Genomic DNA, 115,343 nt, shown 5'->3' with positions numbered 1-115,343 from the left:
TGTTGGCCGTTTTGACGTGCGAGTACCTGGGACGCGCGGCCGTTTTCCAGCAGCACACGGTCGACGTCCACCTCGGTCAGCACGGTCAGATTGGGGCGCTGGCGGACCGGCTTGAGAAACGCCTTGGCCGCATTCCAGCGCACCCCGGCCTTTTGGTTGACCTGGAAGTAGCCGCAGCCTTCGTTATCGCCCTGGTTGAAATCACTGATCGGCGCAATGCCGCTTTGCGCCGCTGCGTCGCGGAACGCATCCAGAATCGGCCAGTGCAGGCGTTGTTGCTCAACCCGCCATTCGCCGCCGTCGCTGTGGAACTCCGAGCCGCCGGCAAAATGGTTTTCGCTCTGTTTGAATAACGGCAGCACGTCTTTCCAGGCCCAGCCGGGATTGCCCTCGGCCGCCCAACCGTCGTAATCCTGGGCCTGGCCGCGCATGTAAATCATGCCGTTGATCGACGAGCAGCCGCCCAGCACCTTGCCCCGTGGATAACTCAGCGCACGGCCTTGCAGGCCCTCTTGGGCTTCGGTCTTGAAGCACCAGTCGGTGCGCGGGTTACCGATGCAGAACAGGTAGCCGACGGGGATATGGATCCAGGGGTAGTTATCGCGGCCGCCGGCTTCGAGCAGCAGCACGCGATGGGCGGGGTTGGCGGACAGTCGATTGGCCAGCAGGCAGCCCGCGGGGCCGGCGCCTACTACCACGTAATCGTATTCAGCAGCTGCAATGGGCATCTGAGGTCTCGCTTGTTTTTCTTATTGGCTCCATCCTAGTTGTTAGTTTTCGTCTTAAAAATGTTAGTTTTTACCCAGCTGCTGTGCGTTTTTAAACAACTGGGTAAAAATCAAGGTGAGCACTGCTGTGGCGAGTCAGCGTGTTGTGGCAAGCCCGCTCGCCACGGGTATTTTTGTCCAAGGGAGGGAGGCGATATGTTCGACTGGAATGATCTGCGGTTTTTTCTCGAGTTGCAGCGCAGCGGCCGCCTGCTCACCGCCGCGCAGCGCCTGAAAACCACGCATGCCACGGTAGCGCGGCATATCGAGGCGATCGAAAAGAGCCTGGGCACCGCGCTGTTCGTGCAGCACGCCCAGGGCTACGAGTTGACCCCGTCCGGCGAAGCCTTGCTCAAACACGCCGAAGCCATGGAAAACGTCGCGCTGCTGGCCGAAGACGAACTCACCCATACCGCCGCGCCCCTGGGCAAGATCCGCCTCGGCGTGGCCGAAGGGTTAGGTGTGATGTTCCTGGCCGGCCGCATGGGTGGGCTGTTCGAGCGCTATCCCGGGCTGGAAGTGGAGCTGCTTGCCGTGCCGCGCTTTGTCAGCATCCTCAACCGCGAAGCAGAAATCAGCATCCACCTCGAACGCCCCAGCGTCGACCAACTCGTCACGCGCAAACTCACCGACTATCGCCTCGCGCTCTACGCCAGCCGCGCTTACCTGGCGCGCAACCCGCCAATCGAAAAGCGCGAAGACCTCGCCGCCCACTCATGGATCGATTACGTCGACGACCTGCTGTTCAGCCAGGAACTGAAATTCCTCAGCAGCTTCTGCCGCAACCCCAAGGTGGTGTTCCACAGCACCAGCGTGATCGCCCAGCACCAGGCTGCACGCTCGGGGTTGGGCATCGCCGTGTTGCCGTGCTTCATGGCCTCGGGCGATCCGGACCTGGTGCCGTTGCTGCCGGGGGAGGGATACAGCGCAGCTACTGGATCAGCTCGCGCAGGGAACTGCACAAGCTCGGTGCGGCTGCGGGTGTTGTGGGATTACGTGGTGGAGTTGTGCGCGCGGGAGCAGGGGTTGTTGCTGGGGGAGTCCACCTGAAGACACCGGATCAAAATGTGGGAGCTGGCTTGCCTGCGATAGCGCAATGTCAGCCAAACATTTGCTGTTGATACACCGCTATCGCAGGCAAGCCAGCTCCCACAGCTGATCGGGGTGCGATGACTATTATCGTCAATCGCGCAATTCAAACGCCGCACTGCCCAACCGCTCCCCATTCACCAACACATGCACCGCATGCTTGCCCGGATAGTGCTTGCGCGTCGTCAGTTCACGAATATGTTGCTCGCGGCTGATGCGTTGCTGCTCACCCGCACCCAGGGTAAATGCCTTGAGCTTGAACACCTTGCTCGCGCTGTGCCCGGCGCTTTTCACGTAGTCGATGGCGTAGTCCACCACCAGCTTCTGCGCGGTGTCGGCGGTGGATTGCAGGGTGAATGACAGGTTGATCCGCTCGCCCAGGCTGATCACTGCCGGGGTGACGCTCAGCGCACCGATCCTCACCTCGGCCCTGGCGCCCGCGCCCATGATCGTCAGCGCTCGGGTGTTGCCTTGCTTGATCAGGCTGCGCAGCGCGTGGCGGGCAATCCAGGCGGTGTGGGGGTTGTCCAGGTTCCAGCCTTCGATCAGGCTGAGCACCCAGTCGGGGTGGTCCTTGGTGATGTCATTGAGGTGATTGGCCACGGACTTGCGTACATACAGGCTGCTGTCGGCCTTGAGGTTGTCGAGGATCGAAGCGCACAGCTGCGGATTGGCCTGTACTTCGGCCAAGCGAAACGACCAGGGCAGGCGCGGCCGCGAGCCCTCGCTGGCGAGGCGGCGCACGTGTTCGTTGGCATCCAGCGACCATGCCTGGAGCACCGCCAGGGTGCGTTTGAAGTCGTGCAGCAGGAAGTGGCGGATGGCGAATTCGGCGGAGCCAAAGGCGGTGAAATATTTGAGCGCCGCCATGGAACGCTTGAAGTCATCCCGGCCGTAACTCGCCACATAGTGCGGCAGGAACAGGCTGACAAACCCGCTGTTCAGGCGCGGGGCCAGCGCGTAAAGCAGCTTGAGGGTCTGCGGATAATCCAGCGCAATCACCGCGTGCAGGCTCTCGCTGACCCGCGCCATGCGTTGCATCACCGACAGCTCGGCAAGCCCTGCCGTGGCGTGCTTGAGGAACCCCTTGGTGTCGAACGCCGGGTACACCGCGCGCATTTCGGCGGCGATGTGTTGCAGGCGTTCCAGGTTGAAGATTTCCTTGAGGGCGGGGGCGCTTTGCTCGGTCATCGATGCTCCAAAAAGGTTAGAGAAACCAGCGATATTCGCGCGCATTGATCTCGTGTTGAAAGGCCAAGTGGTCCTGGCGTTTGTTTTCGCAGTAGACGTCGACAAACTCGGCACCCAGCTTATCGCGCACTACCGGCTGATGCTGCATGGCGCGCACCGCCTCGAGCATTTCCAGGGGAAGTCGGCGCCGCTGTTGCGGTCCTCGTTCAGCGGCGCGATGGGTTCGCGCTGGGCTTCAAGCCCATGCTCAAGCCCGGCCAGGATCGCCGCCAGCACCAGGTAGGGGTTGGCATCGGCGCTGGCCAGGCGGTGTTCGATGCGCAGGTTGCGCGGGTCGGACTCAGGGATGCGCACGCACGCATCGCGGTCTTCAAAGCCCCAGCTGGCGCGGGTCGCGGCGTTTACCGTGCCGCCCAGGCGGCGCAAGGCATTGTGGTTGGGCGCGAAGATCGGCATGCAGTGCGCCAGCAGCTCCAGGCAGCCGGCCACCGCATGGCGCAGGGGTTGCTGTTGATGGGCCGCCAGCAGGTTATTGCCCGCGCCGTCATACAGGCTGACATGCACATGCATGCCGCTGCCGGGAAATTGCAGGTAAGGCTTGGCCATGAAACTGGCGCGATAGCCGTGTTTCAGTGCCACGCCGCGGGTGCTGCGGCAAAACAGGGCGGCCCAGTCGGCGGCGCGCAGGCCGTCGTCGAGGTGGCCAAAATTGATCTCGAACTGGCCGGGGCCGAGTTCAGCGGTGATCACCGTAATGTCGATGCCCTGGGCCTTGGCGGTTTGCGCCATATCGTCCAGCACCTCACTGAAGCGCGACAGCCGGTCGATATGCAGGGTGGGCTGGTCGTCGGCGTCATCGCTCAGCGGGTCGCGGGCGAATTGCGGCAGGCCGTTGTCGAGTTTTTTGTCGAATAAGTAGAACTCCAGTTCAAACGCCACCACCGGGTGGATGCCTTTGTGGTGCAGGCGCTCCAACACCCTGGCCAGGACTTCGCGGGGTTCGAACTCGATGGGCGCGTCGGTGCCGTCCGAGGTGATCAGTATCTGCCCCAAAGGCTGTGATTCCCAGCTCACCGGTTTAAGCGTGCCCGGCACCAGGCGGCGGTTGGCGTCCGGGTCACCGTCGTGGAAGCAGTAATCACCAATCTTGAACAACCCACCTTGAGCCCCCAGCAGCACGGCGTTTTGCGGCAGCTTCAGGGGGCTGCCGGCGGCGACTTTTTCGAGCATGTCTACCGGGTAGCGCTTGCCGTAGAAATGCCCGGGAATGTCCAGGGCGATCAGGTCCACATAACGCACGTCGGGGTGGTTCTGGCGAAAGGTCCGGACTTCGGCCAGCAACGTGGAAGGTTGGCTTTTCACAGGTGTTGCTCCTAGTTGTAAACCCACAGCACGCGGGCGGGCAGGTCGGTCAAGTTGGCGTAGCGACAATGGGCGAAACTGCCCAGGTGGAAGCTGTCACCGGGGCCCAGGGTGACCGGCTCAGCTTCGTCCTCAACCCACAGCGTCAGCTCACCCTCCAGCACAAAACCGGCCTGTTCGGCGCGGTCGCTCATGGTTTGCCCGCCACTGCTGGCGCCGGGCGCCAACAGGCTGTCGAGCATCGAAAACGCGCCGTTCATACTCGGCGAGACCAGAATGTCGGTGATGCCATTGGCGTAGTACACCGTGCGCCGCTCGTTGGGGCGGGTCACCCACGCCACGGCCTTGGGTTTGGGCAGGCTGTAGAAATACGTGGTGGGCACATCGAGGGCATGGCTGATGGCGGTCAGGTCCGCCACGGTCGGGCGCGACAGGCCGCGCTCCACCTGGGACAGGAAACCCACCGAACGCTCGATCTTTTGCGCCAGCTGGGCGAGGGTAAGCTTCTTGTGCTTGCGCAGGTCGTGGATCAGGATCGCGAGGGCTTCAAGTTCTTCTTGCTGGTTCATGAAATTTATGTCGAATAATTTCATGAAAAATTACAGGATTTATTTCATGCCAGCAAGCGCGGCTGAATGATTCCTCAGCGCTGCGGTCGGAACCTGGGTACGCATCATTCATTGAAGGAGCACCCATGAAGTCCAAAACCCTAGCCGCCTGCCTGTTGGTCGCCGCCAGCCTGTCCACCGCCAGCTTTGTCGCACAGGCCGGTGACACTCCGCAGGAAACCGTGAAGCCTTCGAGTATCAACACCCGCGATCTGAAAGAGGGCGACCGTGCCCCGGACATGCTGATGCGCAAGGAATCGGCCGTCAGCGACTGGAAAAAGCGCGGCCTCAAGCAGCCTGAAGCCGACAGCCAATGGGCGCGGGTGGGCGACAAGTTCGTGCTGCTCAAGACCACTAACGGCACCATTCTTGAGATCACTCCCGTCAAGAAATGACCCGCGTTTTTTGCCTGTTCTTGCGGTAAGGTAACCGGCCTCGATTGTCGCGTTACCTTCAAAAGAAAGAGAGCAGGATGCTTGCCACAATAAGAAACTACCCCCGCACCGTGAACCTGTTGCTGTGCGCCACGTTGATGCTCACGCTGGCCAAGGCGATTACCTTTCCCTACCTCGTTATTTACCTCACCAGCCACTTCGCCCTGGACATTACCCAGGTCGGCCTGGTGATCGGCAGTTCGCTGATCGTCGGTTCATTGCTTAGTGTGTATGGCGGCTTTCTGGTCGACCGCATCAACAGTTATCGGCTGCTGCTGGGCTTGAGCATGCTGTTTGTAGTGGGCTTTATCGGCACGGTCATCGCGCAGAATATCTGGGCGTTCTACAGCTGCCTGATCCTGATCAACCTGGCGTATGCGGTGATTGACATCGCGGTCAAGGCCGGCTTTGCCAGCCTGCTGCCCGAGGATGCGCGCAGCGAAGTGTTTTCCATCAAGTACACCCTGACCAACATCGGTTACGCGGTGGGGCCATTTTTTGGCGCGATGGTGGCCAAGCTGGATATCAGCCTGCCGTTTATTTTATCGGCGCTGCTGGGGGCGGGGTTTTTCCTGCTGTACTGGCGTTGGGGCGATCGCACGCTGGCCACCGCCGAGCCCGCGCAAAAGCCGGTGTCGTTCCTCGCTGTTGGCCGCGTGTTGTTACGCGACCATCGCCTGGTGTGCTTCACCCTCGGTGGTTTGCTCAGCGCCGTGGTCTTCGGCCAGTTCACCGCCTACCTGTCGCAATACCTGGTGACTACCACCAGCGCGGAATACACCTACACCGTGATCAGTGCCGTGCTTACCACCAACGCGGTGTTGGTCATCGCCTTGCAATATGTGATTGGCCGACGCATCTCCCACCGTCACCTGAGCCAGTGGCTGATCTTTGGCTTGAGTATGTTTATGTTGGGGCTGGTCGGGTTTGCGCTGTCCACCAGCGTGCTGTGGTGGGTGCTGGCGATGGCGGTGTTTACCGTGGGGGAAATTATCGTGTTTCCGGCCGAATACATGTTTATCGACCGGATTGCCCCGGATCACCTGCGGGGCATGTACTACGGCGCGCAAAACCTGTCCAACCTCGGTGCCGCCCTGGGGCCGGTGTTGTGCGGGCTGGTGTTGGCCAGCCTGCCGGCACACTACATGTTCTACATGCTGGGGGCGTTTATCGTCGCGGGCGGGGTGTTCTATTTCATTGGTTCGTCGTTGAAGGCAAGTCTTCCAGCGTGAGCTTGCCCATGTTGTTGCTTTGCAGCTCGTAGCGCAGTTCTTCCACCATCTTGTCCACTTCCTGCGAGGTCTGCAGCCGGTTGGTGCTGATCCCCGTCACCACCAGGTCCACCCGGCCGGTGTCGGCGTCATAGACCTTGAGGGTCAGCGACGCGTCGCGGCACAGCGTGAACTCGCACGTCAGCGGCGCCAGGCCTTCTTCGATGCAATTTCGCAGTTGAGAGAGCGTAAACATGTGGGTTCCTTCAAGGTGTCGTTACTCGACGGCACAGGTTCAAGGCCCTGTACTCACCCCTTGAAGGTTAAGGATTACGCCTACGCGCCATAAGGCGAATTCGCACTAGCCGCACTAGTGCATTTGTACTTTTATCGGGTGTTTTTTACCCGCAGTTCACCGGCAAACAGCCCGCGTTCACGGGCCCACACGATAGCGGCACTGCGGCTATGCACCCCCAGTTTGGAGTACACCGTGGCGACGTGGTTGCGCACGGTATTGGGTGCCAGTTTAAGGCGCGAGGCGATCTCCTTGTCGGCCAGGCCCTCGCAAATCAACCCCAGCACATCGCGCTCGCGGGCAGTCAGGTCGGTGAAGGCCACGTTCGGCAGGTTGGGGCTGTTGACGCTCTTGGCGTTGGCCAGCTTTTCGATCAAGGTCTGGCTGAACCACGAGGCATCCTGCATCACTTCCTCGATTGCCGCGACCAGTTCCAGCTCCGAGCGTTTGCGTTCGGTGATATTCATCAGCACCAGCAGGTAGCAGGGCACGTCCTGGATGAGCACGGTGTCGGCGGAGACCACGCAGTCGATCACCTCGCTGCCTTTCTTACGCACTTTGAGGTCCTGGCCTTCGAGATTGCCGGCCTTTTCCAGGGTGGCAAATAACTGGGCGCCCGCCTGGGGGCTGTCGATGAAGTTGATGTCTTCGATGGCCTTACCGATCAGTTCCTCACTGATATAGCCAGTGATGTTCATAAACGCTTCGTTGATATCCACCACCTGGCGGTTGGCGGCACTGCACACCAGGGTCGGCACCGGCGTCAGACGGAACGATTTGGCGAACCGCTCCTCACTCTGGCGCAGAGCGATCTCGGCCTTGCGCCGTGGCTCCAGATCGGTGAAGGAAAACAGCATGCAGTCTTCCTCGTTCATGTCCAGCGGCTGGCCGGCAACGATCACCAGTTTGCTGCCGCCTTCGGGCAGGCGCAGCTCGGCTTGCATCTGCGGGATGGTCGCGCCTTCGCCCAGGCGCTGGATGGCCAGGTCTTTGCGCTCAGCCTGTTCCAGCACGTCCAGTTCATACACCGAGCGGCCGATGACCTGGTCGCGGTTGTAGCCGGTCATTTCGAGGAAGCCCTGGTTCACTTTGATATAGCGCAAGTCGCTCAAACGGCAGATCACCGCAGGCGCCGGGTTGGCGTTGAAGGTCTTTTCGAAACGCTGCTCAGCGCTGGCCCACTCGGTGGCGTCGCTGAGGATCAGCACCAGCAATTCGGGCTCACCCTGGGAGTCGCTGATCACCAGGCTGCGCAGGCGATGCACCCAGGTTTTGTCGGCGTCGGCTGTGGGTGTGACCTCTACCACCACATCACTGAATTCATCACCCGCTGCCGCGCGGGCCAGGGGGTAGTTCTCCAGCGGCAAAGGGTGATTGTTGCGGTAGCGCAGGGCGAAGCGTTCGGCGTATTCCTGCGTATTGGCGCCCAGTGCCGCGACGTCCTCCACGCCGTGCATGGTCAGTGCGGCTTCGTTGGCCCAGAGAATAGTCTGGTCGACCTCGGCGAGGATGATCCCGTCGGACAGCCCAGAGATGATCTGCTGCAACTGGCGGCGGTTGGTTTCTTTTGCGAGGACGTCCTGGCTCATGGTTTCTCCCGGAAAAAGGTGCATTAAGCCTACGACAGACAGGGCTCAGGATAGTGCAAAGAAATTGCACAGAGGGCAGTGCGAATGCACCAGTGGTTGTGGTGCATTTGGGCCAGGACTGAACGTATGTCGTTTCGCCACACTCACACCCATCAAGGCACATTGCCTTGCTCCTATAACGTGTGAAGGATCTCTGTATGACCACTGTCTATGAAACCAATCGATCGTTGTTTCGTGTGTCCTGGAGTTCGGTATTGGCCGGTAGTGCAATTGCCCTGGTGACCTATCTGGTGCTCAGTGTGCTCGGCACCGCCATTGGCGCCAGTGCGGTCAACCCGATGCAGGCCGGTAACCCGTTGAGCGGGTTTGGCACCGGCGCCGGGATCTGGTTGTTCGTCTCCACGCTGGTGGCCATCGCGCTGGGCGCATTCGTGGCCGGGCGCACTGCACCGGATCGCGGCGGCCTGCACGGCGTGCTGACCTGGACCCTCACCACCTTGCTCACCACTTGGTTGCTGGCGGGCCTGGCTGCCAGTGTGGTCGGCACCGCCGGCAACGTGGTGGGCAAAGGCCTGTCGGCAGCCGGTAGCGGTATTGCCGCCGCCGCCCCTGGCATTGGCGACAGCGTGAAGCAGCAACTGAACGAGCAGGGCATCCAGCTCGACTGGAACAGCCTGCAAGGTGAGCTGGATACGTTGCTCAAGCAAAGTGGCAAGCCTGAATTGGACCCCTCCAACGTCGAACAGAAAACCGATCAGGCAGCCGCCGATGGCAAGCAATCGGCGACTGACGCAGCAGCCAATCCTGCCCTGGCCGGTGACGCGCTGAAACAGTGGTTCGAGCGGGTAAAAGCCTCCGGCGAGCCTGCCTTGAACGCCGCGGATAAAGACGCGCTGGTCAACATCGTTGCCGCCCGCACCGGCAAGAGCAAGGAAGAAGCCACGCAGATCGTCGACAACTATGCCCAGGCCTATCAGCAAGCCATGCAGAAGGTGGATGAGCTGAAACAACAGGCCGAGCAGAAAGCCCGTGAAGCCGGTGAGGTTGCAGCCAAGCAACTGTCCCGTGCGGCCTGGAGCACCTTGGCCATGTTGCTGCTGGGCGCGGCCTTGAGCTTCTTTGTAGGGCGCATCGCATTGACGACGCGTCGGGTGCCTTTGGCCTGATAGCGTTTGCAGCAAGGATGCTGCTTTTCATTGGCCGCCCGCATGGCCTGCCTTTTTGTGGCGAGCGAGCTTGCTCGCGCTGGGGCGCGAAGCGGCCCTGATCCAGTCACCGCATTCCTTCAGTCCAGGACGCGTCGACAGGGTTTGGGGCCGCTGCGCAGCCCAGCGCGAGCAAGCTCGCTCGCCACAGGGTTTCGGTGTGTTTAGTGCGGCTGTACGTGCGCCACAGGTCGATCCATCCTCACGCTTGCCAACCCCGCCCAATTCTGCGAAAACCCAAGCCCTTACTCCTTCAACGAGCCCCTCATGAGCAACGACGAACTGCAGATCACCGACACTCGCCTGGGCACCGGCAAAACCGTGGTCAAGGGCGCGCTGATCAGCACCCAATACACCGGCACCCTGGAAGACGGTACCGTGTTCGATTCGTCCTGGGAGCGGGGCAAGCCGTTTCAGTGCGTGATTGGCACCGGGCGTGTGATCAAGGGCTGGGACCAGGGGCTGATGGGCATGCAGGTGGGCGGCGTGCGCACGTTGTTTGTGCCGGCGCACCTGGCGTATGGCGAGCGGTCGATGGGTGCGCATATCAAGCCCAACAGCAATCTGCGGTTTGAGATCGAGTTGCTGGAAGTGCTGACGCGCGATGATTGAGGGCCAGTGAGCCTGGCGCTGACTGAGCCGCGTGTGCACCGCCCCTGTGGGAGCTGGCAAGCCAGCTCCCACCTTTGATCGTCAGAGTGTCCAAAATCCTTTTTCTGAACCCCTCCTGAAGAATGCTCTTATTCCCAAGGCGGATACTTTCCTACGGTTTACTCCCCCTGTAATCGCGGCGTAAAATCCGCGCGTTTTCATCAATAGCGGAGACCCTCAGTGGGTACTTGTTCGAGTGACAGTTGTCGGCAGGTTCTGGTAACCGGCACATACTTGGCAAGATAACGCGCATTTTTGCGATGCCGTTGTCTCGCCTTCCAGCGAGAAGCGGCATCCTGGCGGCGGCCTGTCCTGGCCCTTGCCTGAATCCTTCTCATCGACGCTGACCAGCACCTGATTAACCTCGGGCTGCTACGCACGCGCCTGCCGTTTACGGCGGGCGGGCCAAACTGATTATCAACGGGTTTACCCAGGGCAACTGGACCGAAGCGCTGCTACATCCGTAAGTTTGGCTGGCAATTACGCCACTGAGAACTCTCTGCCCCCGAAGAGGGGCTGTTGCGCAGCCCAACGCGAGCAAGCTCGCTCGCCACGGGGGATCGGTAAGGTTTCAAGTCGAAGGGACTTTTTATGCAAGCAATCAACAACATCAACCTCAACTCCCTGATCGATACCTTGGTCAGCCTCACCGCCGCGTTCATTCTCGGTGGCTTGATCGGTTTCGAGCGCCAGTACCGCCAGCGCACGGCGGGCCTGCGCACCAACGTGCTGGTGGCGGTGGGCGCGGCGATTTTCGTCGACATGGCCAACCGCCTGGGCGGCGCGGAAGGTGCGGTGCGCGTGGTGGCGTATGTAGTGTCGGGCATCGGCTTTCTGGGGGCCGGCGTGATCATGCGCGAAGAAGGCAATGTGCGCGGGCTCAATACGGCGGCCACGCTGTGGGCGTCGGCGGCAGTGGGCGCCTGCGCCGGTGCCGACCTGATCCTTGAAGCGCTGCTGGGCACCCTGTTTGTGCTGGCGGCCAATACGCTGCTGCGGCCGATCGTCAACAATATCAACCGCCAGCCGTTGGACGTGGTATCGGCGGAAGTCACCAATATTCTGTATGTGATTGCCCGGCGTACTCAGCAAAAAGCTGTGCTGGCGTTGCTGGAAGCCGAGCTGGCGCGCTGCAACTACCCGGCCAGCGACGTCGATGTGCGCCCGTTCGGCACGGAGGAGGTGGAAATCGAAGCCACCCTGGCCGTGACCTCGGTGGACGGTGATGAGCTGGATGCCCTGGTGGCGCGGATTTCGCTGTCGACCCTGGTGGTACAGGCGTTTTGGAGCCCGAGTACCACTGAGTAGTTATCTTTGTTGCTTGGAGGAAAAGTCTTACAAGTACTCGAGATTATCCCTTCATTTGAAATAGCACGCCGTTGTTAAGGTTGCGCGCCTCGACTGCCCGGAAACCCGGCTACCGCTTTACGTCGTGACTGTTTTCAAGCGTGTTTTTTCAAGAGGAGGGGCCTGTACTGCCTGCCGTGTTGCGCCGAGTAATCCGTACCGTTTGTCGGGACTGTTACTTTTCACAGGTAGATAGGCCTCGCGTGATATGTGAGCGTACCGATCCTCTCAGGGGAGTTTTATGAGCAACAAAGCACTCGTTGTGGATGACCACCCTTTTATACGCGCCACCGTGAAGTATCTGTTGAAGCAGGAAGGCTTCGACAGTGTCTATGAGGCGGGCAACGGCGCAGACGCCTTGCAGGTCGCCCGCGAGGAGCGTCCGGACATCATTATCCTTGACCTGGCGATGCCCAAGCTCGGCGGCCTGGAAGTGATCAGCCGGATCAAGGCGCTGGAGCTGCCTTGCAAGGTCCTGGTGCTGACCTCGTACCTGGCGATGTTTTTTTCCACGCGTTGCATGCGTGCCGGCGCGATGGGGTTTGTCGCCAAGACCGGGGAACTGGATGAGCTGCAAAAGGCCATTAGGGCGATCCGCTCCGGCTACAGTTGTTTCCCTAGCCTGCCGACCAGTTCGGTGCGTCGTGATGATCTGCAGTCCACCGAACTGGAGTTGATAGAGTCGCTGTCCGATCGCGAATTGACCGTGCTGCAAATGCTGGCCTTGGGCCTTGGCAATAACGAAATCGCCAAGAGCATGTTGTTGAGTCACAAGACCATCAGCACCTACAAGACCCGACTCAAGGAAAAGCTGCGTATGTCCTCAGTGGTGCACCTGTCCAAATTTGCGCAGCGCAACCACCTGATCTGAAATGAACCCATCCCGGTTGATCAACTGCACGGTCATCCTGCTGATGGGGCTATTGCCGTTGGTGGCGGTGGCTCTGGACGAGCCGCACACCTTGCGGCTGCTGGGCCACTCAACCCTTGAAAACGCTTCCGTGAGCCTGGATGAAGGCGACTGGCGCTGGTTGCGTGAGCGGCGCACGCTGGCGATGGGGGTGTCGGCGCCCGACTATGCCCCCTTTGATCTGAGCAACAACCAAGACGAGTTTGAGGGCGTCACCGCCGATTATGCGGCGCTGATCGCCCAGGTGCTGAATATCGCGATCGAGGTGCGGCGTTACGATACCCGCGATGAAGTGATTGAAGCGCTCAAGACGGGCGCCGTGGATTTTGTCGGTTCCGCCAATGGCTACGAGGCGGCCGACTCGCAGCTGGTGCTGTCGCGCGCCTATGCCAATGACCAACCCACACTGGTGACGCGGGTGGGCGACAGTCAGGCGCTGAGCGCCGACCTGGCGGGCCGGCGGGTGGCGATGCTCTACCACTATATGCAGCCCGGCGCGGTGCAGGCGTTTTACCCCAAGGCGCAGTTGCTGTTGTTTGGCTCGACCTTCGAAGCCATCGGCGCCGTGGCGTTCGGCCAGGCGGATGTCTACCTGGGCGATGCCATCAGCACCCGCTACCTGATTAACAAGAACCACCTGAATAATGTGCGCATGGCGGATTTTTCCGCGATGGAAGCCAACCCGTTCGGGCTCGCTGTCGTCAGGCAAAACAGGCGCCTGCTGCGCATCCTCAACGCCGCGCTGGCGGCCGTTCCTGCCAACAAACAACTGGAAATCCTGCGCCGTTGGAGTGCCGGCGGTATTGGTTTCCTTGGCGTCGAGCGCTTGCGCTTGAGTGACAGTGAGCAGCGCTGGCTGGAGAAACATCCACGGGTGACCGTGGCGGCGTTCGACAAATATGTACCGCTGTCGTTTTTTAACGAGCAAGAGCAGTTTGAAGGCTTGAGCGCCGAGGTGCTGTCCCGGATCAGCTTGCGTACCGGCCTGAAGTTCGATGTGCAGCAGGGTGGTTCGATGGCGCGTCAAATTGAAGCGACGAGTGCCGGGCAGGTGGACATGATGTCAGTGGTAACGCCCAGCGTTGCGAGTGCCGAGAAGATCCGTTTTACCCGGCCCTACCTGTCAAACCCCTACGTATTGGTGGTTTCCGCGAGCAACGAGCGCCTGATGACCCTGGAGGACATGACGGGTAAACGCCTGGCGCTGGTCAGCGGTAACGACATTACCGCGCAGGTTGCCGAGGAATACCCGGGCATTGAGTTTGTCTACGTCGAGAATACCGAGCAGGCCCTGGCGTCGGTGGCCAAAGGCAAGGTGGACGCGAGCGTGGTTTCGTTGATCAGTGCGCGCTACATGATCATGCGCTATTACCGTGAGCGCCTGCGCATCACCAGTACCGTCGGCAGGGAGCCTGCGCGCTTTACGTTTGGCGTTAACCGCAGCCAGCTGGAGTTGTACTCGATCCTCGACAAAGCGCTGTTGAGCATCACACCCGAAGAAATGGACGAGCTGACCAACCACTGGCGCAGCGAGATCATCATCGAAGACGGCTACTGGATACATAACCGTAGCCTGATTATCCAAGGCTTTGGGGTGGCCGCGTTGCTACTGCTGGTCACTCTGGGGTGGGTATTTTACCTGCGCAGCCTGATTCGTAAACGCGCCCACGCGGAGCGGGCCTTGAGCGACCAGATGCGCTTTATGAGTGTGCTGATCGACGGCACACCGCATCCGATTTATGTACGCGACCGCCAGGGCCGGTTGATGGCCTGCAATAACGCCTTCCTCGATGTGTTCGGTTTCAAGCTGGAAGACGTCATCGGCAAGACCGTGGTTGAGACCGACACCGGCAACCCGCCCCAGGCCCAGTCGTTCCATGCCGATTACTTGCGTTTGATGGCGTTGGGCGAGCCGCAGATCCATGACCGTGTGCTCAAGTTGCCCGATGGCGGGGTGCTGACAATCTACCAATGGATGCTGCCGTACCGTGACAGCAATGGCAGCGTGGTGGGCATGATTGCCGGCTGGGTCGACGTGAGTGAGCGCCAGCGTTTGTTGGGCCAATTGCAGGAGGCCAAGGAGGAAGCCGACGCCGCCAACCGCGCCAAGACCACCTTCCTGGCGACAATGAGCCACGAGATTCGAACGCCGATGAACGCGGTGATCGGCATGATCGAACTGGCCCTGAAAAACGCCGAGCAAGGCCGTGCCGACCGCGATGCGCTGGAGGTGGCGTCGGTAGCCTCGCGGGGCATGCTGGAGCTGATCGGCGATATTCTGGACATTGCGCGGATCGAATCCGGCCATTTGTCGCTGGCCCTGGAGCCGGCCAACTTGCATGAGCTACTGGCCTCGGTGGCACGGGTATTCGAAGGGCTCGCGCGGGACAAGGGCCTGGTGCTGCAGGTAGAGCTTGACCCGTTGATCGACCGTTCGGTGTTGATCGATCCGCTGCGTTTCAAGCAGGTGGTGTCCAATCTGTTGGGTAATGCGATCAAGTTCACCGCCTCGGGCGAAGTGCGCCTGGGTGCCCAGGCAGGGGTTGACGGCCCATTGAACCTGCGGCTTTGGGTGGAGGACACGGGCATTGGCATCAGTGCTGAAGATCAACTGCGGCTGTTCAACCCGTTTGTGCAAGGCAGCAATCATGAGCAATCGGCGCGCAGCGGTTCGGGCCTGGGGCTGATGATCAGCCGTAACCTGTGCGAGATGATGGGCGGCCAACTGCATTTGAGCAGCGTGCTGGGCAAGGGCACGCGGGTGGATGTGAACCTGGCGCTGGCGTTGACCACGGCGGCGCCGGCCTCCTTGCCCGCCCCGCACATGCCGCCAGCTCACGCCTTGAATATCCTGGTGGTGGACGACTACCCGGCCAACCGCCTGTTGCTGGCCCGCCAGCTGAGCTTTCTGGGGCATCGCATCGTCACGGCTGACGACGGCGTGCAGGGGTTTGAACTGTGGCAGGCCGGGCATTTTGATGGCGTGATCACCGATTGCAATATGCCCTTCAAGGACGGCTACACGTTGGCGCGCGATATTCGTGAACAAGAGCGTCAGCGCAGCCTGAAGCCCTGCCTGCTGCTGGGGTTCACCGCGAATGCCCAGCCGCAAGAGACCGAGCGTTGCCGCGAGGCCGGCATGGACGGTTGCCTGTTCAAGCCTACCGGGCTGGAAGACTTGCGTGCCGCCTTGGTCTCGCGCACCGCTGGCGCCACCGATGAAGCTGAACCTGTATTTGATATCAGTGCGCTGATCACCCTCACGGGCGGCGATAAGGGCGCGCTCAACGAGTTGCTGTTGCCCTTGCTCGGTAGCCTGGAAGAAGACCGCGTGTTGTTGATAGCCTTGCCTGCGCGAGTTGATTTTGCCGCGCTGCATGACCTGGCCCATCGCGTCAAAGGCGGGGCGCGCATGGTCAAGTCCCAGGCGCTGATCAGTTGCTGCGAGACCTTGGAAAGCGTGTGCGAACGTCGCGACAGCGCTGCACTGGAAGCGGCGTTGCAGGCAACAGGCGCGGCCATCGAGCATTTACATGACAGCCTGAGTCGCTATTGCAATCAGGCTTGAGCCGGCTGACGACCATTCGGTGGATTTGGGAGAACTCCTACGCGAAGGGGGAACATCGCTGATTTTGTCCACGGGTTATGTCTGGAAAATGGGCCACGCTCACTGACGAGCACTGCCTGCCCGGGGGGCTGCCATGCCGAACAAAGCACTCACCATCCTGATTGCCGATGAACAACACCAGCAACGCTTGCACATCGAAAAGATGCTCAATCAGTTGGGGTACCACCGGATCGTGCCGGTGCAAACCTTCGAAGAGGTGCAGATACTCACCGCCATTCCGGCTGAACCCTTTGACGTGCTGATCATCAATGCGGGGCTGGCGCTCGATATCTGCGGGCCCCAGCCCCAGGTACGCCATGTGCTGGTCTACGACCTTCTGGAGCAGGGCGCGCCGGTCGGCGCAACACCGACCGTGCGGATACGGCTGCCGGGCATGCCGGACAACGTCAACCTCGAACACTTCATGGACATCGTCGACCCGCCCAATTCCACCCGTAACTTGCGGGTGTTGCCGTGGCTGCGCGAGTTATCGCGCACGCCCGTGGCCGGCGTTTAGTCCCACTGCGGCGCGATGCCTTTGGGGCTGGTCAGACGGTGGCCGCGTTCCAGGCCGGCAATGCGCGCCATGTCGGCCTCGGTCAAGGTCAGCTGCAGGGCCTCGAGGTTGCTTTGCAGGTTGGCGCGTTTGGTCGACGACGGGATTACCGCGTAACCCAGCTGCATGGCCCAGGCCAGGGTTACTTGCGCCGGGGTCGCTTGATGCCGCTCGGCGATCTGCTGGATCACCGGGTCCTTGAGCACTTCGCCATAGGCCAGGGTCATGTAGGAGGTGATCTGGATGCCGTTGGCGGTGGCGAAATCCGCCACTTTGCGGTTTTGCAGGTAGGGGTGCAGTTCAACCTGGTTGGTGGCGATGTTCTCGGCACCGACGGCGGCGATGGCCTGTTTCATCAGGTCGATGGTGAAGTTGGAAACACCGAGCCGGCGCGTCAGGCCCAAGTGTTTGGCTTCGAGCAACTGGCCCATGAACTCGGCGACGGGTACCTGGTCTTCCGGCGATGGCCAGTGGATCAGGGTCAGGTCCAGGTAGTCGGTCTTGAGCTTGCGCAGGCTTTCTTTGAGGCTGGGGATCAACTGGCCTTCGGCGAAGTTCGCGATCCAGATCTTGCTGGTGATAAACAGTTCATCACGTGGCACGCCGCTGTCGGCAATCGCCCGGCCGACATCGGCTTCGTTCTCATAGATTTGCGCGGTGTCGATGACGCGGTAGCCCAGTTTCAGGCCGTTGCTCACGGAATCAATCACCACCTGGCCTTGCAGGCGAAAGGTGCCGAGGCCGAAGGCGGGAATGTTGTGCGTGGGAATAGACATCAGTAACTCCTGAGGGGGATGAACCATGGCGTCGAGTATCCGCCCGCGAACCCTTCGGAAAAACCGCCTTATCCGAAAAGGACTCTTTACCAAAAATCACGAGTGGCGGTGCGCTGTATCCCCTCTCTCAAACCCCGTGAAAATCAATGTGGAAGTCGGGCTTGCCCGCGATAGCGGTACATCAGTACGCAATGTACTGGCTGACTCACCGCTATCGCAGGCCAGCCAGCTTCCACATTTTGAACTTCATCCGTCAGTTGCTTTTGTGTTGCTCGCGCAACCGTTCGGCAGCGCTGCGCAACAGCTGCTCGGTGCCGTCCCAGCCGAGGCAACCGTCGGTCACCGACACGCCGTATTTCATCGACGGGCTCAAGGGCTGGCAGCCCTCGAACAGATGACTTTCCAGCATCATGCCGATCAGTGAAGGGTCACCCTGCAAGCGCTGCTCCAGCACGTCGTTGAACACCGCCGGTTGACGCAGCGGGTCCTTGCCACTGTTGGCGTGGCTGCAGTCGACCATGATCCGCGCCGCGACCTTGGACTTGGCCAGGTCGTGCTTCACCTGCGCCACGCTCTGCGCATCGTAGTTCGGCCCGCGGTGACCGCCGCGCAGCACCAGGTGCGTGTCGGGGTTGCCCTGGGTCTGGATGATCGCGGGATGGCCCTGGCTGTCGACGCCGAAGTGGCGGTGCGGGTGGGACGCCGAGCGCATCGCATCACAGGCAATCGCGACGCCGCCGTCGGTGCCGTTCTTGAAACCCACGGGCATGCCCAGGCCGCTGGCCATTTCGCGGTGGATCTGCGATTCGGTGGTACGTGCGCCAATCGCGACCCAGCTGAGCAGGTCGTCGAAGTAACCGGCGGCCATGGGTTGCAGCAGTTCGGTGGCGACCGGCAGGCCCAGGCGCAGCATTTCGCGCATCAGCTCGCGTGACAACGTGAGACCGGCGGCCATGTCATCGCTGCCATCGAGGTGCGGGTCGTAGGCCAGGCCCTTCCAGCCGATGGTGGTGCGCGGTTTTTCGACGTAGGCGCGGATCACCAGCAGCATCTGGTCGCTGACTTCCAGCGCGAGCTTCTTCAGGTTACGTGCGTATTCCATGGCCGATTCCGGGTCATGGATCGAGCATGGGCCGACAATCACCAGCAAACGGGAGTCTTCACCGTTGAGAATGGCGCGCACGGCTTGGCGATGGGCGTGCACCTGTTCATTGAGGAACGGGCTGAGGGGCAACTGGTGCTTGAGCTCAAGCGAGCTGGGCAGGCGCTGGGTCAGGGCCTCATTGGCGCTGGACAGGTTCGAAACGGGTAGAGCGGCGGTGGCGGAGTTCATATTCAAGGCTTCCTGGGCAAGCGGCGGGCTGTTCCCGCACGCTCTGCCCTACTGGGGTGTTCGACAATTGGCCGGATTGGCTACGTGTGTTGGCTTGCCACCAATAGGTGACCGATCGGAGGCGGCAGGCTGTCCCGAGCGGAGCTTGCTAAATCGCCATGCAGTGCAAGTGTCGTAACGGTAATAGGTGGCGTAGTTCATGTCGGTGAGTCCTTTTAGTGTTCGGTGTGAAGCAAAATTATTAAGGGCTGAAAAAACAAAACCCCCGGTCGGGGAGCCGACCGGGGGTTAGATTTCTCTGGTAGGCGACCCCTTGAGTAGTGGGCGCCGATTTCAGGTATCAGGCGCGCCAGTGGCTAAACCAATACCCAAAATAAAAGCTGACCGGTTTCACACGGGTAGCCGGCACCGAGCGCGAGGCGCTGGCAGCAGGGCAAACCGGGGTGAGGGTCAGTTGCAACATGGTGTGTCTCCAAATGATGGGTGGAGCTTACGCGAGGCGCACGGCTGGATTCAATCAGTAATTTCTATCGCGTTAGGGACTTACGGCTATGAGGTAACTGCCGATATGCTTGTCACACTTTGATAATGATTGCTTGGACGCGACCATGACTGCCCTGACGCTTGCTGCTGCTCAAACCCTTTCCATCGCGGGCGATGTGCCGGCCAATCTCCGGCGGCACTTGGCATTCATGCATGCGGCGGCGGAGCAGGGCGTGCAATTGCTGGTGTTTCCGGAGTTGTCGTTGACTGGGTATGAGCCGTCCCTGGCAGCGGAGTTGGCGATAACGCCTCAAGATGCAGTGTTGGCGCCATTGCGTGAAATGGCACGGGAACTGCGGTTGACGGCGGTGGTGGGCATGCCGATCAGGCTGGCGCCGCAAGGCGGTGTATTGATCGGCGCGCTGGTGCTGGGGGCGGACGGCTCCCTTGCCGTTTATACCAAGCAGCATCTGCACCCCGGCGAAGAGCTGGCGTTTACAGCAGGGCAGGGCGGCGCAGCGCTCGAATGGGGGGATGATCGGATCGCGCTGGCGGTGTGCGCGGACTTTTCCCACGCCAGTCACCCGCGCCAAGCGGCGCAGGCTGGCGCCAATGTGTACGCCGCCGGTGTGCTGATCAGTGACGGCGGTTACGCCACGGACAGTGCGCTGCTTAAGGGCTATGCCGCCGAGTATCGGATGCTGGTGTTGATGGCCAACCATGGTGGCCCGTCGGGTGGCTGGGCTTGCGCGGGGCGCAGTGCCATCTGGAGCGCCGCGGGCGACTTGCTTGCCGCCGCACCGGGTGTTGGTGAGGCCTTGGTGATTGGCCGTCGCGATGGCGGGTGCTGGTCTGGCCAAGTGGTAACGCTTTAAATGACGTTTAACCTGCGTGCAGCAACGAACCGGGACCTGCCCTTTGCGCGAACACTGACCCATCAGGCCATGAGCCGCTATTACCTGCAGTACGGTTTGCTGTGGTCAGACGAGGGCTTTGACGTGGCGTGGGCGGGGCGTGAGAACTGGCTAATCTGCAACGAAGAAGCGGTGATGGGGTTTATCAGCCTCAGTCGCGACAGCAAAGCCCTGTATATCCGCGAGCTGCACATGCTCGAAAACTTTCGCAAACAGGGGGCGGGCAGTTGGGTGCTGGAGCAGATGGCGCTCAAGGCAAGCATGCAAGGCCGTGGTCTTCTGCGCTTGACGGTGTTCAAGACCAATCCGGCAAGAAGGCTGTATCAGCGTCAGGGGCTGAGCATCGTTGGAGAAGAGGATTGCTTCTGGCGCATGGAGCGTGAGTGCCTTGAAACATCATCGGAGTAAAACAGGCACGCTCGTTTAATAGGCGCATACTGCCTTCAGGAAACGACTTCTCTATCGCTATGCTGGAGCGCAGGTTCGTCCAGGATAATCCCTTCTTTCATGCCCAACAGGACCGCCACCTTATGGGCTTCTCCACGCCGTCCCTTTTTACGCCCTGCGAGCACTTGATACGTAGTTGCCGGATCAACACCATGCTCGCGCGCGAACGCTTGAACTGATTTTCCTTGATGTTCCAACCAAGCCTTGGCTTGTGCAGCAGTGCGGATACCGGGCATAGTTCAAAACCGTTCAAGTTTGTGTAAAACGAGATGAGTGTGTCACCTCTAGGGGTGTGCCAGATAGGATCATACATCCAAATGAGTGGAATCGGTTCGCGTTTGAGGCAAGAAAGAGAGCGGCTTGGTTTGTCGCAAAAAGTGTTTGGTGAAATCGGAGGCGTCGAAGCCAACGCGCAAGGCAAGTATGAAAACGGCGGGCGTGCACCCAAGGCTGACTATCTGTCCCGAGTCGCCGAAAAAAGGCGTGGATATCCTGTATGTGTTGACCGGTAGTCCTACGCCGATTCAACTGGAAAACCTGAGTCATATCGAAGAAAAAGTGCTGGGAAATTACCGGGCGATGTTCAAGGAAGACCAGGATGCAATCCGCCGCCTGACCACTACCTTGGCCGAGCATTCGTCAATACAGAATGGAAAACCCAAGCCGCAGCCCCAGGATTCCTGACTGTTTACCCGGGAAACAGCGCAGTTCGCCACATGGCGGGCAGGTGCAGCGCGCTGAAACTCTATATATATGACACTTGCAACTAGGTCTGCGCCTTGGTTTTTTGCTAAGGTGTTCAGCAACCTATAAGACCATATCGCGAGGTGTCTGCTTGATTAGGGTGCTAGTAGTCGATGATCATGATCTCGTTCGTACAGGCATTACACGAATGCTGGCTGACATCGATGGCCTGCAAGTAGTCGGCCAGGCCGAATCGGGGGAAGAGTCCCTGATCAAGGCCCGGGAGTTGAAACCCGATGTGGTGTTGATGGACGTCAAGATGCCTGGGATTGGCGGTCTTGGTGCCACGACCAAATTGTTGCGCAGCCATCCGGACATAAAAGTCGTGGTGGTGACCGTGTGCGAGGAAGACCCGTTTCCTACCCGCCTGCTGCAAGCAGGCGCGGCGGGTTACCTGACCAAAGGTGCGGGCCTGGCCGAAATGGTTCAGGCCATTCGCCTGGTGTTTGCCGGCCAGCGTTATATCAGCCCGCAGATTGCCCAGCAGTTGGCCATCAAATCCTTCCAGCCCACCAGCGACTCGCCGTTTGATGCGCTGTCGGAGCGGGAAATCCAGATCGCCTTGATGATTGTCGGTTGCCAGAAGGTGCAGGCGATCTCCGACAAGCTGTGCCTGTCGCCCAAGACCGTAAACACCTACCGCTATCGCATCTTCGAGAAGCTCGCCATCAGCAGTGATGTTGAATTGACCCTGCTCGCGGTGCGCCACGGCATGGTGGACGCCAGCGCCTGACATGAGCACACCGTTTGATCCAAGTGCCTTCCTCTCGACCTGCAGTGGCCGCCCTGGCGTGTACCGCATGTTCGACAGCGAGGCGCGCCTGCTGTATGTCGGCAAAGCCAAGAACCTGAAGAATCGCCTGGCGAGCTACTTTCGCAAGACTGGCCTGGCACCCAAGACCGCTGCGCTGGTGGCGCGCATCGCCCAGGTCGAAACCACGATCACCGCCAATGAAACCGAGGCGCTGTTGCTTGAGCAGACGCTGATCAAGGAATGGCGGCCGCCCTACAACATCCTGCTGCGCGATGATAAATCCTACCCGTATGTGTTCTTGTCTGACGGCAACTTCCCACGCCTGAGCATTCACCGTGGCGCCAAGAAGGCCAAGGGCAAGTATTTTGGTCCTTATCCCAGCGCAGGAGCGATCCGCGAAAGTTTAAGCCTGCTGCAAAAGACCTTTTTTGTGCGCCAGTGCGAAGACAGCTTTTACAAGAACCGCACCCGGCCCTGCCTGCAATACCAGATAAAACGCTGCAAGGCGCCCTGTGTGGGCTTGGTGGAGCCGGCGGAATATGCCGAGGATGTGCGCCATTCGGTGATGTTCCTCGAAGGTCGTAGCAATGCCCTCACCGATGAGCTATCGGGTGCCATGGAGCAGGCGGCCGGCACCCTGGATTTCGAGCGGGCCGCCGAACTGCGCGACCAGATCTCCCTGCTGCGCCGCGTCCAGGACCAGCAAAGTATGGAAGGCGGCACCGGTGACGTGGACGTGATCGCGGCCTTCGTCAACCCGGGCGGCGCCTGTGTGCACCTGATCAGCGTGCGCGGCGGGCGCGTGTTGGGCAGCAAAAACTTCTTTCCGCAGACCGGTATCGACGAGGAAGTGGCCGAGGTCATGGCGGCTTTCCTGGGCCAGTATTACGTCAGCAGCCCCGAGCGCGACTTGCCGTCCGAGCTGATCGTCAACGTGGTGCATGAAGATTTCCCCACGCTGATCGAAGCGATCCATGAGTTGCGCGGCCGCGAGCTGGACATCAGCCATCGCGTGCGCGGCACCCGCGCCCGCTGGCAGCAACTGGCCGTGACCAATGCCGAGCAAGCCCTGGGCGCGCGCTTGGCCAATCGACAGCATGTGGCTGCGCGTTTCGAGGCCCTGGCCGAAGTCCTCAACCTGGATGAGCCGCCCCAGCGCCTGGAGTGCTATGACATCAGCCACTCCAGCGGCGAGGCCACTGTGGCGTCGTGCGTGGTGTTCGGGCCGGAAGGGCCGATCAAAGCCGACTACCGGCGCTATAACATTGAAGGTGTCACCGCCGGCGATGACTACGCCGCCATGCACCAGGCGCTTACGCGTCGCTTCAGCAAGTTGAAGGACGGGGAGGGCAAGCTCCCGGATATCCTGCTGGTGGACGGTGGCAAGGGCCAGTTGTCCATGGCCCGTGACGTGCTCAACGAACTGGCCGTGCCGGACCTGATCCTGCTCGGCGTAGCCAAGGGCGCCACGCGCAAGGCCGGTTTCGAGACGTTGTACTTGAATGACGCCGCCCATGAGTTCACTTTGAAGGGTGACTCACCCGCGCTGCACCTGATTCAACAGATTCGCGACGAAGCCCACCGTTTTGCCATTACCGGCCACCGCGCGCGGCGTGGCAAAACCCGGCGAACCTCAACCCTGGAAGGGGTGGCAGGGGTTGGTCCGACCCGTCGTCGTGACCTGCTTAAACATTTTGGTGGCTTGCAGGAGCTATCCCGTGCCAGCATTGACGAAATAGCCAAAGCACCCGGTATCAGTAAAAAGCTCGCTGAGTTGATTTATGCAAACCTGCACAGCGAATAGAATGCCTTTCCACCTCGTAGCCAGTTGTGCCGATGAATATCCCTAATCTGATCACCGTTCTACGCGTCCTGCTTATCCCGATTTTCATTTTGTTGTTCTATTTACCGTACGAATGGAGCTACCTGGCCTCAAGTTCGGTGTTTGCCTTTGCGGCCGCCACCGACTGGCTCGACGGCTACCTGGCCCGCCGCCTGGAACAGAGCACGCCTTTCGGCGCGTTCCTCGACCCTGTGGCCGACAAACTGATGGTGGCGGTCGCCCTGGTCCTGCTGGTGCAGGAACACGGCAACCTGTGGCTCACCCTGCCGGCCGCGGTGATCATCGGCCGCGAGATCGTCGTCTCGGCCCTGCGCGAATGGATGGCCGAAATCGGCGCCCGCGCCCACGTTGCCGTCTCCAACATGGGCAAATGGAAAACCGCCGCGCAAATGCTCGCGCTGGTGATCCTGCTGGCCAACCCGTCGGACTTCACCTTCTGGGTTCTGCTGGGCTACGCCCTGCTGTTGATCGCCGCCGGCCTGACCCTGTGGTCCATGCTCCAGTATTTGCGCGCAGCCTGGCCTCACCTGCGCACCACCGTTGAAAAGAAATAAAACTTTTTTGAATCAAGGGGTTGACGGGGGTTCTGGATTCTATAGAATGCACACCACCAAGACGCGGGAATAGCTCAGTTGGTAGAGCACGACCTTGCCAAGGTCGGGGTCGCGAGTTCGAGTCTCGTTTCCCGCTCCAAAATTTGATCCACAGATGTCCATTGGGCACTGGGGTCCACGAAATAGACGCTTAGGCGTCTTTTTTCGTTTCTGCGGAAAACCACTGAAAACCAGGGTAATCCAGTATGTTTAAGTACCTTTTTAAGTACTTTTTCCGGAAAGACTCAAATTCGTATTGTTGCTGGATCCTCTCAGGTCGCCAGACGAGCATCGGGTGCTGACTCTCTAACAGGAGCTCACCATGCCTCTATCAGATATGGCCATTCGGCACGCCAGACCTACAGATAAAACCTACCTCAGACCTGGACGTCGTCGCACTGCCCAAACCACCGGTGGCGAACAACCCCTATCTGCTGATGGAACAACTGCCCGACCAGATGTTAGCGGCACGCCGCCCCATATAGCCAGCGGGGGGAGGGGGAAGATTTATCAATATGATCCAGCAACGTAATGCCGGCAGCATCACGCACATTTTCAAGCCGCCACAGGTTCATTGCAGTATCTAATGTTCACCGCGTGTTGGCAGAACGAATCGCGGTTTCCCGAGCACTTGAGTTGCCAGCCGAGACGCGAACCTGCGCGACACGAATCGCACGCCCAGGCATGACAACTTGTTGAACAGGCCGGGCACAACCGTGCGCCTGCCGCGTAGCATCGCTTGGACTGCAGCGTGTGCCACGAACTCCGCGCTTTTCATCGATGCGTTCGCGATCTTCGAGTAGTCGCCCCCGCCTGACGCAGCATGGAAGGCGGTGTTGGTGCCGCCTGGGCAGATGCAGGTCACCGACAGCGGCGTGTCGCGGTGCTCGTCATGCAGAGCCTCGCTGAAGTTGCGCACGAAGGCTTTTGACGCGGCATACAGCGCCATGTTCGGCACTGACTGGTACGCGCCGGTCGATGCGATGTTGACCATGTACGCACGGCCGGTGCTTGCCTTGCGAGTGTCAACGAAGCGCCTTGCAAGCTCGACAAGTGAGGTCATGTTGACTTGGACGAGTTCGGCGTCGCGCGCCCAGTCGACCGCGTCGAATCGGCGGAAGTAGCCGAATCCGGCATTGTTGATCAGGATATCGATGGGGCCGGCGGCGATCACTTCGTCCCACAGCGCGCGTGCGGCATCGGGCTTGCCGAGGTCGGCGGTGACGATCTCGACCTTCACACCCTCGCAGGATGCGGCCACCGATTCGAGTGCGTCGCGCCGCCGCGCCGTCAGCACCAGATCCACGCCGAGCGCCGCAAGTTCACGGGCGATTGCCGCACCAATGCCACTGGAAGCGCCCGTCACCAGCGCCCGCTTGCCAATGTTGCCTGTTGTATAAGTGCTCATGGCGTTCTCCTTATCGTGTAGCGCCAGGTGGATGCAGAGGTGTGTTAACGAGCCAGAAACTTGAGCGCGGCGGGTACGAAGTCGGCATAAAACTGAAATATGCCGCCATGACCGGCGTCAGGGTAGATGATCAACTCGCTGTGGGGGAGCCTGCGTGCAAGATCACGCGAGTTCTCGATCGGAACCATCAGGTCGTCTTTTCCATTGGCGATAAGCACCGGTTGCTTGACGACAGAGAGATCGGAGGGGCTTTCTCGCCCCAGGCGCGCAGGGCCTTTAACTGCGCCCGATAGGCGGAAAAGCTGATCTCGTCGTCGCGTTTTTCAGAACGCTCTTTCAGCCGCTCCAGGAACGCCTTGCCTGCGGCGATTCCGTTAGCGGTACGCGTGAAGAACAGAAACTGTTTAGGATCCTGGAACGTCAAGAGGCCCCGGATCAGGGCTCTATTGGAAACGCCGGCGACGGTGCTGATGCCCTCGCCACCTGCCGGGCCGGTGCCGGCCAGGATGATCTTGCGGACAAGTTGCGGCTCCTTGAGCACGATTTCCTGGGCAATCATGCCTCCCATCGAGAAGCCGAACAGGTCGACCTGCGTGTAGCCCTTGGCTTTGATGAAGCTGATTGCATCATCAGCCATCTGTTCGATGGTTGCCGCAGGTTCGCCGGTTGAAGCGCCGACGCCACGATTGTCGAACACGACAACGTGGTGGTTCGCCGCGATCCCGTCCACGACACGCGGATCCCAGTTGTCCAGCACGGCGGCCAAGTGGTTTAGAAACACGACGGGCGTGCCACCCTGATTCTGTCCAAGCTCACGATAGGCGTAATAAACACCGCCTGTGGAGACGAACTGGGTGCGCACATTTCGCCATTCGACACCCGGTCGAGATTCGCTTGATGATGGGCTTGGCGCCGGGGAGCCCACTGCCTGGACCTGGGCGGATGCCGTATTGAAGGATGCTCCAAACGTGACGCACAGCACGGCCATTGCAAATAAACGATGCATGGGTTTTTACTCCAGAGTTGAGTGTGTCGAGCCCTAGCGCGTCGTAAAAAAGACCTGTGCAGGGTTTTTAGCCGGCTGCAAGTATTCTGTTAACCCCTGGAACCACATCACCTCAACAAAATCACCGCTGATTTTTAGATCGCCTTTACGCAACCCAGTCAGGAATTCATCTTTGCTGTCTTTAGCCGACAGTATGGCGAAGCCTCTTTGTGCGTTTCTAAACGACAGAGTGAAGGCTGGCTTTTGCGTTAAGCCTGCGGCAGATTTTATCTTTCCGTTCGCAACGGTGAAGTAGCGACCCACGCCATCCTCTGTTCGAATCTGAAAGACCAGCGACTTGCCTTTGACCAGTTTTGCGCAGCCGGGGTTTTTCTTGATGGCTCGCTGTAACAGCTTGGTCAACGCCCATAACAAAAATTTGAATTTCAGCATGATGTACTCGCTCCGTAGGGGTTATTCGCTGAGGAACGCGATGGCGTGTTTCAGAAAGCGCTCAGGGCATTGGAATTGGGCGCCGTGGCCCGCATCCGGGTACAGGAATAACTGGGCGTTCGGGATGTTCTGGGCCATGTACCAGGAGTTGACCGTTGGAACCATGATGTCATTCATGCCGTTGAGGATGAACGTTGGCTGTTTGATGGCGCGCAGATGATCGAAGGGATTTTTTGGGTCCGGCTTGGGCATAAAGTGCATATGGGCTTCGATCTGTGCTTGTATCACCTGCGCAGAGCTTGGCGGGTCCTGGTCGACGCGCTGATGACGGCGCTCCCAGAAATCGCGTCCTGCCTGTCGCGCCGCTTCGGATCGACCGAAAAACAGAAACAGAAAATCGTCCACTGTGGGGACGGGACGTGGTGCGGCTTCCAACACACCTGGGTCTGAGTCAGGATTACCGCCACGCGGCCCGGTACCCAGCAGCATCAGTTTGCGCACGAGGTCGGGATGGCGTCGAGTCAGGTCCTGTGCGATAAAACCGCCGAGCGAGAAACCCAGCACATCGACTGTTGATAGACCGAGTGCGCGGATCACCGCGGCAGCGTCGTCGGCCATCAGCTCAATTCGGTTACGCGGTTCTCCGGAAGAGGACGCAATGCCGCGACCGTTGTAGAGAATGACCTCGCGCCCTGCCGCCAGCCCATCCGTCATGATGGGGTCCCAATGATCCATGCCGCCACGGAAATGTTGGAGGAGGAACAGGGGAGGTTGGTCTGTCTTGTCATTGCCCCAGCGGCGGTAGGCGAAGGTGTCCCCATCGACGTCGACATAGAGGGTAGGGGCGGTTAGATGGCTATAGCTCATTTTGAAGTGCTCCAAGATTTTGTCATGTTGTGCAGGCGCCGCCGTTGAACCTGTGTACGTAAGGGGGCAGGCACAGTGAAAATCAGCGCGATCGGGTCAGCGACGGCCGCGCTCATGCACGCGCGCGTCGCGTACGGAATGTGCCCCAGCCACTTTTCAGCACCGATTTTGCAAGTGCCCAAAGCCCACTTTCATCGGGTTTTGGATCACCGCCACTGGCGATTCGCTTGAGCTGCAGCGAGTACCACAGAATTTCCATGACCCCCATCTGATCGATCTGCTTGATGCCTGTGGTGATCGGTCGTACACGCTGCGCGCTGTCCTGCCCTTGCAGCAGGGCCGCCGGTGCTTCGGGATCAATCGCCAACAGCCGTGCCAGGCCTATGACATCCAGCGCGCCGGAACCCAACGCGGCGTTCATGGCAGCGGCGCTGCGAAAACCGCCTGTGACCATCAGCGGCACGTCGATCGAGGCGCGCACTTTCTCGGCAAACTCCAAAAAGTAGGCCTCACGTGCGACGGTGGATGCTTTTTTGGTTTCTTCGAGTCCGCCACTCATGGCGGGCGCTTCATAAGTGCCGCCCGAAATTTCAATCAGATCGATGCCTGCTTCGGCGAGTGCATGGATCGTTGCCATGGACTCTTGTTCATTGAAACCGCCGAACTGGAAGTCTGCAGAATTGAGCTTGATTGCGACCGGAAAATCGGCGCCGACCTGGCGCCGTATTTCGGTATAGACGGCCAAAACGAAACGCCGACGTTTTTCAGGGCTACCACCCCATTCATCCGTTCGCCGATTGTGGTGAGGAGACAGGAACTGGTTGATCAGATAACCGTGCGCGCCATGGATTTGCACGCCGCTGAAACCCGCCTTCTTGCAGGTGGCTGCGCTGCGGCCGAAGCGTTGAATTATCTCTTCGATCTCGGCCGTCGTAGCTTCGCGTGGAGTTTCGAAGAATGAGGCCATGTCCTTGCGAAACGGCACGGCAGATGGCGCGAGGTTGCTGTGGTTCAGACCTTTGGTCGACTGCTTGCCGGGGTGATTAAGCTGCACCCAGATCGCGGCGCCTTGCTCGGTTGCGGCATGCGCCCACTGGCGTAACATCGGCAGGTCCGCATCATCCTCAATCACCACATTGCCCGGTTCACCGAGCGCACGCCGGTCGATCATCACATTTCCAGTAATCAGCAAACCAATGCCTGACGCGGACCACCGACGGTAAAGCTCGACGAGTTTCAATGTGGGGCGATTGTTGTAGGTGCCCAGCGTTTCGCTCATGGCCGCCTTGGCTAGGCGATTGCGAAAAACGCTCCCGTTCGGCAGGTGTAAGGGCTGGTTCAGCAGATTTTCTTCAGTCGGGGAGGCGGTCATGGTGATTTCTCTACAAAGGCTATTTCAAGATTGAAGGGTGTGCACTGGGACGCGATCCGACATCCGCCGCAATTGGGTGTTTTTTACTGGGATGTAGGACATGGCATGCTCGGTCAATGCGGTAATAGTCAGGCTTGGATTAACCCCGAGATTGGCGCTGAGCATCGAGCCGTCGCAGACCAGCATGTTTCGATAACCGAAGACGCGGCTCTGCACGTCCATCACGCCTCGCTCTGGCGAATCGGCCATTGCACAGCCACCCATGCAGTGCGCGGTGGTCGGGATGTTGAATAAGATTTCGGACAGAAAAGTTGTCGGTATGCCGCCAAGTGCTTTTGCGCCTTTTTCGGCAAAGGCATTGGCTTCTGGAATGAATGTCGGGATCGGGCCTCCCTCGCTGTCCAGCTTTTTTGCGAATGGCCAACTCCAACGACGTTTGAGCCTCATGTTCAGCGACGCGTCCACGGTTTGCATCACCAGCAACAACATCGTCTGACGAGCAAACCCTACGGGGTTGTGCACGTGCAAAGCTTGCAGTGGGTGCTTGAGCAGCATCCACAGCCAGGTAAAAATTCGTGTCCACCCGGCACGTCCGCCGCATAGCAAAGTCATCAGCAGGCCAATCGCATCCGAGCCTTCCGGGTAACGCACGACGCCGATATGGGTGCGCTCATCAAGGTAGATGCCGCCACCACCCGCCAGCCCTGGCGACATGCTTTTGTCCGTTGCAGGAAAGCGAATCCCAATAAGCGACTCGGCATTCGTACGTACCCGCTTTCCCAGGTCCGCACTGATGTGTGGCAATGAGCCTTTTTGCTTGAGGCGAAACAACAACTCCATCGTGCCCAAGGAAGACGCGGCGAAGACCAAGCCGCGGCAGCGGAAACTGCGACGCTGCTTTTTGAACCAAGCCGTTGAGCACTCGGTAAAGACTTCATAACCCTCACTGCCGTCTTCTTTGTTGTTAAGCGGCCGGACGTCTACCACCTTGGTCTCAGCAAACACCTGGGCACCACGCTTTTGCGCGAGATAAAGGTAGTTTTTGTCGAGCGTGTTTTTTGCGTTGTGCTTGCAACCCATCATGCAACCGCCGCACGCGGTGCAGGTTCCGCGATCGGGGCCCTCACCGCCGAAGTAGGGGTCCGGATAAGTCTTGCCGCCTTCCTCGCCTTCAGGAGCAAAGAACGCTCCTACGTGGGGGGCGTGATACGTGTGGCCAACGCCTTGCAGATCCGCCATTTTTTTGAGGCGTAGATCGGCCTCTGCCATGATTTTGCTCTCTGTCACGCCGAGCATTTTCTCTGCCGTGGCGTAGTGCTGCGGCATGATCCGTTTCCAGTCCGCTAAACCGGCCCAGGAACCTTCACTCCATATGCTGTCGTTCGGCTTCAGCAAGACATTGGCGTAGGTGATTGATCCACCACCCACCGCGTTGCCGCTCACGATCATCACGTGGCGGAATTTGCGCATGTTGTAGAAGCCGAACATCTTCATGCCGGGTCGCCACATCCAGCGACGAATGTCCCAATTCGACTCGGGGAAATCCTCGGGTGTCCAGCGTCGACCCATCTCCATGACTGCGACGGAATAACCTTTTTCGGTCAACCGCAAGGCAGACACGCTGCCGCCGAATCCTGAGCCGATAACGATATAGTCGAGATCGAAAGATGAGTTCATTTCGTACTGCCCAGGCAAGCACTGCGTTGAGGCGTAAAAAAACGGGTCATGCTGCGTCTCCTTATTTTTGTAATGGCGCTTCGGACACTGGTGACAGGGCAGGTGTTACTGAAAGTGGTTACACGCCGCATGAGCGTTTGACGTGCACGGGGTTACCACCGGACGACATCGGATGCAGGCAAGTAGGAGCAGATAGATTCGGCTGGCAGCTAAGGGGACAGCGTTGTTCCCCGTGCGCGAGAATGCGACGGATTGAGCACGGGCAATAAGGTGCGGGTGGGTGTCTGGGTATAGCGGCTCATTCAGGCCCGCCACCTCCCAAGAAAAACAGGAGGTGGCCCCAGGTTTTAGGGCTTGTACTCGAGTACTTTGAACACGCGCGTAAACGCTGGACGATCGCCGATCAGCAGTTTTGCCTGTCCTTCGCGAAGCGCCTGCGTTGGCGTGACCTCGCGTAGGGCCAGAGCAATGAACGTTTGCATATCGCACTGGATCTTGACGTCGACAGGCTCCGCGCAGGGCCCCGACCTCGCCAACAGGCTGCCGTCGTTGACTTGTATATGGAAGACTTCTGCTCCCACTTGAAATTCGTAGACTTCCTGCAAGCCGATGCTCGATGCCGAATCGTTCGCACTGGTCAGGCAAAGTGCTATGAGCTCCGCCCGCGCACTGGACGGATCGATGCGCTCGTCGATCGGCAAACTCAGCCCCCAGAAACCCAACGCGAGCACTGGCTTGCGTAGCCGTTCGCCCAGCGCCGTCAGCTCGTAGGCGGGCGTAGCAGGAGGCGTGCGCAACGTGACTTGTTGAATAACGCCATTCTGCACCAGCATGGCGAGACGTTCCGAGAGCCGGTTTGGACCCATTGCGGTCAGAATCGCGAGCAGGTCCTTGAATCGCTTTGGACCCAGCAGGAATTCGCGAATCAATAGCAGCGTCCAGCGATCTCCCAGCACATCCAGCGACCGGGCGATCGGGCAGAGTTGACCATAGGTTTTGTTTGTCATGGCTTATTGTACATATTCCGCTCAGCCGATACGTGGCGCAATACGGTAGATCGGCAAGCACCACCCGTTCAAGACCTGGTGCCTTTCCCTTCGGTAGCGTCGCTGAACGCGTCGCCGTCGATTGGAACGAGCGCAGCGTTTGAGCATTTTCTGCTGCTGATCTCATGGCCGTTCTCATGTATCGCTCGCTGCTTGGGTGGGTCGAGTGTCGCTCTTGATTTCACTATACGATCTGTATACTAATAATGCTATACAAATAATATAGCTTCATGGGTTTTTGAGCGTAGCGGAAATGCCGTTAACGGGGGTTGCTGATCGGCAGCCAACCCACGTCAGATCAGTTCAAAAACGGTATGTCATTTGAACCGCTACACCGTTGGCGCTGTTCTCGTACCTGGCGCTATAAGCCGGCTGGAGTCCGGAGGTGTTGGCTTGGCTTATCGAGCTGCTGCCTTCCCACAGGTAGGCGTAAGCGAGGTCGAAGGTGAGATCTTCATTGGGTGAATAACCGGCTCCGAAGGTCAGTGCCCGGCGATTGCCTACGGGAATGCGCACTTCCCGATTTGCATTGGTAGTCGGTGATGGGTCGTAGGCGAACCCCCCGCGTAGTACCCACTGCTCGTCAAGCTGATAGGAGGCGCCCACTGCCACTGCTGTGGTGTCATGCCAGTTCAGTTCCTCGCCGATAGTGCCAAACCCCAGTTGCTGCCCAAGCGGTGACACACCTTTATTCATCGCTTCGAGCTTGCTCAGCCGACTCCAGCGCGTCCAGGTGGCACCCAGGTAACCGGTCCAGCGATCATTGAAGTGATGGGTGAAAGAGGTATCCACTGACTCTGGAAGGGTGGTGGTCAAGGAGGCCGCATACTTACCGTTCAGGCCTAACACGCTCGGCGCGTCTTTAACTCCAGTATGACCTTTGAGTGTATAGGTGACCTTGGAGTGATAAGTGATGCCCCACGTCGTTGCGTCATTCAGATCGATCATCAGCCCAAGGTTGTATCCGATCGCGGTATCGTCGCCCTTGATAGTGATCTTTGTGTCCTTGCCCGCATTCAGCGCACCCGTGGCCAGATCGTTCTCTAGTTCGCCGTCTATGTGATTGATGGTCGGGCCACCGCCGATACTGATGCGCTCGTTGAGTCGATAGGCGAGTGTCGGCTGCAGGGTGACCACTTTTACCAAGCTGTTACTACCGTGATAGCGGCCCTGAAAGCTGCTTTCATAATCGTTGCTCAGCCCCTGGGGAACATAAATACCCATTCCGAAGGTGAAGTCCTGATTGATCGGCGTGGAGAAGTAACCGAAAGGTAGCGTGATCAAAGGTACTGAGTCGCCTTTGTTGCCGCCCGAAGCACCGCTCTGAACGTCGTGGATATCGGTCTTGGCACTGACCACCGCGAAACCGCCACTGACTTCGGTGCGCTTAAGCTTGCTCAAGCCGGCGGGGTTGCCATAGACAGTGCTGGCATCCAGCGCTGTTGACGCGCGACCTGCATAGGCAGTCCCGGCAGCGCTGGCGCTTTGCTCATTGACGGCCAGGCCATTGGCAATAGCAGTGGAACAAAGACCGCAAACGGTCAGCGCGAAAGTGCTTTGGAGAATGATTTTATTCAATTTCTTACTCCGATCAGGGTGAAAGCGTGGTCCATCACCTGTTTGCGGCGATCACGTTCCCCGTCATGCACCGGTGCAATGGAGAGGATCCATAACCGTGACGCCTGGTCATCTGCGTGTTTTCCAGCGACCCAAAAAGAGAGCTAGGTCAGCGAGGAGCGCATTGGCAGATTGGCGGGCAAGCGTTGCTTCATAGAGGCATCGCTTGCTGGGCCTGAGGGAGGATTGGTTGATCGGGGGCTCATCGATTTGGCTCGCGAATGCGTTGGCTTGATGTCGATAGCGAGTGGGGAGGGGGGTAGGCGTGCTGACCTTTGCAGTCGAGCATTGCCCCGGGTTTTCGAGGTTGGATAACCCGCAGGCTCAAACCCTGAGTCATCGGGCGGGCATGCTGGCTTTTAGCGAAGCCGGCGCGGTAGTGCGTGAGACGGTGAGCGCCGTGAAGTGCCGTTGGCACGAGGGACTGCGAAATAATAGCGAGTGTTTTTGCATGCATGGGAAATCTCCGGTAGCGCCTGTTTTATTGTTATGGCTAGGGCACTTACGGAACTGATGGTAGGGCGTATCACAAGGAGAAAACGTCTTCCAGATTACATTGTGTGAGCTTTTTTTCGCTTGATCGGTGATGTTCTCGAACATAGCGATTAAGGCCCTGCAGATCCTTGATAGTTATTTTCCCGTAGAGCGCTTCTATCAAGCCGAGTTTTCTAAGGACGTTGATTGCTCGATTCGCACTTTGTCGTGTGCTTCCGACCATGAGGCTTATATCTACCTGCGAGAGCAGCAGATCGACCCCTTTATCGGAAGGCATTTGAAGACCACTGAGTTGAGCGAAACGGGATGCGATTCTTGCTGCGACCGGCAAGGTCAGGAGCTCCTCGATTAACTGAAGCGCCACTCGCAAGCGAAGATTGAGCTGGCGGGTCAGGGCTATTTCGATGTCCTGGTGCTGCTCGCGCAGTAGCTTCAAATCACCCGCCCACCAAACTCTTAATTTGGTTTCACCGCGTGTCGTCAGCGTGACGGGACAGCGTTCGTCATCAGCTAGCGGTGCATCTGTAACGATATCGCCTGGTCGATAAATGTAGAGCAGAACCTCTCGACCGTCCTCCGTAAGAATGGATTTGCGTATGGCTCCGGAAACGATCTGAAAAACCTCTGTTATTCGGTCGCCTTTTTGATAAAGGATCTTCGAGTCGGCAACGGTTCTTGGATGGGCACAGCCCAGAACGATATTGCGCAATTGAGGGTTCAGTTGATCTATCCAGTTGAAGCCATTCATCGTTTAGTCGCTCCATCGTGGCGGCTGTGTTTCCAATGCTTGGCCGGATAGGCCCCGGGAAATCAAGTGTCGCTCACACGAGACAGGTCCGGTCAGTCGAGCTTTTTGAGGCTGGCATCTGCGACGGTCATCGTGTTTATCGAAAAACGTACGGCAAAAGCCGCGTATTACGAATGCACTATAACAGTGTTATTGATGGAAAATAACAGCGTTATGAATCGGTCGGATTAACGGTTATCACGCTGATTGAGTGGCTGGCAGCAGATGCGCACCACGCGAGGAGCACAGTTTTGTGCTTCAGAATTATCGCCAAGAGCCCGGCGAAGATGTGAGCGCTGTTGGGGGGCGCGGGTTTTCAAGCCATTGGTGAGCTTACCCATCTGGCAAGTACACCAGCAGTGGAAGACTCGACTATTTGGCGATTCGCTCCAAAGCCGACAACAATGTTGTTGCATGTCGCCACCAGGATCTCTTCAGCAGGCTTGGCTATGCCTGCAAAGTGGCCTGCGAGTTCGAGCATGATGAATCCATGCGCAGCACTCCATAGCTGTGGTGCGATGAGCGCCGGATCGACGTTGTGTACGCATTTTTCGTCCACCAAACGCGCACATGCCTGGATCACAATCGCATAAGTCGCTTTGAACGCTTCCGATTGTCCACCCGCAATTGACGTCATCGTGCCGCGTGAGGGGCTATACCTTCCATCAATCGAAAGGCCAAACATCAAGTCGTACAAATGAGGATTGCTTTTTGCCAAGTCGCGGCACGCCAGGAGGATTGCACATGAGTCGCTTATCGCATCATCCGTCACAGGCAAGCGCTTGAAGGCTGCCGCCAACCGTTTGAAACCTTCGTCAGCGACTGCATGGAGAAGTTCTGGCACCCCGCCGAAGTGGGTATAAACACCCATCGTAGAAAGGCCGGCTTCAGTCGATATCGAACGTGCCTTGACTTCGGATGGGCCTCTGGTCGCAAGCACACGAATGGTCGCCTCGATCAGGCGAATGGGGGCGTCGGGAAGTGATTTTTCAGTCATGTTGCGATGGTGCCATAACAAAGTTATTTTAACAAAATAACATCGCTATGCAGATGGGGCCGCGAAAGGGCGCAGAAAAATACACTGCTGGCGAAACTCTTGATCCGCGCAGACGCAAGGTCTACCCACTGACCGACGATGGTAAAAACCTCAAAGGAGAACTTATGTTTGAAGGGTTCGAGCAGCATCATGTCAACGTAGGCGAAGTTGAAATCGCGTGTGTGGTTGCCGGTGAAGGCGAACCTGTACTGATGCTGCACGGCTTCCCGCAGTCCATGGCGGTTTGGGCGGAAATTGCACCGATATTGGTTGCGCAAGGCTATCGGGTCGTTTGCGCTGATTTGCGCGGATATGGGGCGTCGAGTAAGCCTATGGCTCTGGCAAGCCTGGCGAACTACGGATTCCGCGCCATGGCGTTGGATCAATTGGACCTTATGCGCGCACTCGGGCATTCAAAGTTCCACCTCGTAGGCCACGACCGTGGCGCTCGTGCTGCATATCGCTTGGCGCTCGACCATCCGGATTCGGTAGCCAGCCTCACGCTGATGGACATTGTGCCAACGACGGTGCTGTTGACCGATCTGCGCAAGGAGGTCGCGCAAAGCTACTGGCACTGGTTCTTTTTGGCCCAGCCTGCGCCCTTTCCCGAGCGAATGATCGAGTCTGATCCGGATTTTTTCTTCGAGAGTTGTCTTTTCGGATGGGGAGCGGCCGGGCCGGAAGACTTCAATGTTGAGCAACTGTTGGCGTACCGGCAATCATGGAGAGACCCAGCGACCATCGCTGGTTTTTGCAACGACTATCGCGCTGCACTGGCGGTCGATTTCGCTGACGACTCGATTGATCAAGAGCAATGTATGGCGATCCCCGCGCAGATTCTCTACGGCGCGTCTGGAGCAATGGCTCGACACTATGACATTCCTGCTACCTGGTCTAAGCGTTTTGCGACCTTGGCCGCCGCCGCCATTCCAGGCGGTCATTTCTTCCCCGACTCCGCGCCGGACGAGGTGGCAAAGCGTTTGAGCACGTTCATCGCACAACATCCTCTACGCGTTTAGCCATCCGCTTATAGAGCCAGGTTTGCGCTATCAACGACTGTAGTTAAATCGCCATTGAATCTTGCGCACACGAGGGCGCGGGAGAGGTTTTGGGCCTAATCTGATGGGCCGGCGATCCGACGTCGCAGTTTTACTGCTGCAGCATCAAGCTACGCCAGAGGATTACAGGCGGAGCAGTGGCGTCAGGCACTTTATTCGTTGGTGAACGCTCAGACGTCGCTTCGTCAGGTTCTGGCGCTTGACCCTGACAGTCACTGTTATCTTCTGTGTCGTGTCTTTCGGCTACGATTGATTGAATGTTTTCGTTGATGTCGCACTTATCTTTATCCACTTCCATCTTGCCGGCCTTTTGCGCGCTTCTGCCTTACCCCTTGTTTCCGATGGGGGGGTAGCTATTTGATCTGGATGACTACTTTGCCTTTTGATCTGCCCTGCTCGATGTAGCGCAGTGCTTCTGCCGTTGACTCAAGCGCGTAGGTACGGTCGATGACGGGCCGTAGAGCGCCGGACTCGACCAGCTTGGTGATTTCTTGCAATTGCGCGCCCTGTGCCTGCATGAATACGAACGCATAGCTGATGCCCTGCTTGCGCGCCTTGCGTCGAATGCCATAGCTCAAGAGGCGCATGACTTGCTTGATCGCCCACGCTGCCCCTCGCTCTTGTGCGAACTGCGGCGTGGGGGGGCCTGAAATGGAGATGAGCTGGCCGCCGGGCTTCAGTACCTTGAGCGATTTCTCTAAAATATCTGCGCCCAAACTGTTCAATACCACGTCGTAATCGCGCAAGACGCTTTCGAAGTTCTGCTGTTTGTAGTCGATGACCACGTCGGCCCCAAGCGCTTTCACCCACTCGACATTCGCAGTGCTGGTAGTGGTTGCGACAAAGGCCCCGAGGTGTTTGGCGAGCTGGATGGCAAGGGTGCCGACACCCCCGGCGCCAGCGTGAATTAACACTTTCTGGCCTTTCTTCACGTGTGCGGTTTCAACCAGTACTTGCCAGGCTGTCAGGGCGACCAAGGGAATGGATGCGGCTTCAGCCATGCTTATATTGACCGGCTTGAAGGCGAGCGCGTTTTCGTCCACTGCAATCATTTCGGCGAACGTCCCGATCCGCTCCTCAGGCGGGCGTGCGTAGACTTCATCGCCTGGCTTGAATCGTTTCACTCCGGAACCTACCCGCACCACAACCCCGGCCAAGTCATTGCCCAGTGTCAGTGGAAATGAATACGGGAGTAGCAGTTTGAACTCGCCTGTTCTGATCTTTGAGTCCAGCATGTTCACGCTGCTGGCATGTACTTGAACCAGGACGTCATGGACGCCCACCGAGGGCTCGGCTATCTCGCCGATACGCCCTGCGTTCTTGCCATAACGATCAATTAAAAATGCCTTCATGATGATGCGGCTCTTGTAGGTTGGAGTTAAGGTTGGAAGGGGCTCCGTGCGTTGCTGCTATGGGCTCTTTGCCAACCCATCGACAATTGTTGTCCGGCACCGCACCTCAGTGGTTGAGCAGAACCAGAGGTAATTTCGTGAAGGGGCCCATATCCCGATAGGCAAAGGCTGTGTCGCCAACCATGATCGTTTGGTTCGCTGCTTTGACGAATTGCCCCTGTGATCCAGCGTGTAGGCATGTATCCAAGGGGGGCATGGTGACTCCGTGCAAATTGCAAGCGCTGGGTACCGTTAACTTGGTTTCAGCACCCAGCTGGCTGGCGGCGATTACAGAAAGACTACGCCTGGGCTGTATAGCGGTGTGCAACAGTCGACTGCCTGATCTGCGCGAGTAGACCCTGACGCGCCGTTTGCAGGACGTCCCAGCGCTCGCCTTCTTGCAGCGGCGGAATGGTCACTGGCTCGCGGCGATCAAAGCCAATCAACGCGGCATCGACCAGATCTCCCACTTCCATAATTTCGTTCAAGGTGTTGATGTCGATACCCGCGCGATCCCAGATCTCCGTGCGAGTAGCAGCAGGCAGCACGGCTTGGACATAGACGCCCAGAGGCGAAAGTTCCAGGCTCAGTCCCTGGGAAAGAAACAGCGCGAACGCCTTGGTCGCTCCATAGACCGACATGCCGAACTCCGGAGCCAGGCCCACTACTGAGCCGATGTTGATGATCGCGCCGTCACCTGCTTTGGCCAGGCGTGGCGCGATGGCGCTGGCGAGCCGCACCAGGGCCGTAGTGTTTAGAGCTACCAGGTTCGCGATACTGTCGGTGCTCTGGTCAATGAAGTTGCCGGACTGCGCCGCACCGGCATTGTTGATGAGGATGCCAATCCGGGCGTCATCACGCAGTCGCGCTTCAACGCTCGCCAGATCGCTGAGTTGGGTCAGGTCAGCCTGAAGCACATCAATCGCGATGCTGTGTTCGCTGCGCAACTTCGCTGCAAGTGTTTCCAGGCGCGCGGCATCCCGGGCAACCAGAACCAGATCGTGTCCGCGTTGGGCAAAGCGCTCGGCGTAAACCGCGCCAATGCCTGTGGAGGCGCCAGTGATAAGAACGGTAGGGCGTGCGGTCATGGTGTCATCTCTTTTTCAAGCATATCGATTGGGGTAATGCGCAAAAAACAACGGTGTGCTCAGTTCGCAGCAGCGCTCGATTCGGCAAGCGTCGGGTAGTCGATATAGCCCGCCGCGCCGCCGCCATACAGCGTGGCGGGGTTGAAGGCGGCTAACGGCGCACCGGTCTTCAGTCGTTCCACCAAGTCGGGGTTACCAATGAAGGGACGACCGAAGGCGATCAAGTCGGCCTTGTCGTCGTTGACGTGTGAAGTCGCCAGCGCCACGTCATAGCCGTTGTTGGCGATGTAGGTATTTTTGAAGCGCTGGCGCAAGGCGCCGAAATCGAACGGCGCCACATCACGTGGCCCGCCCGTAGCACCTTCGACCACGTGCAGATAAACAATGCCAATTTCATTCAGTTGGTCGACGATGTAATCGAACTGCGCCTGCGGATCGCTGCTCGAAACGCCATTGGCTGGCGACACCGGCGACAGGCGAATACCCGTGCGATCCGCACCAATTTCGGCGACGACCGCGGCCGTCACTTCGAGCAATAAGCGCGCTCGATTTTCGATGGTGCCGCCGTAGGCATCGGTGCGTACGTTGGCGCCATCCTTAATGAATTGATCCAGCAAATAGCCATTTGCACCATGGATCTCTACCCCATCAAAACCTGCTGCAATAGCGTTTGCGGCGGCTTGGCGGAAATCGTTAACGATGCCGGGCAGTTCGCTGATGTCCAGTGCGCGCGGTGCGGAAACGTCCTCAAAGCTGTTGTTGACGAATACTTTGGTTGCTGGGCGCAGTGCAGAAGGGGCAACCGGCGCTGCGCCGTTTTCCTGCAGGTCCACATGCGACACGCGGCCGACATGCCACAGCTGCAGCACAATTTTCCCGCCTTTTGCGTGCACCGCATCGGTGACTGTGCGCCAGCCATCTATCTGCGCCTGTGTGTAAATCCCCGGAGTGTCCTGATAGCCCTGACCCTGTTGAGAGATCTGTGTGGCTTCTGAAATCAGCAGGCCGGCGGACGCGCGTTGACTGTAATAGGTCGCCGCGAATTCGCTGGGTACGAAACCTGCGCCTGCACGGTTGCGCGTCAGCGGCGCGAGGACGATACGGTTCGACAGCGTGAGGGCGCCAAGCGTGTAGGGCGTAAACAGATTCTGATCGGTCATGTGATGTGTCTTCCGAGGGCGTTTCTGAAATGGATTTGGCTTGCCGTTATGATGGTGATCATAATCTAAACTGTCAATAAATTTGATTGCGATCAACATCTATGTACTATGGATGCATGATTCTTTAGCTGACCCGAGGTATTGCAGGTGAGAGTTACCAAGGCCCAGTCGCAGGCAAATCGCGAACGCATCGTCGAGACGGCCTCTGTGTTGTTTCGTGAACGAGGGTTTGACGGTGTAGGTTTGGTGGATCTAATGGCGGCTGCCGGACTCACCCATGGAGGTTTCTACAAACATTTCGGCTCCAAGGCTGAGTTGATGGCCGAAGCTTCGGCCAACAGCCTCGCTCGATCGCTGTCTAATGCCGAATCGCTCGATGTGCAGGGGTTTATCGATTTGTACCTTTCGAGGGACCACCGCGACGGGCGTGGCGATGGTTGCACCATGGCAGCGTTGTGCGCAGACGCGGCGCGTCAATCGGACGAGTTGCGAGGCTCATTCGCCGATGGCATAGAGCGCACATTGAGCGCGCTGGGAGAAAGATATCCAACCGCCGAAGAAGCTGCGCCGGGCGAGGTAAGGGCGAAGATGATCGACATCCTCGCCCATGCTGTTGGCGCGGTCATGTTGTCGCGCGCTTGTCCGGATGACTCGCCGCTTTCCGATGAAATACTTGAGGTTTGCCACGCTCGTATGACTGCTGCTTTGCCTGTATCGCCATCGAGCGAGTCGTAGGGTGAATCAAGGCGCGCCTGTGAGGCGATGCTGACTTCAGATAGCGGTGGTCAGGTAACCGCCATCCACCGGCAGCACCACACCGGTTACAAATGACGCCGCATCTGAAGCCAGGAAGGCAATCACCTTGGCGACCTCCTCAGCACTGCCGAAGCGTTTCATGGGCGTGCGCGACAGCAGGCGATCTATCCTCGGTTGATCATCGATTTTCGCCAGCAGTGGGGTGGTAATCCATCCCGGCGCTACAGCGTTGACGCGAATGTTGTCAGGGGCGTAGGCCTCCGCCAGGGACTTCGTGATCTGGACAATCGCGCCTTTGGCTGCCGAGTAAGCCACGAGTTTCCCCCGCCAAAGTAGGAGAACATCGACGCGATGTTAATGATCGACCCACCTTGCCTGGCCAGCAATGGGTACGCCAGGTTGATAAGGCGGTAGACAGCGTTGAGTTGCACCGACAACACCTGGTTGAAGGCGTCCCACTCCATCTCCTTTTCGCCCAGGGTGCCTCCCGCAGCCGGTACCAGAATATCCAGACGGTCCAGGCCTTGGATCACGCCTTTGAGCGCTTGATCGTCGGTGACGTTAATTTCGCGAAGATCAAGCTCAACCCCGTCGGCGACGATTGTCGCGTCGGCGCCCAAGCCGATCGCCACGACCCTGGCGCCATGCCGGGCCAGATACTCGGCGGTCGCCTGGCCAATCCCTGATGTCCCGCCGCTGACGAGCGCGACCTTGCCTTCAAACAGAGTGCTGCTGAACATAGTCATCATTACCTCACGGAGTCAGTTAAACGCTTTATTCAAGGCACCGGCTTACAGACCCAGTACCGAACCCACATCCAGCACCACCAGCAGGCCAACCACAAAACCGTTGTTGCTCAATTGCGTCGCGCCCGGGTTGTAGAAGTTGTCCGGGTTGATGATGTACTGGATGCTCGGTTCGATCGCCAGGTGGCGGGTCAAGGCAAAGTGGCCGTTGGCTTCCACGGCGTAGACATTGCGCTCACCCAACTCAGGATCGCCACCGGCCGCCGTGCGCAGGCGTTGTTGGAACTGCAACTGATGGTCGTTGACTTGCAGGTAACTGGCTTTGAGATTGAGCTTGTCCTGCGCCCGATCAAAGGGGGCAAGGTAGGTCAGCCCAGCTTCGGCGAAATGGCTGAAGGGTTGTTTATCGTCAGCCGCCGCCGACAGCGAGCCGAATACCTGCACGCCTTGCTGCCCGCCGCGCCAGAGCGTCTGGCGAAACTTGAAGAAGCCGCCGGCCGTGCCGTGGTCGCTGGCACCCGTCAAGGGGTCGACCTGGTTGGACGAGTTGAAATACGCGTTCAATTCGTACTGGGTGGTGTCATCGCCCGGCTTGCTGCCAATGCCCAGCAGAAAGCTGGTGCCACTCGCGTCGTCGGTGCTGAAGTCCAGGCCTTTGCGCTTTTTCAGGTAGTCCACCGGGTTGGATTCAAACGCACCCGCGTGCACGTAAAAACGCGGGTTCACTTGATACTTCAGATAGCCGCCCCAGGCACCGAAGGGCGGCGGCAACATGCCGCTTGAGGCGTCCAGGATCGGGTCGTTGCAGGTGACCCCCGTTTCGCAGTTATAGATGTAGAAGTACCGCCGGCCATTGGTCCGTCCGACGTGCAGGTCGAGCTGACCATCGAGCCATTTTTGCTCGTAGGTCAACAGGCTCAACTGATTGCTGGCGATGTCATTGTGCAAGGGCGCACCGCCAAAATAGCTGCCGACGGCACCTTGCCATTCGCCCCCGGTCGGTTGGCCGGTACCGTTATCGAGGATAAAGACGGTTTGTTCGAAATGCAGGGCTGCGCCGTCCAGGCCACTGAGCGTGGCGAGGTTAACGTCTGCGCCGATGTAAAGGTCACCGCTGTTGCCGAAGCTGTAGGGGCGCGGGCCGGTGTCGAGGTTTTTCATCGACAGGCTGGTGAATTGCACATGGGGCTGGATACCGTAGCCGGCCAGTTGCTCGCCCGGGCCGTCCAGTGGACCTTCTCGGTCCAGTGCCCAGGCTTGGGGGTAGGTAAACACCAGGAATAAAAACGCGCACAAACGAAGAGTAGGGTGCATGGTCTGGGACTCATTTTATTGTTGTTGTGATGAGCAAATGGAGCAGCGTGTTGATCTCGGATCACGCACGCGGTGTGCAGGCTTGCATTGATCGGCGTTGCAGCACGCCAGGCGCGGTTTCCTTGAGCAGCAGGGACAGCCCTGCTGCCAGCAAAGGCGCCGCCGCAGGAGATCCACATTACAATCGACAACCCGAACTGATCGGCAGCGAACCCGGCAACGGTCGGCGCCACGAACCCTCCCACCAGTTCGCCAACGCCCATGATCATGCCCAGCGCCGTGGCCATGACTTCACGCGGGACGGTTTCAGCCGGAATGGTGGACATGAACAGCGTGAAGCAGCCAAGCCCGGTGAAGGTGAGCACCATCAGCACGCCGAGTATCATCGGCGAGGGCGCAAATAGCAGGGCTATCGGGCAGCAGGCAGCAACCAGCGAGAACAGCACCAGCGTCGGACGGCGGCCGATACGGTCGGAGATGCTGGGCACCACAAACCCCCACACAACCCATGCCGCACCCAGGCAACTCATGATCGTGCCCATGCTCGGCGCGCTGTAACCGCGGACGCTGACCAGAAACGTCGGGGTAAAGGAGATCAGGATCACGAACCAGGTCAGAAACACGCAACTGATCAATGTGCACAGCACGATGTTGCGGCTTCTAAGCAATGCCAGGCGCTGCCCGGCGAGTTTGACGTCACTCACTGGAGCCTGACGAGGTTCATCCTGACGCACATAGCGCCAGATAAGCCATGCGATCAGCAGTCCTGGCAGCAGCGACACAATGAACGCATGTCGCCAGCCATAAGCCTCGGCCAGGGCAATCAACACCGGAGGGCCGATCACCGCGCCCAACAAACCCGCTGCCGAACCTTGCAGCAGGCCCATGTTCAAGCCCCGGCGATGCGGCGATGACGCCTCCACCATCATCGATTGAGACAACGGCAGGATGGGCCCCTCGGCCAACCCCATGATGGCGCGAAACAGCAACAGGCTAAGGAATCCCGCGACCAGCCCAGAGAGGGCCGAGCACAGCGAGAAGAGGATGACCGCCGCGATCAGCAGCGGCTTGCGCACCCCCCGGCGATCTGACCACGCGCCGACCAGCGTGCCGGAAATCGCCCAGGCCAAGGCCAGCACCGAAGACAACATGCCGAGGTGACTGTTGCTCAGATGCAGCTCTTCAGCCATGAACGGAAACAGGAACGACAGCGCTAGACGATCGAAAAACACAAAACCAAACGTCAGGAACAACACGCAGAGCAGGACATTTTCATAACTGGCTTTATTGTTTTTGTGAGCCATGACGGTTCTCCGCAGCACGGGGTTTAACGGAATAGACGGTCCACTGCATCAGCGCCCAGTCCGACCTTTTCGTAATGTTCACGGCACAGGGCGATGTAGGAGTGCACGTCGAAGTAGCCGGTGGATTCGCCGTGCTCGTCGAGCCAGATCAGCGGCCCCTTGACGATGAAGAACACGCGCATGGGTTCCTCGTGTTCATAGGCCACCAAGGTGTGACCCTCGCCGGGCGTCTCATAAACGAAATCACCGGCGGTGGCGGTCCAGTCGTGCTCCAGGTAGCCCCACTTGCCCGACAGGGTGTAGGCGAACACTTCGTGCGGGTGGTAGTGGCGATTGACCAGGCCGGCATGGCTGGACATCAAGATGTCGCACCAGCGGTTTTCGCTGGGGGAGATCCACAGAGGGCGTGAAGAAACCGTCTCGGTGAAAGGCACGTAGAGCCGCAGATCATCGCTGGCGGCATTCGGCAGGTAAACCTCAGGCTTGGCGTCGGGCTTGAAGCAGTTCGCGATGGGCTGCAGGTCTTTCCAAAATTCGTTGCGGGCTAATTCGGGCATGTTGGGCCTCTGATTGTTGGAATACAGGGGCCACTTTAGGGAGAACGGGGCGCAACGGTTTGATCGAAACTGACGTCATTGTTGTCTGAATCGGACGGATATTTTCAGTTCATCGGTTGCCGTGGTTTTGTATCGGCTACCGATTGACAGCGTGCCTGGGTCGGCGGTTAATGGGGCGCTGCAGGCCCCGTAATCCGCCTTGTGTGGGGCCGAGTAGTCAATAAAAACGAGAATAAAAAAATGACCCGAACCGTCGCCTTGCTTGATACCCAGCGTGCCAGTACCGATGACCTTCCGCTGGATCAGCGCGTGGCATTTTGGGAGCAGTACAACGCATCGACGCTGGTCGGCCTGAAGTGCTCTTCCTTCAGCGAAACCGGGTTCAGCGCGCGGGAGGACAATCTGAGTCTGGACCGGCTGCGGGTCGCCCATATTGCCGGTACCCAACACGTCATCGAGCGTGATGGTTCAATGATTCGCACCGTGCCCAAAGAGTCGGTGTTCGTATCGCTGGTCATGGGCAGTGCGTCGTTTTTCTTTCAGAACGGCAACTGCCATCTGCTGGAACCGGGCGAGATGATGGTGTATCGCACCGACAAGCCCTACCTGTTCGGCTTCTCCGCTTCGATGCACAAGTTTATCTTCGATATCCCCCAGGACGTGTTTGCCTCCCGCTGTCTGCGCCGCTTTGATCACGCCGTGAAGATCAGTGCACACACCGGCACACAGCGTTTACTGCTAAGGACATTGAGTGAGCGCACCGGCGGTTTTTTCGAGCAGCCGCTCAGCCAAGGGGCGGACAATTATCAAGAGGATGCTCTTGAGCTGCTGGGGACTATCATTGCGGGTCAGATGGGCAACCGCCGGATCAACGCACTCAGTGCGTCCTACTTGTTGGCCGCCAAGCAATGCATCCTCGAGCAACTGTCCGACCCTGCATTGAGTTGTGAGCGGGTGGCTCATCAAACCGGCGTCTCCACACGACACCTGGCCAGGCTATTTGCTCTGGAAGACACACAACCCCATCGTTTTATTTTGGAAAAGCGCTTACAGGGAGCGTTCCGTCTGCTGAGCCAGGCGGACAGTCGCGGGCTGGACATTGCCGAGGTCGCCTATCGCCAAGGGTTCACCAGCCAGGCGCATTTCGCCAGAGCCTTCAAGGCGCACTATGGACGCACGCCCAGCGACGTGCGCGCTTCGTCGGTCGGCGTATAGCGCCCGGGCTTCGGCCGACGCAGTTACCAGTTTTCCTTAAAGGGCCTCAGGTCCAGCTACTGCGTCCAGGCCGATCTCGGCTGGCGGTGCAGCATCCAGTAGTTCTCGGCGATAGCGTCATAGCCAAGCAGACCGTCTGCCGCGGCCAGGTTGACTCTGTCAGGAAAGGCGGCCTGAAGCCGGTCGCCAAGGATGCCGCCGTCGATAACAACATGCGCGACGTGGATCCCCTTCGGGCTGTACTCGCGAGCCATGCTCTGCGCAATCATGCGCAATCCCGCTTTAGCTGCAGCGAAGTGGGCATACCCGGCCTCGAACTGCTCAGAGGACAGCGGCGTTAAATCGATGAAGGCATTGTTCCCTGAGTTGGAACAACACATCAGCGGGCTCGCGGTCTGGCCCTGGGTTCATGGTGCGGTTTGATAGTCGTCTTTGCATCGCTTCAGTCATTGAGGAAGCGTAACGCCGCGAACACGAACTCGTTGTGATACTGGAAAATTCCGCCATGCCCGGCATCTTTGTAGATGATAAGTTGTGAACCACGAATCCGACGTGCCAAGTCGTCACTGTTCACCGTGGGCACCATGATGTCGTTGTCACCATTGGCGATCAGTACTGGGACTCGGATGCGGCTCAGATCCTGGGGTGCCTGCCGTCCCCACGCCTGGATCGCCTTCAATTGGCGAAGGAACGCGCCGGGCGTCGGCCCTTTGTCGCGATCCATTTTGCGTTCTTTCAGCCGCTCTACGAAGGCTTTCGCGGCTTGCCGACCATTTGGTGTGGAAGTAAAGAACAGGTAGATCTTCGGATCTCGCAGGGTCAACAAGCCCTTGAGTATGAGCGGCCAGGAAACCATACCAACCTTGTCGATTCCTTTGCCGCCCGCCGGTCCTGTACCGGTCAGTATGAGGCGCCGAACCATCCCAGGGACTTTGAGCACGATATCCTGTGCCACGAACCCGCCTAGGGAAAAGCCGAGCAAATCGACCTTCTTAAAGCCTAGTGCTTCGATGAGCGCAATCACATCCCGGGCCATCGCATCGACGGTCACAGGTGCGGTTCCGCCTGAAGAGCCGATCCCCTGATAGTCGATGGCGATGATGCGATGCGTGCAGGCAAGGCCATCGACGATTCGTGGGTCGATGTTGTCCAGAACCGCGCCCCAGTGGTTGAGCAGGATCAGTGGCACGCCACTGCGCGGCCCTAGGTCTCTGTACGCGAATGCAGTTCCGCCAACGTCAATCGATCGAGTGGGCGTTTCTATATAGGCCATACTCAATCCTGGATGCTTATTCATGGGCGCATCTTCTCTTTTGAGTCTCATGTCGCGCGGCGAATCGAGAGCAGTGAAGTGCCGCCAAATTGACGGTCACGCGTTCACATCGACGATAGTGCGCCCCTGAACCTTCCCTGCGAGCACACCGCTTGCGACGTTAGAAACATCGGCGAGGCCAACCACCTTCGAGGTTCGGGCAAGCTTGTCCAGATCCAAGTCACTGGCAAGGCGCGACCAAGCCTGCAGCCGTATGTGCTGCGGCGCGTTGACCGAGTCAATGCCGGCAAGGGTGATGTTGCGCAGGATGAATGGGAGCACCGTGGCGGGCAGATCTAAGCCCTGTGCAAGCCCGAACGCCGCGACCACGCCACGATACCGGGTCTGTGCGAGCACGTTAGCCAACGTATGGCTGCCGACCGAGTCAATGGCGCCCGCCCAGCGTTCTTTGGAAATCGGTGCGCCCGGTGCGGACAAGGTGTTACGGTCAATGATCTCGTGTGCGCCAAGCGCGCGCAGGTAATCGACTTCATCAAGCCGCCCGGTCGATGCGATCACGCGATAGCCCAGTTTGGACAGCAGGGCGATTGCCACCGATCCAGAGCCACCATTGGCACCCGTCACCAGGATATCGCCGCGCTCAGGCGTCAGGCCGCCATGCTCCAGCGCCAGCACGGCCAGCATCGCGGTGTATCCTGCTGTGCCGATAGCCATGGCATCGCGGGACGAAAAGGCTGTGGGAATTTTCACCAACCAATCACCGCTCACCCGCGCCTTCTGGGCGAAGCCACCGTGGTGGGTCTGACTGAGTCCCCAGCCGTTGGCGAGTACACGGTCGCCAGCCACGATGCCGGGATAAGTCGATGATTCTACGATACCGGCAAAGTCGATGCCCGGGATCAGCGGAAACTTACTAATGATCGGTGACCGGCCACTGAGCGCCATTGCATCCTTATAGTTTACCGTTGAATACTCGACCGCGACGGTGACGTCGCCCGGCATCAGATCCTCGTCCTCAAAGTCGACCAAGTTGGTTGAAATGGTGTCGCCTGTCTTGCTGGCGAGCAGTGCCTTGAATGTCATCGTCTTCTCCTGGTCAGGTGACCCTATGCGTTGTGCTGAATGAGTTGACCCAGCTGGAAAACTTTGGGTTCGCCCGCGAGTAATCGGGGGGCCTTTGCAAAGAAGGCTTGGACTTCAGGCTTTCGCTGGTGAGCATCGGAATCTGCCTTGCTTTCCCAGATCTCGTAAAGGATCCAGGTCGTCTCTGCGACCACCTGATGGAAATTGAAGGTGATGACGCCCTTGTCATTGCGCGTCCCGGCGACGTTTTCCTGGACCATGAACGCGAACTCGTCGGCATGTTCCGCCTTCACGGGCAGGATGACACACAGTGCATATTGCTCAGACATGACGTTCTCCGTTGATTGAACTCGAAGGGTTTTCTGCCGTTTGGTCTGAAGACCTGCGGGCGCGGCGCTTCAAGAAGCAAGGGGGGCGCCTGACAGGAGGGCAGGTACGTGCGTTACGGGTAGAGCAATCGAGAACTCTTCCCGAGGCAAGATTCTTAATGATGTCGATCATAATCTTGGTTGTCAATATTTTTGATTGCGATTGACATCAATATGAGCTGTGGAGTTAGATGGCGTGCCTAGGGAGTTTTTGGAACGAAGGTGCCAAAGCTGAGAGCCGGCAAATCGGGGGCGTATCGTTGAGATCGCGTCAATGCCTCGCGGCATTTCTTTTTGGTGTCGGTTGTACTCGGACCTCTAGATCGTTGCTGTCGATTGATTGTTTTTACACATGACTAATCCTGAAAAATAAAAATAATAGGACGTACTCACATGGGAATATTTGACTACAAAAACCTCGGCACCGAGAGCTCCAAAGCACTGTTTGCCGATGCCATGGCCATAATGGTGTACTCCTATCACAATATTGATAGCGGTTACTCCGCTGGTTACCAGCAGTACGGCCTAGGCTTTGGACTTCCAGCGACACTCGTCACAGCAGTGATTGGAAGCAATGACTCCCAAGGTCTGGTACCGGGTATTCCCTGGAACCCCGACTCAGAAAAAGCTGCCCTGGCATCGGTCAAAGCCGCAGGCTGGAATCCCATCAGCGCTACCACCCTATCTTATGAAGGCAAGGTTGATCAGAGAGGGACTTTCTTCGGTGAGGCGTCTGGTTACACCACTGCCCAGGCCGAAGTGCTCGGTAAGTATGACGAAGCAGGTAGGCTCACCAGCATCGGTATCTCTTTTCGTGGCACGTCCGGACCAAGGGAATCATTGATTAGCGATACTCTTGGCGATGCGATCAACGACTTAGCGGTCGGCTTCGACCCAACGAGTGCCAAAAATTATACTAATGAGGCTTTTGGCAAGTTACTGGGTAACGTGGCCGCTTATGCCCAGGCCAATGGGCTGAGCGGCCAGGATGTGGTAGTCAGCGGCCATAGCCTTGGGGGGCAGCGGTCAATAGCATGGCTGACCTGAGTAATGATCATTGGTCCGGTTTTTATCAAAATGCCAACTATGTGGCTTATGCGTCCTTGAACCAGAGCGCCACAGGCAAAGTGCTGAACGTTGGATATGAACAAGACCCAGTGTTCAGGTTAAACGATGGTTACTCGCTAAATTCTTCATCGCTAGGCGTACATGACAAACCGCAGCAGTCATCGACTGACAACATCGTCAGCTTTAATGATTACTACGCTTCGGACCTGTGGAATGTGTTGCCAAATTCCATCCTCAACCTGGCAGCGTGGTCCACTCACGTGGCCATAACTTCCGGATACAACAATGGAATGACTCGCATCCTGGAGTCGAAGTTCTACGACCTGACCAGCAGAGATTCGACCGTCATCGTTGCTAACCTGTCTGACCCTGCCGCGAAAACTACCTGGGTTCAGGATCTCAACCGTAATGCCGAGCCCCATAAAGGTAGTACCTTCATCATCGGCACCGATGGGGCCGACCTGATTCAAGGGGGCAAGGGCAACGATTATCTTGAAGGGCGCGCCGGTGACGACACCTTCCGTGACGGCGGCGGCTACAACATCATTCTTGGCGGCGGTGGTCACAATACCCTGGACTTGCAGCAGTCGGTGAAGAGCTACTCCTTCGCCAATGATGGTGCAGGGACCTTGTACGTGCGTGATGCCTACGCAGGCATCAGCATTACCGAGGACATCGGCGCGGTAGTGAGTAAGGAAAGCAGCTGGATCCTCTTTAGTAAAAACGTGACCCATAGCGTCACCGATAAAGGCCTGTTGGCAGGTACAGACCTGACGGCTTACGCGTCATCGGTCAAAGGGGACTTTGGTAACAACGTGCTCATCGCCCATGACGGCGGTGACTGGTTGTTTGGCCTGGATGGCAACGACCAGCTTATCGGGGGCAAGGGCAATGATGTGCTGGTCGGCGGTGCCGGCAATGATCTGCTTAAAGGGGGGGCGGGGACGAACACCTTCCTGTTCACTGGTAATTTTGGTCAAGACCGCATTGTCGACTACAAAACTACTGATAAGTTGGTTTTTATTGGCGCTGAAGGAGTGGGAGAGCATTACAGCTTACAAGATCATGCCCAAACGGTCGGGAATGATACGGTATTGAGCTTTGGCAACAGTTCAGTGACCTTGGTGGGAGTTGGGGTGGGCAACTTGTCAGCCGATGGAATTACGATCACTTGACGTCGTAATAGCTGAGGGAGATCTATCTAGGGAGTCGGGAGAACAACGCGTTTCCTGACTCCTCACAACTACCCAATAGCTCAGGGAAATTAAGCAACATGGCTAAGACCACTCCCCATGTTCCCTTCTTTAAAACGCTTGGCGAATACAAGAGCATCTTGATCAGTATTGGCTGCTTTACAGCATTGATTAACTTGCTGATGCTGGTGCCGTCGATTTACATGCTGCAAGTGTATGACCGCGTGCTGTCCTCCCAGAATGAAACCACTCTGGTGATGTTGACGCTGATGGTCGTGGGGTTCTTTGCGTTTATTGGCCTGCTGGAAGTCATCCGCAGTTTTATCGTGATCCGTATTGGTAGCCAGTTGGAGCGGCGCTTCAACTTGCGCGTGTACAAGGCCGCGTTCGAACGCAACCTGCAGCGCGGCCAAGGGCATGCGGGGCAGTCCTTGGGCGACCTGACCCATATCCGCCAATTCATCACCGGACCGGCACTGTTCGCGTTTTTTGATGCGCCGTGGTTTCCCATCTATCTATTTGTGATTTTCCTGTTCAACGTCTGGCTCGGCGTGTTGGCCACCGCCGGCGCGCTGCTGTTGATCGGCCTGGCGTGCCTGAATGAATACCTGACCAAAAAACCATTGGGCGAAGCCAGCGGTTACTCCCAACAATCGACCCAGTTAGCCACCAGCCATTTGCACAATGCCGAGACTATCCAGGCCATGGGCATGCTGGGCGCGTTGCGCACGCGCTGGTTCGCCGTGCATTCGCAGTTTCTAGGCTTGCAGAACAGCGCCAGCGATACCGGCTCGGTGATCACCTCCCTGAGCAAATCCCTGCGCCTGTGCCTGCAATCGCTGGTGCTGGGGCTGGGCGCACTGCTGGTGATCAGGGGCGATATGACGGCCGGGATGATGATCGCCGGCTCGATCCTGATGGGCCGCGTGCTGAGCCCCATCGATCAGTTGATTGCGGTGTGGAAGCAGTGGAGTTCGGCCAAATTGGCCTACCAGCGGCTGGATGACTTACTGCGCGAGTTTCCACCGGAAGTGCAGCAGATGAAGCTGCCGGCGCCCAAAGGGCAGGTGAGTTTCGAACAGGTCAGTGCCGGCCCGCCCGGGCAGCGCATGCCCATCCTGCATCAGGTCAGCTTCAACCTCGGCGCAGGCGAGGTGCTCGGTGTGCTGGGCGCGTCGGGCTCCGGCAAATCCACCCTGGCGCGTGTGCTGGTGGGGGTGTGGCCGACGCTGGCGGGCAGCGTGCGCCTGGATGGCGCGGACATTCATCGCTGGGACCGCGACGACCTCGGCCCGCATATCGGCTATTTGCCCCAGGACATCGAGCTGTTCAGCGGCAGCATTGCCGACAACATCGCGCGCTTTCGCGAGGCCGACCCTGAGCAAGTGGTGCGCGCCGCGCAACAGGCCGGCGTGCATGAACTGATCCTGCGCCTGCCGCAAGGCTACGACACGCTGCTGGGCGACAACGGCGGCGGCCTGTCCGGCGGCCAGAAACAACGGGTGGCCCTGGCACGTGCGCTGTACGGCGGGCCGCGCCTGATCGTGCTGGATGAACCCAACTCCAACCTCGATACCGTTGGTGAAGCAGCGCTGGCCAGCGCCATCGTGCAGATGAAGGCCCAGGGCAGCAGCGTGGTGTTGGTCACTCACCGTTCTTCGGCGCTGGCCCAGGCCGACAAGCTGCTGGTCCTCAGCGAAGGGCACTTGCAGGCATTCGGGCCGAGCCAGGAGGTGCTGCGCGCGTTGTCCGGCCAGCAGGAGGCGCCCAAGGAAAAGCCCGGGGTGAGTTTCAGTCGTCAGTACCAAGCCGGAAGGAATCCAGGCGCATGAGCAGCATCACTTTTGAGCAACGCGACGCGGGTTTTTTCGTGCGTTTGGGCTGGTGGCTGACGGTACTCTGCGCCGGTGGATTTTTCCTGTGGGCCAGCCTGGCGCCCCTGGATCAGGGCATTCCGGTACAAGGCACGGTGGTGGTGTCGGGCAAACGCAAGGCGGTGCAAACCTTCAGCCCCGGCGTGGTCAGCCGGATTCTGGTGAAGGAGGGCGAGCTGGTGAAACAGGGCCAGCCGCTGTTTCGCCTCGACCAGACCCAGAACCAGGCTGATGTGCAGTCGTTGCAGGCCCAGTACCGCATGGCCTGGGCCAGTGTGGCCCGCTGGCAGAGCGAGCGCGATAACCAATCCAGCATCACCTTTCCGGCCGAGCTGAGTGCCAACCCCGACCCAGCCCTGGCGCTGGTGCTGGAAGGCCAGCGCCAACTGTTCAGCAGCCGCCGTGAGGCCTTTGCCCGTGAACAGGCAGGGATTCGCGCCAATATCGACGGCGCCACCGCGCAACTCGCTGGCATGCGCCGTGCCCGCAGCGACTTGACCGCCCAGGCCCAATCCCTGCGCGACCAACTGAGCAACCTGCAACCCTTGGCCGACAACGGCTACATCCCGCGCAACCGGTTGATGGAGTACCAACGCCAGCTGTCCCAGGTGCAACAGGACCTGGCGCAGAACACCGGCGAAAGTGGCCGCGTGGAGCAGGGCATCCTCGAATCGCGGCTGAAATTGCAGCAGCACAGCGAGGAATACCAGAAGGAAGTGCGCAGCCAACTGGCCGACGCGCAACTGCGCAGCCTGACCCTGGAGCAGCAACTCACCTCGGCCGGGTTTGACCTGCAACACAGCGAGATCAACGCCCCGGCGGATGGCATCGCGGTCAATCTCAGCGTGCACACCGAGGGCGCGGTGGTGCGTGCCGGTGAAACCCTGCTGGAAATCGTGCCCCAAGGCACGCGCCTGGAAGTCGAAGGGCATTTGCCGGTGCATCTGGTGGACAAGGTCGGCACGCACTTGCCAGTCGATATCCTCTTCACCGCCTTCAACCAAAGCCGCACACCCCGCGTGCCGGGTGAGGTCAGCCTGATTTCCGCCGACCAGATGCTCGATGAAAAAACCGGCGCGCCGTATTACGTGCTGCGCACCACGGTCAGCGACGCCGCGCTGGAAAAACTCCACGGCCTGGTGATCAAGCCGGGCATGCCCGCCGAGATGTTTGTGCGCACCGGCGAGCGGTCGTTGCTCAACTACCTGTTCAAGCCGCTGCTCGACCGCGCCGGCTCAGCGTTGACCGAGGAATGAGCATGAAACGCTTGCTTATCGCCTTGCTGTTGACCTGCGCCAATGCCCAGGCCGCCATGGGCCCGTTCGATGTGTATGAGCAGGCCCTGCGCAATGATCCGGTATTCCTGGGCGCCATCAAGGAGCGCGACGCAGGCCTGGAAAACCGCACCATCGGCCGCGCCGGCCTGCTGCCCAGGCTGTCCTATAACTACAACAAGGGCCGCAACAACTCCCAGGCCACTCTGCCGGACGGGCGCGGCGGCAATTATCACGACGACCGCAGCTACAACAGCTACGGCTCGACCTTCAGCCTGCAACAGCCGCTGTTCGACTACGAAGCCTACGCCAACTACCGCAAAGGCGTGGCCCAGGCGCTGTTCGCCGATGAAAGCTTTCGCGACAAGAGCCAGGCGCTGCTGGTGCGGGTGCTGAGCTATTACACCCAGGCGCTGTTTGCCCAGGACCAGATCGACATTGCCCGCGCCAAGAAGAAGGCATTCGAGCAGCAGTTTCAGCAAAACCAGCACCTGTTCCAGCAAGGCGAGGGCACGCGCACCGATATTCTCGAAGCCGAGTCGCGCTATGAGCTGGCGACGGCCGAAGAGATCCAGGCGCTGGATGAACAGGATGCTTCGCTGCGTGAACTGGGCGCATTGATTGGCGTACAGAGCGTCAACATCCACGACCTCGCGCCGTTGAACCAGGATTTCGCCGCGTTCACCCTGGCACCGGCCAGCTACGACACTTGGCATGAACTGGCGATCAGCAATAACCCCACGCTCGCGTCCCAACGCCAGGCGCTGGAAGTGGCGCGTTATGAAGTGGAACGCAACCGTGCCGGGCATTTGCCCAAGGTCACCGCCTATGCCAGTTCACGCCAGCAGGAGTCTGACAGCGGCAACACCTACAACCAGCGCTACGACACCAACACCATCGGGATTGAAGTCAGCCTGCCGCTGTATGCCGGTGGCGGCATCTCTGCCTCCACCCGCCAGGCTAGCCGCGCCATGGAGCAGGCCGAGTACGAATTGGAAGGCAAGACCCGCGAAACCCTGATCGAACTGCGTCGGCAGTTCAGCGCCTGCCTGTCGGGGGTGAGCAAATTGCGCGCCTATCAAAAGGCCCTGGCGTCAGCGGAAGCGCTGGTGGTGTCGACCAAACAAAGCATCCTCGGCGGCGAGCGGGTCAACCTTGATGCGTTGAACGCCGAGCAGCAGCTCTACAGCACGCGCCGCGACCTGGCCCAGGCGCGCTACGACTATTTGATGGCCTGGACCAAATTGCATTACTACGCGGGTAATTTGCGCGATACCGACCTGGCCAAGGTCGACGAAGCATTTGTATCGAGCGCCAGACCATAAATAGCTCAAAGTTGGTTCGCTGAAGTCATATATATATGCAAAGTTGATGCAGTGGGTGCAAGCGTAGACGTCAGCCACATTGTATTCACCCTGCCATCGAACGGTGTGGGTAGTGCCACGGGCGTTGCAGTTAAAGGGTGGATTCAGTCTTCCGTGACGCAATTCGTAATGCCCGACCTGTAATCGGCGCCGAGACAGGAAGACTTACTGGAAGTTGTTCGGGAAAATTCAAATAGTTGTCAAAAAGTTTCGCCGGATTGTCCTGGAAATGTCCTTGTGTTCGACGTTTTAAACTATGGCGCAATCTTGAAGGCATTGATGTTTTTCAAAGCGGTGATCACTCGGAGTTATAATAATGAAAAAAGTAATGCTCAACACTACACTTAGCCTTGCCGTAGCTATGGCAGCTTCCCACGTCTTCGCAAGTGGCTTTGCCCTAAACGAACAAGACGTCGCTGGGATGGGGATAGGTTTCGCAGGCCGCTCTTCATCTGCTGATAATGCAAGCACTGTTTATGGTAACCCCGCCGGTATGGCTCGCCTGCAAGGCCAGCAGGTTACGGGCGGTGTTGCATTCATCGACGGGTCTACCGATATCAAGGACACTGGGGGGCGTTCGTCGGGCAGCAACAAAGGTGACATGGTGCCTTTGATCGGAGTCCCGTTCGGCTTCTACACCAACAGACTTAACGACCAGTGGGCTATCGGCTTCGGCGTTTACGCTCCATTCGGCTTGAAGACAGATTACGAAAACAGTTTCCAAGGCCGTGCTTTTGGTAGCAAGAGCGAAGTGTCGGTTATTACCTTCCAACCGACCGTCAGCTACGCCTTCAATGACAAGGTTTCGATCGGTTTTGGTCCGACTATCAATCGGATTGTCGGCGACCTTGAGTCTCGGCCAAGTCTGGCATTGTTACCGCTCCCAGGGCTCGCCGGCACCGGAGACAGCAAGGTTAAAATCAAAGGTGACGACACAGCTCTTGGCTTCAACGCCGGTATCCTGGTGCAAGCCACTGACACAACGCGGGTCGGCCTGACTTACCACTCGAAGGTGAAATACAAGCTCGAAGGCCATACTGAAGTGACGCCTGGAACCCGAGTTCCAGCTGCTTACCTGCGTGCAGGCCGTTACGATGCTTCGTTGAAAATTGACACCCCTGAATCGTGGGATGCCTCGGTCACTCAAGACCTTAGCGATGCCTGGAAACTGTATGGCGGTGCGACTTGGACTCGTTGGAGCCGCCTCAAAGAGATTACAATCAACAACGAAGGTGTGACTACAGCGAACGGCGCACTCGCACCTCGAATCGTCGGTCAGATTTTAGAACCACAGAACTGGCATGATACTTGGGCTTACGCTCTGGGTACCTCGTATCGACTCACTAAACAGGTTGTTGTGCGCACCGGCCTGACCTTCGACCAGTCACCCACCAACAATACTGACCGTTCGCCACGAATTCCTACCGGTGATCGAACCATTTTCAGCTTGGGCTTGGGCTACGCCGTGATGGATAATATGACCGTAGACCTGGCTTACTCTTACCTCAAGGAAGAACCGGTCAAGATCAAAAGGGCTAACGCTTTGGGTTCGTCCTACAACGCCAAGTACGAAAACAGCTCCAACGGTTTCGGCCTGGGCATAACGTATAAGTTCTGATCCAGCGCACCCACAAAAAGCCCCGCTCTCCTGCAAGGGAGGCGGGGTTTTTTCAGTGGTGCACTGGCGCGCGCTAGATACGACCCAACGGCTTTTGACCGGCAGCGTGTCAATCAGCGGTTAATAAATATTAAGGCTTGAGCTGCAAGCGGTTTAGTTCGCACGCTTACTGTGCTTAAGATTCAAACGACTTACGTTTTCAAGCGTGAGGTGCGTAATGGATGCAGTGAGAAAGCGGCATCAGCGCTCATTTGCGACGTATACGCGGTGCCACGCCGGTCAGATGCTCGCGCACACACGCCCACGCTTTGTGAAGGCTGTTGCGCAGTGATACGGCATCAAGGGACATGATGCGTAATGAAACCCCGCAATCGTTGGGCAACGCGCTGACACCCAAGTAGCTGTCGGGGTGAGTGGGCAGGGCATTACGCAAGGCTGTTTTCAACGCTTCGACAGGTAAGCCCTGACCCACAAGCATAAATGTCGCCAGGGTCTGGAAGGTATGACTGACGCCCGGTAATTGCCGCAGTAGGTCTTGCCCGCTCAGCGCCAGGCGATCGCCGGCCAGTAAGCGGCCTGCCGAGCAGCGCACTTCCAGGTCGGCGCGGTAGAAATCGAAGAGGCCTGCACTGTCTTGAGGAGTGTGCAGGCAAAACGCGTCGCACAGCATCACCCTGGCGCCTGGGTGCAGATTCACCCTTACCTGACTGTGCAGTTTTGCCTGGGGAAACAGGATCGTCGCCATTGGCAGGTACTCCAGTAGTGCTCCGCGTTCGGCGGTAAGGCTGACGGTCTGGCGTGCCGATTGCTCGAGCATGCTGTGCGCTACCGTCGCTGCGCCAGTGCTGACATGGACTTGAGTGTCCGGCCCGGCATGCAGGTACATCTGTAAATCCTGCCCTGCGAAAATCCCGCCCGAGCACGACTGCACATACACGGCGGCCATGCCTTTCGGGTCATCCGGCAGCTTGAGCGTACGGCCCAGATGAAAGGGATAGCCTACCTGCTGCTCGCTGATGTAACTGGCTCCCGACGGCGCTTTGCTGAAGGCAATCCGGGCCTGTACCTGCGACGATGCCTTGGGTGGGCCACTCAACGGTCGAAACAGCTCCTGCGACGCGTTCATGGTCGGTCAAACAACACGGCACGGCTGATGGCGTCGACTACCGCGTCGACCCCGTCACCCGTAGCGCAGTTGGTGAACAGCACGGGCCGGCCGTTGCGGGCTTCGGCTGATTCGCGACGCATGCGTGGCAGATCAACGCCCACATAGGGCGCCAGATCGTATTTGTTGACCACCAGCAGATCACAGCTCAATACGCCAGGCCCTCGTTTGCGCGGGATGTCATCGCCGCCGGCGACATCAATGACAAAGATCCAGTAATCCACCAGATCCAACGAGAAGGTCGAGGCCAGGTTATCGCCGCCGGACTCAATCAGGATCAGGTCCAGGTTCTCGAATCGCGCTTCCAGTTCATCGGCCATTTGCAGGTTCAGCGTCGGGTCTTCACGGATCGCCGTGTGCGGGCAGGCGCCGGTTTCCACCGCGAGCACCCGTTGTGGGTCGATCAGGCCGCTGCGCTGCACCCGTTCGGCGTCCTCGCGGGTCGCCAGGTCGTTGGTGATGATGGCCAGCTCGGTGCCGCGTGCGATGAAGCGCGGAATCAGTTGCTCCAGCAGGCGTGTCTTGCCCGAACCGACCGGGCCGCCGATCCCGACGCGCGCGGCACCGGGATGGGCTTGCGGCTGCGTTACGGCATTGAATGCAGTGCTCATTATCAGGTTCCTTTTATTGGCTGTGATCAGCGCAGCATGTAACGCTGGGCCAAGGGCACTTCGCTGACCGGCTCGCAGGTCAGGCGCTCTCCGTCGGCGTACACATCGAAGGTCTGAGGGTCGACGCGAATGTCCGGGCAGGCGTCGTTGTGCAGCATGTCGGACTTGCGCAGCGTGCGGGTGCCGAAGGCCGGCAACAGGGCTTTTTTCAGGCCCAGCTTCTCGCCGGTATTGGCCTCCACCGCGAGGCGGTTGACGAAATTCACCGACAACGCCTGTTTGGCGTCACCAAAGGCCCCCCATTGCGGGCGCATGATCAGCGGTTCGCAGGTGTACAACGAGGCTGCCGAGTCGCCCATCACGCCGTGCACGATAAAACCACCCTTGACCACCAACTCCGGCTTGATGCCAAAAAAGGCCGGGCGCCACAGCACCAGGTCAGCGATCTTGCCAGGCTCCAGCGAGCCGATGTAACTGTCGATTCCGAACACCCGCGCAGCGTTGATCGTGTACTTGGCGATGTAACGCTTGATGCGTTCGTTGTCGCCCAATGCAGTTTTTTCTTCCGGCAAACGACCGCGTTGCTCTTTCATTTTCGAGGCCAGTTGCCAGGTGCGGCAGATCACCTCGTTGATGCGCCCCATGCCCTGGCTGTCGGAGCCGAGGATCGAAATCGCCCCGGTGTCGTGCAGGATGTCTTCGGCGGCGATGGTCTGCGGACGCACCCTGGATTCCGCGAACGCCACGTCTTCCGGCACGTCCGGATTGAGGTGATGGCAGACCATGATCATGTCCAGATGCTCGTCGAAGGTGTTGACGGTGTACGGATTGGTCGGGTTGGTCGAGGAGGGGATGCAGTTGGATTTTCCCGCCACGCTGATGATGTCCGGGGCGTGGCCGCCGCCTGCACCTTCGGTGTGGTACATGTGGATCGTGCGGTCACCGATGGCGGCCAGTGTGTCTTCGAGAAAGCCCGATTCATTCAGCGTGTCGGTGTGTAGTTGCACCTGGAAGTCGTATTTATCGGCCACCTTGAGGCAGGTATCGATCACGGCAGGCATCGCGCCCCAGTCCTCGTGGATCTTCAACCCCAGGCAACCACCACGCAGTTGGCCGAGCAGCGATTCCGGCTTGCTGGAATTGCCCCTGCCGAGAAAGCCGAAATTGATGGGCCAGGCTTCAGAGGCCTGCAGCATCTTGCCGACGTTCCATTCGCCGCCGCAGTCGATCCCCACGGTGATCGGCCCGAGCGAGCCGCCGATCAGCGTCGTCAGGCCCGCCGCCAGCGCGTGATCGCAGAGTTGCGCGGAGTCGAAATGCACGTGCACATCGATCCCGCCGGGCGTAATGATCATGCCTTCAGCGTCGCGCACGGTGGTTGCGACGCCGCAGATCAGCTGCGGATGGACACCGTCCATGACCTGCGGATTGCCGGCCTTGCCGATGGCCACGATCTTGCCGTCCTTGATGCCGATGTCGCCTTTGACGATGCCGATCACCGGGTCGATGATCAGCGCGTTGCAGATCAGCATGTCCAGCGCGCCGTCTGCGCTGTCATGCCCCGGCATCAGGCCCATGCCGTCGCGCAGTGTCTTGCCGCCGCCGTGCAGGCATTCATCGCCGGGTACCGAGTGGTCGAACTCGACCTCGGCCAGCAGCGAAGTATCTCCCAGGCGCACGGCGTCGCCGGTGGTGGGGCCGTACATCGCGGCGTATTCCTTGCGGGTCATCGTTGCCATGGGTCACGCCCCCTTGAACTGTTGGGCGCGTGCCCGTTCGAGCGCGATGGCCTTGCAGGCCGGATCGTGCAGATTGCCATTGGTCAAACCGCTGAAACCGTGGATGTCGCCCGTGCCGCCGAATTGCACCAGCTGCACTTCGCGCAGCTCCCCCGGCTCAAAACGCACGGCAGTGCCGGCTGGAATGTCCAGGTGCATGCCGAAGGCGTCGGCGCGCGGGAAATCCAGCGCTTTGTTGACTTCGAAAAAGTGGTAGTGACTGCCGATTTGCACCGGCCGGTCGCCGGTATTGATGGCCCGTACGGTAGTCGTAGGGCGACCGCTGTTGAGCTGTATGTCGCACTCGGGCGAGATGATTTCGCCTGGCGTCGGCATGACAGCCAACGGCAACTGCCCCGGTCGAATCGGCTGATGCACGGTGACCAGTTTGGTGCCATCGGGGAACGTACCTTCCACCTGCAGCACCGGCAGCAGATCGGCCACGCCAGGCATCACATCGTCAGTGTTGAGGAGCGTCGAGCCGAAACCGATCAGCTCGGCCACGCTGCGACCCTCACGGGCGCCTTCGAGTATCTCATCGGCAATCAGCGCCGAGGCTTCCGGAAAGTTCAGGCGCAGCCCTTTGGCGCGGCGTTTGCGCGAAAGTTCGGCGGCGGTGTACAGCGTCAGCCGCTCAAGTTCGGTGGGCGTCAGCAGCATGTTCAAGCTCCTGTGTCGGCAGCAGGCATTTTCGTGCCCGTCACCTCAATTGGCGAAAAGACGGAGGTCCTGGATTTCGTGACGCATCACGGCGATCTCGGCCATGGGGGTAAAGCCGCTGGCGTCGTCGAGGACGAGCGGTTCCTGAGCCAGCAGTTGCAGCAGCAGGGGCTGGATGTCCGTGAGCACCCGCTGCGCATCCACATGCCCCATGACGCCCAGGCGCACAGCGGCGCTGACCAGTCCGGTGCATAACCCATGGGCGGCAGCGAGTTGGCAGTGATCGAGTTGCATGCCGAGTCGTTTCCACAGCAGCCCCTGCAGCACCGGCAAATGCCCCGGCGTTGCTCGGGCGAGCACGTGTTGCTGGTAAGCGGCCGCGCCGGGTGTACCGAGCGCGACATGCACGCCCAGCAACGATTGGCCAACGCGACGTGAGCCCTGGCGCAGTTCCTCTGCCAGGGTCAGAGCCTCTATCTGACGGTCCAGGTCCATCACGGTGGCGACGTCAGTTGCTGCGTGCCAGGCGGCGTACAGAAACACCCGGTCAAAACTGTTCCAGCGATGGCGTAACTGCCCTTCGACGAAGGCCCGTACCTGAACGCTGCGATCATTCTGCAGGCTGCGCTGACGGCGCCTGACAGGGACTGGGTCGGTCATCGCGGCGTGCTGCCCCAGGCGTGCATCGGCCACCAGCGTTTCCAGCCCCCACGACCACGCCACCGCGCCACCGGGGAAAAAACTGTCTGCCTGTTGCAGCGCCAACAGGCTGCTGCGCAACTCGGCCGGTGCGGCGCTCATAGGCGCAGCACCCGGCCGTCCGCGAGCATCGGTGCCAGGCGCTCAAGGTAATCAGCCTCCGGGCCATTCAGCGGGATCTGCAACGTAGTGCCTGCAAAGCGCACGGCCCAGTGCATGTTGCCGGCGAAATACCCCAGTTCCAGCGCGGCGGCAGCGTCCCGCGGTTGCAGGTCGAGAAAGTGCACGTCCTGCATTTGCACGACGATGGCGCGCTGACCGTCGAGCATCAACACCGAGCCGTTACGCAGTTGCTGATGGCGCTCCAGCCGTATCGCACAGTCGGTGCCGCGATCACTGGCAAGGCGCAGGCGGTGGCGCTGAATGTCGCTGGCCGACAGGCTGAGCGTTTCGACCTGGCCTGCATGGCTGAGGTCATGCAAACGGTCGGCGAGGGCAGGGTCGCTGGCCTGGCCCAGAATGCGGTCAAGGATCAACATGGTGTGTGCTCCCAGGTCCGGTTTCAGATAGTCAGGTAGCGCAGGATGCGCTCGCGGTCGACGGTTTCCCGGACCTCACTGTGCACGAACTCGCCTTTCTCGATGATCAGGTACCGGTCGGCCACCGCCATCGCAAACGACAGCACCTGTTCGGAAACGATCAGCGAAAACCCCCGTTCTTTTTTCAGCAGGTTCAGGGCGCGGGCGATGTCCTTGATGATCGAGGGCTGAATGCCCTCGGTCGGCTCATCCAGGATCAGCACTTTGGGGTTGGAGACCAACGCACGGGCAATCGCCAGCTGTTGTTGCTGGCCTCCGGAGAGGTTGCCGCCTTTGCGTCGGCGCATCTCGAACAGCACCGGGAAGTACTCGTAGATGTAGTCGGGAATCGATGCGGCTGGGGCGCCCTGCATGCCTGTGAGGATGTTTTCCTCCACCGTCAGGTACGGAAAAATCATCCGCCCCTGCGGCACGAAGCCCACCCCGGCGGCGACTCGCTCATAGCTCTTGCTGGCGCTGAGTTCCTGGCCCGCCAGCGTGATGCTGCCGCTACGTGCCGGCAGCATGCCGACCAGGCTTCTGAGCAGGGTGGTCTTGCCCATGCCGTTGCGGCCCATGATCGCCAGGGACTCGGCAGGTGCGAGGGTCAGGTCGAGATTGCGCAGCACATGGCTGTCGCCGTAATACACGTTCAGGTTATTGACGGTCAGCATGCTCAGTGCCCCAGGTAGACGTCGATGACGCGAGGATCGTTTTGCACCTGATCCATCGAGCCGTAGGCCAGGGTCTTGCCCTGGTGCAGGACGGTGACTTTGTCAGCCACTGACTTCACGAACTCCATGTCGTGCTCGATGATCACCATGGCGCGGCCCTTGGCGATGCGCTTGAGCAGGCCGGCGGTCTTTTCCCGCTCGCCTGCGCTCATGCCGGCAACCGGCTCGTCCAGCAGCAACAGTTCCGGGCGTTGCATCAGCAGCATGCCGATCTCCAGCCACTGCTTTTGCCCGTGGGACAACAGCCCGGCTTTGCGCCCCAGTTGGTCTTGCAGGAAAATCATCTCGGCGGTCTGCTCGATCTCTGCTTGAAGGGCCGGGTCTTTGCGGGCGAACAGGCAGTTGAAAATGCCGCGTTTGCCAGGCGATGAGATGTCGAGGTTCTCGCGCACGGTGAGGTCTTCATACACCGAAGGGTTCTGGAATTTGCGCCCAACGCCTGCGCGGGTGATCTGGTACTCGATCATGTTGGCCAGTTGCAGGTCCTTGAAACGGATACTGCCGGCGCTCGGACGGGTTTTGCCGCAGATCATGTCAAGCAGGGTGGTCTTGCCTGCGCCGTTAGGACCGATCACTACGTGCACCTGGTTTTCTTCGACATAGAAATTAAGGCTGTCCACGGCCTTGAATCCGTCGAACGACACCGTGAGGTCTTCGACACTCAGCAACAGGCCGCTCATGACTGCACCTCTTGTTTGTTGTGGCCAAGGCGTTGCAGCAAACCGGCCAGCCCGGTCGGTAAGAACAGCACCACGCCCATGAACAGAAAACCGATGAAGTACTGCCAGAAGTTGACGAAATTTTCCGACAGATAAGTCTTGGCCACGCCAATCAATAGCGTGCCGTACACCGCACCGACCAGCGACAGACGCCCGCCAAGGGCAGCGTAAATGACGATTTCGGTCGAGGGGATGATGCCCACCAGCGACGGCGACGCAAGGCCGACCTGCAGGGTGAACATCACCCCGCCGAGCGCCGAGATCAGCGCCGCCACGGCAAAGATGAATGCTTTGAACAGCGCCGTGTTGTAGCCGGAAAACCGTACGCGGTCCTCGCGGTCACGGATCGCCACCACTACTTTGCCCAGCCGGCTGCGCAGGATGAACCCGCACAACGCCACGCAGCCCAGCAGCAACAGGCTGGTGATCAGGTACAGAATCCAGGGCGTCTGAGGCGTTTGCAGGCTCAGGCCAAAGGCGGTCTTGAAGTCGGTCAGGCCGTTGACCCCGCCGGTGTAGCCTTGCTGGCCGATGATCATGATTGACATGATCGCTGCCAACGACAGGGTGATGATCGAGAAGTACACGCCGCCTACGCGCTTCTTGAAGTACGCGTAGCTGAACACAAATGCGAGCAATGCCGGGAGGATGAGGATCGCCGCAAAGGTGAATGTCGCTGACTCGAAAGGTTTCCACCACCAGGGCAGAGCGTCGACGCTGTTCCAGATCATGAAGTCCGGCAACGCCGAGCCGTAGAAGGCGGCGAGCGCGCTCGCCGCTTCGTCGGTGGCCGTGGCTTCCAGTTTCAGATACATCGCCATCATGTAGCTGCCAAGGCCAAAGAAGATGCCCTGACCCAGGCTGAGTATCCCGCCGTACCCCCAGATCATCACCATTCCCACGGCGCAAAACGCCAGGCTCAGGTATTTGCCGGCCAGGCCCAGGCGAAAGTCGCCCAGGCTCAGGGGCAATATCACCAGCAACAGGAGCGACAGCCAGATCAGGCTGTGGCGCTCGAGCAATGGCAGCAACCCGGCGCGCAGCCGGCGCGGGGTCGGCGTCGAAGTGCTGGAACGGGTGAGGGGCGTCTCAGTCATATCGTTCATCTCAGCGTCTCACTTTCGCGGCGAACAGGCCGTTGGGGCGGAAGAACAGCAGCACGATCACCACCAGCAGCGTGATGGCTTTGGCCATGGAGCCGGTGGTGAGGTACTCCAGCGAAATCTGCGTCTGGCCGATGGCGAAGGCCGACAGAAAGGTGCCCAGCAAGCTCTCCACTCCGCCAAACACCACGACGATGAAGGTGTCGACCAGGTACTGCTGGCCGCTCACCGGGCCGGTCGAGGCCAGCATGGTGAACGAGCTGCCGGCGATCCCGGCCAGCCCGCAGCCCAGGGCAAAGGTGACCGCATCGACGCGGGCAGTGTTGATGCCGGCCGCCCCGGCCATGGCGCGGTTCTGAGTCACCGCGCGGATACGCAAACCCCAGCGGCTGCGGTACAAAAACAGAAACACGGCGCCGGCGATGACCAGTGTCAGGCCAATGATGAAAATCCGGTTGAGCGGCAGTTCCAGGCCTTCGCTGATCTTCCAGGCACCTTGCAGCCATTGCACCGTGGGCACGCTGACTTCCTTGGGCCCGAAGACCTGGCGGAACACCTGCTGCAGTACCAGCGAAAGGCCCCAGGTGGCCAGAAGCGTGTCGAGCGGGCGGTTGTACATGAAGCGAATAAAGCAGCGTTCGAGCAGGAAACCAAACGCGAAGGTCACGACGAAGGCCACGCCGATGCCGATCACGAAATACCAGCCCATGTAGTCGGGAAAGTAGCGCGCAAACACAACCGACGTGACGTAGGTCATGTAAGACCCCATTGCCATCAACTCGCCGTGGGCCATGTTGATGACACCCATCAGGCCAAATACGATGGTCAGCCCCAGGGCCATCAGCACCAACACCGAGAACAGCGAGAACCCGCTGAAGACCTGCATCACCAAAATATCGAAAGTCATTGCGTCGCTACCTGTCGCTGCACGTTGGCGGACCGCGTGGGCGGGAGAGGGCGCGAGTCAGATCGCGCCCGACCCTGCATCACAGTTTCGGGAAAGGGTTGGGCTCGATGGGCGCAGACTCGTAGATCACGTCAACCTGACCCTGGGCGTTGATGGTGCCGATGCGCGCGCGCTTCCACAGGTGGTGGTTGTCCTTGTGCACTTTGACCTCGCCTTCAGGCGCGTCTAGGGTCAGCTCCGAGGACGCGGCGATCACGGCCGGGACGTCGAAACTGCCGGCTTTTTCCACGGCTTTTTTCCACAGGTACACGGCGGTGTACGCGGCAGCCATTGGGTCGCCGACCACGCGTTTCTCGCCATAGCGGGCCTTGAAGGCGGCGACGAATTTCTCGTTGACCGGGTTTTTCAGGCTCTGGAAGTAGCTCATGCACGTGAGAAAGCCGGTGAGGTTTTCGGCGCCGATGCCGGTGACCTCTTCCTCGGTGACGGCCAGCGCCATCAGCGTCTGGTTGCTGCTGTCGATGCCCGCGGCCTTGAGTTGTTTGTAGAACGCCACGTTTGAGCCACCGACGATGGTCGACAGCACGATGTCGGGCTTGGCGGCCTTGATTTTGTTGATCACCGAGGAGAACTCGATGTTGCCCAGGGGCAGGTAATCCTCACCCACGATGGATCCGCCCTGTTTGGTCACCGACGCCCGCGCCAGCTTGTTGGTGGTGCGCGGCCAGATATAGTCGGAGCCGACGAGGTAGACGGTCTTGCCTTTGTTGGCCATCAACCAACTGACGGCGGCCAGGGTTTGCTGCGATGCTTCCGCGCCGGTGTAGATGATCGCCGGGGATTTTTCCAGGCCTTCATAGAACGTCGGGTAATACAGCAACGCCTTGTTGCGTTCGAACACCGGCAACACCGCTTTACGCGACGCTGAGGTGTAGGCGCCGAACGTAGCGACAACGTGATCGTTTTCCAACAGCTTGCGCGCCTTCTCGGCGAAGGTCGGCCAATCGCTGGCGCCGTCCTCGACGATCGGTTCGATGGTCTTGCCGAGCACGCCACCACTGGCGTTGATTTCGTCGATGGCGAGTTTTTCCGCATCCACCACCGAGGCCTCACTCATGGCCATGGTGCCGGTGAGCGAGTGGATGATGCCGACCTTCACGGTGTCGGCTGCCTGCACCTGACTGACCAGGGAAAACGGCAACAGGCTGAAGGCGCCCAGCAGCAGGGCATGCTTGATCAAACGGCGTTTGTCGTTGTGCATTCACTTCTCTCCAGGAATAAAAAAAGCCCGACATCCCGGCTAAATCAATAGTCGGGAAATCAGGCTTCTTGTGCCGAATCTGGCGGGACAGCTGTGTCCGATCCAGTCGTACGCGAGGTGCTTCCCTACCTGCCAAGGGGGCGTAGGGCAAACAGCTGGCGCGATGTCTCAGGAGAGTTATAGCAAGGGCAGTGCCAATTGCGACCAAGGCGCTTTCCGGGCAGTTGAAGGCGGGGACGAGTGACTTGTGCATCTATTGCCGAGTGTTACCGGGCTGCGCTGCTTTGGCGCGAATGCAGCATAAATGCACCAATACCGTGAGTGTCTGGGCGGCATGAGTTGGCTCCAAGGCAAGGATTGAACCCGGCCTGCGCCACGCGTGCAGGTCGCCCATTGCGGGTGGCCCACTATCTGCATGAGCGCAAGGCAACACCCTCGCAGGGTCCCTTGTCACACGCCCATCCTCGGCAGGTGTGGAAGGCCCCTCGCATGACTGGCCCTGACAGTGTTGTCGCGCCAGCCCCAGGCACAACCCGCCTGAGAGCAGCCGTTGCGTTATACGGCGTCTCGCTCAATCATTTTTTGCACAGGCCTCCAGACCCCCATCCACGCGCGGGTGTCTTTTCTCACGTTGAACAAGGTTTATAGGCATGGTTGACCAGTCGATCCGCATAGGCGGTCTGTTTTCCGATACCGGTGTCACGGCGGCTGCCGAGGGCTCGACGATGCGCGGCGCGCAGTTCGCAATTGCACAGATCAATGCGGCAGGCGGAGTCGATGGTCGCCCGCTGCAGTTGATCACCCGCAACCCCGATTCAACGCCTGCGCTGTACGCCATGCACATCGAAGCGCTTATCCGCGAAGAACACCTGCGGTTTTTCTTTGGTTGCTACACCTCGGCGGCTCGTAAGGCGGCATTGCCGATTGTTGAGCGTTACGACGCGCTGTTGCTGTACCCGGTGTATTACGAAGGTTTCGAGTATTCGCGCAATATCATCTACACCGGTGCTACACCGAATCACAATGCGTTACCGCTGGGCAATTACATGCTCGACAACTTCGGCAATCGCGTGTTGATGATCGGTTCCGAATACGTCTACCCGTACGAAACCAATCGCTTGATGAGCGACCTGTTGTACGAGCGTGGCGGCACCAAGCTGGGCGAGTATTACCTGCCGCTGAAAAACGCACGTCCCGAAGATTTTGCCAAGTTGATGGTCAAGGCCAAGGAGCTCAAACCCTCGTTTATTTTCTCGACGGTCGTTGGCGAAACCATGGGGCATTTGTACCAGGCCTACGCCGACGCAGGCTTTGACCCGGCAGTGATGCCGATTGCGAGCCTGACGACCAGCGAAACCGACATCAAGCAAATGGGGGTTCATCTGGGCGCAGGGCATATTTCGGCGGCTACGTATTTTCAGTCGGTGGACACGCCGACCAACCGCCAATGCATCGCCCAATACCGCGAGTTGTTTGGTCAACACCAGGTCACCGACCGTTGCTGGGAGGCGGCGTACTTTCAGGTGCACTTGCTGGCCAAGGCGATCGTCAGAGCGGGCAGCACTGAAGTGGAGGATGTGCTGCAGGCCATGCGCGGGCTGGAATTCGAAGCGCCACAAGGACGCATCCGGGTTGATGCCAACAATCACCATACCTACCTGTTTTCGCGGATCGGCCGGGCCAATGTCGAGGGCCAGTTCGACATCCTTTACGAGAGCCAGGGTGCACTCAAGCCTGACCCTTATGCCATTGCACCCAATTTCAATGAATGGTCCGGTTCGGTGGGGAGACGTCCATGACCTTGCGCGCCGCCAAGAAACGCCTGCGCAACGACGGTGCCGGGGGCATCAAGGACCTGCGCGACGTCAGCGTATTGGTGATGCACCCCGATGACGATGATGGGCGCAACCTGATCGAACAGTTGCAGCGCATCGGTTGTCAGGTGCGTGTGCAATGGCCGATTCCGGAGCGCTTGACTGCCGAGGTTGACGTGATCGTGTTGGCGGTGTCGCCGGAAAGCCTGTCGACCAATACGCCTTGGCTGCTGCACGCCAGCACGCCGCCGATCATTCCGGTGATTGCCTATGAGAACCCGATCATCGTCGAGGCATTGGTGCAACTGAACGCTTGCTCTGTCATTCCTTCGCCAGTCAAGTCGTTCGGTTTGCTGACCGCTTTGGCAATCACGCTCAGTCAGTCACGCAAGGCTCGTGAACGGGAAAGGCACGTCAAGCGCCTGGAAGGGCGCATGGCGGTAATGCGCACCGTGCAGCAGGCCAAAATAATCCTCATCGAAACCAAGGGCATGTCAGAGACCGATGCCTATAACGCCTTGCGGGATCAAGCCATGGCCAAGCGCGAACCGGTGGAAAAAATCGCCGAAGCGCTGGTCAAGGCCCACGAGTTGTTGCGACAAGCCTGTTCCTGAACAGCCTTTGAGCATCAAGCCAGTGAGGGCTTGATCCTCTTCTGCGTGGACGTTTGCCATACGCCTCCCTTGGCAGGTATGGATCACCGCGTGGCGACCGGCGTGGACAATGGAGTCCTCCGGAGCGAGCCGTAACCTGTGCATTGGGCACTGCCGGTTCGAGTCAATGATCGCCCGATATCGGGTGGTTCTTAACGTCACTTGGAGAACACCATGTCCGTAAAACGCCCCAGTAAAGCTGATTTTCTGATTGCCGCCGAAGACCACGGTTATCACCTGACGGATAGCCAGATGGAGGCATTCCTCAACCTGGCCGACGAAACATTGAACTCCTATGAAACCATCGATGCGCTGTACGCCGCCAACGTCGCGCAGCAACCGCCTGAGCGCGAATACAGCAAAGCCGCCGAGGCAGACAACCTGCACGGCGCGTGGTACGTGAAAACCCGAATCGTCGGAGCCGCGCAAGGACCACTCGCCGGCAAGACCGTGGTCATCAAGGACAACGTGTCGGTGGCTGGCGTCCCCATGGCTAACGGCTCATTGAGCCTGGACGGTTATATCCCATCCGAAGATGCCACCGTGGTCAAACGCTTGCTGGCGGCCGGGGCCACGGTGGTCGGCAAGTCGGTATGTGAAGACCTGTGCTTTTCTGGAGCAAGTTTCACCTCCGCCAGTGGCCCGGTTAAAAACCCGTGGGACTTGACGCGCAATGCAGGCGGCTCGTCCAGCGGTAGCGCGGTGCTGGTGGCGCTTGGCCAAGTCGACATGGCCATCGGCGGCGATCAGGGCGGCTCGATCCGGATGCCGTCAGCCTGGAGCGGCATCGTAGGTCACAAACCGACTTACGGCCTGGTGCCTTACACCGGGGCGTTCCCGATTGAGCGAACCATCGATCACGTGGGCCCGATGGCCAATAACGTGCGCGATGTGGCAGTGATGCTCGACGTCATTGCGGGGGTCGACGGGCTTGATTCGCGGCAGAAAAATCCGCCGGCGGTTAACTGCCTCGCGACACTGGAGCAGGGCGTTAGCGGCTTGAAAATCGGCGTGCTGCGCGAGGGCTTTGCGATCCCGGGAATGTCCGAGCCGCAGGTGGATGCACTGGTCAAGGCGGCGGTCGCCCAGCTTGAAAGCCTGGGCGCCAGCGTCGGCGAAGCGAGTGCTCCGTGGCATACGGGCGTGGCTTTGGATCTGTGGAACGTGATTGCCACTGACGGCGCGGCGTATCAGATGCTGCAGGGCAATGGTTATGGCATGAACGTCGACGGTTATTACGACCCGGACATCATGAGTTACTTCGGCGAAAAACGCCGTGAACACGCCGACGCGTTGTCCAGCAGCGTGCGAGCGGTCGCGTTGACCGGTCACTACAGCCTGAAACACCTGCATGGCGCCTACTACGCCAAGGCACGGATGCTGGTACCGGAGCTGACGCGCCAGTACGACGAGGCATTCAAGGATTTTGATGTATTGGTAATGCCCACCATGCCGTTCGTAGCCACGCCGTTGACCGCGGCGGATGCGCCCGTCGAGGAGTACGTACGCAGTGCGCTGGACATGCTCGCCAATACCGCACCGTTTGACCTCACGGGGCACCCCGCGACGTCGATCCCGGCGGGGCTTGCGGACGGGTTGCCGGTAGCCATGATGATCGTCGCCCCGCGTTTCCAGGACGCCCTCGCGTTGCGCGTTGCTCAGGCCTACGAACAGGCCCGTGGCACCTTCCCTAAACCCCCGGTGCTGTAAACCTATTGTCTGCCCATGCGCCGGCAAATACGTTTGCTGGCGACTGGGTTTGGTGACTGACCCAAGGAGCCTTTCATGAGAAAAATTCAATCTGCGCGTGTGATTATTTGCACTGCACTTTGTGTAATGCCGGCTTTGGCATTTGCCCATCCCGGCCATGATGAGTCAGGTCTGATGGCAGGTGTGACTCACCCGTTGACCGGAATTGACCACCTGTTGGCGATGTTTGCAGTGGGGTTGTGGGCTGCGCAGCAGAAGGGCAGTGCCAGGTGGAAGTTGCCGGTGGCCTTTGTGAGCTGCATGTTATTGGGTGGATTGTTGGGTTTTGACGGGTTTTCGGTGCCATATCTGGAAAACGGTATTGCTGCCTCGGTACTTGCCTTGGGTTTGCTGGTTGCCGTAGCTGCGAGTCCGCCGATGGCTGTCAGTATCGTCATCACCGGGCTGGCCGGGCTGGCGCACGGCATTGCCCATGGCATTGAATTACCGCAGATGGCCAGCCCTGCGTGGTATGCCGTCGGGTTTGTCGCAGCGACATCGGCGTTGCACGCAACCGGCTATGGCTTGGCGCGATGGACGCCAATCGGTGGCGCAATGCTCATTCGCACTGTCGGCCTGTTTTCGGCTGGCGCGGGTGCTCTGTTACTGGCGTTTTAAGTTCCTTTCTTAAGCTAGAGTACGCCAGCAGTACAACCCGCTAATGAGACCCGGTTGGCGATGGGTAGGACCCGATAGCCTGGCTTGGAGTGTGCTTTTTTGTGCTCTTGATACCCATTGAAAATGGATCCGGAATTGAGTCTTTTCTTGCTCCGGCAAGAAAAGAAACCCCTTGGATTTCAATGGGTCGGACACCCGATGCGAGTCCCGTTTCCCGCTCTGAATATTAAGAAAAAGCCACTCAATCGAGTGGCTTTTTTTTGCCTGTGCTATAGGGAATAGACGCTTCGGCGTCATTTTTCATTTCTGCGGGAAATCACTGGAATCTTCCCGGCAGCCAACTCACCCGTTGCCCTGGCGGCTTAATCTTGCGCAACGGCCTCGCGCACGAAGTCTTCATAGGTGCGCAGCGGGTGCCCGATGAGGGTCTGCAGCTTTTCTAAGGTGCCTTGGGTTGATTGCATGCCGAAGGTCTGGATACCCGCCATCATCAGGGCCATGTCATACGCCAGCCAGGTGGGGCCATACGACGCCAGTTGTCCTTCGAAAGCGGTCAGGTCATCACCTCCGTAGGCGATCTCGCGGCCCAGAGCAGTACTCCAGATGGCCGCCACGGATGCACCGGTGAGCGCTTGCGGCCCCACCAGCTCCAGCGTTACGCGCTCCAGCGCCGAGGGTGCCTTGTCGCGGCGCAGCAGCTCTGCAACCGCCACGTCAGCGATATCGCGTGCGTCAATCATCGACACGCCCGCCGCGCCGATCGGCATTGGGTAGACCGAGTAGCTCTGAATAGTCTGTTGGACCCTGCGGTCGTTTTGCATGAAGTAGGCCGGGCGCAGAACAGTGGCAGGCAGGTCGAGGCTCTCGATCATGCGCTCAACCGTATGCTTGCCGGTGAAGTGCGGGACATTGGTGAATGTGTCGGCATGAATCACCGACAGATAAACGATGCGTTCGATACCCGCCTCACGCGCCAGGTTCAGGGTGATGAGGGCTTGAGTGACCTCGTCGGGCGTCACGGCATTGAGCAGGAACAGGGTGCGCACCGACGCGAGCGCAACGCGCATCGACGCTACGTCAGTGAGGTCGGCGACCACTTCGGTTACGCCGGCCGGGAATTCCTGCTTACCTGCCTGGCGCACCAGGGCTTTGACCTCGGCGCCCGCGCCGGCAAGGCCTTGAGTGACCAGTGAACCGATGGTGCCCGTGGCACCAATAACCAGAATGCTCATGTTTGAAACTCCTGCATGGGATGTTGAGTGGATCAGCGAGTGAAATCGGCAACGACCTTGCCTGTCCGTGAAACGGTGCGATTGCGTTCGATTGCCTTGGGGATATCAGAGAAGCCAACGACGTCGCCGATCCTCGACTGCAGCGTGCCGCTGGCGACCTCCCTGGCGAGCTTTTCCAGCAATTGAGGATCAGGTTTATTCATGAACCAGAGGCTTCGGCGATTCGCCGGCGTTCGGGCAAGAATGTCGGGCGATGATGTGCCGACCACCACGCCGTCCGGCGCCAGCACGTGCCACGAGCGGTCCAGTACCTCACCGCCGACGTAGTCGAGCACCAGGTTTATATCCCGCACGAGGGTTTCGAAGCGTTGAGCGTGGTAGTCAAAGACCCCATCGGCACCGAGGCTGCGCACGTACTCCAGGTCTGCAGTGCCCGCCGTTGCGAAGACTTCGGCGCCCGCACGCTTGGCGTACTGCACGGCATAAGCGCCTAGCCCTCCGGCTGCGCCGTGAATCAGTACGCGCTGACCCGCAACGAGCGGCCCTGCGTGATGCAGGCTGTTCCAGGCCGACACGGCTGCTACAGGCATGGCGGCGGCCCGCACGTCGTCAAGAGTCTCGGGGGTTGGGGAAAGGCTCGCTTCGCTGACGGTCACAAACTCGGCGTACGCGCCCAGTCCGCCCATCGCTCCCATGACACGCTCGCCAACACTGAAGCGAGAGGCTCCCGGCCCCACCGCATCGATCACGCCGGCCATCTCGGCGCCCAGCACGATGGGCAATGGCAGCGTAAAGGCATTGCGCAGATGACCTTCGCGAACCTTCCAGTCGATGCCGTTCACGCCGGCGGCTCGAACCCGAACCCGAACCTGGCCTTGCTCGGGCGCCGGCTTCTGGATTTCGGCAATCTGTGCGGCGTCCGCACCGCCGTAGGCCCGGATCAGTACAGCGTGTTGAAGGGTGCTCATTGGGATGCCTCATCTCGTATTCCGATGAGGAGAAACTAATCCGTTGCACTTACAAAACAAAGACCACAAAATCCATACACATCGTTTCAGATATGGAACAGCATGAACCTTAATGCCTTGACTGATTTCATCCTGGTTGCCACTCATTCGGGGCTGGGCAAGGCCAGCCGTGCGAGTGGTATCTCCAAAGCCACTTTGTCGCGGCGAATCTCTGACCTTGAGGAACAACTGGGGGTGAGGCTGATCGAGCGCAGTGCGCGGGGTCTGAAGCTCACCGAAGCCGGTGAGGCGTTGATGTCTCGAGCCGAGGGCCCGCTGAGTGAAGTGACTGAAGCCATGACCGCAGCACGTGAAGGCGTTTCAACGCCTCGCGGGCGTCTGCGAGTCGCCGCGCCGATTCTGTTCTCGCAGCTCGCGATGGGGCGTATTGGCGCCGAGTTCTGTGCGGCCTACCCGGACGTCTTCATTGAGGTCGTGTCGGAGGATCGAATGGTGGATCTGGTGGAGGAACAGTTTGATGTCGCCATTCGAATCAACCCCAGCCCGGACAGTAGCCTGGTCGGACGTTGCTTCGCCAAGGACCGGCTGATAGTGGTGGCGGCGCCGGAAATACTCAGGCCGATGCCCGGCGCGATCAGATCCGTTCCCGCTATCGTGACGTCGACTTTCCAGCCTGCGCATTGGAGCCTGGATGGCGGGCAACTGGTCCTGGAGCCGATCCCGAAAATGCAATTCTCTTCGCTGCTGATGGTGCGTGATGCCGCTGTCGCCGGTGGCGGTGCAGCCCTCATCCCACAGTCCATCGCCTGGAACCAGCTGGCCCGCGGTGAGTTGGTTCAGTGGGGCACGGTGTCCGGTGTAGAGCCGGCGCTGTGGGTCTTGCACACCTCCAGGCGGCTTGCGGCGCCAAAGGTTCGCGCATTCGTCGACTTCATGTGTGATCGCTATTCGGACATGTCGCTTGTTCTCAGGGGGTAGAACCTGATTCAAGCGTGACGCAGCGCATCCACCACGACGCCGAACGCTGACGAACGTTCACGCCGGTTGGGGTAGTAGAGATGGTAGCCGGGAAATGGCTGGCACCAATCCTCCATCACCCGGACCAAGGCACCCTCGGCAATTTCCTTCGCGACCATGTCTTCCGGCAGAAAAGCCAAACCACAGCCGGCGACCGCTGCGCGCAAGATCGGCACGCTGCTATTGAATGTCCATTGCCCTTCGACACGCGCCTTGAGCTCGTGGCCGTCTTTTTCAAAGTCCCATTGCAGCAGGCTACCGTGGGTTGGCAAGCGCAGGTTGATGCAATTGTGTGCCGCCAAATCTGCAGGGGCTTCAGGCGCGGTGTACTTGCGCAAGTAGTCGGGGGCCGCCACTACCGCCATTCGCAACCGAGGGCCGATAGGGACGGCGATCATATCCTTGGCCACTTGGTCGCCCAGGCGTACGCCGGCATCGTAGCGCTGGGCGACGATGTCGGAGAGGGCGTAGTCCACGGTGATTTCCACGTGGATATCCGGGTAGGCGGGAAGCACCTTCAACAGCTTGGGCCAGAGGATGTTGTTGGCCGCATGTTCGGACGCTGAAATGCGCACGGTGCCTGACGGGGTGTCGCGAAACTCGCTGACTGCCGCCAACTCCAACTCGATCTCTTCGAACCGTGGGGCCATGGCCTTATACAAGCGCAAGCCCGCTTCGGTGGGTGCCACACTGCGCGTTGTGCGAGTCAGCAGGCGCACACCCAGGCGCGCTTCAAGGGCTCGCATGGTGTGGCTGATTGCAGATTGCGAAACGCCGAGCTGAGCGGCTGCGCGGGTAAAGCTGCCTTCGCGAGCGATGATCACGAAGGCTTGCAGATCGTTGAGATTGGCGCGGGACATTGATGAGGGGCCTTCATGAAAGTGTACAGGATTGTCCCATCTAACCATGTCTCAGGAGGTTCGATACAGGTGCATTTCTCGCAACCTGTATCGACGGTTACCTGGCGAGGGTTCTTGCGTAAAACGGCGTGAGTTTGCTCAGTGCGGCATCGACATATTTGGGTACCCAGTAGGTTTCGATATGGGTTGCGCCTTCAATCTTGAAGAGCTCTTTGTCCTTGGTGCCAGTAGCCTTAGCGAATGCATCCTCAGTCATGTACAGGCTATCGGCCTTGGTGCCGGCGATCATCAGTAGTGGCTGGCCAATCAGTTCGATCTGGTTGGTGGCGTCGAAGCGCATCAGGTCGAGCAAGCTGCTGGTTGTATACTTGAAGGTCGAGTTCGGGTGCGCGTGGGTTTTCCAGTAGTACTCGTAACCCTGGCGGTAGAGATCAAACGGTAATTTGGCAATCTGCTCGTCGGTCAGATTGGCATCGCCCGAGTAACGAACCTCGCCACCAGCAGCTTCCAGGGTGCGTGCCTCAGACGCTTGCTTGAGGCGATCCTGAATGGTGTCCAGTTGGGAGTCGACGTAGCCGTTACGGCGCACACGGCCTGAGTTGAACATGCTGATTGTGGCAATCGATTTGAAGCGCTTGTCGGTCTCGGCAGCGGCCAGGGAGTAACCGGCCCCGCCACAGATGCCGAGCAAGCCCAGACGCTGACCATCAACTCCGGCGTACTGGGTAATGAAGTCCGCCATGCCGTGGATATCTTCGATACGGTTGGCTGGTTTGTCGACGCTGCGCGGTTGACCGCCGCTGCCACCCTGATAGGCCGCATCGGCGGTAATGGTGATGTAGCCCTGTTCGGCCAAGCGCTGCGCATACAGCCCGGCGACTTGCTCTTTCACACCGCCGTTAGGGTGCGCCACCACAACGGTGGGGTAGGTCTTTTTGGGGTCGTAGCTGGCCGGGGTGTAAACGTTGGCGACGATGTCCAGGCCGTTGAGCTTGTAGGTCACCGGATGGATGTTGACCTTGCTCGGCTCATTCTTGGTAATCGCGCCGTCATATACTAGCGTGAACGGGTTCTTCTTGTAGTCAGCCGCCATGCACTTGCCGGCCGAAATGCCGACCATCGCGGCCATAAACGTGACCTTGAGAACTGTGTTTCTCATACGATTTCTCCAAACGATTGAAGTGTGAAACAGCAGATCTTTTTCTGATTCGGCATGCCTGCAGTCCTGGTCAATCCAGATGTTTCTCGGCAAGGAACTTGGCCACTAAGTCCGCGATTTGGACGTTGTTCAGGTCTGACATGGGAAAGTGTGTGTTGCCCTTGATGCCAATTTCCGGAAGGTGAATCAGCTTCACATCACCGCCATGTTTGTTAACGCTGTCGCGCCACAACCGCGCCATCGCTAGTCGAGCCCGCCAGCTGTCTTGGGCTGGTAGGTCGATGGCGTGATCAGGAATGTTGTCACCGTAGAGGATCAGGATCGGAATCCGCGTCAATGCCATGAACTGGCTCATCGGCACCTCAGCGCCTTGCACCGTGTCGAAAGCGCTGGGTATCGGTGCCGGAACCTCTCCTGAAGGAAAGACAAAGCTGCTACCCGGCTCGAACGCGACGATGGCTTTTACCTTGTCGTTCTTGATCGCGGTGAGCCAGCCGGGGCCGCCGCCCTGGGAGTGAGTGAATAAAATGCCGGGGCCGATCCGGTTGAACGCAGCGGATACTCCATCGGAAACCACGTCCATATCGAACGGACCTGTGTTGGGGGTCATGGCGCGAAAGAACTGGTCGCGTGTTTGCTCATCGCGCGCGACCTGCACGCCATCAAAGTAGTTGGGCCACAAACCGATGCGGAACTGGTTAAACCACAGCTGTTCGTCCGGCGTGGGCTTGAGCGTTGCCTCGACCATGCTGCGACCGGCGTTACCGCGGCGGGGTTGGTCGATCAGGTACACGCTAAACTGACGGCGCAGAAAAATGTTCTGGAAGCCTTCGCGGCCATCGGCTGTGGTTTCCCAGGTTTTGGAAAACTGGCCGGCACCGTGCCACATGACGATAGGCAGTTTTCGCGCGTTGACCGGCACTTGGTAAAACACATAGGCGTGATCGCCATGGTAGGTCTGTCCATCGGACGCCATGGGTTTGCGTGGGTCGAACGTACCCGGTGCAGTGATCAGGGTGCCGCCGGCGGCGAAGCTGCCTTGCTCCTGAATCTGCAATGGCGCGGCGGTGTTGCCAGGGCTGCTGATAGGCGCCGCACAGGCGGCAAGTAGGCACGTGATAGCGAGGGTCAGAACGTTCCTTGTGCTCTTCATGTTCAACTACCCGACGCCGCAAGGGCTTGAGTCAGCGCCGCACTCGCACGCGTGGCGACTGCTTCGTCTGCGTGTTTGGCGAGTATTTCGGTCACCTGGCGCAGTTGGCCAGCACTCAGGCCGACCCGCATGCTCGCCAGCATATGGGAGCGCAGCTGCGGCTCGGCACCCGGCGTTGCAGCCAAAGCGCCGACGGTGGCCAGTTCACGGCTTTGCCAGTCCAGGTTGTCACGCTCGAAGATGTCGCCGAACAGATGGGCCTGCAGGTACTGGTTGATGACCGGCGCAAAGTCGAACACCGGACTTTTCACCGCTCCACCGGATATGCGGGTCTGATTAACAGTACCGACCTCAACCAATTCCTGGCCCGTTGGGGCGGGCCGACTGGGTTCGCGTCCTGTTACATCCTGAATACCTCGCGCTTTGCGCGCATCAACGACCTTCATCAGTTCGCCCAGCGCATTCAGGCTGCGTGGGAAGCCCGCGTACGCATAGAGCTGCACCAGAATTTCCTTGGCCTCACTGATGGTCAGGCCCGCATCCAATCCTTGATTCAACGCCTGGTTAAGGCGGGGAATGTCGCTGGATGCCATAAACGCAGCGATCAATGGAATGGCCTGTTGTCTGCTCGACAATGCTTCGGAGGGCGGTGCTGTATTGGCTGGGGTAGACGGTGCCACGCTTTCTTGGGCGACAACGCCGGGAACGTCCCCCAAGCCAAGGCACAATGCCAGGAAAGCGGCAATGGAGCGGGTTTCGCGATATCTCAGGGCACGCAAGATCGATGCAGTCATTTTGGCGCGCCTCCGTACTCGGCATCGGAGACCTTGTCGCCCCAGGTCACGGCGCTGCCATCCAGGGATTCTGCCAACGCGATATGGGTCATAGCTGTGGTAGCGGTAGCCCCATGCCAGTGACGCACGTTGGCCGGAATCCATACGGTGTCGCCTGGGCGAATTTCCTGGCGGGCGCCGTCTTCCTGCTGCACATAGCCAACGCCAGCGGTGACGATGAGCGTTTGGCCCAGCGGATGGGTATGCCAAGCCGTGCGTGCTCCAGGCTCGAAGGTCACTGTACCGCCGCCAATGCGTGCGGGAGCATCGCCCTTGAATAGGCCATCAACCCGCACGGTGCCGGTGAAGTTGTCAGCAGGGCCTTGAACGGAAGGCTGAGTGCCAACACGGGTGACGCGAACTTCCTTGGTGTCCTCGGCTGTGGCTTCGCCAGCCATAAGCGAAAGGGCAACCAGTGGGGCGATCAGGGGGTTCATAGCCGTAACTCCTGGCAGGGAAGGGATCAAAGCCCAGTCATCTTCAGTACGGCCTCAGGCAGGCGTTCGCCGAGGACCTGGACCTGCGAGATCTGCTCACGGATCGCACGCAGCTCATCGCGGCTCAATTCCAGCTCGATAGCGCCAAGGTTTTCATCAAGGCGATGCTGTTTCGTGGTGCCGGGGATTGGCACGATCCAAGGCTTCTGTGCCAGCAGCCAAGCCAAGGCCACTTGGGCAGGTGTGGTGTTTTTGCGCTGTGCGACTGCTTTCACCACCTCGACCAATCCCAGGTTGGCCTTGCGTGCCTCTACGGAGAAGCGCGGCACGAAGTTACGGAAGTCCGACGCATCAAACTGGGTGTTCTCATCGATCTTACCGGTGAGAAAACCGGCGCCAAGTGGGCTGAACGGCACGAAGCCGATGCCCAACTCCTCCAGCACGGGCAGCAGCTCTTGCTCAGGGCCACGCCAGAACAACGAGTACTCGCTCTGCACCGCAGACAGCGGCTGCACCGCGTGTGCGCGGCGGATAGTCTCGACACCGGCTTCAGAGAGGCCAAAGTGTTTTACCTTGCCTTCAGCGATCAGGTCTTTGATTGTGCCCGCGACCTCTTCGATGGGCACCGCAGGATCGACACGGTGCTGGTAGAACAGATCGATACGGTCGGTGCGCAGGCGCTTCAACGCGGCGTCAGCCACTGCGCGGATATGCTCCGGTCGACTGTTGAGGCCAGCCCCTCGGGCGCCGGAAATCAAGTCGATGTCGAAGCCGAATTTGGTGGCGATCACCACCTGGTCGCGGATCGGCTGTAGGGCCTCGCCGAGCAGTTCTTCATTGCTGAACGGTCCGTAGGCCTCGGCGGTGTCGAACAGGTTTACTCCACGTTCGTGGGCGGTGCGGATCAGCTTGATCATGTCCTGCTTGTCGGCGGCCGGGCCATAGACCTGGGTCATGTTCATGCAGCCAAGACCGAGTGCGGACACTTCCAGGTTGTTGCCCAAAATGCGGGTTTTCATTTCTATCTCCTAGTTGGAAATGGGGGGCGCAGCGGGTCGATGACGTGCGTCACGCGTTTAACGTTTGAAGTTGCTGTCGCTTAGCCATTCGTTCACGCTCTGCATGGTTTTGCGCTCCTGCTCGCCCTCCATCACGAACCCCTCCAGCACCTTGGCCTTGGGGGCATGACGGTCGAGCACCGCACGGCTGTTGCCCAAGCCATAGCCGCCATGGGTGTTGAATGGAATGATGGTCTTGCCCGCAAGGTCATGTGCCGAAAGAAATGCGCGCACCACCGGGGGCATGGTTTCACCCCAGATGGGAAAGCCGAGAAACAGGGTGTCGTACGCGCCGAGGTTGTGGACCTTGCTTTCCAGCGCCGGCTCGAAACCGCTATCGCGCTCCCGGCGTGCCTGTTCCACCGTTTGCAGGTAGTCCTCAGGGTAGGCGGTGGCAGGGCGAATCTCGTACAGGTCAGCCCCCAGGCCGCGCTGGATAAGCCCGGCCACGACCCGGGTATTACCCGAACGAGAGAAGTACGCCACCAAGCTGCGAGAGCCGGAAGGTGCAGGGCGCTCTTCACTGGCTTGGGTGCTGCCCAGTGATAGAAGCGGCGAGCTGGCCAACGCAAAAACTACCGTGCGGCGCAGCGAGTCGTGGTCGTTCATTGCGCCTCCCTTAGCGACCGACACGCGCTTTAAGCGACTCGGGGTAGCGGTCACCTTGAATGCTGATCTGCGACAAGGCGGATGCAATGGCCTCCAGCTCCGCTGGGGTCAGGTTGACCGAGGCACTGCCGAGGTTTTCTTCAAGGCGATGCAGCTTGGTCGTCCCCGGAATCGGAACGATGCACGGCGCCTGGGCAAGCAGCCAGGCGAGGGCGATCTGTGCAGGGGTTACGCCTTTTTGCGCGGCAATCTCGCGCAACCGGATAACCAGGTTCTGATTGGCCTGCAGCGCCTCCTGACCAAAGCGTGGCACGACGCTGCGAAAGTCATCGCTGCCAAACGATGCGTCGGCGGAAATGGCGCCGGTGAGAAAACCTTTGCCCAGCGGGCTGAACGGTACGAAGCCGATGCCCAGCTCGCAGAGGGTTGGGAAAATCTCCAGCTCGGGCTCGCGCCACCACATCGAATATTCACTTTGCAGCGCCGTGACCGGTTGCACGGCGTGCGCTCGGCGGATGGTCTGCGCGCCTGCTTCCGAGAGGCCGAAGTGCTTCACTTTGCCTTCGGCGATCAGGGCTTTGACGGTGCCGGCAACGTCTTCGATGGGCACATCCGGATCGACCCGGTGCTGGTATAGAAGATCGATGTAATCGGTCCTGAGCCGGCGTAGCGAGCCCTCAACGGCCTCGCGAATATGCTCCGGGCGGCTGTTGAGAATCTGCTGTTTGTTGTCCGCGCCAAAGGTGAAACCAAACTTGGTGGCGATCACCACTTGATCGCGCACGGGCGCCAAGGCTTGGCCCACCACGTCTTCGTTCAAGTAGGGGCCGTACACCTCTGCGGTGTCAAAGAAGGTAACGCTCAGGTCCACGGCGGCGCGGATCAGGGACACGGCATCCTGGGTGTCCGTGGCCGGACCATAGCCGTGGCTCAGGCCCATGCAGCCCAGGCCAAGGGCCGAGACTTCTAACGAACTGTTGCCCAAATAGCGCTTTTGCATTGCGTTCTCTCCCAGCGTAAGCAAACCCGCCTGGCCCTTGAGCCAAGGTGGGGGAGGGTTGCAGTCACTCGGCTGCAACCTCGATGGGAGGACGTTAAGTGATGACCCGCGATCGGACTACCCGGGTAAAACGGCAAGGACATATGAAGAGAACTAATCAATCCGAAGCTCCGTCGCTGCAAGCGCTGATGCACCGGGGCATCCCGCAAAACTGGCTACGCATGCTTTGGTTCGCGGAGCCCGTTGCGTTCAGGGTAAAGCTTTTAAAGCACTGATTCCCTCTCAAGGGATCTGCCGCTGATGCTTCTTCAACCGGTAGGCAAATTGCGCACGGCTGAGCCCCAGGAGCCTCGCGGCGGCGGCCAGGTTGCCGGCGTTTTGTTGCAGCGCTTCATTGATCAGGCGCGACTCCAGGCCTTCGATGGAAAACCCCTGGTCCAACTGGCCGAGGGTGTCCAACAATGCGGGGCGGGGCGCCGGTGCGGCATTTGACAGGCTGCCGTGGTCGTCCAGGCCATAGGGGTCGGGCGGCATCGGTTCGTTGCGAAACAGGTGCACCAGGTCAATCGCTTGGCCTTCGTCACTGGCGATCAGGCCGCGCTCGATCAGGTTTTGCAGTTCGCGCACATTGCCCGCGAAGTCATAGCGCAGCAACACTTTCAGGGCGCGCATGGTCAGGCCCACCGGCGTGCGGGCGTACTCCTGGCAGAAGCGCGTGAGGAACGCGTTGATCAGCAGCGGGATGTCATCCCGGCGTTCGCGCAGCGGTGGCAGGGCGATGGGGTAGACATTCAGCCGGTAGAACAGGTCTTCCCGAAAGCTACCGTCGGCCACCGCTTTGCGCAGGTCAATATTGGTCGCGGCCACCACGCGCACATCCACCTTGATACCGCGCACCCCGCCGACCCGTTCGATTTCCCTTTCCTGCAAGGCCCGCAGCAACTTGCTTTGCCCGCCCAGGCTGAGGCTGGTGATTTCATCCAGAAACAGTGTGCCACCCTGGGCCCGTTCGAAACGCCCGGGGCGCGAGTGCGTCGCGCCGGTATACGCGCCGCGTTCGACACCGAACAGCTCGGCCTCGATCAGGTTATCCGGAATGGCCGCGCAGTTGAGCGCCACAAACGGGCTGTCATGGCGACGACTGAGCTGGTGCAACTGGCGCGCAAACATCTCCTTGCCCACCCCGGACTCGCCGCTGATCAGCACCGTTGCCGGGGTCAACGCCACACGTTGCAGGGCTTGTGTCGCGGCGTTGAAGGCGGCACTCGCGCCCACCAGCGTTTGCGGTGGGTGGGGCCTGGTGCTGGGGCTGACCGGGTGGTCGGGCGTGGGGGCGAGGGCGCTGGCGCTGACGGCCTGGGACACATTCAGGTAGCGCAGGTCCTGCTCGACGTCACCCCATTGCTCGGCCGTCTTGCCGATCACCCGACAGCTGCGGTGGCCCATGCCGCGGCATTCCACTTCGCGGAAAATCACCATTTGCCCGAACAGGCCACTGACGAAACCGATGGCGTAGCCGGTTTCAGTCCAGCATACCGGGTCCTGGCCGATGCCATAGGCACCCACATGTTCATCGGCTTCGCAGGAGTGGTGCCAGAGGAATTCCCCTTCGTAGAACCCCGAGTCGGCATCGAACTTGAAATGCAGCGGTTCGACCTTGGTCATGCCTTCCAGGGTGTGCAGGTGTGTCCCGGCGCGAAACACCGCGGCGGCATCGGCCTGCGGCCAGCGCTCGCGTATCAGCCGCGCATCCCGCGCCCCGGAGGCATAACCGGTGCGGGTAAACAGGCCGCGAGCCTGCTCCAGCCCCAGGCGCTCGATGACCTCTGCGCGCAGGGCGCCGAACGACGAACTGTGCAGCAACAACATGCGTTGATCGTTGAGCCAGATACGCCCGTCTTCGGGAGAAAAGAACAGGCAGTCGGTCAGCTCCGCCGGTGTGGGCGAGCTGCTGTCACTGAGTTGGCGGCTGTCACCGCGTGGATGATAGTGCGCGGTGGCCACCCCGTCGTCGGGCAGCGCGCTGTGGGGATTAGTCATTGTTATGCCCCTGCAAAGCGAGTGATCGATATGAGTAACTGCTCAGATAGTTATTAAACATAACCTTATCAATTGAACAAGTGGCAGGGCTCGGGTTTTTGCCGGGGTTCGCCGCAGCGTGTGTGAACGGCCCCCGGCAGGCCGCGTCCCAGAGCCCTCGATGGTTTATGTCAGCGGCATTGCGTGCCGACGGCACAGCCTTTGCTCAAGGCTTGATGCGGCGTTTGCACCCTGTGCAGACGATGACAATTACAAGAACCGGGAGTTGCCATGCCAGAGTCTGAAACCACCCACTTTCTACAGCGGGCCATTGAGTCCGAATGCCTGTTCAACGGCGATTGGATTCCCTCCTCGGGGTCCGTGATCGCGGTGATCGAACCCGCCACCGGCGAATCCCTGATGCGTTGCGCCATGGCCAACCCGGCCGACATCGCCGTCGCCAGCCGCAGCGCGGCCCTGGCGCAGCCGGCGTGGGCCGCACTCGGCCCACGGGAGCGCGCCGATGTGTTTCGCAAGGCGGCGGACCTGGCGCAGCAGTCCTTCGCTGAGTTGGCGCTGTATGTCGCCCGCGAAACCGGCGGCGCGTTGTTCAAGGGCGAACACGAAGTGCGCGAAGCGATTGTGCTGCTGCATCAGGCGGCGGGCCTGTTGGCCCAACCTCACGGGCTGGTGCTGCCCAGTGCGGCAGGGCGGCTGTCCTATGCACGGCGTCAGCCGCATGGCGTGGTCGGGGTGATTTCGCCGTTCAATTTCCCGCTGATCCTGTCGCTGCGCTCGGTGGCACCGGCGTTGGCGGCGGGCAATGCGGTAGTGCTCAAGCCCGACCCACAGACGCCGGTCAGCGGTGGTTTTCTCATCGCCCGGCTGTTCGAGGAAGCGGGCTTGCCCAAGGGCCTGTTGCAAGTGCTGCCCGGCGCCGCGACGGTCGGGGAGGCGCTGTGCCGTGATCCCAATGTGCGGATGATTGCTTTCACCGGCTCCACCGCGGCGGGGCGCAAAGTCGCTGAAGTGGCCGGGCGACACCTGAAAAAAGTCGCGCTGGAGCTGGGCGGCAAAAACCCGCTGATCATTCTCGAAGACGCCGACCTCGACCTGGCCGCGAGCAATGCGGCCTGGGGCGCCTGGCTGCACCAGGGGCAAATCTGCATGGCGACCGGCTTGATTCTCGCCCATGAATCGATTGCCGCCAGCCTCACGCGCAAGTTGGTGGACAAGGCGCGGGCGTTGACCGTGGGCAATGCCGCCCGGGGTGAAGCCGCGCTCGGCCCGTTGATCAACCAACGGCAATTGCAGCGCGTGCACGAGATCGTCAGCGACAGCCTGCAAGCGGGCGCACGGTTGGAGGCGGGCGGTGAATATGACCGGTTGTTCTACCAGCCCACCGTGCTCAGTGGCGTGCGTCCGGGGATGCGCGCTTTTGAGGATGAAATTTTCGGCCCGGTGGCCACGGTGGTCAGTTTTGCCACGGACGAGGAGGCCATCGAGCTGGCCAACCGCACCGAGTACGGTCTGGCGGCCGCCATCATCTCGCCGTCGGTCGGGCGCGCCATGGCCATCGGCGAGCGGCTTGACTGCGGCCTGCTGCACATCAACGACCAGACCGTGGCCGACGAATGCAGTAACCCGTTCGGCGGGCGTGGCGCCTCCGGCAATGGCGGCAGCGTTGGCGGGCCGGCCGACTGGGACGAGTACAGCCAGTGGCAGTGGGTGACGGTGAAAAATACGCCGCCCGGCTATCCGTTCTGAGCGCTGGCTCATCGGTTTGATCCACGCATGCCTATACAAAAACAAAAGGGCTTGAACATGAACCTGCAGAACAAAACCTTGATCGTCACCGGTGTCGCTTCAGGCATTGGCGCCGAGCTGGCGCGGCTGGCGCGTTTCCAGGGCGCAACGGTGATCGGTGTTGATCGCCATGAACCGCAACTGACCCTGGATGGCTTCTTCCAGGCTGACCTGGGTGACCCTGCCAGCATCGATGCCCTGGTGGCGCGCCTGCCGGCGCGGGTCGATGCGCTGTGCAACATTGCCGGGGTGCCCGGTACGGCGCCCGTGCAAGCGGTGGCCACGGTCAATTACCTGGGGTTGCGGCACCTCACTCAATCGCTGCTGCCTCGTATGCCGGCGGGTGGCAGCATCGTCAATGTCGCCTCGGTGCTCGGTGCGCAATGGCCGCAACGCCTGGAACTGCACAAGGCCCTGGCCGCGACGCAAAGCTTCGGGGCAGGGCAGCAGTGGCTGGCGGCCAATCCGGTGGAGCAGGGCAGCTGCTATCAGTACTTCAAGGAGGCGCTGATCGTGTGGAGCTTCCAGCAATCCCAAGGCTGGTTTCGCGACCACGCGGTGCGCATCAACTGCGTCGCGCCGGGGCCGGTGTTTACCCCGATTCTCGGCGATTTCGTGAGCATGCTCGGGCCGGAGCGGGTGGCCGCGGACAGCCAGCGCATGACCCGTCCAGCGCTGGCCGATGAGGTGGCGGCGGTGATTGCCTTCCTCTGTTCGGACGCCTCACGCTGGGTCAACGGGGTCAATCTGCCGGTGGACGGCGGGTTGGCGGCGACCTACGTGTAGGGGCTGCCACGGCGGTAAACCCCGGTGCGGACCCGCCGCGCCGGGGGTCTTGAATAACAACAAAAATACAGGACTTCCAAGATGCTCAAGCCTATCTTGCGGACGGTTGCGGCCATCACTTTTGTCGCACTGTCATCGACTGCACACGCTTACGACTTGCCCGGACTCAACCTGGGCAGCACCAGTTTCTACGACGGCTCACCGGCACCGGCCGGCCCGGGCTGGTACCTGGAGGAATACCTGACGTACTCCCGGGCCAGCCGCTTCAACGACGCCAACGGCCACAGACTGGCCTTGCCCAAACAGGATTTGGAAGTGGTGGCGCCGACCACGCAGATCATCTACGTCGGCCAGCCTTGGGCCAATGGTGCAATGCCCGGCTTCACCCTGATCAACACCTCCCTGGCTCACGTGGATGTCGACGATGGTTTGAATAACGCCGCGCTGAGTTCTCGCGCAGGCTTTGGCGACGTAATTCTCGGCGCCTTCCTGCAACTGCCGACCCTGAACCGGGCCGATGGCAGCCCGCTGTTGACCCAGCGGGTGGAGGCCGATGTCTCGGTGCCGGTGGGGGCCTATGACCGCAATCGCTCGATCAACCCCGGCAGCAATTTCTGGTCATTCAACCCGTACTATGCGGCGACGTACTGGTTCAGCCCGAAGTGGTCGGCGAGCGGGCGTTTCATGTACCTGTGGAATGGCAAGAATGATGATCCGCAGGCCGGCTTCGGTGATGTGTCCGATACCCAGGCCGGCCAGGCGTTGCATGCCAACCTGACGCTGCAATATGCCTTGAGTCAGCAATTGAGTGTGGGGGTGAACGGCTACTGGTTGAAGCAGATCACCGACACTCAAGTCGATGGGCATGCGGTGAGCGGGCGCCGGGAGAAGGTCTGGGCCATGGGCCCAGGCCTGCTCTACGCCTTCAGCAAGGAAAACGTGCTGTCGGTGAACGCCTACTTTGAGCAGCAGGCCGAGAACCGCACCGAGGGCAACAAGCTGGTACTCAACTGGCTGCACAAGTTCTAGCTGGCGCCGTACGCACCATCACGCTGATGATGCTCAGTGCGGCAATCACCACGCCGGGGGCGGTTGCCAGCAGTACCCCGGCGGTGCCGGCGCCGGCTGCGAGGAGTTGCCCGGCCGCCAGCGGCCCGGCCACCGAACCCAGGCGGCCAACGGCCACGGCGGCACCGACGCCGGTGGCGCGCACCGAGGTGGGATAGGAAGGCGGTGCCGACGCATACAGCACCAACTGCGCGGCCATGACGAACAAGCCGGCGGCAAAACCGGCGATGGCCATGGGCACGATGCCTACCGACAGGCCGACACCGGCTAACGCCGCCAGCAGCCCGGCGTACACCGACAGCACCACTTTGACGGCATTGCAGCGGTCCAGCAGCACGCCGCCAAGCAGCGAACCCAGGGCGCCGCCGATATTGAAGAGCATCTGCACCATGCCGGCCTGGGGTTTGCTGAAACCTTGTTCCAGCAACAACGAAGGCAGCCAGTTGAGCAGCATGTACATCACGGTCAGGGTGAAGAAGTAGCTCAGCCACAAGGCCAGTGTGGTGCGTGCGCGGCCGTCGCCGAACAGCGCCTGGCCGGTGGCGGGGCGGGCGCCGGGCGTGTGTTCGCGCTGTTGGCGAAAGGCCTGGGATTCCGGCAGCAGCAGGATCATCAGGGGCACGGCCAGCAAGGGCGCCAGGCCGCCGATGATAAACGTGGTCTGCCAGTGCTCACTGGAAAACATCGCCACCACGGCGGCCAATGCGCCACCCAGCGGCACGCCGCAGTACATCACGCTGATGGCCGTGCCACGGTTGCGTTCGCTCACTGCTTCGGCGCACAGGGCGATCAGGTTGGGCAACGCGGCGCCCAGGCCCAGGCCGGTGAGGAAACGCACCAGCAACAGGCTTGAGTAGCTTTCTACAAACGCGGTGCTCAGGGAGAACAGCCCGAACAGCAGCACCGCAATCACCAGGATTTTCTTGCGGCCGATACGGTCTGCGATCCATCCGCCGAAGAACGCCCCGGGCAGCAGCCCAATGATCCCGACGCTGAATACCCAACCGAGCATTTGCGGGTCGAGGGAAAAGCTCTGGCGCAGCCCGGCAGCGGTGGTACCGGCGGCTTGCAGGTCGAAGCCCTCGATCAGGGCAACGATAAAACACAAGGCGATCGTCAGCGTCGAACGACGCGATGAACTGTTCATGGGCAAACCTCATTGTTGTTTTTGTTGTGGTGGCGAGCCTGACGGCCTGCTGGCAATTAAGATAACAAATATAACTATAAAAAGAAGGCTGCCCAATCGTTGGCAAAAAACACCCAAGCAAGCCTCTAGGTCGGCCATTTGAGATTGCGCCCAGTAAAAAAACTCAAAATAGATACATTTATTAACGTTCGATTATCGGTCAGTTGCAGTTGACGAGCGCGTCCCGCTGTTTCCATTCTCTGTTCGCGAAGCCGATTGGGCCAAGTGAGTGTCACCCCAAAAACAACAACAAAAAATGGACATCGAACATGCCAAAACTCTCTACGGGTGCCGTCGCGGCGGCCTGCTGTGTGTCGAACCACACCCCACGCCTGGTCAGCGCACTGCTGATGCTCAGTGTCCTGCCCATGCCGCTGTGGGCGGCGGGGTTTATCGACGACAGCCACGGCACCCTGACGCTGCGCAATTACTACCTGGACCGTGACTACAAGGACGACGGGGCCAAGACGGCCGCAAGGGAATGGGCCCAGGCGTTCATCCTCAACGTGGAGTCGGGGTATACGCCGGGGCCCATCGGGTTTGGCCTGGATATACGTGGGCTGATGGGGGTCAAGCTCGATTCTTCACCGGACCGCAGCGGCACCGAGCTGTTGCCGGTGTCGGCCAGCAGCAAGCGTGCGGCCGATGAATACTCGCGGCTGGCGCCGACCGCCAAGCTGCGGTTTGCCCAAACCACGGTGAAGGCCGGTGACGTGTCGATCTTCCTGCCGTTCGCCTTTGCCAGCCCGTCGCGCCTGCTGCCGCAGACCTTTCGCGGTACCACCTTGAGCTCCAGGGATATCGACGGGCTGACCCTCAACACCGGCTATATCGACCGCATCAACAAGCGCGATTCCACCGACTACCAGGCCATGACCATCGCGTCGCCCAACCGACGTTTCAACGCCACCGCCACCACATCGCACCTGGTTTATGCCGGCGGGGATTACCAGGTTAACAAAGACCTCAGCCTGCGCGCCTATCACGCCGAGGTTGCGGACCTTTACCAGCAAGACACCCTGGCGCTGCTGCACAACCTGCCGGTGGGCGATGGCGTGCTTACCAGTGACCTGCGCAGCTTTTTCAGCCGCGAAGACGGCGCCGCCAAGGCGGGCAACGTGGATAACCGCAACCTCTCGGCGCTGTTTGGCTACCGCCTGGGCGGGCACCGATTCAGCCTCGGCTACATGCATTCCAGCGGGGACACGGCCACGCCGTATATCTCCGGTACCGAGCTGATGGGCATGAGCGAACTGACTATGAGTTCGGACTTTCTCAACGCCAAGGAGCGCACCTGGCAGGCGATCTATGACTACGACTTTGCGGCATCCGGTGTGCCGGGGCTCAAAAGCCGGCTGCGCTATGTACGCGGTGACAACATCGAGCTGGCAGCCTTCAATGCCGAAGACTGCAAGGAGCGCGAGTTCCAGATGGAGTTGGGCTATGTGATCCAGAGCGGCCCGTTGAAGAACGTCGGGTTCATGGCGCGCAAGTCGATCTATCGCAATGACTTCCCGGGCGGCGCGGCTTTTCGCGATGAAAACCAGACCCGTTTCCTGGTGCTCTACACCGTGGCGCTCTGGTAAGCCGATCAGTCCTGATAGACCTTCTTGAGCAAGCGCAGCAGCTCTGCACGCTCTTCGACGGCCAGGGCTGCGGTGGCGTCGAGGTCGCTCTGGGCGGCGATTTCCTTGAGTTCCTTGAGCAAGGTTTCGCCGGTCTTGCTGAGGAAGATCCCATAGGAGCGCTTGTCCGGTTTGCAACGCACGCGCACGGCGAGGGCGCGGCTTTCCAGCTTGTTCAGCAACGGCACGACCTGGGGTGGTTCGATGGCCAGGGCGCGGGCCAGGTCGGCCTGCATCAGGCCGGGGTTCTGCTCGATGATCGCCAGGGCCGAGAACTGGGCAGGGCGCAGGTCATGCTCGGAAAGCCGGCCGATCAGGTTCTGGAACAGCTTGAGTTGGGCAAGGCGCATGGCGTAACCGATCAGGTCGTCCAGGGCCGAATCCAGCGGCGGCCGTACCTCGTCGTTGTCGGGCAGGGCCTGGCTGGCGGCGGCGATAGGGGAAGGCTTGGCCATTAGCAGTGCAGTCCTCGGAAATGGAGGTTAAGAAAGCTATCTAGTTTGCCGGGGTTGACGCGTCATGGCTATGGCGGGTTTTCACCGCGCTTGCAAAACGTGAGTTTTAAAGGTGAAAAATATTGGTTACAACGATTAATAGTTAATTGACATAACTATATTTGCGGTTTAATTTCGAATCATCTTCACACCCAGAACAAGAGCGTACCGCCATGAGCAATTACGAAGGCCGTTGGACCACCGTCAAAGTCGAGATCGAGGAAGGCATCGCCTGGGTCATTCTCAATCGCCCGGAAAAACGCAACGCCATGAGCCCGACCCTGAATAGGGAAATGATCGACGTGCTGGAAACCCTCGAACAGGACCCGGCAGCCGGTGTGCTGGTGCTGACCGGTGCCGGCGAGGCGTGGACTGCGGGCATGGACCTCAAGGAGTACTTTCGCGAAGTGGATGCCGGGCCGGAAATCCTCCGGGAGAAAATCCGCCGCGAAGCCTCGCAATGGCAATGGAAATTGCTGCGCATGTACGCCAAGCCGACCATCGCCATGGTCAATGGCTGGTGCTTCGGCGGCGGCTTCAGCCCGCTGGTGGCGTGTGACCTGGCGATCTGCGCCGACGAAGCCACCTTCGGCCTCTCGGAAATCAACTGGGGCATCCCGCCGGGCAACCTCGTCAGCAAGGCCATGGCCGACACCGTGGGCCATCGCCAATCGCTGTACTACATCATGACCGGCAAGACCTTCGGCGGGCAGAAAGCCGCCGAAATGGGCCTGGTCAACGAGGCGTGCCGCTGGCTCAACTGCGCGAAGTGACCATTGAACTGGCGCGTAACCTGTTGGAGAAAAACCCGGTAGTACTGCGTGCGGCCAAGCATGGCTTCAAGCGTTGCCGCGAGCTGACCTGGGAGCAGAACGAGGATTACCTCTACGCCAAGCTCGATCAGTCGCGCTTGCTCGACACCGAAGGCGGTCGCGAGCAGGGCATGAAACAATTCCTCGACGACAAGAGCATCAAGCCTGGCCTGCAAGCGTATAAACGCTGAAGAGCGCGGCCGCCCGGCCGCGCCGCTATACCCTGCTAGAACGTATTCCCGATAAAGACAATAAAGAGGAATCACCATGCTGGACGTGCCCCTGTTGATCGGCGGCCAGTCGTGCCCTGCACGCGACGGCCGAACCTTCGAACGTCGCAACCCGGTGACCGGCGAAGTGGTCTCGCGGGTCGCCGCTGCCACCCTGGAGGACGCTGACGCCGCCGTGGCCGCCGCCCAGGCTGCGTTCCCCGCGTGGGCAGCGCTGGCGCCCAACGAACGCCGCACCCGGTTGCTTACGGCGGCCGAGCAATTGCAGGCGCGTAGCGCCGAATTTATCGCGGCCGCCGGCGAGACCGGCGCCATGGCCAACTGGTATGGCTTCAACGTGCGCCTGGCGGCCAACATCCTGCGCGAAGCGGCGTCGATGACCACCCAAATCACCGGCGATGTAATCCCCTCCGATGTGCCCGGCAGCTTCGCCATGGCCTTGCGTCAGCCATGCGGCGTGGTGTTGGGTATCGCACCGTGGAACGCCCCGGTCATCCTCGCGACCCGCGCTATTGCGATGCCGCTCGCCTGCGGCAATACCGTGGTGCTCAAGGCCTCGGAGCTGAGCCCGGCGGTGCACCGTCTGATCGGCCAGGTGCTGCAGGACGCCGGCCTGGGTGACGGTGTGGTCAACGTCATCAGCAACGCCCCGGCGGATGCCGCCGCGATTGTCGAACGGCTGATCGCCAACCCGGCGGTGCGGCGGGTCAATTTCACCGGCTCGACCCATGTCGGGCGGATTGTCGGCGAACTGTCGGCGCGTCACCTCAAGCCGGCGTTACTGGAATTGGGCGGCAAGGCGCCGCTGCTGGTGCTCGACGACGCTGATTTGGACGCGGCGGTGGCGGCAGCGGCCTTTGGTGCCTATTTCAACCAGGGGCAGATCTGCATGTCCACCGAGCGCCTGATTGTCGACGCCAAGGTCGCCGATGCGTTTGTCGCCAAGCTGGCGGCCAAGGTTGCGACCCTGTGCGCCGGTGATCCCGCTGCGCCGGAGTCGGTGCTGGGCTCGCTGGTGGACGCCAGTGCCGGAACGCGCATCAAGGCCCTGATCGACGATGCGCTGGCCAAGGGCGCGCAGCTGGTAGCCGGTGGTCAACTGGACGGCAGCATCCTGCAACCGACCCTGATCGATGGCGTCACCGAGCACATGCGCCTGTACCGCGAAGAGTCCTTCGGCCCGGTGGCGGTGCTGCTGCGCGGTGACGGCGATGAGGCATTGTTGCGCCTGGCCAACGACTCCGAATTCGGTTTGTCGGCGGCGATCTTCAGCCGCGATACCGGCCGTGCCCTGGCCCTGGCGCAACGGGTGGAGTCGGGCATTTGCCACATCAACGGCCCGACCGTGCATGACGAGGCGCAGATGCCCTTTGGTGGGGTCAAGTCCAGCGGCTATGGCAGCTTTGGCGGCAAGGCGTCGATCGAGCACTTCACGCAATTGCGCTGGGTGACCTTGCAGCATGGGCCACGGCACTACCCGATCTGAGCACGCGCCGCGACATAACAATAACAAGGCGGCTTTGCTCCGCCTTGATGGAGGACATCCTTGTGAGTTCCGAATTCAGACCGCAACCCCAGCCCGCGCCGCGATACCGCGAGGTCTCCATCGGCCACGCACCGGTGGCGGTCACAGAAGAACACGGCGTGCTGCATATGCGCTCCCTGGAGCCGCTGGCTGAGTTGCCGGCACGCTTGCTCGATCGCCTGGTGCACTGGGCCGATGTGCGCCCCGAGCAGACCTTCATCGCCGCCCGCCAGGCCGAGGGTGATTGGCGCCGTGTCAGCTACCGCGAAATGCTCGCCAGCGTGCGCGCCATTGCCCAGGGTCTGCTGAGTTACGGGCTGTCGGCAGATAAGCCGCTGGCCTTGCTGTCGGGCAACGACATCGAGCATTTGCAGGTGGCCCTTGGCGCCATGTATGCAGGCATTCCGTACTGCCCGGTATCGCCGGCTTATTCGTTGCTGTCCCAGGATTTCGCCAAGCTGCGGCATGTGTGCGACTTGCTGCAACCGGGGCTGGTGTTCGTCAGCGATGCGCCGGCTTACCAGCGTGCGATCGATGCCGTATTGCCGGCCGACACACCGCTGATCAGCGTGCGCGGCCAGCTGCCTGGGCGCACTCAGGTCAGCTTCGCCAGCCTGTTGCAAACCCCGGCCGGCGCCGAGGCCGATGCGGCCTTCAAGACTACCGGCCCCGACAGCATCGCCAAGTTCCTGTTTACCTCGGGCTCGACCAAACTGCCCAAGGCGGTGATCACCACTCAGCGCATGCTCTGCGCCAACCAGCAAATGCTCTTGCAGACGTTTCCGGTGTTCGGCGAGGAGCCCCGGTGCTGGTGGACTGGCTGCCGTGGAACCATACCTTTGGCGGCAGCCACAACGTCGGCATCGTGCTCTACAACGGCGGCACCTTTTACCTCGACGATGGCAAACCCACGGTTCAGGGGTTTGCGCAGACCCTGCGCAACCTCAAGGACATTTCGCCCACCGCCTACCTGACGGTGCCCAAGGGCTGGGAAGAACTGGTGAGCGCCCTGGAACAGGACGCCGAGCTGCGCGAGCGGTTTTTTGCGCGGATGAAGCTGTTCTTCTTTGCCGCCGCCGGCCTTTCGCAAAGTATCTGGGACCGCCTCGACCGCGTGGCCGAAAAGCACTGCGGCGAACGCATCCGCATGATGGCCGGGCTCGGTATGACCGAAGCCGCGCCGTCCTGCACCTTCACCACCGGGCCGTTGTCCATGGCCGGTTATATCGGTTTGCCCGCACCGGGCTGCGAGGTGCGCCTGGTGCCGGTGGACGGCAAGTTCGAAGGGCGCTTTCGCGGGCCGCACATCATGCCGGGGTATTGGCGTGCGCCGGAGCAAACCGCCGAGGTGTTCGATGAGCAGGGTTATTACTGTTCCGGTGATGCAATCAAGCTCGCCGACCCCCATCAGCCGCAATTGGGGCTGATGTTCGACGGGCGAATCGCCGAAGACTTCAAGCTGTCTTCCGGGGTCTTTGTCAGCGTTGGCCCGTTGCGCAATCGTGCGGTGCTCGAAGGCTCGCCGTATGTGCAGGACCTGGTGATTGCCGCGCCGGACCGTGAATGCCTGGGGGCGCTGGTGTTCCCTAGGCCCTACGAATGCCGCCGGTTGGCGGGCCTCAGCGCCGAGGCCAGCGACGCCGAGGTGCTGGCCAGCGCGCCGGTGCGCGAGTGGTTCGGCGACTGGTTGCAGCGGCTCAATCGCGAGGCTACCGGCAATGCCAGTCGCCTGGAGTGGATTGCCGTGCTCGACGAACCGGCGTCCATCGACCGTGGGGAAATTACCGATAAAGGTTCGATCAACCAGCGGGCTGTATTGCAATGGCGTGCGGCCAAGGTTGAAGCGTTGTATCGCGGTGAAGACCCGACGATTCTGCGCGCCGGGCCCAAGCCGTGAGCGGCACCGGGCAATATTCGGCGTTTGCCGATGTAGCGATTATCGAGGCGGTGCGCACGCCGTGGGTCGACCTCGGCGGGGCGCTGTCCCAGGTGTCACCCATCGACCTGGGGATCAAGGTGGGCCGTGAAGTGCTGGCCCGCGCCGGCATCGAAGCACAGGCGGTAGACAGTGTGCTGGCCGGCTCCATGGCCCAGGCGAGTTTCGATGCCTACTTGCTGCCACGGCATATCGGGTTGTACAGCGGTGTGGCGCAATCGGTCCCGGCGCTGGGGGTGCAGCGCATCTGCGCCACCGGTTTCGAGCTGTTGCGTCAGGCCGCTGAACAGCTGCGTGATGAGGTGCAACTGGCCTTGTGCGTGGCGGCTGAATCGATGTCACGCAACCCGATTGCCGCCTACACCCACCGGGGCGGCTTCCGTCTGGGGGGGAGGTGCAATTCAAGGATTTTCTCTGGGAGGCGCTGTACGACCCGGCCCCCGGCCTGGACATGATCGCCACTGCCGATAACCTGGCGCGGCGTTATGGCCTGAGCCGCGAGGCTGTGGATCGCTACGCCTGCGACAGCCATCAGCGTGCGCTGCAAGCGCAACGTGAGGGCGTTTGCGCAGAAGAGAGCGTGCCGGTGGATAACCAGGTGTTCGAGCTTGAGGGCTATCAACCGCGCCGTATCAGCCTAATGCGCCACGCGAGCGTGGTCAGCCAGGACAGCCACCCACGGCCTACCGACCTGGCTGCCCTGGCACGTTTGCGCGCCGTGCATGCCGACGGGGTGCAAACCGCCGGCAACAGTTGTGCGGTGGTCGACGGCGCGGCGGCGGCACTGGTAGGGCGCGCCAGCGACTGCACACGCCCGGCCCTGGCCCGGCTGATGGCCAGTGCCGTGGTGGGGGTGGCCCCGGAGTTCATGGGCATTGGCCCGGCGCCGGCGATTCGCCTGCTGCTGCATCGCAGCGGGCTGAGCCTGGGCGACATCGGCCGCTTCGAGATCAACGAAGCCCAGGCCGCCCAGGTGCTCGCGGTGGCCCAAGAGCTGGAGCTGGACAGCGATCGGCTCAACGTGCAGGGCGGCGCTCTCGCGCTGGGGCATCCACTGGCGGCCACCGGCCTGCGCCTGGTCATGAGCCTGGCGCGGCAATTACGCCGGCACAACCTGCGCTACGGGATTGCCGCGGCGTGCGTGGGTGGCGGGCAGGGCATGGCCTTGCTGATCGAGAACCCTGCCTGGCGCGCTTGAGTGCGCGGTTCCTTTTTTAGTCGATGAGGTGTCCCATGTGGAGCTATCAGGCGCCCCTGCGCGATATGCAATTTGTCCTTGAACATTGGCTGCAGGCGCCTGAGGCGTGGCGCCGCAACCCGGCGTTCGAGGCGTTTGACCTGCCGCTGGCGCTGCAAGTGCTGGAGGAAGCGGCCCGCTTCAGCGAAGGGGTGCTGGCACCGTTGAACGGCAGTGGGGACCGCCAGGGCTGCCGTTGGCAGGCAGGCCAGGTCAGCACCCCGGACGGTTTTGCCGAGGCGTATCACACGTATGCCGAGGGCGGTTGGCCAGGGCTGGCGTGCGCCGAGGCGCTGGGCGGGCAAGGCTTGCCGCAACTGCTCGACGCCGCCTTGCAGGAAATGCTCTACGCCAGCAACCACGCCTGGGCCATGTACACCGGCATCGCCCACGGTGCCTACCTGTGCCTCAAGACTCACGGCGCACCCTGGTTGCAGGCCCGCTACCTGCCGGCGATCGTCAGCGGCCAGGCGTTGCCCACCATGTGCCTGACCGAGCCCCAGGCCGGCAGCGATATCGGTTTGTTGCGTTGTAGGGCCGTCCCCCAGGCAGATGGCAGTTATCGCCTGAGCGGCAGCAAGCTGTTTATCTCCGGTGGCGAACATGACCTCACGGCCAATATCCTGCACCTGGTGCTGGCGCGTCTGCCCGATGCGCCGCCGGGCAGTCGCGGTATTTCACTGTTCCTGATGCCCAAGCTGCTGGACGATGGCCAGGTCAACGGTGTGCGCTGTGACGGCATTGAACACAAGATGGGCATCAAGGGCAGCGCCACGTGTTCCCTGGTGTTCGACGCGGCCCATGGCTGGTTGGTGGGCGAGGCCAACCGGGGCCTGGCGGCGATGTTTGTGATGATGAATTCGGCGCGCCTGCATGTGGGCCTGCAAGGTTTGGGGCATGCCGAGGCCGCGTGCCAGAACGCCCGACACTACGCCAGTGAGCGCGTGCAAATGCGCGCACCGTCAAGGCCCGAAGAAGTCGCCGCCCAGGCGGCTGACCCGATCCGTTACCACCCGGCCATGCGCCGCGTATTGCTGGAGCTGCGTACCACCAGCGAAGGGATGCGCGCCATCGGTTATTGGGCGGCGCACCTGCTGGATCAGGCCGAACATCGCCAAGACCCGGACGCCGCCCAGCTCGCCCAGCTGCTGACGCCCATCATCAAGGCGTTTTTCACTGAGCAGGGTTTTCGTCAGGCGAGCAATGCACTGCAGGTCTTCGGCGGTTACGGCTACGTAACCGAGTTCGCCATCGAGCAAACCCTGCGCGACAGCCGCATTGCGATGATCTACGAGGGCAGTAACGAGATCCAGGCCAATGACCTGCTGCTGCGCAAGGTGCTGGGGGATGAGGGTCGGGCGTTCGGCTTGCTGCTCGACGAGTTGCGTGCGGAGGCCGGGCAGGGCGCGCAGTACGTCGAGTGCGCAGGGTTTTCCCAGGCGTTGGGCAGCGTGTGCGACTCCCTGGCCAATGTAGTGAGCGCCCTGCGTGAACACGCACAGGAAGACAGCGAATACCCCTACCGGGCAGCGCCCGACTTCCTTCAGCTATGTGGCGTGGCGCTGCTGGCCTTTGCCTGGGCGCGGGCGGCAAGGGTGTCTCGGACGTTGCCCGAAGAGCACCCGCTGCGTGCCGCCAAGCTGCAAAGTGCCGGGTTCTTTTTTGATTACCTGCCGTCCCGGTTGGCCCAGCACCTGGGCGCGATAGACGGCGCGCGTGCAGCACTGGCGTTCGTCTGACGGAGGCAGGCGCTTGCGGTACTATGGCAGCCCACGTTTTCTGGAAGTTGCCTGGATGAGTAAACCCGGTCAATTGGTGCTGGTCGCACTGCGCAAGATGATCGCCAGCGGGGAGCTGGTGGCGGGGGAGCGCCTGATGGAGATTCCCACGGCGCAGCGGTTTGGTGTGTCGCGCATGCCCGTGCGCATGGCCTTCCGTACCCTGGAGCAGGAAGGGCTGCTGGTGCCGTTTGGCGGGCGTGGGTACCAGGTGCGTTCCGTCAGCGCCAGTGATATCGCCGGGGCTGTCGAGGTGCGTGGCGTGCTTGAGGGCCTGGCGGCGCGTCAGACTGCCGAACAGGGTTTATCCGCCGAGGCGCGTGCCACGCTGGAGCGTTGCCTGGTCGAGGGCGATCAACTGTTCGAAAAAGGCTATGTGACCGAGGACGACCTCGAGGTTTATCACGACCTGAACATGCGCTTTCACCAGGTCATCGTCGAAGGCAGCCACAACCCGGCGATTGCCGACGCCCTGGCGCGCAATGATCACCTGCCATTTGCGTCGGTGACGGCGCTGGCGGTGGACCGCGAGGACATGGCCCGCGAGTACCGGCGCTTCAACTATGCCCATATGCAGCACCACTCGGTCTTCGATGCTCTGGTCAACCGCCAGGGCGCACGGGCCGAGGCGATTATGCGCGAACATGCCAACGCGACCCTGCGCTACGCCGAGATCTTCAGCTCTGCCACCGCCGATGCGCGCATGAAGGTGATCTTGCCCGCATCGTGACGTGGTTCAGATATCGAGCACCAGCAACGGCGTTTTCGAGCGCGAGCAGCAGGGCGTGAACTGGTCGTTCAAGGCTTGTTCCTGCTCGGTGAGGAACAGGTCGCGGTGCTCCGGTATGCCTTCCAGCACACGCGTCAGACAGGTGCCGCAAATCCCCTGTTCGCAGGACACGGCAATCTCGATGCCGTGGCTTTCCAGGACCTGGACCACGCTCTTGTCGGCGGGTATTTCAAACACCTGGCCGCTGCTGCCGAGCTTCACCGCAAAGCTCCCGTCGAGGCTGCTGTCCACCGGCGCCGCCGAGAAGTATTCGCGGTGCAGGCACGCCTCCTGCCAACCCTGGGCCCGGGCACTGTCGAGCACGTGTTGCATGAACCCGCCGGGGCCGCAGACGTAAAGGTGCACGTCGTCTGCCGGTGTCGCCAGCACCTCGGCGGCATTCAAGGCGGTGTCGGGCTGCTCGTCGAAATGCAGGAACACACGCTCGGCAAACGGCGACCCCATGAGGCGCGAGACAAACGCCGCACGCTGACTGGCGCGAGCGCAGTAATGCAGTTCGAAGTCGGCACCCGTCTGAGCCAGGCGTTCGGCCATGCACAGAATCGGGGTGATGCCGATGCCGCCGGCAAACAGCAGGCTGCGTCGGGCTGCGTGGGCCAGGGGGAACAGGTTGCGCGGTTCGCTGATGCTCAGCCGGGTGCCCTCGTGCACCTGTGCGTGCAGGCTGCGGGAGCCGCCGCGAGACGCGGGGTCGTTGAGTACGCCGATCACATAGCGATGCCGCTCTTGCGGGGGTTGCACAGGGAATACTGGCGGGTCAGCCCGTCCGGCAGGTGCACGTCGATATGCGCACCCGCGCTGAAGGCCGGCAGTGGGCTGCCGTCGACGCTGGCCAGTTCATAGCTGCAAATGTCCTGGGCTTCGGTGCTGCGGGCTGTTACTACGACCTCAATCATGTGGGTTCTCCGGCGCGTTCCCGGGCGATCAGGCGTTCCAGAATCTTGCGCGACTGCACGCCGCCGGCATCTATGTTCAGCTTGAGCAGGTTACGCGTCGGGTGGGCCAGCAGGTTCTGTTGCTGGCGTTCGAGCATTTCCAGGTCTTCGCTGAAAATCTTGCCCTGGCCTTCGCGAATGCTCGCGGTCAGCGCCTCATCCTGCGGGTTGAAGTTGCGCGCCATGCCCCAGAAGTACCAGATCGAGGTGTCGGTTTGCGGCGTAATGAAATCCACCACGATGCTCGAGGCCTTGTGCTCGGGCGCAGCGTTGTAGCCACCTTTGCCGGCATGGGCCACGCCAACTTCGATCAACACGTGGCTGGGCGGGGTGAAACGGCAGATCTGCCAGCGGTCCACCGGCACATCGTCGGCCAGGTTGTTACCGCGCAGGGCCATGCGCCAGAACGGCGGGGCCATGATGTTTTCCATATGCCGGGCGGTGACCACTTCGTCACCGTCGACCGTGGTCACGGGCGGTGCTTCGTCGATTTCCTTCTGGCCGATACTGGAAGCGTGGACGTAAGTTTCGTGGGTCAGGTCCATCAGGTTGTCGATCATCAGGCGGTAGTCGCACTGGATATCAAACAGCCCGCCGCCATAGGCCCACTGATCACTCACCGCCCACTCCAGGTGATGAATCAGCGCCGGGTCGGCCAGCGCCTGATCGCCGGGCCAGACCCAGATGAAGCCATAACGCTCCACCACGGCAAAGGTCTTGTTGCACGGAAAACCACGCACCCGTTGCCCAGGCATCTCGACGGTCTTGCCGTCGCCACTCATGACCAGACCGTGGTAGCCGCAGACCAGGTTGCCGTTTTCCACATACCCCAGCGAAAGCGGCGCGCCACGGTGCGGGCAGAAGTCTTCGACCGCCACCACGGCGTTTTCCGGCCCGCGATAAAACACCATTTTTTCACCGCATATCTGCCGGCCCAGGGGCTTTTGCGCGATTTCATCGGGGGTGCAGGCGACATACCACGTGTTCTTGGGGTACATGATGACTCTCCAGGCAACGGATTATTCTTATTTAATGGATCCATTAAATAATTGGGAGTCCGGAGAGTCAATCTACTTGCGCTGTTTAATTGGGCGATTATCGAACGTTTGTGTTTTATTGGATCCAGTAATGCCTTTTATCAGTGCCGGCTCATCACCGAGCCCAGCCATGCCGTGCCGGCCGCCGCGTGGATCAGTGCGGCCCTCAGGTAATACCGTCAATAAGGATATGGCGCTGCCCCAGGCTGCACTGCTCAATCCGCGCCTCGACCTGGTACACCTCGCGCAGCATGCGTTCGGTGATCACCTCATGACTCGCGCCGCTGCCCTGTGCGGTGCCCTCGGCGATCACCAACACCTGGTCGGCAAAGCGCAACGCCTGGTTCAGGTCATGCAGCGCTATGAACACGATGACCTGCCGTTCACGGGCCAGTGCACCCATGAAGTTCAACACCTGCACCTGGCGATGCATATCGAGGGCGCTGGTGGGTTCGTCCATCAGCAGGATCTCCGGTTCGCGCACCAAGGTCTGGGCGATGGACACCAGCTGCTGCTGGCCCCCGCTGAGTTCGCCGAGGTTGCGAAAGGACAGGTCGCTGATGCCAAGGGCCGCGAGCATTTCGTCCACCAGGTTCAGCTCGTCATCGTGCACGGTCCATTGCGGCGACAGTTGCTTGCGGGCCAGCAGCACCGATTCGTAGACCGTTAACCGCGCACTCGCATTCAAGCCCTGGGGCATGTAGCAGATGCCCTGTTGGCCCTTTTTCGAGTCTTGCAGCAGCACCTGCCCCGGCCCGTCGATCAGCCCGGCCATGCGCTTGAACAGGGTGGACTTGCCCGCCGCATTGGGCCCCACCACTGCGACCACCTGGCCGCCGGTGAACGCGGCGGTGGTCACGCCACGGATGATCGTGCGTTGGCCGTAGCGGGCACCCAGGTCTTGCAGCTGAATCTTCACCATGTGTTTTTCTTCCCGTTGAGGATCAGCGATATGAAAAACGGCACGCCGATCAACGATGTGACCACCCCGATCGGGAAGATTGCGCCCGGGATCAGGGTTTTGCTCACCACCGAACTGGCGGACAGAATCAGCGCGCCGGTCAGCAACGAGGCCGGCAGGAAGAAGCGTTGATCTTCACCGATCAACATCCGCGCAATATGCGGGCCGACCAGCCCGATAAAGCCGATGGTGCCGACAAAGGCCACGGGGAACGAGGCGAGCAGGCTGACCATGATCAGTGTCTGAAAGCGCAGGCTGCGCACGTTGATTCCGAAGCTGGCGGCCTTGTCGTCGCCCAGTCGCAGCGCGGTCAGGGCCCAGGCGCGTTTGGCAAAGATCGGCAGGGTGATCACGATGATCAGGCAGATCACCCCCAGTTTGGGCCAGGTGGCTTTGGTCAGGCTGCCCATGGTCCAGAACACCACGGCCGCCACGGCTTGCTCGGTGGCAAAAAACTGCACCAGCGCCAATAACGCGTTGAACGTGAACACCAGGGCGATCCCCAGCAGCACGATGGTTTCTGCGGTAACCCCGCGCCGCAGGCTCAGGAAGTGAATCAGCAACGCCGACAGCATGGCCATGATGAACGCGTTCACCGGCACCATGTACTGCGCCGCCAACGGAAACAGCGCCACCCCAAACGCCAGCCCCATGGCTGCGCCAAAACTGGCGGCGGCGGAAATGCCCAGGGTGAAGGGGCTGGCCAGCGGGTTATTGAGGATGGTCTGCATCTGCGCCCCGGCCAATGACAATGCCGCGCCCACGGCAACCGCCATCAGCGCGATCGGCAGGCGGATGTCCCACATCACCACGCGAACCTGCGCCGGTGCACTGTCCGGTGCAAAGAGTGCACCGAGCACGTCGCGCACGCTGTAACTCGCCGGGCCCAGGGCCAGGTCGAGCAGCACGCTGCACAACAGCAGCAGGGCCAAGCCACCGAGGATCAAGCGTTTGCGCAGCACCAGGCGCCGATAGGTGTCGCGTTGAATCACCGCGCTCATGGCTTGAGGCTCACGAAGTAGCCCGGCTCATAGGGCACCGGCAGGAATCGCTGGTGCAGCTCGCGAAACGCGGCTTCAGGGTCCAGGTCGGTAAACAGTGTCGGATGAAACCATTTGGCCAACTGCTGGATGGCCACGAACTGATAAGGGCTGTTGTAGAACTGATGCCAGATCGCATGGAACGCCTGGTCATCCTGCGCTTTTATCCCGGCATAGGCCGGGCGCCCGGTGTACCAGGCCAGTTTGCGCCGGGCTTGCGCCATGTCGGCGCCGGGGCCCACACCGACCCAGTTGCCACCAGGGGCAAAGGCTTCCCAGTTGGCACTGGTGATCACCACCTGTTCCGGGTTGGCCACGACCACTTGCTCGGGGTTCAGCTGGCCAAACGTGCTGGGGATGATGTTTCGGGCAATATTATTGCCACCGGCCATGTCGACGAACAGACCAAAGTTTTCATTGCCGAAACTCAGGCAGCAATCGTCGGTGTAGCCACCGATGCGCTCGATGAACACGCTGGGGCGCGAAGGGTGCTGCGCGTTTATCACGTCGGTGACGCGGCGGATCTGCTGGTTGCGAAACTCGATAAAGGCTTCGGCACGCGCCTCTTTGCCGAACAACTGGCCGAACAGGCGCATGGTGGGTTCGGTGTTCTGCATCGGGTGGTTGCGAAAGTCGACGTACACCACCGGGATCCCCAGCGCGTCGAGCTTTTCGATATAGCGGGCATCCTCGGTGGCGTGCTGGGCCTCGATATTGAGGATGATCACGTCGGGGTGCTGGGAGATGGCCTGCTCGATATCGAAGGTGCCGTCTTCAAAGCCGCCAAAGGTGGGGATTTTGGCGATGTCAGGGAATTTGCGCAGGTATGCGCCGTAGGTGTCCGGGTCGGACTGGATCAAGTCCTTGCGCCAGCCGACGATGCGTTCGATGGGGTTTTGCGTATCCAGCGCGGCCACCAGGTACAACTGACGGCCTTCCCCCAGAATCACCCGCCTGACCGGCAGGTGCACCTTGACCTGGCGCCCGAGCAAGTCGGTGACGGTGGTGCGCGTCGGCTCCGGCTCGGCCGCCGTTGACGGCAGTGCCCAGCTTAACAAACCTGCAAACAGCAGCCCGGCGAAGGCGTGGCTGCGTCGAACAATGGTCACCATGGTTAAAGCCTTTACAGTGGTCGGGCCGCAGGGCGGGTGCGTTCGCCGTGCCGGGCCGAAGGTTTCAGAAATCGACCGTGGTCGACAGTAGAAGGGTGCGTGGCGAGCCTTGAGAAAACGCCCCATACGAGGCGACGCCCGACCAATATTCACGGTCGAACACGTTCTGTACCGTTGCGCGGAAAGTCGTCGGCCGCTGGGCGATGCGCGTGCTGTAGCGCACACCCACATCGAAGCGGGTCCAGGGATCCAGTTGCTGGGTGTTGGCCTGATTCACGTATTGGCTGGCGGTGTACAGCGCGCCGCTGGTCAGCGTCAGCCCCTCGACCCAGGGCACGTCCCACTCGGCCCAGAGATTGGCTTGAACCTTGGGCACCCCCACCGGCGTGTTGCCCCGGTTGGCCGCGACCGCGCTTTTGGTCAGTTGCGCATCCAGCAGCGTCACGCCGCCGAGCAGGCGCGTGCCTCGGCCGGCCTCGCCGGATACGTTCAACTCCAGGCCCCGGTTGCGCTGTTCGCCTTGTACCGAAAAGGTCGTGCCTGCGAGTTCGCCGCTGGGTTTGGTGATCTGGAACAGCGCGAGTGTGGACATGACCGTGCCGTAGTCGAGCTTGAGCCCCACCTCATGCTGCCGCGAGACGTAGGGGGCGAAGATCTGGCCCGCGTTCGAGGCCGTGGAGGGGGCGATATCGCCTTTGCTCAAGCCTTCGAGGTAGTTGTAGTACAGCGCCACATGCTCCCGGGGCCTGACCACGACCCCGAACAGCGGCGTGGTCTTGCCGTCGTCGTAGGCCGTAGTCACCGCGCCTGCCGCGTTGTAGTTGTTGGACCGTATGTTTTGTTTGCGCAGGCCGGCAGTCACCTGCAGGCGCTGATCCAGCATCGACACAGTGTCGGCGACCGCGACGCCCGACAATTCGGTCGCCGAGACTTTTGGCGTGGCGGGCGCGGCAATGTCAGCCTCGGGTTGCTCGACCGGGTGGTAAATGTTCGACAGGATCGGCGCGCCGGAACGGATGCCGCGTGACAACTCATCGCGATAGCGCGTGACTTGCAGCGTGGTGCTGTGGCTGATCGGCCCGGTGTCGAAGCGCAGCCGGGCCCCGCTGTCGACGGTGTAGCGCCGGACTTTGAATTGGTAATAGCCGGGGGTCGACGAGGTGTCACCGGCGGTGTTGATGATGGTCGGGGTCTGGTCGGACAGGCGTGCCACGTTGGACTTCCCGCCGCCGGCATGGGCGAACAGGGTCAGTGCGTCGCTCACGTCATACTCGCCGCCCAGCAATGCCGATTGGTCGCGGGTCTTGGACCAGCCCCACGCCTGGCTGACGTTGGTACGCCCGTTGGCGGCGTGCGGAACCGGCACGCCGGGAGCGATCAGAAATGGCCGTGACGCCGCGTCAAATTGCTCTTGCTGGGCAATCAGGTCGAGGCTGGTGCGCAGCCGATCGCCCTGGTAATCCAGGGAGATGGCACTCACACCGACCTCCCGCGATTGTTTGTCGATCACGGTGTCACCCTGCTGCACACGGCCATTGACCCGCACGCCGAAGCGGCGGTCCTCGCCAAACCGCCGACTCAGGTCGACGTGGGTGCCCAGTTGCAGGTCCTGGGCGTAGCTGGCAGTGACGCGGGTCAGGTCTTCGTCCAGGGAGCGCTTGGGGACCACGTTGATCACGCCACCGACGGCGCTGTTGGGGGACATGCCGTAGAGGAGCGCGCCGGGGCCTTTGACCACTTCGATGCGCTCGGCGTAGTCGGTGAACACCCGGTAGTTGGAGGCCACGCCGTACACGCCGTCGAACGCCAGCTCCCCGAGGTTGCCTTCGCCCACCGGAAAACCACGGATAAAGAATGAATCGACGATCCCCCCCGTCTGGCCGGTGGAACGGACTGAGGAGTCGCGCTCCAGCACATCGCCCACGGTGGTCGCCTGCTGGTCTTTGATCAGTGACGCGGTATAGGTGCTGATGCTGAAGGGCGCGTCCATCACATCCGTATTGCCGAGCAGGCCCAGGCGCCCGCCCTCGGCCACCTGGCCGCCCGGATACTCGGGCGGCAGGCTATCGGTATGTTTTTGCGGCGCATCCACCGTGGTGGCTGCCAGCGTTACCCTGCGCAGCACCAGGGTGTAGCTGCCATCGCTGCGCAACACCATCTCCAGGCCGCTGCCTTCGAGCAACCGCGTGACGGCCTCCTGCGTCGAGTAAGTCCCGCGCAGTTCAGGGCTGGTCAGCCCTTGCGTGATCGACGGCTCGAACGCCAGGGCAATGCCGGCGTCCACGGCAAAGCTTGAGAGCGTCGCGCCGAGCGGGCCGGGGGCAATGTGGTAGGCCTGCAACGCGACCGAGTCCAATTGGGCCGGCACCCCCGCCAGGGCCGACGGGCACACGGCACTGGCCAGCAGTAGGCTGAGCACTGCGCCGCGCACCATCGGTTTGAACGGACGAGCCGGACGCAGGGGTCGTGCTACGAGCATGAATGGATGACCCAATGGACAAGAGGAAAAGGCTGTTCCCGAGTTAGCCAGCCGAGATCGAAAAAAGTATCACCCGGGCCACAGTTTTTTTTGCGCGGGATCAGGCCGGCGAGAGCGTGACCCAATAACCGCGCAAATGCCGGTTGGCCAACACGGGGTAGGTGTGCACCAGCATGCTCAAGGTGCGATCGGTATCACTGATCGGAAAGGCCCCGGAAATGCGCAGGTCGGCGATGGCGGGATCACAGCGCAGGAAGCCTCTGCGGTAGCGCGCCAGTTCTGCGACAAAATCCGCCAGGCGCATCTTGTCGGCCATCAACATGCCTTGGGCCCATGCGCCGAGGGTGCGATCGGTCGGCGTCAGGTCACCAAAGGTCTGTGAGGAGAAGTCTGTGCGCTGCCCGGCGTTGACGATCAGCGGTGGCGTCTGGCGGCTCTCGGCCAATCTCACGCTCACCGCGCCGTCGAGTACCGCGAGGTGGGTGCGCGAGTTCACTTCGCGCACGGTAAAGCGGGTGCCCAGCGCCTGCATGCGCCCCTGGCGGGTGCTGATCAGGAAAGGCCGGGGCAGGGGGCGGTGTCCACGGCGGTCTGCACCAGGATTTCACCTTCGCGCAGGTGAATGAGCCGTTGGCGGTCGTCGAACATCACATCGATGGCGGTATCGGTGTTCAGGGTGATGTGCGAGCCGTCGGCCAGGGTCAGTTCGCGGCGTTGGCCAACGTCGGTGCGGTAGTCCGCAGACCATTGCTGCGACTGCGCCAGCTTCCAGCTTCCCCAGCCCGCCGGCATCAACGCCAGCAGGATCGCCAGCTTGCCCAACGCGGCACGGCGTTCCGGGCTGTTCGGCCGGTCCAGCGCCGACATCGCCAGGGAGGGCGGCAGCCCGCCGAACTTGCTCTGCAGCAATTGCGCCCGCGACCAGGCGCGATCACGCTCCGGGCTGCTGACCTTCCAGCGCTCCCATTCGGCACGTTCTTGCTCGCTCAGTTCGCGCTCGCTCAAGCGCATCAGCCACTCGGCGGCTTCTTCGAGTACCTGAGGGTCCAGTGGCGGTTCCTTGCGCAGACCGAGCATTCACTCCACCAGCATCAGGCACTGGACGAAGGCCTGTTTCATGTAGCGCTTGACGGTGATCAGCGATACACCCAACTGCTCGGCGATGTCGTCGTACTTGAGGCCATTGATCTGCGACAGCAGGAAGGCGCGTTTGACCAGCGGCGCCAGGGTATCGAGCATGGCGTCGATTTCGTGCAGGGTTTCCAGCACCAGGAAGTGCGCCTCGGGCGAGGGCGCTTCGTGGGTAGGCACGTTCGCCAGTGCATCCAGGTAGGCGCGCTCCAGTGCCTTGCGCTGGTACCAGTTGATCAGGATGCCCTTGGCCACGCAGCTCAAGTAGGCCCGTGGCTGGTCGATCACCGTGACTTGTGAGGCCAGGATGCGGGTGAAGGTGTCCTGCGCCAGATCCGCCGCATCCATGGCGTTTCCCAGTTTTCTCTTCAGCGTGGCGTACAGCCAGCCGTGATGCCCGCTGTACAGGGCCTCGATGGCGCGCAGGTGATTGAGGTGATTCGCGGAAGAGGTTTCGCTCATGGCGGCAGATTTGTTTGTAATTGAGAAGTATTCCCAATGCTAGTTGACAAACCGACTTGAGCGCAAGCGCGATCGTGTCCCGTGATCAGGCGTGTGACAGGCGTATCAAGGCGTCAACCAGCGCGTCGATTTCAGCTTCGGTGTTGTAAGCGTGAACCGACGCACGGCTGACTTCAAGCAAGCCCCGATGCTGCATGTCGAGTAGGGTCGAGCCCGCCGTCGAGGTGCTCACGTTGATGCGCCTGGCTTGCGCTGCGAGCCACTGCTGCACCCGTGGGGCGCTGTGGTGCCGATGACTGAAGGTGACGATGCCGGACTTTACACGGCCCAGGTCTTGCGGTTCGAGAGCCGCCACTTCGGTCAGCCGATGGCGTAAGTAGCCCGCCAGGTGCTGGATGCGCTGCCACATCGGTTCAATGCCTTGCGCCAATGCGTACTCCACCGCTGCCCCCAGGCCCAGTTTGGCCGCGACGTTGCATTCCCAATTTTCAAAACGTCGCGCATCCTCGCGAATTTTAAAGCTATGCGCCGTGAGCAAGGAGGCCGCATGCAGGTCAAGAAACACCGGCTCCAAGTGTTGGCACAGGGACTGTTCGACATACAGAAATCCCATGCCCCTGGGCCCGCGCAGGTATTTTCGACTGGTGGCGGTGAGCATATGGCAGCCGATTTTTTGCACATCGATCGGCACCTGCCCCACTCCTTGGCAAGCGTCCAGCAGGAACCACACACCCGCCGCCCGGGCGAGGGCCCCGATCTGCTCGACGGGTTGCACAGGCCCGCCGTTGGTGGCGATCATCGGCAGCGATACCAGGGTGACGCGCTCGTCTTCAAGCAGGGTCGCCAAGGCCGCGAGGCACACCTGGCCGTGTTCATCGTTGGGAATGATGCGGATCTCGATCCCGCGCTGCTGCCTCAGTTGCAGGTACGGGATGTAGTTGCCGGCGTATTCGGTCATGGATGTCAGCACGGCGTCGCCGGGCTTCAGCGCCAGTGAATAGAAGGCCATGTCCCAGGCACGGGTGGCGTTTTCGACCACCGCGATTTCATTGGGGCGCGCATTGATCAGGCGCCCAATGGCGGCGTACACATTCTCCAGTTCTGGCGCGCATTGGGCGGCCGCTTCATACCCGCCGAGGCGGGTTTCCTGTTGCAGGTGCCCGGTGATGACCTGGACCACCGGCTCAGGCATCAGCGCCGCACCGGCATTATTGAAATGGAGCAGATGCTCGACACCCGGTGTGTCGGCACGCAGTTGTTCGATGTTCAAACCATTACCCCTTGTTCAGTCGCTGCCCGCAACGCGATTGGACGGTTCGCACACCGACCAGTACCGCAACGCGACCATGGGAATCAGCGCCACTGCATAGGCCAGGCACACGAAAAGATAGGTGTATTGCAAGCCGTAGACCTGGCTCAGCAAGCCACCAATGGAGATGCCGGCAATCGAGGCGAACTGCGCAGTACTTTGAGCAATACCCAGTACGTAGCCTTGTCGCGAGCTGTCGGCGGTTTTCGAGACCAATGCCATCAGCACGGGCGTGGTCGCCCCCAGCAGTACCCCCCAAATGAAGTAGGCGACGATAAATGCCACGGGGTTGCGCGTTACGCCCGCCACGGCTGTCAGGGCGATGCAGCCCATGACGATATACGTGATGCGTTGCAGCGTTTCTGCCTGGGAACGATGCTCGAAGTAGCGTGACCACGCTGTTGCCGACAGGATAAAGCCCAGCGCCAGCAACCCGTAGCACAGGCCGACGACTGAGTTGCTGACCTCGAACGTCGTGCTCACGTACAGCGAGAACGACGTCTGCGGCAGCATGCGCGCCAGCAGCAAGATCCCCATGACGCACAGCAGTGACAGCAGGGGGGAGCTGCGCCATACGCTGGCGGTGCCTGCGGCCGGCGTGCTGGTGGCCGCCGTCGGTTTCTTTTGTACAGGCGGCACATCCGGCAACGTCACGGCGGCGATTACGGTACAGACTGCACAAAGCACCGAAGCGACGATGTTGATCCAGAAAAACGTCGCGTAATCGAGGATCAGACCGCCAACAACCGCGCCCAGCAGTGAGCCGACATTGGTCGATATCTGCAGAATCGCAAATAACCGGGCCCGTCGCGACGGGGCTTCGATACTCACCCCGTACGCCTGCGCCGGGGCTATATAGCCGGCAAAGGCGCCCTGCAGAAAACGCAGGACCAGGATTACCCAGATGTCACTGAAAAACGCCAGCCCGAGCTGGGTCAGGGACAACCCCGCGAGTGCGCGGATCATCATTAATTTGTGGCCGTAGCGATCGCCGATACGGCCCCAGAATGCGCTGGTCAGCATGATGCCCAGCATCGGCCCGACGTACACGGCGATGCTGGCGAAGCTGAATACCGACTCCGAAGAGGCCAGCCCGCGCAGGTGCACGGGCCAGAACGGCCCGCTCATTTCCATCGCGCCCATGGAGACCAGTTGGATCGCGAACAGAAGATAAATGAGGATTCTCACACTCGAACCCTGGATGGCACCTGCTTGGGACATGAGACGGCCTCGGTAATTAAACGGCAGCTAGCGGGTTGGTCAGCGTGTGCTGCAAACGGTAGTTGGAATACTGCATCAGATGCATACGCAGCAACGAACGGGTAGGCCATGGATCCTCAACAAAGGCCTGGCGCTCGACTTCCCACACCTGCGGCGCGACCCGCTCGCGCACGGCAGCAAAGGCATTTTCGGTTTCCTCGCGCAATATTGCCCACAAGCGTGTGTTGTCCATGGCGTACTCCTTGGTCAGCCACAGGGCCATTTCATGCAGGTGTGTGAGGAACGCGGCGTCCAGTACAAACGTGCGTACCGGCTCGATATCGCCAGTAAAGACCGTAGGCAGAATGCCAGGCTGCACGTGCGGCTGTAACGTATAACCGCGTTCTTCCAGCAGCGGGGCGTAGGTTCTGCCATCGCCAAAATCGCGGATCAGCAGGCTGCGCGGCAAGCCATCGGGTGAGAACAGCACCATGGTGTTCTGCTGGTGCGCTTCGAGCCCGATACCGTACAACAGATAGATCGCCACCACAGGGTGAGTGACGACTTTGGCATACTGGCGAAACCACTGTTCGACGCTGGCGGCGTCGGCACGCAACCCGTCGCGCTCGATCAGGTCGGTAAACAGTGGCCGACCGCTGCCCGGCAAACGGGTGAACAACGAGGCCACAGTGATCGGCAGGCGATCATCGCTGCGTTCGAACGCTTGCCGACTGGCACGAAACACCACGGACAAGTGTTTTCCCGGAACGTCATCCTGGGTGATCGCGTGTCGGTAGCGCACGCCGATTTCTTCCGGGAAAATTTCCAGTTGCTGGTCGAAACCATTTTCGGCTTCCAGGATTTGCGTGATTACCGTGCTGATACGCGGCCCCATATGGATCGACTTGGCTTGCAGGCTGCGTAACTCGCTGGTCATCCACAGCGCGATGGGCAATTTGATCAGCGGCGCAGCAGGGTCCAGCACCGGCATCATTGTGCGGTATGACATGGTCGGCAGCGTCTGGATATCCGGGCCCTCGGTGATCAGCAGGCCTTCTTCGATTTCCGCAGCAAATGTCTTGAGCACATACGCCTGCAAATGCCAGGCATGAATCGGCAGTGGCAGCCATTGCGTTTCATCCAGGCCCTTGGCGTTGAGCGCCGCCTTCCAATGCTCCCAGTGTGCCGGGAAGTTGCTGGCGAACCAGGCGTGGTAGCTGGTCACGTGAGGCATGCTTTCGCTTTTGGCCATGTCGGCCCGTAGGGCGGCGATCCGCAGTGCAACCTGCGCGTTGAACTCCGGGGACAGCTGTTCGACTTCAGCGTCATTCAGCCCGGGGCGGGCTTTCCAGGTCGGGTAGTAGGGGTGGCCTTCCAGCGAGCCCCACTGATCCAGCAAGATCGCGGCGTCCTTGGTGCTCAAGTGCCGGCGCAAGTAATCGGTGAGGCTGGTGAGCCCCTGATCTTGAGCGGCCTGAGCCAGGCGGGCGTTCCAGTGTTGGCGATACTGGCGTGCATGGGCGTCGTTCAGCAGGCTGTTTTCCATGTCCGACTTGAGACCGGCCACGCCTTCGTCGCTGGGCTCGAAGTCGAAACTGTCGCGCAGTACATCCAGCAAGTCCTGATGGCGGGAGATCACCTGGCGCACGCCTTCGGCCGTCAGCAGCACCACGTCGCCCTCATTGACCAGCGTATCGGCTGGGCCCAGCGTAATCGCGGAGAAAAAAAGCCGTGCGCCGCTCTGCTTGAGCGGGTAGGTGGCCTGATGGCCGTCTTGGGTAAACGCCAGCGCCGAACGATCCAGGATATTTTCCGCAAACAAGCAACGAATCAGCCGGCGCAGGGCGTTCTTGCGGGAGTAGGCGATCAAGGTGTTGAGGTCATCCATATCAGCTATCTGCTCGTTGAGTCATTGATTAAAAGGTTATGCCGTGCGAGGCCATTGGCTCGGGAAGTAATCCAGCGCCGAGTCGCGCAGGCCTTGCATATAGGCAACGCTCCAGTGCAGGACTTCTTCGATATAGGGCACTTTCAGCTCAAACCGCCTGGCCATTTCCACCAGCAGCACCAGGCCATAGGCGACGTCTTCGTTGAACGCACGGCTCTCACGCTCGATCACATACCCGGCGCGGTTATCACCGGCCGGTACCATGGGCGCGAGGATGTCGTTGTAGGCCTGGTTGGTGCGCAGAATGGACAGCATGCTGCTCTGGTCGCGAATCTGATCGCCGTACGCTTCCACGATTTCCTGTTTCAAGGATTTGACGGACGACAGGTCGACGCCCATGCGCTCACTGATGACCGCACACAGTGCCTGGCTTTCCTGATCCATGCGTTCCAGGAAGTAGGCGCCCAGTTCGGGGCACTCCGTCCACCAGCTCAGGCGCTGCGGAAAGATCTTGCGGTGCCATTGTCCGTAGGGGCCGATCAACCCGTAGATCACCGAGCTGTGCATGATCGGGTTACCGGGCGTCAGAGTGATCTCCAGGTAGTGATCGAGCAGCGTGACGCAAGGGCCGTAGAGCCGTGTGAGGATCTCGTGCAACTGCTGGCGCGACGCCTGGGATTCGCGGGCATGGGTCGCGACATACAGCTGGCTTTTGCCGCCGCCCATTTTTATCGACCGGCCGGGCTTGAGTTCGAAGGCGGTATGAGGCACGTCCTTCATGCCCCAGATCACCAGGTTCGGCTGGTTTGCCAGTGTGGCTTCGGCCAGCCAGTCGAACCCGCAGAAGCCCGGAATCGCACCGATGTACACCGGTTTGCGGGTGCTCAGATGCGGCGCGATGGCCTGCAGGGTTTTAGCGCGGGCATGGGCTGGCACCGTGATGATGACGATATCGGCGTCCTCCAC

94 protein-coding genes, 1 tRNA gene and 10 pseudogenes (2 of these 105 only partly in view) are annotated in these 115,343 nt (G+C 60.3%); 39 read left to right on the top strand and 66 right to left on the bottom strand.

Features of this window, described 5'->3' with window-relative positions; genetic code table 11:
- Window positions 1–728, bottom strand: partial view of a GMC family oxidoreductase N-terminal domain-containing protein gene (locus LRS56_15715; GenBank protein WDU60367.1) — the 5' end (the start) only. 919 nt of this gene lie to the left of the window's left edge; only the first 728 of its 1,647 coding nucleotides appear in the window; it begins with the start codon at window positions 726–728; its stop codon lies beyond the left edge, outside the window.
- A 195-nt stretch (window positions 729–923) separates the two neighbouring features.
- Here LRS56_15715 and LRS56_15710 point away from each other — a divergent pair, with 195 nt between their 5' ends.
- Window positions 924–1,817 (top strand): LysR family transcriptional regulator, encoded by an 894-nt coding sequence (locus tag LRS56_15710; GenBank protein ID WDU60366.1) that lies wholly within the window; start codon window positions 924–926, stop codon window positions 1,815–1,817.
- Between the two features lie 132 nt (window positions 1,818–1,949).
- Here the strand turns inward: LRS56_15710 and LRS56_15705 are convergent, their stop codons facing one another.
- The 3 genes and pseudogenes from LRS56_15705 to LRS56_15695 form a co-directional block, all read right to left on the bottom strand.
- Window positions 1,950–3,047 carry a DNA alkylation repair protein gene (locus LRS56_15705; protein ID WDU60365.1) on the bottom strand — a complete coding sequence of 366 codons (1,098 nt, stop codon included), beginning with the start codon at window positions 3,045–3,047 and terminating at the stop codon, window positions 1,950–1,952.
- Between the two features lie 16 nt (window positions 3,048–3,063).
- Window positions 3,064–4,277: pseudogene (locus LRS56_15700) on the bottom strand (glutamine synthetase family protein).
- A gap of 143 nt (window positions 4,278–4,420) precedes the next feature.
- Window positions 4,421–4,978 carry an XRE family transcriptional regulator gene (locus LRS56_15695; protein WDU60364.1) on the bottom strand — a complete coding sequence of 186 codons (558 nt, stop codon included), beginning with the start codon at window positions 4,976–4,978 and terminating at the stop codon, window positions 4,421–4,423.
- Between the two features lie 125 nt (window positions 4,979–5,103).
- On the opposite strand from LRS56_15695, the gene LRS56_15690 reads away from it, so the two are divergent.
- Complete coding sequence (locus LRS56_15690) at window positions 5,104–5,412, top strand: RcnB family protein (GenBank protein ID WDU60363.1); 309 nt, start codon at window positions 5,104–5,106, stop codon at window positions 5,410–5,412.
- 77 nt (window positions 5,413–5,489) lie between these two features.
- The gene (locus tag LRS56_15685) at window positions 5,490–6,683 is read left to right on the top strand and encodes an MFS transporter (GenBank protein ID WDU60362.1); all 1,194 of its coding nucleotides are present in this window, start codon (window positions 5,490–5,492) and stop codon (window positions 6,681–6,683) included.
- Here LRS56_15685 and LRS56_15680 read toward each other — a convergent pair.
- Both LRS56_15680 and LRS56_15675 read right to left on the bottom strand, forming a co-directional pair.
- Window positions 6,646–6,918, bottom strand: coding sequence for a DUF1652 domain-containing protein (locus LRS56_15680; GenBank protein ID WDU60361.1), 273 nt, complete (start codon window positions 6,916–6,918; stop codon window positions 6,646–6,648). The two genes, LRS56_15685 and LRS56_15680, sit on opposite strands and share 38 nt — an antisense overlap.
- 131 nt (window positions 6,919–7,049) lie before the next feature.
- Window positions 7,050–8,546 (bottom strand): helix-turn-helix transcriptional regulator, encoded by a 1,497-nt coding sequence (locus LRS56_15675; GenBank protein WDU60360.1) that lies wholly within the window; start codon window positions 8,544–8,546, stop codon window positions 7,050–7,052.
- 197 nt (window positions 8,547–8,743) lie between these two features.
- Here LRS56_15675 and LRS56_15670 point away from each other — a divergent pair, with 197 nt between their 5' ends.
- The 6 genes from LRS56_15670 to LRS56_15645 all read left to right on the top strand — a co-directional run bounded on the left by LRS56_15670 (window position 8,744) and on the right by LRS56_15645 (window position 16,783).
- Complete coding sequence (locus LRS56_15670; GenBank protein WDU60359.1) at window positions 8,744–9,712, top strand: hypothetical protein; 969 nt, start codon at window positions 8,744–8,746, stop codon at window positions 9,710–9,712.
- A gap of 306 nt (window positions 9,713–10,018) precedes the next feature.
- Window positions 10,019–10,363, top strand: coding sequence for an FKBP-type peptidyl-prolyl cis-trans isomerase (locus LRS56_15665; GenBank protein ID WDU60358.1), 345 nt, complete (start codon window positions 10,019–10,021; stop codon window positions 10,361–10,363).
- A gap of 630 nt (window positions 10,364–10,993) precedes the next feature.
- A complete protein-coding gene (locus tag LRS56_15660; protein WDU60357.1) occupies window positions 10,994–11,710 on the top strand; it encodes an MgtC/SapB family protein in 717 nt (238 codons plus the stop codon).
- Between the two features lie 280 nt (window positions 11,711–11,990).
- Entirely contained in the window at window positions 11,991–12,620 is a 630-nt protein-coding gene (locus tag LRS56_15655; protein WDU60356.1) for a response regulator transcription factor, read from the top strand.
- A 1-nt stretch (window position 12,621) separates the two neighbouring features.
- Window positions 12,622–16,227, top strand: a complete 3,606-nt coding sequence (locus LRS56_15650; protein WDU60355.1) for a transporter substrate-binding domain-containing protein — start codon at window positions 12,622–12,624, stop codon at window positions 16,225–16,227.
- Window positions 16,228–16,360: 133 nt separating this feature from the next.
- The gene (locus LRS56_15645) at window positions 16,361–16,783 is read left to right on the top strand and encodes a chemotaxis protein CheY (protein WDU60354.1); all 423 of its coding nucleotides are present in this window, start codon (window positions 16,361–16,363) and stop codon (window positions 16,781–16,783) included.
- Here LRS56_15645 and dkgB read toward each other — a convergent pair.
- Both dkgB and LRS56_15635 read right to left on the bottom strand, forming a co-directional pair.
- Window positions 16,780–17,598: a 2,5-didehydrogluconate reductase DkgB gene (dkgB, locus tag LRS56_15640; GenBank protein ID WDU60353.1), complete on the bottom strand. Its 819-nt coding sequence runs from the start codon at window positions 17,596–17,598 to the stop codon at window positions 16,780–16,782. The two genes, LRS56_15645 and dkgB, sit on opposite strands and share 4 nt — an antisense overlap.
- A gap of 253 nt (window positions 17,599–17,851) precedes the next feature.
- Window positions 17,852–18,931 (bottom strand): 3-deoxy-7-phosphoheptulonate synthase, encoded by a 1,080-nt coding sequence (locus LRS56_15635; GenBank protein ID WDU60352.1) that lies wholly within the window; start codon window positions 18,929–18,931, stop codon window positions 17,852–17,854.
- A 608-nt stretch (window positions 18,932–19,539) separates the two neighbouring features.
- On the opposite strand from LRS56_15635, the gene LRS56_15630 reads away from it, so the two are divergent.
- Both LRS56_15630 and LRS56_15625 read left to right on the top strand, forming a co-directional pair.
- A complete protein-coding gene (locus LRS56_15630; GenBank protein WDU60351.1) occupies window positions 19,540–20,289 on the top strand; it encodes a carbon-nitrogen hydrolase family protein in 750 nt (249 codons plus the stop codon).
- Window positions 20,290–20,736: a GNAT family N-acetyltransferase gene (locus LRS56_15625; GenBank protein ID WDU60350.1), complete on the top strand. Its 447-nt coding sequence runs from the start codon at window positions 20,290–20,292 to the stop codon at window positions 20,734–20,736.
- Between the two features lie 35 nt (window positions 20,737–20,771).
- Here the strand turns inward: LRS56_15625 and LRS56_15620 are convergent, their stop codons facing one another.
- The gene (locus LRS56_15620) at window positions 20,772–21,011 is read right to left on the bottom strand and encodes a DNA-binding protein (GenBank protein ID WDU60349.1); all 240 of its coding nucleotides are present in this window, start codon (window positions 21,009–21,011) and stop codon (window positions 20,772–20,774) included.
- 81 nt (window positions 21,012–21,092) lie between these two features.
- Here LRS56_15620 and LRS56_15615 point away from each other — a divergent pair.
- The 5 genes and pseudogenes from LRS56_15615 to LRS56_15595 all read left to right on the top strand — a co-directional run bounded on the left by LRS56_15615 (window position 21,093) and on the right by LRS56_15595 (window position 24,809).
- Window positions 21,093–21,459: pseudogene (locus LRS56_15615) on the top strand (helix-turn-helix transcriptional regulator).
- Between the two features lie 151 nt (window positions 21,460–21,610).
- Window positions 21,611–22,252 (top strand): UvrY/SirA/GacA family response regulator transcription factor, encoded by a 642-nt coding sequence (gene uvrY, locus LRS56_15610; GenBank protein WDU60348.1) that lies wholly within the window; start codon window positions 21,611–21,613, stop codon window positions 22,250–22,252.
- A gap of 1 nt (window position 22,253) precedes the next feature.
- Window positions 22,254–24,077: an excinuclease ABC subunit UvrC gene (uvrC, locus tag LRS56_15605; protein ID WDU60347.1), complete on the top strand. Its 1,824-nt coding sequence runs from the start codon at window positions 22,254–22,256 to the stop codon at window positions 24,075–24,077.
- 32 nt (window positions 24,078–24,109) lie between these two features.
- Entirely contained in the window at window positions 24,110–24,670 is a 561-nt protein-coding gene (pgsA, locus tag LRS56_15600) for a CDP-diacylglycerol--glycerol-3-phosphate 3-phosphatidyltransferase (protein WDU60346.1), read from the top strand.
- A 63-nt stretch (window positions 24,671–24,733) separates the two neighbouring features.
- A tRNA-Gly gene (locus tag LRS56_15595) sits at window positions 24,734–24,809 on the top strand.
- A gap of 483 nt (window positions 24,810–25,292) precedes the next feature.
- Here the strand turns inward: LRS56_15595 and LRS56_15590 are convergent.
- The 10 genes from LRS56_15590 to LRS56_15545 all read right to left on the bottom strand — a co-directional run bounded on the left by LRS56_15590 (window position 25,293) and on the right by LRS56_15545 (window position 36,413).
- The gene (locus LRS56_15590; protein WDU60345.1) at window positions 25,293–26,117 is read right to left on the bottom strand and encodes an SDR family oxidoreductase; all 825 of its coding nucleotides are present in this window, start codon (window positions 26,115–26,117) and stop codon (window positions 25,293–25,295) included.
- 187 nt (window positions 26,118–26,304) lie between these two features.
- Complete coding sequence (locus LRS56_15585) at window positions 26,305–27,123, bottom strand: alpha/beta hydrolase (GenBank protein ID WDU60344.1); 819 nt, start codon at window positions 27,121–27,123, stop codon at window positions 26,305–26,307.
- A gap of 33 nt (window positions 27,124–27,156) precedes the next feature.
- A complete protein-coding gene (locus LRS56_15580; protein WDU60343.1) occupies window positions 27,157–27,555 on the bottom strand; it encodes a helicase in 399 nt (132 codons plus the stop codon).
- Between the two features lie 21 nt (window positions 27,556–27,576).
- On the bottom strand, window positions 27,577–28,422 hold the full coding sequence (locus LRS56_15575; GenBank protein WDU60342.1) for an alpha/beta hydrolase: 846 nt from the start codon (window positions 28,420–28,422) through the stop codon (window positions 27,577–27,579).
- Between the two features lie 112 nt (window positions 28,423–28,534).
- Window positions 28,535–29,794: an NADH:flavin oxidoreductase/NADH oxidase family protein gene (locus LRS56_15570; protein WDU60341.1), complete on the bottom strand. Its 1,260-nt coding sequence runs from the start codon at window positions 29,792–29,794 to the stop codon at window positions 28,535–28,537.
- A 24-nt stretch (window positions 29,795–29,818) separates the two neighbouring features.
- Entirely contained in the window at window positions 29,819–31,471 is a 1,653-nt protein-coding gene (locus LRS56_15565) for a GMC family oxidoreductase (GenBank protein ID WDU60340.1), read from the bottom strand.
- 347 nt (window positions 31,472–31,818) lie between these two features.
- Complete coding sequence (locus tag LRS56_15560) at window positions 31,819–32,478, bottom strand: winged helix-turn-helix transcriptional regulator (protein ID WDU60339.1); 660 nt, start codon at window positions 32,476–32,478, stop codon at window positions 31,819–31,821.
- Window positions 32,479–32,820: 342 nt separating this feature from the next.
- Window positions 32,821–34,086 (bottom strand): outer membrane protein transport protein, encoded by a 1,266-nt coding sequence (locus tag LRS56_15555; protein ID WDU65758.1) that lies wholly within the window; start codon window positions 34,084–34,086, stop codon window positions 32,821–32,823.
- A 574-nt stretch (window positions 34,087–34,660) separates the two neighbouring features.
- Complete coding sequence (locus tag LRS56_15550) at window positions 34,661–35,377, bottom strand: Crp/Fnr family transcriptional regulator (GenBank protein WDU60338.1); 717 nt, start codon at window positions 35,375–35,377, stop codon at window positions 34,661–34,663.
- A gap of 355 nt (window positions 35,378–35,732) precedes the next feature.
- Complete coding sequence (locus LRS56_15545) at window positions 35,733–36,413, bottom strand: TetR/AcrR family transcriptional regulator (protein ID WDU60337.1); 681 nt, start codon at window positions 36,411–36,413, stop codon at window positions 35,733–35,735.
- 164 nt (window positions 36,414–36,577) lie between these two features.
- Between LRS56_15545 and LRS56_15540 the strand changes: the two genes are divergently transcribed.
- Entirely contained in the window at window positions 36,578–37,471 is an 894-nt protein-coding gene (locus LRS56_15540) for an alpha/beta hydrolase (protein ID WDU60336.1), read from the top strand.
- A gap of 392 nt (window positions 37,472–37,863) precedes the next feature.
- On the opposite strand, the gene LRS56_15535 is transcribed toward LRS56_15540, so the two are convergent.
- The 3 genes from LRS56_15535 to LRS56_15525 all read right to left on the bottom strand — a co-directional run bounded on the left by LRS56_15535 (window position 37,864) and on the right by LRS56_15525 (window position 41,149).
- Window positions 37,864–38,862 carry an NADP-dependent oxidoreductase gene (locus tag LRS56_15535; protein ID WDU60335.1) on the bottom strand — a complete coding sequence of 333 codons (999 nt, stop codon included), beginning with the start codon at window positions 38,860–38,862 and terminating at the stop codon, window positions 37,864–37,866.
- A 338-nt stretch (window positions 38,863–39,200) separates the two neighbouring features.
- Window positions 39,201–39,989 carry an SDR family oxidoreductase gene (locus tag LRS56_15530; GenBank protein WDU60334.1) on the bottom strand — a complete coding sequence of 263 codons (789 nt, stop codon included), beginning with the start codon at window positions 39,987–39,989 and terminating at the stop codon, window positions 39,201–39,203.
- 59 nt (window positions 39,990–40,048) lie between these two features.
- The gene (locus tag LRS56_15525) at window positions 40,049–41,149 is read right to left on the bottom strand and encodes an alkene reductase (protein ID WDU60333.1); all 1,101 of its coding nucleotides are present in this window, start codon (window positions 41,147–41,149) and stop codon (window positions 40,049–40,051) included.
- A 147-nt stretch (window positions 41,150–41,296) separates the two neighbouring features.
- Here LRS56_15525 and LRS56_15520 point away from each other — a divergent pair, with 147 nt between their 5' ends.
- Window positions 41,297–41,884, top strand: coding sequence for a TetR family transcriptional regulator (locus LRS56_15520; protein WDU60332.1), 588 nt, complete (start codon window positions 41,297–41,299; stop codon window positions 41,882–41,884).
- A gap of 36 nt (window positions 41,885–41,920) precedes the next feature.
- On the opposite strand, the pseudogene LRS56_15515 reads toward LRS56_15520, so the two are convergent.
- The 4 genes and pseudogenes from LRS56_15515 to LRS56_15500 form a co-directional block, all read right to left on the bottom strand.
- Window positions 41,921–42,645, bottom strand: a pseudogene (locus tag LRS56_15515) (SDR family oxidoreductase).
- Window positions 42,646–42,696: 51 nt separating this feature from the next.
- Window positions 42,697–43,965: a carbohydrate porin gene (locus LRS56_15510; GenBank protein WDU60331.1), complete on the bottom strand. Its 1,269-nt coding sequence runs from the start codon at window positions 43,963–43,965 to the stop codon at window positions 42,697–42,699.
- 61 nt (window positions 43,966–44,026) lie between these two features.
- Window positions 44,027–45,269: pseudogene (locus LRS56_15505) on the bottom strand (MFS transporter).
- A gap of 23 nt (window positions 45,270–45,292) precedes the next feature.
- Window positions 45,293–45,826 (bottom strand): 2,4'-dihydroxyacetophenone dioxygenase family protein, encoded by a 534-nt coding sequence (locus LRS56_15500; GenBank protein WDU60330.1) that lies wholly within the window; start codon window positions 45,824–45,826, stop codon window positions 45,293–45,295.
- Window positions 45,827–46,066: 240 nt separating this feature from the next.
- On the opposite strand from LRS56_15500, the gene LRS56_15495 reads away from it, so the two are divergent.
- Window positions 46,067–47,041, top strand: coding sequence for an AraC family transcriptional regulator (locus tag LRS56_15495; protein ID WDU60329.1), 975 nt, complete (start codon window positions 46,067–46,069; stop codon window positions 47,039–47,041).
- A gap of 56 nt (window positions 47,042–47,097) precedes the next feature.
- On the opposite strand, the gene LRS56_15490 is transcribed toward LRS56_15495, so the two are convergent.
- The 4 genes from LRS56_15490 to LRS56_15475 form a co-directional block, all read right to left on the bottom strand.
- Window positions 47,098–47,421 carry an SDR family oxidoreductase gene (locus tag LRS56_15490; protein WDU60328.1) on the bottom strand — a complete coding sequence of 108 codons (324 nt, stop codon included), beginning with the start codon at window positions 47,419–47,421 and terminating at the stop codon, window positions 47,098–47,100.
- 62 nt (window positions 47,422–47,483) lie between these two features.
- On the bottom strand, window positions 47,484–48,338 hold the full coding sequence (locus LRS56_15485) for an alpha/beta hydrolase (protein WDU60327.1): 855 nt from the start codon (window positions 48,336–48,338) through the stop codon (window positions 47,484–47,486).
- 72 nt (window positions 48,339–48,410) lie between these two features.
- Window positions 48,411–49,397, bottom strand: coding sequence for an oxidoreductase (locus LRS56_15480; GenBank protein ID WDU60326.1), 987 nt, complete (start codon window positions 49,395–49,397; stop codon window positions 48,411–48,413).
- 23 nt (window positions 49,398–49,420) lie between these two features.
- Window positions 49,421–49,726, bottom strand: a complete 306-nt coding sequence (locus tag LRS56_15475; GenBank protein WDU60325.1) for a putative quinol monooxygenase — start codon at window positions 49,724–49,726, stop codon at window positions 49,421–49,423.
- Between the two features lie 432 nt (window positions 49,727–50,158).
- On the opposite strand from LRS56_15475, the pseudogene LRS56_15470 reads away from it, so the two are divergent.
- From LRS56_15470 to LRS56_15450, 5 genes and pseudogenes are all read left to right on the top strand, one after another.
- Window positions 50,159–52,008, top strand: a pseudogene (locus LRS56_15470) (polyurethanase).
- Between the two features lie 98 nt (window positions 52,009–52,106).
- The gene (locus tag LRS56_15465) at window positions 52,107–53,858 is read left to right on the top strand and encodes a type I secretion system permease/ATPase (protein ID WDU60324.1); all 1,752 of its coding nucleotides are present in this window, start codon (window positions 52,107–52,109) and stop codon (window positions 53,856–53,858) included.
- On the top strand, window positions 53,855–55,156 hold the full coding sequence (locus LRS56_15460; protein WDU60323.1) for an HlyD family type I secretion periplasmic adaptor subunit: 1,302 nt from the start codon (window positions 53,855–53,857) through the stop codon (window positions 55,154–55,156). Before LRS56_15465 ends, LRS56_15460 begins: the two co-directional genes overlap by 4 nt.
- A gap of 2 nt (window positions 55,157–55,158) precedes the next feature.
- Window positions 55,159–56,499: a TolC family outer membrane protein gene (locus LRS56_15455; GenBank protein WDU60322.1), complete on the top strand. Its 1,341-nt coding sequence runs from the start codon at window positions 55,159–55,161 to the stop codon at window positions 56,497–56,499.
- A gap of 355 nt (window positions 56,500–56,854) precedes the next feature.
- On the top strand, window positions 56,855–58,156 hold the full coding sequence (locus LRS56_15450) for an outer membrane protein transport protein (protein ID WDU60321.1): 1,302 nt from the start codon (window positions 56,855–56,857) through the stop codon (window positions 58,154–58,156).
- 247 nt (window positions 58,157–58,403) lie between these two features.
- Here the strand turns inward: LRS56_15450 and LRS56_15445 are convergent, their stop codons facing one another.
- The 11 genes from LRS56_15445 to urtA all read right to left on the bottom strand — a co-directional run bounded on the left by LRS56_15445 (window position 58,404) and on the right by urtA (window position 68,371).
- Window positions 58,404–59,282 carry an urease accessory protein UreD gene (locus tag LRS56_15445; GenBank protein WDU60320.1) on the bottom strand — a complete coding sequence of 293 codons (879 nt, stop codon included), beginning with the start codon at window positions 59,280–59,282 and terminating at the stop codon, window positions 58,404–58,406.
- Window positions 59,279–59,932, bottom strand: a complete 654-nt coding sequence (ureG, locus tag LRS56_15440; protein WDU60319.1) for an urease accessory protein UreG — start codon at window positions 59,930–59,932, stop codon at window positions 59,279–59,281. The genes LRS56_15445 and ureG overlap by 4 nt, the downstream gene beginning before the upstream one ends.
- 26 nt (window positions 59,933–59,958) lie before the next feature.
- Window positions 59,959–61,671: an urease subunit alpha gene (ureC, locus tag LRS56_15435; GenBank protein WDU60318.1), complete on the bottom strand. Its 1,713-nt coding sequence runs from the start codon at window positions 61,669–61,671 to the stop codon at window positions 59,959–59,961.
- 3 nt (window positions 61,672–61,674) lie between these two features.
- Window positions 61,675–62,370: an urease subunit beta gene (locus LRS56_15430; GenBank protein WDU60317.1), complete on the bottom strand. Its 696-nt coding sequence runs from the start codon at window positions 62,368–62,370 to the stop codon at window positions 61,675–61,677.
- Window positions 62,371–62,415: 45 nt separating this feature from the next.
- Window positions 62,416–63,171 carry an urease accessory protein UreF gene (locus LRS56_15425; protein ID WDU60316.1) on the bottom strand — a complete coding sequence of 252 codons (756 nt, stop codon included), beginning with the start codon at window positions 63,169–63,171 and terminating at the stop codon, window positions 62,416–62,418.
- Entirely contained in the window at window positions 63,168–63,608 is a 441-nt protein-coding gene (gene ureE, locus LRS56_15420; GenBank protein WDU60315.1) for an urease accessory protein UreE, read from the bottom strand. Before ureE ends, LRS56_15425 begins: the two co-directional genes overlap by 4 nt.
- Before the next feature lie 23 nt (window positions 63,609–63,631).
- Window positions 63,632–64,321 carry an urea ABC transporter ATP-binding subunit UrtE gene (gene urtE / locus LRS56_15415; protein ID WDU60314.1) on the bottom strand — a complete coding sequence of 230 codons (690 nt, stop codon included), beginning with the start codon at window positions 64,319–64,321 and terminating at the stop codon, window positions 63,632–63,634.
- Window positions 64,322–64,323: 2 nt separating this feature from the next.
- A complete protein-coding gene (gene urtD / locus LRS56_15410; GenBank protein ID WDU60313.1) occupies window positions 64,324–65,061 on the bottom strand; it encodes an urea ABC transporter ATP-binding protein UrtD in 738 nt (245 codons plus the stop codon).
- Window positions 65,058–66,206 (bottom strand): urea ABC transporter permease subunit UrtC, encoded by a 1,149-nt coding sequence (urtC, locus tag LRS56_15405; protein WDU60312.1) that lies wholly within the window; start codon window positions 66,204–66,206, stop codon window positions 65,058–65,060. The genes urtD and urtC overlap by 4 nt, the downstream gene beginning before the upstream one ends.
- 1 nt (window position 66,207) lies before the next feature.
- On the bottom strand, window positions 66,208–67,110 hold the full coding sequence (urtB, locus tag LRS56_15400) for an urea ABC transporter permease subunit UrtB (GenBank protein ID WDU60311.1): 903 nt from the start codon (window positions 67,108–67,110) through the stop codon (window positions 66,208–66,210).
- Between the two features lie 79 nt (window positions 67,111–67,189).
- Window positions 67,190–68,371 carry an urea ABC transporter substrate-binding protein gene (gene urtA, locus LRS56_15395; protein WDU60310.1) on the bottom strand — a complete coding sequence of 394 codons (1,182 nt, stop codon included), beginning with the start codon at window positions 68,369–68,371 and terminating at the stop codon, window positions 67,190–67,192.
- A 650-nt stretch (window positions 68,372–69,021) separates the two neighbouring features.
- On the opposite strand from urtA, the gene LRS56_15390 reads away from it, so the two are divergent.
- The 4 genes from LRS56_15390 (at window position 69,022) to LRS56_15375 (ending at window position 73,205) form a co-directional block, all read left to right on the top strand.
- The gene (locus LRS56_15390) at window positions 69,022–70,170 is read left to right on the top strand and encodes a transporter substrate-binding domain-containing protein (GenBank protein ID WDU60309.1); all 1,149 of its coding nucleotides are present in this window, start codon (window positions 69,022–69,024) and stop codon (window positions 70,168–70,170) included.
- Window positions 70,167–70,799 (top strand): ANTAR domain-containing protein, encoded by a 633-nt coding sequence (locus LRS56_15385; protein ID WDU60308.1) that lies wholly within the window; start codon window positions 70,167–70,169, stop codon window positions 70,797–70,799. The genes LRS56_15390 and LRS56_15385 overlap by 4 nt, the downstream gene beginning before the upstream one ends.
- A 213-nt stretch (window positions 70,800–71,012) precedes the next feature.
- Entirely contained in the window at window positions 71,013–72,548 is a 1,536-nt protein-coding gene (locus LRS56_15380) for an amidase (protein WDU60307.1), read from the top strand.
- 75 nt (window positions 72,549–72,623) lie between these two features.
- On the top strand, window positions 72,624–73,205 hold the full coding sequence (locus LRS56_15375; protein ID WDU60306.1) for a HupE/UreJ family protein: 582 nt from the start codon (window positions 72,624–72,626) through the stop codon (window positions 73,203–73,205).
- Between the two features lie 362 nt (window positions 73,206–73,567).
- On the opposite strand, the gene LRS56_15370 is transcribed toward LRS56_15375, so the two are convergent.
- Both LRS56_15370 and LRS56_15365 read right to left on the bottom strand, forming a co-directional pair.
- Window positions 73,568–74,437 carry an NmrA/HSCARG family protein gene (locus tag LRS56_15370; protein ID WDU60305.1) on the bottom strand — a complete coding sequence of 290 codons (870 nt, stop codon included), beginning with the start codon at window positions 74,435–74,437 and terminating at the stop codon, window positions 73,568–73,570.
- Window positions 74,438–74,469: 32 nt separating this feature from the next.
- Window positions 74,470–75,405: an NADP-dependent oxidoreductase gene (locus tag LRS56_15365; protein ID WDU60304.1), complete on the bottom strand. Its 936-nt coding sequence runs from the start codon at window positions 75,403–75,405 to the stop codon at window positions 74,470–74,472.
- 102 nt (window positions 75,406–75,507) lie between these two features.
- On the opposite strand from LRS56_15365, the gene LRS56_15360 reads away from it, so the two are divergent.
- Complete coding sequence (locus LRS56_15360; GenBank protein ID WDU60303.1) at window positions 75,508–76,383, top strand: LysR substrate-binding domain-containing protein; 876 nt, start codon at window positions 75,508–75,510, stop codon at window positions 76,381–76,383.
- Window positions 76,384–76,391: 8 nt separating this feature from the next.
- Here LRS56_15360 and LRS56_15355 read toward each other — a convergent pair whose 3' ends face one another.
- The 9 genes from LRS56_15355 to LRS56_15315 all read right to left on the bottom strand — a co-directional run bounded on the left by LRS56_15355 (window position 76,392) and on the right by LRS56_15315 (window position 85,571).
- A complete protein-coding gene (locus LRS56_15355; protein ID WDU60302.1) occupies window positions 76,392–77,282 on the bottom strand; it encodes a LysR family transcriptional regulator in 891 nt (296 codons plus the stop codon).
- A 97-nt stretch (window positions 77,283–77,379) separates the two neighbouring features.
- Window positions 77,380–78,441 carry an alpha/beta hydrolase gene (locus LRS56_15350; GenBank protein WDU60301.1) on the bottom strand — a complete coding sequence of 354 codons (1,062 nt, stop codon included), beginning with the start codon at window positions 78,439–78,441 and terminating at the stop codon, window positions 77,380–77,382.
- Between the two features lie 70 nt (window positions 78,442–78,511).
- A complete protein-coding gene (locus LRS56_15345) occupies window positions 78,512–79,594 on the bottom strand; it encodes an alpha/beta fold hydrolase (protein WDU65757.1) in 1,083 nt (360 codons plus the stop codon).
- Between the two features lie 2 nt (window positions 79,595–79,596).
- Complete coding sequence (locus LRS56_15340) at window positions 79,597–80,388, bottom strand: carboxymuconolactone decarboxylase family protein (protein ID WDU60300.1); 792 nt, start codon at window positions 80,386–80,388, stop codon at window positions 79,597–79,599.
- Window positions 80,385–80,864, bottom strand: a complete 480-nt coding sequence (locus LRS56_15335) for a cupin domain-containing protein (GenBank protein WDU60299.1) — start codon at window positions 80,862–80,864, stop codon at window positions 80,385–80,387. Before LRS56_15335 ends, LRS56_15340 begins: the two co-directional genes overlap by 4 nt.
- A gap of 26 nt (window positions 80,865–80,890) precedes the next feature.
- Complete coding sequence (locus LRS56_15330) at window positions 80,891–81,883, bottom strand: aldo/keto reductase (GenBank protein ID WDU60298.1); 993 nt, start codon at window positions 81,881–81,883, stop codon at window positions 80,891–80,893.
- 57 nt (window positions 81,884–81,940) lie between these two features.
- Window positions 81,941–82,531, bottom strand: a complete 591-nt coding sequence (locus LRS56_15325) for a flavodoxin (GenBank protein ID WDU60297.1) — start codon at window positions 82,529–82,531, stop codon at window positions 81,941–81,943.
- A 10-nt stretch (window positions 82,532–82,541) separates the two neighbouring features.
- Window positions 82,542–83,531: an aldo/keto reductase gene (locus LRS56_15320; protein WDU60296.1), complete on the bottom strand. Its 990-nt coding sequence runs from the start codon at window positions 83,529–83,531 to the stop codon at window positions 82,542–82,544.
- Between the two features lie 282 nt (window positions 83,532–83,813).
- Window positions 83,814–85,571, bottom strand: coding sequence for a sigma 54-interacting transcriptional regulator (locus LRS56_15315; GenBank protein ID WDU60295.1), 1,758 nt, complete (start codon window positions 85,569–85,571; stop codon window positions 83,814–83,816).
- A gap of 270 nt (window positions 85,572–85,841) precedes the next feature.
- Here LRS56_15315 and LRS56_15310 point away from each other — a divergent pair, with 270 nt between their 5' ends.
- The 3 genes from LRS56_15310 to LRS56_15300 all read left to right on the top strand — a co-directional run bounded on the left by LRS56_15310 (window position 85,842) and on the right by LRS56_15300 (window position 89,171).
- Window positions 85,842–87,317, top strand: coding sequence for a benzaldehyde dehydrogenase (locus LRS56_15310; GenBank protein ID WDU60294.1), 1,476 nt, complete (start codon window positions 85,842–85,844; stop codon window positions 87,315–87,317).
- A gap of 57 nt (window positions 87,318–87,374) precedes the next feature.
- Window positions 87,375–88,142 carry a coniferyl-alcohol dehydrogenase gene (locus LRS56_15305; protein WDU60293.1) on the top strand — a complete coding sequence of 256 codons (768 nt, stop codon included), beginning with the start codon at window positions 87,375–87,377 and terminating at the stop codon, window positions 88,140–88,142.
- Window positions 88,143–88,223: 81 nt separating this feature from the next.
- Window positions 88,224–89,171, top strand: a complete 948-nt coding sequence (locus LRS56_15300) for a transporter (GenBank protein WDU60292.1) — start codon at window positions 88,224–88,226, stop codon at window positions 89,169–89,171.
- Here LRS56_15300 and mhpT read toward each other — a convergent pair.
- Complete coding sequence (gene mhpT / locus LRS56_15295) at window positions 89,149–90,357, bottom strand: 3-(3-hydroxy-phenyl)propionate transporter MhpT (GenBank protein WDU60291.1); 1,209 nt, start codon at window positions 90,355–90,357, stop codon at window positions 89,149–89,151. The two genes, LRS56_15300 and mhpT, sit on opposite strands and share 23 nt — an antisense overlap.
- A gap of 308 nt (window positions 90,358–90,665) precedes the next feature.
- Here mhpT and LRS56_15290 point away from each other — a divergent pair, with 308 nt between their 5' ends.
- Window positions 90,666–91,982 (top strand): OprD family porin, encoded by a 1,317-nt coding sequence (locus LRS56_15290; GenBank protein WDU60290.1) that lies wholly within the window; start codon window positions 90,666–90,668, stop codon window positions 91,980–91,982.
- 5 nt (window positions 91,983–91,987) lie between these two features.
- Here the strand turns inward: LRS56_15290 and LRS56_15285 are convergent, their stop codons facing one another.
- Entirely contained in the window at window positions 91,988–92,476 is a 489-nt protein-coding gene (locus LRS56_15285) for a MarR family transcriptional regulator (protein ID WDU60289.1), read from the bottom strand.
- A 212-nt stretch (window positions 92,477–92,688) separates the two neighbouring features.
- On the opposite strand from LRS56_15285, the pseudogene LRS56_15280 reads away from it, so the two are divergent.
- The 6 genes and pseudogenes from LRS56_15280 (at window position 92,689) to LRS56_15255 (ending at window position 100,763) form a co-directional block, all read left to right on the top strand.
- Window positions 92,689–93,518, top strand: a pseudogene (locus tag LRS56_15280) (p-hydroxycinnamoyl CoA hydratase/lyase).
- A gap of 76 nt (window positions 93,519–93,594) precedes the next feature.
- Window positions 93,595–95,043, top strand: a complete 1,449-nt coding sequence (locus LRS56_15275) for an aldehyde dehydrogenase (protein WDU60288.1) — start codon at window positions 93,595–93,597, stop codon at window positions 95,041–95,043.
- A gap of 62 nt (window positions 95,044–95,105) precedes the next feature.
- Window positions 95,106–96,979 (top strand): annotated as a pseudogene (locus tag LRS56_15270) (feruloyl-CoA synthase).
- Window positions 96,976–98,216, top strand: a pseudogene (locus tag LRS56_15265) (thiolase family protein). Before LRS56_15270 ends, LRS56_15265 begins: the two co-directional pseudogenes overlap by 4 nt.
- Window positions 98,217–98,251: 35 nt before the next feature.
- Entirely contained in the window at window positions 98,252–99,994 is a 1,743-nt protein-coding gene (locus LRS56_15260; protein ID WDU60287.1) for an acyl-CoA dehydrogenase, read from the top strand.
- Window positions 99,995–100,049: 55 nt separating this feature from the next.
- Window positions 100,050–100,763, top strand: a complete 714-nt coding sequence (locus LRS56_15255) for a GntR family transcriptional regulator (GenBank protein WDU60286.1) — start codon at window positions 100,050–100,052, stop codon at window positions 100,761–100,763.
- A 6-nt stretch (window positions 100,764–100,769) separates the two neighbouring features.
- On the opposite strand, the pseudogene LRS56_15250 reads toward LRS56_15255, so the two are convergent.
- From LRS56_15250 to LRS56_15195, 12 genes and pseudogenes are all read right to left on the bottom strand, one after another.
- Window positions 100,770–101,719 (bottom strand): annotated as a pseudogene (locus LRS56_15250) (PDR/VanB family oxidoreductase).
- The gene (locus LRS56_15245; GenBank protein WDU60285.1) at window positions 101,716–102,756 is read right to left on the bottom strand and encodes an aromatic ring-hydroxylating dioxygenase subunit alpha; all 1,041 of its coding nucleotides are present in this window, start codon (window positions 102,754–102,756) and stop codon (window positions 101,716–101,718) included. Before LRS56_15245 ends, LRS56_15250 begins: the two are co-directional and overlap by 4 nt.
- 205 nt (window positions 102,757–102,961) lie before the next feature.
- Window positions 102,962–103,717, bottom strand: a complete 756-nt coding sequence (locus LRS56_15240; GenBank protein ID WDU60284.1) for an ABC transporter ATP-binding protein — start codon at window positions 103,715–103,717, stop codon at window positions 102,962–102,964.
- Window positions 103,711–104,757: an iron ABC transporter permease gene (locus LRS56_15235; GenBank protein WDU60283.1), complete on the bottom strand. Its 1,047-nt coding sequence runs from the start codon at window positions 104,755–104,757 to the stop codon at window positions 103,711–103,713. Before LRS56_15235 ends, LRS56_15240 begins: the two co-directional genes overlap by 7 nt.
- Window positions 104,754–105,908, bottom strand: a complete 1,155-nt coding sequence (locus tag LRS56_15230; GenBank protein ID WDU60282.1) for an ABC transporter substrate-binding protein — start codon at window positions 105,906–105,908, stop codon at window positions 104,754–104,756. The genes LRS56_15235 and LRS56_15230 overlap by 4 nt, the downstream gene beginning before the upstream one ends.
- Before the next feature lie 64 nt (window positions 105,909–105,972).
- Window positions 105,973–108,387 carry a TonB-dependent receptor gene (locus LRS56_15225; protein WDU60281.1) on the bottom strand — a complete coding sequence of 805 codons (2,415 nt, stop codon included), beginning with the start codon at window positions 108,385–108,387 and terminating at the stop codon, window positions 105,973–105,975.
- A 100-nt stretch (window positions 108,388–108,487) separates the two neighbouring features.
- Window positions 108,488–109,464 (bottom strand): annotated as a pseudogene (locus LRS56_15220) (FecR domain-containing protein).
- Entirely contained in the window at window positions 109,465–109,980 is a 516-nt protein-coding gene (locus LRS56_15215) for a sigma-70 family RNA polymerase sigma factor (protein WDU60280.1), read from the bottom strand.
- A gap of 85 nt (window positions 109,981–110,065) precedes the next feature.
- The gene (locus LRS56_15210; GenBank protein WDU60279.1) at window positions 110,066–111,250 is read right to left on the bottom strand and encodes an aminotransferase class V-fold PLP-dependent enzyme; all 1,185 of its coding nucleotides are present in this window, start codon (window positions 111,248–111,250) and stop codon (window positions 110,066–110,068) included.
- 15 nt (window positions 111,251–111,265) lie between these two features.
- Window positions 111,266–112,510, bottom strand: a complete 1,245-nt coding sequence (locus LRS56_15205) for an MFS transporter (GenBank protein WDU60278.1) — start codon at window positions 112,508–112,510, stop codon at window positions 111,266–111,268.
- Window positions 112,511–112,526: 16 nt separating this feature from the next.
- Entirely contained in the window at window positions 112,527–114,377 is a 1,851-nt protein-coding gene (locus LRS56_15200; GenBank protein ID WDU60277.1) for an IucA/IucC family siderophore biosynthesis protein, read from the bottom strand.
- A gap of 36 nt (window positions 114,378–114,413) precedes the next feature.
- Window positions 114,414–115,343: the 3' portion of an NAD/NADP octopine/nopaline dehydrogenase family protein gene (locus LRS56_15195; GenBank protein ID WDU60276.1), read on the bottom strand. It continues 219 nt past the right edge of the window; 930 of the gene's 1,149 nt are visible here — the last part of the coding sequence; its start codon lies off the right edge, out of view; the stop codon is at window positions 114,414–114,416.

This window comes from Pseudomonas poae, assembly GCA_028869255.1.
Taxonomy (GTDB): Bacteria; Pseudomonadota; Gammaproteobacteria; order Pseudomonadales; family Pseudomonadaceae; genus Aquipseudomonas; species Aquipseudomonas poae_C.
This window is presented reverse-complemented; position numbering and strand designations above follow the sequence as displayed.

What these genes read in the sequence shown, in the direction of transcription:
- LRS56_15710 (WDU60366.1), top strand. Translation starts at nt 924, where the DNA reads ATGTTCGACTGGAATGATCTGCGGTTTTTTCTCGAGTTGCAGCGCAGC.
- LRS56_15705 (WDU60365.1), bottom strand. Translation starts at nt 3,047, where the DNA reads ATGACCGAGCAAAGCGCCCCCGCCCTCAAGGAAATCTTCAACCTGGAA.
- LRS56_15695 (WDU60364.1), bottom strand. Translation starts at nt 4,978, where the DNA reads ATGAACCAGCAAGAAGAACTTGAAGCCCTCGCGATCCTGATCCACGAC.
- LRS56_15690 (WDU60363.1), top strand. Translation starts at nt 5,104, where the DNA reads ATGAAGTCCAAAACCCTAGCCGCCTGCCTGTTGGTCGCCGCCAGCCTG.
- LRS56_15685 (WDU60362.1), top strand. Translation starts at nt 5,490, where the DNA reads ATGCTTGCCACAATAAGAAACTACCCCCGCACCGTGAACCTGTTGCTG.
- LRS56_15680 (WDU60361.1), bottom strand. Translation starts at nt 6,918, where the DNA reads ATGTTTACGCTCTCTCAACTGCGAAATTGCATCGAAGAAGGCCTGGCG.
- LRS56_15675 (WDU60360.1), bottom strand. Translation starts at nt 8,546, where the DNA reads ATGAGCCAGGACGTCCTCGCAAAAGAAACCAACCGCCGCCAGTTGCAG.
- LRS56_15670 (WDU60359.1), top strand. Translation starts at nt 8,744, where the DNA reads ATGACCACTGTCTATGAAACCAATCGATCGTTGTTTCGTGTGTCCTGG.
- LRS56_15665 (WDU60358.1), top strand. Translation starts at nt 10,019, where the DNA reads ATGAGCAACGACGAACTGCAGATCACCGACACTCGCCTGGGCACCGGC.
- LRS56_15660 (WDU60357.1), top strand. Translation starts at nt 10,994, where the DNA reads ATGCAAGCAATCAACAACATCAACCTCAACTCCCTGATCGATACCTTG.
- LRS56_15655 (WDU60356.1), top strand. Translation starts at nt 11,991, where the DNA reads ATGAGCAACAAAGCACTCGTTGTGGATGACCACCCTTTTATACGCGCC.
- LRS56_15650 (WDU60355.1), top strand. Translation starts at nt 12,622, where the DNA reads ATGAACCCATCCCGGTTGATCAACTGCACGGTCATCCTGCTGATGGGG.
- LRS56_15645 (WDU60354.1), top strand. Translation starts at nt 16,361, where the DNA reads ATGCCGAACAAAGCACTCACCATCCTGATTGCCGATGAACAACACCAG.
- dkgB (WDU60353.1), bottom strand. Translation starts at nt 17,598, where the DNA reads ATGTCTATTCCCACGCACAACATTCCCGCCTTCGGCCTCGGCACCTTT.
- LRS56_15635 (WDU60352.1), bottom strand. Translation starts at nt 18,931, where the DNA reads ATGAACTCCGCCACCGCCGCTCTACCCGTTTCGAACCTGTCCAGCGCC.
- LRS56_15630 (WDU60351.1), top strand. Translation starts at nt 19,540, where the DNA reads ATGACTGCCCTGACGCTTGCTGCTGCTCAAACCCTTTCCATCGCGGGC.
- LRS56_15625 (WDU60350.1), top strand. Translation starts at nt 20,290, where the DNA reads ATGACGTTTAACCTGCGTGCAGCAACGAACCGGGACCTGCCCTTTGCG.
- LRS56_15620 (WDU60349.1), bottom strand. Translation starts at nt 21,011, where the DNA reads ATGCCCGGTATCCGCACTGCTGCACAAGCCAAGGCTTGGTTGGAACAT.
- uvrC (WDU60347.1), top strand. Translation starts at nt 22,254, where the DNA reads ATGAGCACACCGTTTGATCCAAGTGCCTTCCTCTCGACCTGCAGTGGC.
- pgsA (WDU60346.1), top strand. Translation starts at nt 24,110, where the DNA reads ATGAATATCCCTAATCTGATCACCGTTCTACGCGTCCTGCTTATCCCG.
- LRS56_15590 (WDU60345.1), bottom strand. Translation starts at nt 26,117, where the DNA reads ATGAGCACTTATACAACAGGCAACATTGGCAAGCGGGCGCTGGTGACG.
- LRS56_15585 (WDU60344.1), bottom strand. Translation starts at nt 27,123, where the DNA reads ATGCATCGTTTATTTGCAATGGCCGTGCTGTGCGTCACGTTTGGAGCA.
- LRS56_15580 (WDU60343.1), bottom strand. Translation starts at nt 27,555, where the DNA reads ATGCTGAAATTCAAATTTTTGTTATGGGCGTTGACCAAGCTGTTACAG.
- LRS56_15575 (WDU60342.1), bottom strand. Translation starts at nt 28,422, where the DNA reads ATGAGCTATAGCCATCTAACCGCCCCTACCCTCTATGTCGACGTCGAT.
- LRS56_15570 (WDU60341.1), bottom strand. Translation starts at nt 29,794, where the DNA reads ATGACCGCCTCCCCGACTGAAGAAAATCTGCTGAACCAGCCCTTACAC.
- LRS56_15565 (WDU60340.1), bottom strand. Translation starts at nt 31,471, where the DNA reads ATGAACTCATCTTTCGATCTCGACTATATCGTTATCGGCTCAGGATTC.
- LRS56_15560 (WDU60339.1), bottom strand. Translation starts at nt 32,478, where the DNA reads ATGACAAACAAAACCTATGGTCAACTCTGCCCGATCGCCCGGTCGCTG.
- LRS56_15550 (WDU60338.1), bottom strand. Translation starts at nt 35,377, where the DNA reads ATGAATGGCTTCAACTGGATAGATCAACTGAACCCTCAATTGCGCAAT.
- LRS56_15545 (WDU60337.1), bottom strand. Translation starts at nt 36,413, where the DNA reads ATGACTGAAAAATCACTTCCCGACGCCCCCATTCGCCTGATCGAGGCG.
- LRS56_15540 (WDU60336.1), top strand. Translation starts at nt 36,578, where the DNA reads ATGTTTGAAGGGTTCGAGCAGCATCATGTCAACGTAGGCGAAGTTGAA.
- LRS56_15535 (WDU60335.1), bottom strand. Translation starts at nt 38,862, where the DNA reads ATGAAGGCATTTTTAATTGATCGTTATGGCAAGAACGCAGGGCGTATC.
- LRS56_15530 (WDU60334.1), bottom strand. Translation starts at nt 39,989, where the DNA reads ATGACCGCACGCCCTACCGTTCTTATCACTGGCGCCTCCACAGGCATT.
- LRS56_15525 (WDU60333.1), bottom strand. Translation starts at nt 41,149, where the DNA reads ATGACCGATCAGAATCTGTTTACGCCCTACACGCTTGGCGCCCTCACG.
- LRS56_15510 (WDU60331.1), bottom strand. Translation starts at nt 43,965, where the DNA reads ATGCACCCTACTCTTCGTTTGTGCGCGTTTTTATTCCTGGTGTTTACC.
- LRS56_15500 (WDU60330.1), bottom strand. Translation starts at nt 45,826, where the DNA reads ATGCCCGAATTAGCCCGCAACGAATTTTGGAAAGACCTGCAGCCCATC.
- LRS56_15495 (WDU60329.1), top strand. Translation starts at nt 46,067, where the DNA reads ATGACCCGAACCGTCGCCTTGCTTGATACCCAGCGTGCCAGTACCGAT.
- LRS56_15490 (WDU60328.1), bottom strand. Translation starts at nt 47,421, where the DNA reads ATGTGTTGTTCCAACTCAGGGAACAATGCCTTCATCGATTTAACGCCG.
- LRS56_15485 (WDU60327.1), bottom strand. Translation starts at nt 48,338, where the DNA reads ATGAATAAGCATCCAGGATTGAGTATGGCCTATATAGAAACGCCCACT.
- LRS56_15480 (WDU60326.1), bottom strand. Translation starts at nt 49,397, where the DNA reads ATGACATTCAAGGCACTGCTCGCCAGCAAGACAGGCGACACCATTTCA.
- LRS56_15475 (WDU60325.1), bottom strand. Translation starts at nt 49,726, where the DNA reads ATGTCTGAGCAATATGCACTGTGTGTCATCCTGCCCGTGAAGGCGGAA.
- LRS56_15465 (WDU60324.1), top strand. Translation starts at nt 52,107, where the DNA reads ATGGCTAAGACCACTCCCCATGTTCCCTTCTTTAAAACGCTTGGCGAA.
- LRS56_15460 (WDU60323.1), top strand. Translation starts at nt 53,855, where the DNA reads ATGAGCAGCATCACTTTTGAGCAACGCGACGCGGGTTTTTTCGTGCGT.
- LRS56_15455 (WDU60322.1), top strand. Translation starts at nt 55,159, where the DNA reads ATGAAACGCTTGCTTATCGCCTTGCTGTTGACCTGCGCCAATGCCCAG.
- LRS56_15450 (WDU60321.1), top strand. Translation starts at nt 56,855, where the DNA reads ATGAAAAAAGTAATGCTCAACACTACACTTAGCCTTGCCGTAGCTATG.
- LRS56_15445 (WDU60320.1), bottom strand. Translation starts at nt 59,282, where the DNA reads ATGAACGCGTCGCAGGAGCTGTTTCGACCGTTGAGTGGCCCACCCAAG.
- ureG (WDU60319.1), bottom strand. Translation starts at nt 59,932, where the DNA reads ATGAGCACTGCATTCAATGCCGTAACGCAGCCGCAAGCCCATCCCGGT.
- ureC (WDU60318.1), bottom strand. Translation starts at nt 61,671, where the DNA reads ATGGCAACGATGACCCGCAAGGAATACGCCGCGATGTACGGCCCCACC.
- LRS56_15430 (WDU60317.1), bottom strand. Translation starts at nt 62,370, where the DNA reads ATGCTGCTGACGCCCACCGAACTTGAGCGGCTGACGCTGTACACCGCC.
- LRS56_15425 (WDU60316.1), bottom strand. Translation starts at nt 63,171, where the DNA reads ATGAGCGCCGCACCGGCCGAGTTGCGCAGCAGCCTGTTGGCGCTGCAA.
- ureE (WDU60315.1), bottom strand. Translation starts at nt 63,608, where the DNA reads ATGTTGATCCTTGACCGCATTCTGGGCCAGGCCAGCGACCCTGCCCTC.
- urtE (WDU60314.1), bottom strand. Translation starts at nt 64,321, where the DNA reads ATGCTGACCGTCAATAACCTGAACGTGTATTACGGCGACAGCCATGTG.
- urtD (WDU60313.1), bottom strand. Translation starts at nt 65,061, where the DNA reads ATGAGCGGCCTGTTGCTGAGTGTCGAAGACCTCACGGTGTCGTTCGAC.
- urtC (WDU60312.1), bottom strand. Translation starts at nt 66,206, where the DNA reads ATGAACGATATGACTGAGACGCCCCTCACCCGTTCCAGCACTTCGACG.
- urtB (WDU60311.1), bottom strand. Translation starts at nt 67,110, where the DNA reads ATGACTTTCGATATTTTGGTGATGCAGGTCTTCAGCGGGTTCTCGCTG.
- urtA (WDU60310.1), bottom strand. Translation starts at nt 68,371, where the DNA reads ATGCACAACGACAAACGCCGTTTGATCAAGCATGCCCTGCTGCTGGGC.
- LRS56_15390 (WDU60309.1), top strand. Translation starts at nt 69,022, where the DNA reads ATGGTTGACCAGTCGATCCGCATAGGCGGTCTGTTTTCCGATACCGGT.
- LRS56_15385 (WDU60308.1), top strand. Translation starts at nt 70,167, where the DNA reads ATGACCTTGCGCGCCGCCAAGAAACGCCTGCGCAACGACGGTGCCGGG.
- LRS56_15380 (WDU60307.1), top strand. Translation starts at nt 71,013, where the DNA reads ATGTCCGTAAAACGCCCCAGTAAAGCTGATTTTCTGATTGCCGCCGAA.
- LRS56_15375 (WDU60306.1), top strand. Translation starts at nt 72,624, where the DNA reads ATGAGAAAAATTCAATCTGCGCGTGTGATTATTTGCACTGCACTTTGT.
- LRS56_15370 (WDU60305.1), bottom strand. Translation starts at nt 74,437, where the DNA reads ATGAGCATTCTGGTTATTGGTGCCACGGGCACCATCGGTTCACTGGTC.
- LRS56_15365 (WDU60304.1), bottom strand. Translation starts at nt 75,405, where the DNA reads ATGAGCACCCTTCAACACGCTGTACTGATCCGGGCCTACGGCGGTGCG.
- LRS56_15360 (WDU60303.1), top strand. Translation starts at nt 75,508, where the DNA reads ATGAACCTTAATGCCTTGACTGATTTCATCCTGGTTGCCACTCATTCG.
- LRS56_15355 (WDU60302.1), bottom strand. Translation starts at nt 77,282, where the DNA reads ATGTCCCGCGCCAATCTCAACGATCTGCAAGCCTTCGTGATCATCGCT.
- LRS56_15350 (WDU60301.1), bottom strand. Translation starts at nt 78,441, where the DNA reads ATGAGAAACACAGTTCTCAAGGTCACGTTTATGGCCGCGATGGTCGGC.
- LRS56_15345 (WDU65757.1), bottom strand. Translation starts at nt 79,594, where the DNA reads ATGAAGAGCACAAGGAACGTTCTGACCCTCGCTATCACGTGCCTACTT.
- LRS56_15340 (WDU60300.1), bottom strand. Translation starts at nt 80,388, where the DNA reads ATGACTGCATCGATCTTGCGTGCCCTGAGATATCGCGAAACCCGCTCC.
- LRS56_15335 (WDU60299.1), bottom strand. Translation starts at nt 80,864, where the DNA reads ATGAACCCCCTGATCGCCCCACTGGTTGCCCTTTCGCTTATGGCTGGC.
- LRS56_15330 (WDU60298.1), bottom strand. Translation starts at nt 81,883, where the DNA reads ATGAAAACCCGCATTTTGGGCAACAACCTGGAAGTGTCCGCACTCGGT.
- LRS56_15325 (WDU60297.1), bottom strand. Translation starts at nt 82,531, where the DNA reads ATGAACGACCACGACTCGCTGCGCCGCACGGTAGTTTTTGCGTTGGCC.
- LRS56_15320 (WDU60296.1), bottom strand. Translation starts at nt 83,531, where the DNA reads ATGCAAAAGCGCTATTTGGGCAACAGTTCGTTAGAAGTCTCGGCCCTT.
- LRS56_15315 (WDU60295.1), bottom strand. Translation starts at nt 85,571, where the DNA reads ATGACTAATCCCCACAGCGCGCTGCCCGACGACGGGGTGGCCACCGCG.
- LRS56_15310 (WDU60294.1), top strand. Translation starts at nt 85,842, where the DNA reads ATGCCAGAGTCTGAAACCACCCACTTTCTACAGCGGGCCATTGAGTCC.
- LRS56_15305 (WDU60293.1), top strand. Translation starts at nt 87,375, where the DNA reads ATGAACCTGCAGAACAAAACCTTGATCGTCACCGGTGTCGCTTCAGGC.
- LRS56_15300 (WDU60292.1), top strand. Translation starts at nt 88,224, where the DNA reads ATGCTCAAGCCTATCTTGCGGACGGTTGCGGCCATCACTTTTGTCGCA.
- mhpT (WDU60291.1), bottom strand. Translation starts at nt 90,357, where the DNA reads ATGAACAGTTCATCGCGTCGTTCGACGCTGACGATCGCCTTGTGTTTT.
- LRS56_15290 (WDU60290.1), top strand. Translation starts at nt 90,666, where the DNA reads ATGCCAAAACTCTCTACGGGTGCCGTCGCGGCGGCCTGCTGTGTGTCG.
- LRS56_15285 (WDU60289.1), bottom strand. Translation starts at nt 92,476, where the DNA reads ATGGCCAAGCCTTCCCCTATCGCCGCCGCCAGCCAGGCCCTGCCCGAC.
- LRS56_15275 (WDU60288.1), top strand. Translation starts at nt 93,595, where the DNA reads ATGCTGGACGTGCCCCTGTTGATCGGCGGCCAGTCGTGCCCTGCACGC.
- LRS56_15260 (WDU60287.1), top strand. Translation starts at nt 98,252, where the DNA reads ATGTGGAGCTATCAGGCGCCCCTGCGCGATATGCAATTTGTCCTTGAA.
- LRS56_15255 (WDU60286.1), top strand. Translation starts at nt 100,050, where the DNA reads ATGAGTAAACCCGGTCAATTGGTGCTGGTCGCACTGCGCAAGATGATC.
- LRS56_15245 (WDU60285.1), bottom strand. Translation starts at nt 102,756, where the DNA reads ATGTACCCCAAGAACACGTGGTATGTCGCCTGCACCCCCGATGAAATC.
- LRS56_15240 (WDU60284.1), bottom strand. Translation starts at nt 103,717, where the DNA reads ATGGTGAAGATTCAGCTGCAAGACCTGGGTGCCCGCTACGGCCAACGC.
- LRS56_15235 (WDU60283.1), bottom strand. Translation starts at nt 104,757, where the DNA reads ATGAGCGCGGTGATTCAACGCGACACCTATCGGCGCCTGGTGCTGCGC.
- LRS56_15230 (WDU60282.1), bottom strand. Translation starts at nt 105,908, where the DNA reads ATGGTGACCATTGTTCGACGCAGCCACGCCTTCGCCGGGCTGCTGTTT.
- LRS56_15225 (WDU60281.1), bottom strand. Translation starts at nt 108,387, where the DNA reads ATGCTCGTAGCACGACCCCTGCGTCCGGCTCGTCCGTTCAAACCGATG.
- LRS56_15215 (WDU60280.1), bottom strand. Translation starts at nt 109,980, where the DNA reads ATGAGCGAAACCTCTTCCGCGAATCACCTCAATCACCTGCGCGCCATC.
- LRS56_15205 (WDU60278.1), bottom strand. Translation starts at nt 112,510, where the DNA reads ATGTCCCAAGCAGGTGCCATCCAGGGTTCGAGTGTGAGAATCCTCATT.
- LRS56_15200 (WDU60277.1), bottom strand. Translation starts at nt 114,377, where the DNA reads ATGGATGACCTCAACACCTTGATCGCCTACTCCCGCAAGAACGCCCTG.